Annotated in this window: 100 protein-coding genes, 1 tRNA gene, 1 other RNA gene and 1 pseudogene; 38 read left to right on the top strand and 65 right to left on the bottom strand. The window is 33.1% G+C overall.

Features of this window, described 5'->3' with window-relative positions; all coding sequences use genetic code 11:
* The first annotated feature begins 1074 nt into the window (after positions 1–1074).
* Together J3495_RS09390 and J3495_RS09395 are read left to right on the top strand one after the other, a co-directional pair.
* Positions 1075–1527, top strand: a complete 453-nt coding sequence (locus J3495_RS09390; RefSeq protein ID WP_236025430.1) for a hypothetical protein — start codon at positions 1075–1077, stop codon at positions 1525–1527.
* A gap of 151 nt (positions 1528–1678) precedes the next feature.
* Entirely contained in the window at positions 1679–3457 is a 1779-nt protein-coding gene (locus tag J3495_RS09395; protein ID WP_210666298.1) for an AMP-dependent synthetase/ligase, read from the top strand.
* 97 nt (positions 3458–3554) lie between these two features.
* Here J3495_RS09395 and J3495_RS09400 read toward each other — a convergent pair whose 3' ends face one another.
* The 4 genes from J3495_RS09400 to J3495_RS09415 form a co-directional block, all read right to left on the bottom strand.
* Complete coding sequence (locus J3495_RS09400; RefSeq protein WP_210666299.1) at positions 3555–8627, bottom strand: DUF4132 domain-containing protein; 5073 nt, start codon at positions 8625–8627, stop codon at positions 3555–3557.
* Positions 8628–8791: 164 nt separating this feature from the next.
* The gene (locus J3495_RS09405; protein WP_210666300.1) at positions 8792–9226 is read right to left on the bottom strand and encodes a hypothetical protein; all 435 of its coding nucleotides are present in this window, start codon (positions 9224–9226) and stop codon (positions 8792–8794) included.
* Between the two features lie 203 nt (positions 9227–9429).
* Positions 9430–11388 carry a hypothetical protein gene (locus J3495_RS09410; RefSeq protein WP_210666301.1) on the bottom strand — a complete coding sequence of 653 codons (1959 nt, stop codon included), beginning with the start codon at positions 11386–11388 and terminating at the stop codon, positions 9430–9432.
* Positions 11389–11490: 102 nt separating this feature from the next.
* On the bottom strand, positions 11491–12765 hold the full coding sequence (locus J3495_RS09415) for a hypothetical protein (protein ID WP_210666302.1): 1275 nt from the start codon (positions 12763–12765) through the stop codon (positions 11491–11493).
* Positions 12766–12988: 223 nt separating this feature from the next.
* On the opposite strand from J3495_RS09415, the gene J3495_RS09420 reads away from it, so the two are divergent.
* The 3 genes from J3495_RS09420 to J3495_RS09430 all read left to right on the top strand — a co-directional run bounded on the left by J3495_RS09420 (position 12989) and on the right by J3495_RS09430 (position 15721).
* Positions 12989–13618 carry a response regulator gene (locus tag J3495_RS09420; protein WP_210666303.1) on the top strand — a complete coding sequence of 210 codons (630 nt, stop codon included), beginning with the start codon at positions 12989–12991 and terminating at the stop codon, positions 13616–13618.
* 6 nt (positions 13619–13624) lie between these two features.
* Complete coding sequence (locus J3495_RS09425) at positions 13625–14287, top strand: hypothetical protein (protein ID WP_210666304.1); 663 nt, start codon at positions 13625–13627, stop codon at positions 14285–14287.
* Between the two features lie 639 nt (positions 14288–14926).
* Positions 14927–15721 (top strand): sensor histidine kinase, encoded by a 795-nt coding sequence (locus tag J3495_RS09430; protein ID WP_210666305.1) that lies wholly within the window; start codon positions 14927–14929, stop codon positions 15719–15721.
* A 231-nt stretch (positions 15722–15952) separates the two neighbouring features.
* Here the strand turns inward: J3495_RS09430 and J3495_RS09435 are convergent, their stop codons facing one another.
* The 8 genes from J3495_RS09435 to J3495_RS09470 form a co-directional block, all read right to left on the bottom strand.
* Positions 15953–16582, bottom strand: coding sequence for a putative polyvalent protein kinase domain-containing protein (locus tag J3495_RS09435; RefSeq protein WP_210666306.1), 630 nt, complete (start codon positions 16580–16582; stop codon positions 15953–15955).
* Positions 16583–16700: 118 nt separating this feature from the next.
* Positions 16701–19145, bottom strand: coding sequence for a S8 family peptidase (locus tag J3495_RS09440; RefSeq protein ID WP_210666307.1), 2445 nt, complete (start codon positions 19143–19145; stop codon positions 16701–16703).
* Entirely contained in the window at positions 19135–20121 is a 987-nt protein-coding gene (locus J3495_RS09445; protein WP_210666308.1) for an AAA family ATPase, read from the bottom strand. Before J3495_RS09445 ends, J3495_RS09440 begins: the two co-directional genes overlap by 11 nt.
* A gap of 52 nt (positions 20122–20173) precedes the next feature.
* Entirely contained in the window at positions 20174–20920 is a 747-nt protein-coding gene (locus J3495_RS09450) for a nucleotidyltransferase domain-containing protein (protein WP_210666309.1), read from the bottom strand.
* Positions 20921–21360: 440 nt separating this feature from the next.
* On the bottom strand, positions 21361–22233 hold the full coding sequence (locus J3495_RS09455) for a phosphatase domain-containing protein (RefSeq protein ID WP_210666310.1): 873 nt from the start codon (positions 22231–22233) through the stop codon (positions 21361–21363).
* A gap of 1 nt (position 22234) precedes the next feature.
* Positions 22235–23251 (bottom strand): T4 RnlA family RNA ligase, encoded by a 1017-nt coding sequence (locus J3495_RS09460; RefSeq protein ID WP_210666311.1) that lies wholly within the window; start codon positions 23249–23251, stop codon positions 22235–22237.
* Between the two features lie 187 nt (positions 23252–23438).
* Complete coding sequence (locus J3495_RS09465; RefSeq protein ID WP_210666312.1) at positions 23439–25679, bottom strand: RING finger protein; 2241 nt, start codon at positions 25677–25679, stop codon at positions 23439–23441.
* Positions 25680–25916: 237 nt separating this feature from the next.
* Positions 25917–26034: transfer RNA gene (locus J3495_RS09470), tRNA-OTHER, on the bottom strand.
* Positions 26035–26228: 194 nt separating this feature from the next.
* Between J3495_RS09470 and J3495_RS09475 the strand changes: the two genes are divergently transcribed.
* The 8 genes from J3495_RS09475 to J3495_RS09510 all read left to right on the top strand — a co-directional run bounded on the left by J3495_RS09475 (position 26229) and on the right by J3495_RS09510 (position 36238).
* Complete coding sequence (locus tag J3495_RS09475; protein ID WP_236025431.1) at positions 26229–26840, top strand: HD domain-containing protein; 612 nt, start codon at positions 26229–26231, stop codon at positions 26838–26840.
* A 104-nt stretch (positions 26841–26944) separates the two neighbouring features.
* On the top strand, positions 26945–27958 hold the full coding sequence (locus J3495_RS09480) for a helix-turn-helix transcriptional regulator (RefSeq protein WP_210666313.1): 1014 nt from the start codon (positions 26945–26947) through the stop codon (positions 27956–27958).
* 243 nt (positions 27959–28201) lie between these two features.
* Positions 28202–28660, top strand: a complete 459-nt coding sequence (locus J3495_RS09485; protein ID WP_210666314.1) for a MarR family winged helix-turn-helix transcriptional regulator — start codon at positions 28202–28204, stop codon at positions 28658–28660.
* Positions 28661–28801: 141 nt separating this feature from the next.
* Complete coding sequence (locus tag J3495_RS09490; RefSeq protein WP_210666315.1) at positions 28802–31192, top strand: 3-hydroxyacyl-CoA dehydrogenase/enoyl-CoA hydratase family protein; 2391 nt, start codon at positions 28802–28804, stop codon at positions 31190–31192.
* 93 nt (positions 31193–31285) lie between these two features.
* On the top strand, positions 31286–32467 hold the full coding sequence (locus J3495_RS09495; protein ID WP_210666316.1) for an acetyl-CoA C-acyltransferase: 1182 nt from the start codon (positions 31286–31288) through the stop codon (positions 32465–32467).
* 148 nt (positions 32468–32615) lie between these two features.
* On the top strand, positions 32616–32966 hold the full coding sequence (locus J3495_RS09500) for a four helix bundle protein (protein WP_210666317.1): 351 nt from the start codon (positions 32616–32618) through the stop codon (positions 32964–32966).
* Between the two features lie 58 nt (positions 32967–33024).
* Complete coding sequence (locus tag J3495_RS09505) at positions 33025–34830, top strand: acyl-CoA dehydrogenase family protein (protein ID WP_210666318.1); 1806 nt, start codon at positions 33025–33027, stop codon at positions 34828–34830.
* A gap of 313 nt (positions 34831–35143) precedes the next feature.
* The gene (locus J3495_RS09510) at positions 35144–36238 is read left to right on the top strand and encodes a glycoside hydrolase family 18 protein (RefSeq protein WP_210666319.1); all 1095 of its coding nucleotides are present in this window, start codon (positions 35144–35146) and stop codon (positions 36236–36238) included.
* A gap of 83 nt (positions 36239–36321) precedes the next feature.
* Here J3495_RS09510 and J3495_RS09515 read toward each other — a convergent pair whose 3' ends face one another.
* On the bottom strand, positions 36322–36843 hold the full coding sequence (locus J3495_RS09515; RefSeq protein WP_210666320.1) for a DUF4251 domain-containing protein: 522 nt from the start codon (positions 36841–36843) through the stop codon (positions 36322–36324).
* A 47-nt stretch (positions 36844–36890) separates the two neighbouring features.
* Entirely contained in the window at positions 36891–37328 is a 438-nt protein-coding gene (locus J3495_RS09520) for an META domain-containing protein (RefSeq protein ID WP_210666321.1), read from the bottom strand.
* A 197-nt stretch (positions 37329–37525) separates the two neighbouring features.
* On the opposite strand from J3495_RS09520, the gene J3495_RS09525 reads away from it, so the two are divergent.
* The 3 genes from J3495_RS09525 (at position 37526) to J3495_RS09535 (ending at position 39985) form a co-directional block, all read left to right on the top strand.
* Positions 37526–38053 (top strand): superoxide dismutase family protein, encoded by a 528-nt coding sequence (locus J3495_RS09525; protein WP_210666322.1) that lies wholly within the window; start codon positions 37526–37528, stop codon positions 38051–38053.
* A gap of 23 nt (positions 38054–38076) precedes the next feature.
* The gene (locus tag J3495_RS09530; RefSeq protein ID WP_210666323.1) at positions 38077–38646 is read left to right on the top strand and encodes a YdeI/OmpD-associated family protein; all 570 of its coding nucleotides are present in this window, start codon (positions 38077–38079) and stop codon (positions 38644–38646) included.
* A 136-nt stretch (positions 38647–38782) separates the two neighbouring features.
* A complete protein-coding gene (locus J3495_RS09535) occupies positions 38783–39985 on the top strand; it encodes an LETM1-related biofilm-associated protein (protein ID WP_210666324.1) in 1203 nt (400 codons plus the stop codon).
* Positions 39986–40017: 32 nt separating this feature from the next.
* Here the strand turns inward: J3495_RS09535 and can are convergent, their stop codons facing one another.
* The 4 genes from can to J3495_RS09555 form a co-directional block, all read right to left on the bottom strand.
* Positions 40018–40656, bottom strand: a complete 639-nt coding sequence (can, locus tag J3495_RS09540) for a carbonate dehydratase (protein ID WP_210666325.1) — start codon at positions 40654–40656, stop codon at positions 40018–40020.
* A 126-nt stretch (positions 40657–40782) separates the two neighbouring features.
* Positions 40783–42432 carry a SulP family inorganic anion transporter gene (locus tag J3495_RS09545; protein WP_210666326.1) on the bottom strand — a complete coding sequence of 550 codons (1650 nt, stop codon included), beginning with the start codon at positions 42430–42432 and terminating at the stop codon, positions 40783–40785.
* Positions 42433–42512: 80 nt separating this feature from the next.
* A complete protein-coding gene (locus J3495_RS09550; RefSeq protein ID WP_210666327.1) occupies positions 42513–42797 on the bottom strand; it encodes a hypothetical protein in 285 nt (94 codons plus the stop codon).
* Positions 42798–42931: 134 nt separating this feature from the next.
* On the bottom strand, positions 42932–43411 hold the full coding sequence (locus J3495_RS09555) for a Dps family protein (RefSeq protein ID WP_210666328.1): 480 nt from the start codon (positions 43409–43411) through the stop codon (positions 42932–42934).
* Between the two features lie 107 nt (positions 43412–43518).
* On the opposite strand from J3495_RS09555, the gene J3495_RS09560 reads away from it, so the two are divergent.
* On the top strand, positions 43519–44460 hold the full coding sequence (locus J3495_RS09560; RefSeq protein WP_210666329.1) for a LysR substrate-binding domain-containing protein: 942 nt from the start codon (positions 43519–43521) through the stop codon (positions 44458–44460).
* 33 nt (positions 44461–44493) lie between these two features.
* Here J3495_RS09560 and J3495_RS09565 read toward each other — a convergent pair whose 3' ends face one another.
* A complete protein-coding gene (locus J3495_RS09565) occupies positions 44494–44691 on the bottom strand; it encodes a hypothetical protein (protein WP_210666330.1) in 198 nt (65 codons plus the stop codon).
* Positions 44692–44857: 166 nt separating this feature from the next.
* Positions 44858–45523 (bottom strand): tRNA (5-methylaminomethyl-2-thiouridine)(34)-methyltransferase MnmD, encoded by a 666-nt coding sequence (gene mnmD, locus J3495_RS09570; protein ID WP_210666331.1) that lies wholly within the window; start codon positions 45521–45523, stop codon positions 44858–44860.
* 307 nt (positions 45524–45830) lie between these two features.
* Here mnmD and J3495_RS09575 point away from each other — a divergent pair, with 307 nt between their 5' ends.
* Positions 45831–46901 (top strand): branched-chain amino acid aminotransferase, encoded by a 1071-nt coding sequence (locus J3495_RS09575; RefSeq protein WP_210666332.1) that lies wholly within the window; start codon positions 45831–45833, stop codon positions 46899–46901.
* Positions 46902–46960: 59 nt separating this feature from the next.
* Here J3495_RS09575 and J3495_RS09580 read toward each other — a convergent pair whose 3' ends face one another.
* Positions 46961–47341 (bottom strand): pyrophosphohydrolase domain-containing protein, encoded by a 381-nt coding sequence (locus tag J3495_RS09580; RefSeq protein ID WP_210666333.1) that lies wholly within the window; start codon positions 47339–47341, stop codon positions 46961–46963.
* 461 nt (positions 47342–47802) lie between these two features.
* On the opposite strand from J3495_RS09580, the gene J3495_RS09585 reads away from it, so the two are divergent.
* The 4 genes from J3495_RS09585 (at position 47803) to J3495_RS09600 (ending at position 50455) form a co-directional block, all read left to right on the top strand.
* Entirely contained in the window at positions 47803–48930 is a 1128-nt protein-coding gene (locus tag J3495_RS09585; protein WP_210666334.1) for an SRPBCC family protein, read from the top strand.
* A 61-nt stretch (positions 48931–48991) separates the two neighbouring features.
* A complete protein-coding gene (locus tag J3495_RS09590) occupies positions 48992–49534 on the top strand; it encodes an RNA polymerase sigma factor (protein WP_210666335.1) in 543 nt (180 codons plus the stop codon).
* 33 nt (positions 49535–49567) lie between these two features.
* Positions 49568–49981 (top strand): hypothetical protein, encoded by a 414-nt coding sequence (locus tag J3495_RS09595; protein ID WP_210666336.1) that lies wholly within the window; start codon positions 49568–49570, stop codon positions 49979–49981.
* A gap of 15 nt (positions 49982–49996) precedes the next feature.
* Positions 49997–50455: a sensor of ECF-type sigma factor gene (locus J3495_RS09600; protein ID WP_210666337.1), complete on the top strand. Its 459-nt coding sequence runs from the start codon at positions 49997–49999 to the stop codon at positions 50453–50455.
* A 101-nt stretch (positions 50456–50556) separates the two neighbouring features.
* Here the strand turns inward: J3495_RS09600 and J3495_RS09605 are convergent, their stop codons facing one another.
* Positions 50557–51630, bottom strand: coding sequence for a WD40/YVTN/BNR-like repeat-containing protein (locus J3495_RS09605; RefSeq protein WP_210666338.1), 1074 nt, complete (start codon positions 51628–51630; stop codon positions 50557–50559).
* Between the two features lie 115 nt (positions 51631–51745).
* Here J3495_RS09605 and J3495_RS09610 point away from each other — a divergent pair, with 115 nt between their 5' ends.
* The 3 genes from J3495_RS09610 (at position 51746) to J3495_RS09620 (ending at position 56429) form a co-directional block, all read left to right on the top strand.
* On the top strand, positions 51746–52975 hold the full coding sequence (locus tag J3495_RS09610; protein WP_210666339.1) for a hypothetical protein: 1230 nt from the start codon (positions 51746–51748) through the stop codon (positions 52973–52975).
* Between the two features lie 128 nt (positions 52976–53103).
* Positions 53104–55068 (top strand): KUP/HAK/KT family potassium transporter, encoded by a 1965-nt coding sequence (locus tag J3495_RS09615; RefSeq protein ID WP_210666340.1) that lies wholly within the window; start codon positions 53104–53106, stop codon positions 55066–55068.
* Between the two features lie 146 nt (positions 55069–55214).
* Entirely contained in the window at positions 55215–56429 is a 1215-nt protein-coding gene (locus tag J3495_RS09620) for an RsmB/NOP family class I SAM-dependent RNA methyltransferase (RefSeq protein ID WP_210666341.1), read from the top strand.
* Positions 56430–56496: 67 nt separating this feature from the next.
* Here J3495_RS09620 and J3495_RS09625 read toward each other — a convergent pair whose 3' ends face one another.
* On the bottom strand, positions 56497–57540 hold the full coding sequence (locus tag J3495_RS09625) for an AMP-binding protein (protein WP_210666342.1): 1044 nt from the start codon (positions 57538–57540) through the stop codon (positions 56497–56499).
* A gap of 4 nt (positions 57541–57544) precedes the next feature.
* Positions 57545–58480 (bottom strand): CPBP family intramembrane glutamic endopeptidase, encoded by a 936-nt coding sequence (locus J3495_RS09630; RefSeq protein WP_210666343.1) that lies wholly within the window; start codon positions 58478–58480, stop codon positions 57545–57547.
* A 115-nt stretch (positions 58481–58595) separates the two neighbouring features.
* Here J3495_RS09630 and arsC point away from each other — a divergent pair, with 115 nt between their 5' ends.
* Together arsC and J3495_RS09640 are read left to right on the top strand one after the other, a co-directional pair.
* Positions 58596–58940 carry an arsenate reductase (glutaredoxin) gene (gene arsC / locus J3495_RS09635; protein WP_210666344.1) on the top strand — a complete coding sequence of 115 codons (345 nt, stop codon included), beginning with the start codon at positions 58596–58598 and terminating at the stop codon, positions 58938–58940.
* Positions 58941–59035: 95 nt separating this feature from the next.
* Positions 59036–61483, top strand: coding sequence for an outer membrane beta-barrel family protein (locus J3495_RS09640; protein WP_210666345.1), 2448 nt, complete (start codon positions 59036–59038; stop codon positions 61481–61483).
* A gap of 69 nt (positions 61484–61552) precedes the next feature.
* Here the strand turns inward: J3495_RS09640 and J3495_RS09645 are convergent, their stop codons facing one another.
* Positions 61553–61723 carry a hypothetical protein gene (locus tag J3495_RS09645; protein WP_210666346.1) on the bottom strand — a complete coding sequence of 57 codons (171 nt, stop codon included), beginning with the start codon at positions 61721–61723 and terminating at the stop codon, positions 61553–61555.
* Positions 61724–62106: 383 nt separating this feature from the next.
* Between J3495_RS09645 and fumC the strand changes: the two genes are divergently transcribed.
* Positions 62107–63492: a class II fumarate hydratase gene (fumC, locus tag J3495_RS09650; RefSeq protein WP_210666347.1), complete on the top strand. Its 1386-nt coding sequence runs from the start codon at positions 62107–62109 to the stop codon at positions 63490–63492.
* 227 nt (positions 63493–63719) lie between these two features.
* On the opposite strand, the gene J3495_RS09655 is transcribed toward fumC, so the two are convergent.
* The gene (locus J3495_RS09655; protein ID WP_210666348.1) at positions 63720–64922 is read right to left on the bottom strand and encodes an NAD(P)-dependent oxidoreductase; all 1203 of its coding nucleotides are present in this window, start codon (positions 64920–64922) and stop codon (positions 63720–63722) included.
* Positions 64923–65163: 241 nt separating this feature from the next.
* On the opposite strand from J3495_RS09655, the gene J3495_RS09660 reads away from it, so the two are divergent.
* Positions 65164–66369 carry a serine hydrolase domain-containing protein gene (locus J3495_RS09660; RefSeq protein ID WP_210666349.1) on the top strand — a complete coding sequence of 402 codons (1206 nt, stop codon included), beginning with the start codon at positions 65164–65166 and terminating at the stop codon, positions 66367–66369.
* Positions 66370–66433: 64 nt separating this feature from the next.
* Positions 66434–66830, top strand: a transfer-messenger RNA (tmRNA) gene (gene ssrA / locus J3495_RS09665).
* On the opposite strand, the gene J3495_RS09670 is transcribed toward ssrA, so the two are convergent.
* Together J3495_RS09670 and J3495_RS09675 are read right to left on the bottom strand one after the other, a co-directional pair.
* Positions 66785–68341 carry a recombinase family protein gene (locus J3495_RS09670; RefSeq protein WP_210666350.1) on the bottom strand — a complete coding sequence of 519 codons (1557 nt, stop codon included), beginning with the start codon at positions 68339–68341 and terminating at the stop codon, positions 66785–66787. The genes ssrA and J3495_RS09670 overlap by 46 nt on opposite strands.
* On the bottom strand, positions 68325–68477 hold the full coding sequence (locus J3495_RS09675; RefSeq protein ID WP_210666351.1) for a hypothetical protein: 153 nt from the start codon (positions 68475–68477) through the stop codon (positions 68325–68327). Before J3495_RS09675 ends, J3495_RS09670 begins: the two co-directional genes overlap by 17 nt.
* Before the next feature lie 540 nt (positions 68478–69017).
* Here J3495_RS09675 and J3495_RS09680 point away from each other — a divergent pair.
* The 3 genes from J3495_RS09680 (at position 69018) to topB (ending at position 72977) form a co-directional block, all read left to right on the top strand.
* A complete protein-coding gene (locus J3495_RS09680) occupies positions 69018–69326 on the top strand; it encodes a helix-turn-helix domain-containing protein (protein ID WP_210666352.1) in 309 nt (102 codons plus the stop codon).
* A gap of 76 nt (positions 69327–69402) precedes the next feature.
* Positions 69403–70872, top strand: coding sequence for a DUF3945 domain-containing protein (locus J3495_RS09685; protein WP_210666353.1), 1470 nt, complete (start codon positions 69403–69405; stop codon positions 70870–70872).
* A 17-nt stretch (positions 70873–70889) separates the two neighbouring features.
* Positions 70890–72977 (top strand): type IA DNA topoisomerase, encoded by a 2088-nt coding sequence (gene topB, locus J3495_RS09690; protein ID WP_210666354.1) that lies wholly within the window; start codon positions 70890–70892, stop codon positions 72975–72977.
* Between the two features lie 451 nt (positions 72978–73428).
* Here topB and J3495_RS09695 read toward each other — a convergent pair whose 3' ends face one another.
* Together J3495_RS09695 and J3495_RS09700 are read right to left on the bottom strand one after the other, a co-directional pair.
* On the bottom strand, positions 73429–74307 hold the full coding sequence (locus tag J3495_RS09695) for an NmrA/HSCARG family protein (RefSeq protein ID WP_210666355.1): 879 nt from the start codon (positions 74305–74307) through the stop codon (positions 73429–73431).
* Positions 74308–74341: 34 nt separating this feature from the next.
* Positions 74342–74971: an NAD(P)H-dependent oxidoreductase gene (locus tag J3495_RS09700; protein ID WP_210666356.1), complete on the bottom strand. Its 630-nt coding sequence runs from the start codon at positions 74969–74971 to the stop codon at positions 74342–74344.
* A gap of 108 nt (positions 74972–75079) precedes the next feature.
* Between J3495_RS09700 and J3495_RS09705 the strand changes: the two genes are divergently transcribed.
* Positions 75080–75436: a winged helix-turn-helix transcriptional regulator gene (locus J3495_RS09705; RefSeq protein ID WP_210666357.1), complete on the top strand. Its 357-nt coding sequence runs from the start codon at positions 75080–75082 to the stop codon at positions 75434–75436.
* 200 nt (positions 75437–75636) lie between these two features.
* Here the strand turns inward: J3495_RS09705 and J3495_RS09710 are convergent, their stop codons facing one another.
* The 29 genes from J3495_RS09710 to J3495_RS09850 all read right to left on the bottom strand — a co-directional run bounded on the left by J3495_RS09710 (position 75637) and on the right by J3495_RS09850 (position 102948).
* A complete protein-coding gene (locus tag J3495_RS09710) occupies positions 75637–75930 on the bottom strand; it encodes a RidA family protein (RefSeq protein WP_317192633.1) in 294 nt (97 codons plus the stop codon).
* Between the two features lie 237 nt (positions 75931–76167).
* Positions 76168–76485, bottom strand: a complete 318-nt coding sequence (locus J3495_RS09715; protein WP_210666358.1) for a Crp/Fnr family transcriptional regulator — start codon at positions 76483–76485, stop codon at positions 76168–76170.
* 248 nt (positions 76486–76733) lie between these two features.
* The gene (locus tag J3495_RS09720; RefSeq protein WP_236025433.1) at positions 76734–77648 is read right to left on the bottom strand and encodes a hypothetical protein; all 915 of its coding nucleotides are present in this window, start codon (positions 77646–77648) and stop codon (positions 76734–76736) included.
* A 10-nt stretch (positions 77649–77658) separates the two neighbouring features.
* On the bottom strand, positions 77659–81336 hold the full coding sequence (locus J3495_RS09725; protein WP_210666359.1) for a metallophosphoesterase: 3678 nt from the start codon (positions 81334–81336) through the stop codon (positions 77659–77661).
* Positions 81337–81400: 64 nt separating this feature from the next.
* Complete coding sequence (locus J3495_RS09730) at positions 81401–82627, bottom strand: Pycsar system effector family protein (RefSeq protein ID WP_210666360.1); 1227 nt, start codon at positions 82625–82627, stop codon at positions 81401–81403.
* A gap of 372 nt (positions 82628–82999) precedes the next feature.
* Positions 83000–83875, bottom strand: coding sequence for an NmrA/HSCARG family protein (locus J3495_RS09735; RefSeq protein WP_210666361.1), 876 nt, complete (start codon positions 83873–83875; stop codon positions 83000–83002).
* A gap of 83 nt (positions 83876–83958) precedes the next feature.
* Positions 83959–84348, bottom strand: a complete 390-nt coding sequence (locus J3495_RS09740; protein WP_210666390.1) for a RidA family protein — start codon at positions 84346–84348, stop codon at positions 83959–83961.
* A gap of 174 nt (positions 84349–84522) precedes the next feature.
* Entirely contained in the window at positions 84523–85050 is a 528-nt protein-coding gene (locus tag J3495_RS09745) for a Crp/Fnr family transcriptional regulator (RefSeq protein WP_236025434.1), read from the bottom strand.
* 107 nt (positions 85051–85157) lie between these two features.
* Positions 85158–86021 carry an alpha/beta fold hydrolase gene (locus tag J3495_RS09750; protein WP_210666362.1) on the bottom strand — a complete coding sequence of 288 codons (864 nt, stop codon included), beginning with the start codon at positions 86019–86021 and terminating at the stop codon, positions 85158–85160.
* A 412-nt stretch (positions 86022–86433) separates the two neighbouring features.
* Complete coding sequence (locus tag J3495_RS19190; RefSeq protein ID WP_236025435.1) at positions 86434–86571, bottom strand: SRPBCC family protein; 138 nt, start codon at positions 86569–86571, stop codon at positions 86434–86436.
* 74 nt (positions 86572–86645) lie between these two features.
* A complete protein-coding gene (locus tag J3495_RS09760) occupies positions 86646–87038 on the bottom strand; it encodes an OsmC family protein (protein ID WP_210666363.1) in 393 nt (130 codons plus the stop codon).
* Positions 87039–87054: 16 nt separating this feature from the next.
* The gene (locus tag J3495_RS09765; RefSeq protein WP_210666364.1) at positions 87055–87939 is read right to left on the bottom strand and encodes a pirin family protein; all 885 of its coding nucleotides are present in this window, start codon (positions 87937–87939) and stop codon (positions 87055–87057) included.
* 336 nt (positions 87940–88275) lie between these two features.
* The gene (locus tag J3495_RS09770) at positions 88276–89322 is read right to left on the bottom strand and encodes an alpha/beta hydrolase (RefSeq protein WP_317192634.1); all 1047 of its coding nucleotides are present in this window, start codon (positions 89320–89322) and stop codon (positions 88276–88278) included.
* 134 nt (positions 89323–89456) lie between these two features.
* Positions 89457–89711, bottom strand: a complete 255-nt coding sequence (locus tag J3495_RS09775) for a glutaredoxin family protein (protein WP_210666365.1) — start codon at positions 89709–89711, stop codon at positions 89457–89459.
* Positions 89704–90885 carry a cation:proton antiporter gene (locus tag J3495_RS09780; protein ID WP_210666366.1) on the bottom strand — a complete coding sequence of 394 codons (1182 nt, stop codon included), beginning with the start codon at positions 90883–90885 and terminating at the stop codon, positions 89704–89706. The genes J3495_RS09775 and J3495_RS09780 overlap by 8 nt, the downstream gene beginning before the upstream one ends.
* Before the next feature lie 9 nt (positions 90886–90894).
* Positions 90895–91107, bottom strand: a complete 213-nt coding sequence (locus tag J3495_RS09785) for a (4Fe-4S)-binding protein (protein WP_210666367.1) — start codon at positions 91105–91107, stop codon at positions 90895–90897.
* 12 nt (positions 91108–91119) lie between these two features.
* A complete protein-coding gene (locus J3495_RS09790) occupies positions 91120–91401 on the bottom strand; it encodes a GNAT family N-acetyltransferase (RefSeq protein ID WP_210666368.1) in 282 nt (93 codons plus the stop codon).
* 119 nt (positions 91402–91520) lie between these two features.
* The gene (locus tag J3495_RS09795) at positions 91521–92039 is read right to left on the bottom strand and encodes a YceI family protein (protein ID WP_210666369.1); all 519 of its coding nucleotides are present in this window, start codon (positions 92037–92039) and stop codon (positions 91521–91523) included.
* A 281-nt stretch (positions 92040–92320) separates the two neighbouring features.
* Complete coding sequence (locus J3495_RS09800; RefSeq protein WP_210666370.1) at positions 92321–92752, bottom strand: nuclear transport factor 2 family protein; 432 nt, start codon at positions 92750–92752, stop codon at positions 92321–92323.
* A gap of 63 nt (positions 92753–92815) precedes the next feature.
* Positions 92816–93577 (bottom strand): SDR family NAD(P)-dependent oxidoreductase, encoded by a 762-nt coding sequence (locus J3495_RS09805; protein ID WP_210666371.1) that lies wholly within the window; start codon positions 93575–93577, stop codon positions 92816–92818.
* 10 nt (positions 93578–93587) lie between these two features.
* Entirely contained in the window at positions 93588–94604 is a 1017-nt protein-coding gene (locus tag J3495_RS09810) for an LLM class flavin-dependent oxidoreductase (protein ID WP_210666372.1), read from the bottom strand.
* Positions 94605–94649: 45 nt separating this feature from the next.
* Positions 94650–95276, bottom strand: a complete 627-nt coding sequence (locus J3495_RS09815) for a nitroreductase family protein (protein ID WP_210666373.1) — start codon at positions 95274–95276, stop codon at positions 94650–94652.
* Between the two features lie 150 nt (positions 95277–95426).
* Complete coding sequence (locus J3495_RS09820) at positions 95427–95654, bottom strand: hypothetical protein (protein WP_236025436.1); 228 nt, start codon at positions 95652–95654, stop codon at positions 95427–95429.
* A 37-nt stretch (positions 95655–95691) separates the two neighbouring features.
* Positions 95692–96513 carry an SDR family NAD(P)-dependent oxidoreductase gene (locus J3495_RS09825; protein WP_317192635.1) on the bottom strand — a complete coding sequence of 274 codons (822 nt, stop codon included), beginning with the start codon at positions 96511–96513 and terminating at the stop codon, positions 95692–95694.
* Entirely contained in the window at positions 96494–97240 is a 747-nt protein-coding gene (locus J3495_RS09830) for an SDR family oxidoreductase (RefSeq protein WP_210666374.1), read from the bottom strand. The genes J3495_RS09825 and J3495_RS09830 overlap by 20 nt, the downstream gene beginning before the upstream one ends.
* A complete protein-coding gene (locus tag J3495_RS09835) occupies positions 97237–98757 on the bottom strand; it encodes a GMC family oxidoreductase (RefSeq protein WP_210666375.1) in 1521 nt (506 codons plus the stop codon). Before J3495_RS09835 ends, J3495_RS09830 begins: the two co-directional genes overlap by 4 nt.
* 34 nt (positions 98758–98791) lie before the next feature.
* The gene (locus J3495_RS09840) at positions 98792–99655 is read right to left on the bottom strand and encodes a pirin family protein (protein ID WP_210666376.1); all 864 of its coding nucleotides are present in this window, start codon (positions 99653–99655) and stop codon (positions 98792–98794) included.
* 11 nt (positions 99656–99666) lie between these two features.
* Positions 99667–100959 (bottom strand): alginate export family protein, encoded by a 1293-nt coding sequence (locus tag J3495_RS09845; RefSeq protein ID WP_210666377.1) that lies wholly within the window; start codon positions 100957–100959, stop codon positions 99667–99669.
* 186 nt (positions 100960–101145) lie between these two features.
* Positions 101146–102948 carry an amidohydrolase gene (locus J3495_RS09850; protein ID WP_210666378.1) on the bottom strand — a complete coding sequence of 601 codons (1803 nt, stop codon included), beginning with the start codon at positions 102946–102948 and terminating at the stop codon, positions 101146–101148.
* Between the two features lie 394 nt (positions 102949–103342).
* On the opposite strand from J3495_RS09850, the gene J3495_RS09855 reads away from it, so the two are divergent.
* On the top strand, positions 103343–105454 hold the full coding sequence (locus J3495_RS09855) for a sigma-54 interaction domain-containing protein (RefSeq protein WP_210666379.1): 2112 nt from the start codon (positions 103343–103345) through the stop codon (positions 105452–105454).
* Positions 105455–105700: 246 nt separating this feature from the next.
* On the opposite strand, the gene J3495_RS09860 is transcribed toward J3495_RS09855, so the two are convergent.
* The 4 genes from J3495_RS09860 to J3495_RS09875 form a co-directional block, all read right to left on the bottom strand.
* Positions 105701–105859, bottom strand: a complete 159-nt coding sequence (locus J3495_RS09860; RefSeq protein ID WP_210666380.1) for a winged helix-turn-helix transcriptional regulator — start codon at positions 105857–105859, stop codon at positions 105701–105703.
* Positions 105860–106264: 405 nt separating this feature from the next.
* Positions 106265–106849 carry a hypothetical protein gene (locus tag J3495_RS09865; RefSeq protein WP_210666381.1) on the bottom strand — a complete coding sequence of 195 codons (585 nt, stop codon included), beginning with the start codon at positions 106847–106849 and terminating at the stop codon, positions 106265–106267.
* A gap of 448 nt (positions 106850–107297) precedes the next feature.
* The gene (locus J3495_RS09870; RefSeq protein WP_210666382.1) at positions 107298–108005 is read right to left on the bottom strand and encodes a LytR/AlgR family response regulator transcription factor; all 708 of its coding nucleotides are present in this window, start codon (positions 108003–108005) and stop codon (positions 107298–107300) included.
* Positions 108002–109051, bottom strand: coding sequence for a sensor histidine kinase (locus J3495_RS09875; RefSeq protein ID WP_210666383.1), 1050 nt, complete (start codon positions 109049–109051; stop codon positions 108002–108004). The genes J3495_RS09870 and J3495_RS09875 overlap by 4 nt, the downstream gene beginning before the upstream one ends.
* A 195-nt stretch (positions 109052–109246) precedes the next feature.
* Here J3495_RS09875 and J3495_RS09880 point away from each other — a divergent pair, with 195 nt between their 5' ends.
* Both J3495_RS09880 and J3495_RS09885 read left to right on the top strand, forming a co-directional pair.
* On the top strand, positions 109247–109699 hold the full coding sequence (locus J3495_RS09880) for a hypothetical protein (protein ID WP_210666384.1): 453 nt from the start codon (positions 109247–109249) through the stop codon (positions 109697–109699).
* A 197-nt stretch (positions 109700–109896) separates the two neighbouring features.
* Positions 109897–110475, top strand: coding sequence for a porin family protein (locus tag J3495_RS09885; RefSeq protein ID WP_210666385.1), 579 nt, complete (start codon positions 109897–109899; stop codon positions 110473–110475).
* Between the two features lie 936 nt (positions 110476–111411).
* Here the strand turns inward: J3495_RS09885 and J3495_RS09890 are convergent.
* On the bottom strand, positions 111412–111789 hold the full coding sequence (locus J3495_RS09890; RefSeq protein ID WP_236025437.1) for a winged helix-turn-helix transcriptional regulator: 378 nt from the start codon (positions 111787–111789) through the stop codon (positions 111412–111414).
* Positions 111790–111880: 91 nt separating this feature from the next.
* Here J3495_RS09890 and J3495_RS09895 point away from each other — a divergent pair, with 91 nt between their 5' ends.
* Positions 111881–112882, top strand: coding sequence for an NAD(P)H-dependent oxidoreductase (locus J3495_RS09895; protein ID WP_210666386.1), 1002 nt, complete (start codon positions 111881–111883; stop codon positions 112880–112882).
* A gap of 707 nt (positions 112883–113589) precedes the next feature.
* Here J3495_RS09895 and J3495_RS09900 read toward each other — a convergent pair.
* Positions 113590–113955, bottom strand: a pseudogene (locus J3495_RS09900) (conjugal transfer protein TraG); the annotation flags it as partial.
* Positions 113956–114074: the final 119 nt, after the last annotated feature.

Here is a 114074-nt window from a genome sequence, read left to right on the forward strand (position 1 = left end):
TCGATTCCATTACTCTTATTCTTTTGTTCTAACATCTCTGTTAAAACGGCTGTCAATTCAATATGTCTACGAACGTGTATTTCTTTATTCTTTTCGCTTTTCGTTGTTTCTCAAAGCGGGTGCAAAAGTAGAAAACTTATTTCTAACTGGCAAATGTTTTTGAAGATTTTTTTAAAAAAATTTCTTTTCCTTTTTTACTTCTCAACCTTACCAATCTATCAATGAACTTTCCGTGTTTTGCGGGGTGCAAATGTAACATCTGTTTTCAAATCTCACAAGCTTTTTACAATCTTTTTTTGAAAATATTTTTTCGTTTTGATTATCTTAACTTGTCAGTATCTCAGTGAACGTCTATCGCTGTTGCGGGTGCAAAAGTAACACCTTTATTTACATTTACAAGACTTTTTACCACATATTTTAATCCTTTATTAAAACTTTTTCTTAACTTTCTGATAACACCAAACTTAGCTTTTATACCTTTTTAGCATTTGTAAGAATTGTCATCGTACGATTGAAGATTCTTTATTCATCTCTTCGCTTAGACTCCCGCTTTTGTACACTTCCTAGCTTTACAAACCCTTTTTTAACCAATTCGAAACTACACCTAAACAACACTTTTTTCTCCTTAACACCATATTTAAACCTTTTAAAACGTTTTAATCGTGAATGCAAAGGCGATATCTTTTCGTTTGTATGTAATATATAGTATAAGACTTTAATAATAGCATGATGCTTTGTTCTTATATAGTATTAACTACATCTCTTCCTATGAAAACAACAACCCCTAGCCCTGATAGAAGTGGAAATCCTTTTGTGACGGGGTTCGGCACAAAAGATTGAAACGAAGAGCAGGAAATAGCTACTCAAAAAATACATTATATATAGGTGTCACTTTCTGCTTTTAAAGGCGAAATCTGCCGGGAAACGCTCTTTTGAAAATTTGTATAATCTTCTTGTTTATTATGACCTTTATATTAAATCTAATTATTTAGATTTGCTTTTGGAAACAAAATACCTGCGATATCTAAAAAGACCCACTTTTTAGAATCTGCAGGAACTCTTAAAAACCCTACTATGATGAAAACTTTACCTTTATTATTTATTGCACTTTGCCTTGGTGCTACGCAGTCTCATGCTCAGATCAAGATTACTCCGATTACGTATAAAAATCATGAGCACTTTATTACTACTACTATTGGCTATCCTGTTGACGGTATTTTTACGGTTGGTGACCAAAAGGAACCTATCATACAACTGAATCCTGATGGAACGGGTATTTATCAGTCTGAAGATCTTACTAAAAAAAATATTAATTGGGGGATTGAATGCTCTGAAGAAGGGATTCCTATTTTTAAAGAAGGGTTTAATAGTGCTTCGTACTCCTTTTGGTACAAGCCTTCGGATGAGGAAAACTGGACTACAACGCAGTTCTCTATACATTTTAATAAGAGAAAAATGTTTATCATGGGCGAACGCGTTAAAGAGTATGTTGATTATAATGATTTGCCAAAACCGAAATCTAAATAATCGGAAACATTTATTCGAAAAATTACTACAAAAAAGAAAACGTTTTCGTTAGATTTTAATTGTAGGCAAAAAATTCCGCATTTAATTTCACAAAATTAAATATTATACTTAATTTTTATTTAATTTGCGATAAAATTCAATATATCATACAATGGTTTCAATCACACGCCTTTTTGATTTTCCTTACTATCAACAAGAAAACTACAATACAGAAGTTGCCTTAGCCACCAAACAAAACGGTGTCTGGGAAAAGACTTCCAGCCAAGAATATATTGCAAAAGCAAATGCTGTTTCGAGAGCATTATTGCGCATGGGCGTTCAGAAAGACGACAAAATAGCGTTGATCACTTCGAACAATCGTTCCGAATGGAACATCATGGATATTGGTATTCTACAAACTGGTGCTCAAAATGTACCTATATACCCAACGATTTCTGAGGAAGATTACGAATACATATTAAACCATAGTGGCAGCATGTACTGCTTTGTTTCGGATGAGGAAGTGCTTCGCAAAGTAAATTTGATTAAAGCCAACGTGCCGAGTCTGAAAGAAGTATATTCTTTTAATAAAATCGAAGGCTGTAAACACTGGTCTGAATTACTGACTCTTGGCGAAGACGCCAGTAATCAAAGCGAAGTAGAAGCCCGAAAAGACAGTATTACCGCTGATGATTTGGCTACTATCATTTATACGTCTGGAACAACGGGCAGACCAAAAGGTGTGATGCTTTCGCACCGAAATATTGTTTCGAATGTATTGGACAGTGCACCAAGGATTCCGTTTGATGCGGGCAAAAGCACTGCGTTAAGCTTCTTACCTATCTGTCATATTTTTGAAAGAATGATTTTGTACCTCTATCAATATTATGGTGTGTCGGTTTATTTTGGAGAATCTATTGAAAAAATCAGTGATAACTTAAAAGAAGTTCGACCAACTGTGATTACCGCAGTACCGCGACTTCTTGAAAAAGTTTACGATAAAATTTACGCAAAAGGCGGAGAATTGTCAGGTATCAAGAAAAAACTATTTTTCTGGGCTATTGATTTAGGTTTGCGATATGAGCCATACGGCACCAATGGTGCTTGGTATGAATTTCAGTTGAAGATTGCGAGAAAACTTATTTTCAGTAAATGGAAAGAAGGTTTGGGAGGCAATCTTGATTTGATGGTTTCCGGAAGTGCTGCTTTACAGCCTCGTTTGGCGAGAGTTTTTGCTGCTGCCGAAATTCCGGTAATGGAGGGTTACGGTTTATCTGAAACTTCTCCCGTAATTGCTGTAAACGATATTCGAAACAAAGGTTTTAAAATTGGAACCGTAGGAAAAGTGATTCGCAACGTAGAAGTAAAAATTGCCGAAGATGGCGAAATCCTTTGCAAAGGCCCTAACGTAATGATGGGCTATTATAAAGATACCGAAAAAACAGCCGAAGCTATGCAAGGAGGTTATTTTCATACGGGAGATATTGGCGAAATAGACAGCGAAGGCTTCCTGAAAATTACCGACCGTAAAAAAGAAATGTTTAAGACTTCTGGCGGAAAATACATTGCGCCTCAGTTGATCGAAAACGCAATGAAACAATCTCGCTTTATTGAGCAAATTATGGTAATTGGTGACGGCGAAAAAATGCCAGCAGCTTTTATTCAGCCTAATTTTGAGTTTGTAAAAGAATGGGCGAAGATTCATAAGATAGCTTTAGGAAGTACCAACGCAGAAATTGCTGCAAATCCTGAAGTAATAAAACGTATTGACAGCGAAGTAGAAACTATAAATGAGAAGTTTGGAAACTGGGAAAAAATAAAACGTTTTGAGCTCACTCCAGATGTTTGGTCTATAGACGGTGGCCAGCTCACTCCTACTCTTAAACTAAAACGTAAGATTATCAAAGAAATCTACAAAGATCTTTACGCCAAAATCTACGATCATAATTAATCAAAATAGTATATAACCACCAAAGGCCTTCTTTCTGAGAAGGCCTTTTTTATTTTTTATTTCTATTTTAAAATTCCGTTTTAAAATCAACTATTTATTAAACATACGTTTTATCAATCTGACTTAAAATAGTTGGATCCTGAATTTCATCATCTTTTGCAAACAATAAAACTTTAGACATTACCTCAGCCGATTTCGGGTCATCATCTGCAAATGGAAGAAACAAACGGCCTCTGTGCTGCGAGTGAATTGGCAGTACCGATAAATATTTTCCTGGAATTTGATGCACTACTGCACTTCCTAAATGAATACTGTACTCGCCCATTTTTCCCTTGACAATGGCATGATTTTCTTTGATCTCGACATTTTTGATTTTAAACAAGCGCAATGTTTCTCTCAATAAAACACCTCTCATTTCGATAGAAGAATGGCTCACTTCTGGATCAACGCCTCCAACATGAGCAACACTTACTACCAAATCAATATCTCGCATTACTTCTGAGAAAATTCTCGGGTTTATGTCTTCAAATGCAATGTTTTTATAACCTTTTAGCGAATGAAACTCAATCGTTTCTAAAGTAGGACTTTCGACATCTGCGGGCGAGAACCAGTCGGCTAGCGCGTACATTTTTACCTGATAGCCTTCTTTATGGAAAACTTTCTGCAGTCCTTCCTCATAATCAACTTTCCATCCTCTGGTTTTTAGTAAAGCCAAAGTTTGGTTGGGCTGTACCTGATGTCCGGCATAACGTCTTGAAATTGATTTCTCTTTTAATTCGTCTGGAGTTGGAACATATAATTCTCTGAAAACCTGCTTAAACGGCTGCTGTAATTTGTTATCGAAACAATAGCTTTGAAAATCTGTCCAGACATTATTTTTATGCAGATCATAACAATGCGCAATTCTAAAAGTCTGATTTTCATTTATTGAATTAACTTCGCCTAAAGCCGTAACCAGATTTCCATCAATATAAAAACCAATTTTATCATCATTGGTAATGAAAACTAATTTTTCTAAATGTTTCGAAATAATTGGGTGCTCAAAAAGATGCTGCATTTCGGCATATAAAAATTCGTCCCCACGAATCATACTTTCTTCCAGTCCTTTTCTCGAACGTGTCCATTGTTCGCGCATCGTTTTTCTGTAATTGGTCAATTCCAGGATTCCTTTGTCTTTTTTATATTTTGGCGGAATCGCTTTTAGCTCTTTATCTGCTTTAAAAGTAACCAGGTCTGCTTTTCCTTCTTTATTAATCACCAGATTTACTTTTATATCATCTAAAACAACTTCAGTTTCTTTTGATAAAATATTCTGAATTTGTTTCGTTTCCATCGCCCAGGTCAAACGAACGGGATCTGGATAACCTGCATTTCTAGCTAAATTTTCTAACGCCACACGAATTGCCAAAGCTTCACTCGCCTGTTTCATCGAACCAAATTCTTTGCTTTCTTTTTTAAACTGTTGCAAATATTCATAGCGCGCCAAAATATCTTTTTCCGGACTCGCTTTGCTTAAAGGAACCAATCCGTAAACTCGTAAATAATCCTGATCGCGTTTGTCTTTTACTTTGGCTATTACTTCCCTTATTTTTAAATCACCCGTAATCGTGTCTGCATACAAGCGCGCACGTCGGTGTCCGTTTCCGTCGGTTACATATTTTGCCGATTCGTACAGCATTTCCCATTTGGCTTTGCCTAATTGTTTGTAAGCCGATACGAACCAGTTTTTATCAACCGCTCCATCTTTAAAATCCTGAAGATCGATAGATGAAAACTTCGCCATTTCACTTTCTAGTTCCGAATTTTCGGCACTGTAACTTGCTGTTTTCGTATGCGCATGAAACCACCAAATTCCTTCATCAAGACCTTTCCAGTTTAAATAATTGCTAATAAACTTCTGCCATTGCGGTGCATAAATTGCGGCCTGAATTAATCTTTCTTCAGAGATTTTGGCTTTTTTAATGGCCTCGTTAAAAACTTCCTGCGTGTCTGAATCCAGCGGATAACATCTTTTTAACAAATAACTAAACAGTTTCTGCTTCGTTAATTCGGTGTAGCTCCACGAATAAATATAGCCTTTATATAAACTTGATTTTCCGAGTGCTGTGAGCATTTCTACCAAACGATTGATGCCGAAAATCTTCTGGAAACTCTGAACCAAATGTGTAACCGATGTATTCGAATCGCCTCTTTTGACTTCAATATCCAAAAAGGTTTCGCGGATTTTAGCCATCATCGGAACCAAAAATGGAAATCTTTTTATTAAATCTTCACTTCCAAAATGTCTGTAATGTTTGGTTTCGCTGGTTAAAACAGAGATTCTTTCACTTTCTAAAATACCTTCGTACAATTCACCTTCGGTAATTAAATTTTGCTCAAAAGCCACGCAATACAAATAAATTGTTGGTTTAGTGTAAGGAATATTTCTTTCTAATCCGTTTAATTGTCGCCATCTGTGTAGGTTCCAAATCTTATTATTTTGTTCTTCTGACAAATCATGGAAACTGATTGTATTCAGATAAATATCAAAAAAGCCTTGATTCTGCCAACCATTTCCGTTATCTGAATTATAATAGTATTCGTCTTTTGATGGTTTGTATTCAAACTCTAAAACAGATTTTGGAAGATCTGCATATAAGGTACTGCAGGCGTCGATTAAAAAATCTACTTTTTCTTTAAAGGAATATTTAAGCTGTAAAGCATTTAAAATTTGTAAAATAGCATTGTCCCAATCGTAACCTCTTTTGTTTTGATGCGGCAGTAATTCTTTAAAATAAAAAACATGTTTTTCCAGAAAATCACGCCAAATTTTTCGGTCGCAATTGCTTATCAGCGTCATTAAAAACAAATCCTTTTCAGTTAATCCCGAATGCTCAAACCAGCCCGACCAAACTTCATATAAAGGATAATTTGTCGCTGCGATTTCAGAATCTTTGTTGTCTTTTAGATTTTTTACAGGCCTAAAACTATTGGACAGTAAAACAGTCGATTTACTATTGTCGTAGTTTTCGATTTCGTATTCGTAATTTTTGTTTTCTTCGTATAATTTATACAATTTAGAAATCTCCGATTGTATATGAGACATCGATTTGGAGAAACCGTATTGATGTTCTTTAATCGATTTTACATATAAAGAATCTGCTTTCGGTTTTGGCAGTGCATAAGGCGAAACTTCATTTGGAGTATAGAAACCAAATCCGTTTTCTGCGCTTAGAATATTTTTCTTTTTTGAAGGCTCTAACTGCTCGATAAATTTGGTTTCTTTTTCGGTGATTTTCGGTCGAGCAGAATATACCGCAACCCAGTCATTTACTTTATCGGTAAGTTTAGCATTTTTTTGCAATTGCAACATCAAATCTAAAACGGACATGCGCTGCTCTAAATCACCTTTTTCTAACGTATTTTCTACAAAAGAAGTTATTTTTTGATCTTCTTGTTTTAATAAAATTGCGGTTAAGTTTTTCTTTAAATTAGAGTTTTTACGTTTGTATAATTCCTGAAAAATATCCAGTTCCTCTTCAGTTAAACTCAAATTATTCAAAGTATTTATTGCCGAAGCTACCAAAGATTCTCCCCTGTCTTTTAAGATGCGAAGCGCAAAATTTCGTTGAAAATCGGTTGGTTCTTTTTTGCCTTTTTCGCCATTGCTTTTAAAGTTGTAAAAAGAATAACAATAATAATCACCCAAAATTTGTCGGGTTAGTTTTTCTCTTAGGCTGATGGCAAAACCTTCAAAATGATTTAGAATAATTTCTAATCTTTCGCTGTTATCACCAATTAAATTTATAGCTGCAGAATACAATGCATCTTTCTCAAACTTAGCATTCAGCCACGAAAACACCTTCCCCTCAAAAGTCTTTTCTTTTTCGGTTATTGTCTGTGTGAGATTGTAAACTTTATTGAAGAAATTAGGATAATCTGCATTTTCAGCATAATATCTCGATTTGGCATTGGCCTCAAGCAAGGCATTTAATCTCGGAAGCGCAAATGCCAAAACCTGAAGATTTTCATCGTCTAGCGCTTTAAAATACAACGGCATTTCGATATAAGGATCGTTGGTTTCTCCTCCAAATTTCAAGGCCAGCGATTTCTTTTCGATCGAACCTTTCTCTAATAAAAGCTGCAGATACGGAACGGTTTTTTCGACATCAAAAACACCCTGAACCCAAAGCGCCATATAAACTTCGTTGTTGTTTTTACTCTGAATTCCCGCCGGAATCGTTTCGGGATTGGAGAAATATCCATACGCCAGATTGATGATGTTTCGAACCGTAGTTTCTTTTTCAGAATCCCAGCCCAAACCTGTCCAAGTATCAATGCTGCGCACGACAGATGAAAAACGGGTTAATTTATTATCGATAATCACCTTTATCATATATTGCAAAGCGCCAATACTGGTTTCGTCCAGCGCTTCCAGAACCGTTTGTCGTAAACCTTCCTGACGCTGTGCAGCCAACAAAAGTTTTTCGACCAGTTCCCAACTTTCTTTTTTCTCGCTGTTTAAAAGTGCTTTGATAATGTTTCGCGACACTTTTCCTCTGGGGTCTTTATTGAAAATAATATCTTCAAATAACTGAAACAGATTTTCTTTATTCAAATCTATAGCCGCCGACCAAAGCATGAACTGATTCGTAGAACTTGAAACTTCAGTATCAAAACGAATTTGTTCCTCAATATCTAAATCATAATACACGCTATTGCTGTCGTGGTAATTATAAATATTTGGACCAGTAAGCAGCGAACGCAAAAAATTAACCTGATTGACAAGCAAGTATTTTTTATTGTTTGGCGCCCTGAACGAACGTCGCGCATAACCGCTCTGATACATTTTTTGAGGCAGTCGGTTCCAGGCTTCTTTTACATAAACAGCATTTTGTTCACCAAAAAAGTAAACCAAAAGATCGTAGTATTTTTTATTTTCCCACAAATCTTCTTTTACCCATTTTTCGAATTCGGTGCATTCTTTAGAACCCAAAGATATATAGGTGTTGTAATAATTGTCTTTTAGCTTTAAAAGTTGCAGACCAAACTCGGCTACTTCTTTTGTAAGCTTTGTTTTTAATAATAATTTCGAAACCAAATTGCTGTTTACAATTTCTTCCAGTTCCTTTTTAAATCTCTTAATTGGATTTTCAATTACCTTGTTTTTCAGAAGATCTTCTATCGTCATAATTTTATTTTATTTGTGAGATGTGAAATGATGTGTGTGAAATGCGGGTGTCTGTTTTTTAAAATATGATATGCAACAGAATCAAAACTAATCATTGAATTATTATTTATCTGACTCTTATCTTCTTGCTTTTCACATTTTACAAAAAGCATTTTACAATTAGATTACCAATAACTTCCCGCCAAAAAAGTCAGCCTGATAAAAGTGATGGATTTGTTTTGGGATAAATCGATTTCCTCGTTTAAAGATTCGAGTTGGTCATCTCCTTGAAAAAGAGCGTATAAACCATCTTCAAAAGCGACAATGGCATTTTCCTGTGCTTTGGCAATATCTACTTTGTTATGGTTGTAAACGGCTCCAAAACCTACTTTTCCGGTATCGGTTAAAATGGGAAGGTAATTTTCTTTTGGAAGATGAATTGTATCTTCATCTTCCCATTCAAATGAAGAAGCATGAAATAGCTCGACCTGATGTTTTACAATTAATTCTAAGAAAGTACGAACAGAAACAACCGAATCGGAAGTATCTAAACTGATGCTTTTTTCCTGAAGTACAGGATGCTTTTTCCCTAACTGCTTGACGGATATGTTGATATTCATTTTTTACCGGCTTTTAATTGAACTTGTAAAATAATAAATTAAAAAATACGATTATACTGCGATAACTTATTTTAATGTTAAAAAATTACGTTGACAAGTTGAAAATAAAAGTAGTTTTTTATTTCAAAAAAATACCCCGCCAATTGGTATTTGCGGGGTTTGGGTTTTTATTGGTATAATTCTTCGTGGATTTTGATTAAATTTCAAGATTTAAAATATGCAAATTGTAATGATTTGTTTTTCCAAAATATTAAAGATTTTTTTTCCTCTCCGTTTATTTTGAAATTAATTGGTTTAAATGGTATTTCGATAGCATCAATACCATAACTGCCACTTACTTTTCCGAGTAGTAATAGCTCGTGCTCGGGTGCTAATTTAATCATATCTAAAAATTTGCCCGCACCAATACCTATTGTAGCCAAGTTTAATAAATTACTTATAGGACATTTTAATTGGAATTCTGGGTCTAAAAGCAAACTATGTAATGGACTAGGATTTATTGATGCATTATATCGAACTTTGTCTACTTGTATATTTAAAAATAAATCTTCTCCTTCTTGTCTTGGAGTTATCGATATTTTTGAGTTAACTTCTGGAATATCTACATTTATAGTACTGGAAATCTTTTTATCGTAGTTGGTAAAGCAAAAAAAGATATTCCCTAAATCAATTGGTTTTAATTCCAAATTAGCTTTTAATTTTGCATCAACTCCTCCTGAATATTTTAGGATGATTTCTGAAAGATCAGGATTAAAATTAAAAGAGTTAAGATTAATCGTTGCTTTTCCACTTCCTGACACATCCCCTTTAAATCTCCCTAAAGCTAAAAGACCAGTCGTTTCTCTCCAAATATTACATGCACCTACTTTTGCTTCATTTTCTACTTGATTCGCAATGCGAGCAGTTTCACGAGCAATTTGCCATGCGACTCTTTCCGCTTCTACTCTAATTCTACAAGCTCGTCTTGTTGCAGCACATACAGGGTCTTCCACTCTAATTCGTGCCCAAGGAGGTCCTATTGTATGCATACAATCCCAATTACAACTGTCTCCATTAAAATTAGGATAATTAAAATCAGTTCTTACTTTTTGACAATCAATATCTGCTTTTTTTACCTCTAATTTTTCATTGAATGTCGCCTCAGGAATAATGAAATTTTGTTTCAAAATTATTTGCTTAGACAACGTCTCATTTAAAATATTTGAAATTTCTAATTTGCTAATATTTGTAACAGCTAAATGTTTTGTATCAATCGGTTCAAAAATGCTTATCCATGTACTATCATACTTTTCATTGAATGTATTAAATATCTTTTTCAATTCTAAATTAGTTTTCTCAGTAATTGCCGGAGTAGTTAATGTATCCATTGTTGGTTTATCTTTCATCAATTGAATCATTACTGAAATGCCATCAGATTTTATACGAATGCAAGATTTCTTAATAAATCGAGTTGCTTTTAATGAGTCAGCTATAACTTCTGTATTTGGGTCTTTAAACATTTTTTTGAGACTCACTTTGTAAGTCTCCCCCCAACCAGTATAGATTACTGTTGGTTTTTTTAAAAAAGCCCCATTTAAATTTTCAATGTAGTTTTTAAGAATTGGAGAAATTAATTTTGCTAAAGTTTCTTTTGGTAATTTTGTTTTTTTTCTAAACTTTATGCTCTTTACTTTTAATGAATTTACTGCGCTTCTTAAATATAAGGAATCTGATTTAGTAGAAACTGCAGTCAAACCGTTTAAATATCCTTTGATTTCTATGCTTTCTTTGGGAATTTTAATTTTTGCATTTTCATTTAAAATTTTAATTTCTACATCATTTTTGGGAATAAGAATTGAAAAATCAGCTCCAATAAGAATACCTTGCCTGTCCAAAGATACTTTTGGTTCAATATTTTGAATTATAATGTTTTCATCATCGATTGATTCTGCTTCATTTTTGATTTCTGTAGGTAAATATTTTAGGATAATGTCTTTATCAATATTTATTCCTACGTGTGGTTCAAAGTCCGATATTTCTACAAGGTTTCTTTCAATAGATGCGTATTGTTGATCAATTGTAGAAAGTGGAGGAAATTGATTATTTATAGCCGTTTTTAGAGGTTTGCAACTTGTAAATGCAATTGCAGCTACCAATATCGAAAGGTATTTAGTGTATTTCATAAAAATTGATTTTAATGATTAGAAATTGTCTAAGTTGTTTTTAAAACTTATTTACAACGAACTGCTTAGCAGTATTTTTAATTGTAAGGTCGTTTGCAGTACCTAATTTTCTTCAATTCCTTTATCCAAACTTATTTTCTTAACTTTAGATAAATTGTACGTTATTCCGAAAAATTTCCCAAATTTGAATTGGCTTTGTGTAGGTATAGTTCCGGAGTCACCCAAATTGTAAGAGCTACCAACTTGATATCCATCTGCAATTCTATCAACTTTTCCCATAGAAATACCTGCCGAAAAAATAATACGTTCCTGCTTTCCTAATATAGCCCCAAGACCCAGAAGTACTTGTAGCTTCTGATTTTGAGTTATTACTGCACCAAAATTAAGGGTTGGAACCACCCACGAATTCATTCGGATATAAGTGTTAATTGTAGAACCAAATGCCATGTCATAATCTCCACTATTTTTTAGCATGATGATTTTATTACCTGAAGTTGCCGGATCGTCTCTTTTATCATATTCTGAATCATAAAGTGATGTGAAAAATATTCCGGCACTAACATCTATTTTTAAGCCTCCTTTAATCCATATATTATAAGGAGTTGATGCGAAATTAGCGTCTTCCTCTTTTGTTTCTTTATTAAAACGACTCAATTTAAATTCTAAAACATCGATGTTTTTACCTTGGATATCGATTGGTAAAGTATAAATATCTAAATTGATAGTGTAGAATTTTTGTATAATTGATTCAATACTTTTCTCAGATTTTTCTTTTGTTTCAAGTAAGTTTTTTTGCGTATCTGAGTAACTAGAACTATTATCTTCAATATTTTGTAAATCATTTAATAAACTATAAATCTTGCCTAATTGTATTTTTGAATTGTCTAAAAATTCTTTCCTTTTAACATTGTAATCATCTTCAACAAGCTTGCTTTTTTGCTTTAAAATTTCATAAAAATTTTCTACTTGAAAGTTTAAACTATCTATACTTTTAATCACATTTTCGTTTTCTTTGATAATTCTTTTTATAGAATCATTCAGAAGAACTAGTTCTGGAATTTCATTATTTACTAGTACTTTTATTCCTTCAATAATACTATCTAGCTTTTTTTTGTCATTAAAAAAAGAAAGCTCTTTCGTGTCAATTTTATAAGTGTGCTTTAAAGGATTCCAATTTATTAATTTAATAGAGACTAGATCTCTAGATCTTACAGAAAGCCATTTACTGCTATCTAAAGCGGTAGATAATGAATCTGTATAAATCGTAATACTTTTTTTGTGTGGCTTCCCTAAATCGACTTCTATGACTTTGGTTGCTACCTGGCTATAACCAATAATTCCAAAGAATAAATAAAGAATAATTAATGTCGTTTTCATGATTTCTATGTTTTTAGTTGATGTCCCAAATGTATTTACAGAACTCCATATCAATCAATTACCCGTTTGGGTGATATTTTATTTTCTTACATTCTTATATTTTTTTGTAAGTTTATTGAATGTTAATTTTATATCCGGATTAAGCTTATTTTTAAATATCACCCAAAAGGGTAATTGCGCTCAATGGGCTTATTACTCAACTTTGTAATGAAAATATAACACCATGAATATAAGAGTTGCTATAGTAGAGGATGATAAAAATTACAGTCAGGCGCTGAAGAATATCATCGACTTTCAAGAAGATATGGAATGTGTAGCTCAGTTTTTTAATGGTAAAAATGCTTTGCAAAAATTGGAAGCCCTCGAACCAGACGTGGTTTTAATGGACATTCAACTGCAGGATTTATCGGGTATTGATATTGTTTTTAAACTAACAGAGTTAATGCCCAGCACTACTTTCGTCATGTGTACCAGTTTTGAAAATGATGAAAAAATCTTTTCTGCCTTGCGTGCCGGCGCGAGTGGTTATCTGGTAAAAGGTGATTCTTTGGCTAAAATCATTCAGGCGATTCTGGAAGCACACAAAGGTGGAGCGCCCATGAGTTTTGCTATTGCCAAGCGTGTTTTACAGCATTTTCAGGAATCAAAAGTACAAGTACAAAGTTTAGCATTACTGACTGTAACCGAAAAAGAAGTGCTGGAATTACTGGCGCAGGGACTTCTGTATAAAGAAATTGCCGATAAAAAAAGTGTCACCATTGACACCATTAAAAAACACATTGGCAACATTTACAGAAAATTACAGGTAAGCAACAAAATTGAAGCAATTAATAAATTTAACCACAAAAACTAAGAAATCATGGAATTAGAAAAATTACAAGACAAAGGAATTGATCAAAAAGACTTTTTTATAAAAAAAATTAAAAAAGAGATCGAAGATATTTTTGTTGAGAGATACAGAAATTTAGGAAAAGGTATTAGTGGATTAACTAAAAGCTTTTTTATAGATCTGGAAATATTTAAAAAGTTACTTAAAGATAATCAAAACAAAAAATATTGTAAGTTTTATTACATTCAAAAAGATACTTCTTTGAATATAGGTATATGCTTCTCTGATAACTACCAATGTACTATTAAAGAGAAGGAGGACAAATTATATAACTTATTAGGTGAGACTATACCAGATGAAAATTTTATAAAAATGAAAAATGATTTTGAGAATGGCTTAGCAGATAAATTATCTCCTTATACTAATAAAATTAAAGATGTTTTGACTTTTTACACTTTGGAAGACATTCAAACTTACTTTGAAACAATCAAAAATTCACACCCTAATATTACTATTAATGGCCTAAAATTTAACATGTGGCAGTACTGCCCCACCAATATAGATTCTAGACTTTCAGCAGAATTTATAAAAAGAAATAATAGAATATCTTTTTGTGTCCATGCACTATTTAATAAAAAAAATGATTTATATGATGAAGGTGATGCCTATGATTTAGGAAATCTAATGCCTTAATATGAATAGTATTTACGAAATAATATTACTTATAACACTACTAAAATCAATAGTTTTGGTTAGAAAGTTCAGTCTTTCCAGCCAAAACTATTTGTTCATATACCTTCTTATTACTTTTTTGGTAGAAGTACTTTCGTGGATCATTCTTTTAATAAATAAAGATTCTAAATTTAGTTTTCAATATACTGTATATTGTATATTCTGCATACTATTTTTCTGGTTTCATTATTCCAGACAATGCCATAAAAAACTAAGAAAAAAAGTCAATATATTATCTGTTATTCTCATAGTTTATGTTTTAGTATTCCCTAGCTTTTTGGGAGAAGACTTAGTATCAAGATTAGTCATTGCTTTACCTATTTTTTATATCTTATATTCTATGCTATGGTTTTATCAAAAAGTAGCTTTCCCATCCAAAGACAAAATTACAGATGATCCTAATTTTTGGATTTCAACCGCTTTACTTCTTTGGAGTTGTTTCTTTATTTTTAGAGTAATTCCGAGATATTTTTTTGATACTACAGATAAAGATTTTTTAATTTTATTGAGAGAATTGGTATATATCATAAATAGTATAATGTATCTTTTATTTTTCAAAGCTTTGATGAAATACGAAATCCTTGCAAAAAATCTAAATAAATGAGCCAGCTTCCACACGAAATAAAACTGACTTACATCATTGCCATCATCGTAATGTTCATTTTTGTATGTTTCATAATAATGGTGGTGTTTATTTACAATAAAAAGCAATTGATTCAACAGCAAGAAGATCAAATACGGGAAAGCGAATTCAAAAATCAATTGCTGCAGAAAGAACTAGAGCGGCAAAAAGCGATTCAGTTAGAAAGAGAACGTATCTCACAAGATATGCATGATGATTTAGGCGCGGGAATTTCGGCCATAAAACTTCAGGCTGAGTTTTTAAAATATAAAATGCCAAAGGAAAATTATTCCGAAGATTTAGAAGCGATTATCACTACTTCTGAAGATATGAATTTGGCCATGCGGGAAATTCTCTGGAGTTTGAATTCTCAAAATGATACTATTGGAAATTTTATAGAATACACCAGTTTGTATATTAAACGTTTTTTGGACAAAACCACAATTAATACACAATTAGATTCGAACGTTCTTGAAAAAGAAACCAATTTATCTGTAAAAGCAAGACGAAACCTTTTTTTAGTGGTTAAAGAAGCCATTCATAATGTGTACAAACACAGTCAGGCAACTAACATCCTTATCCAATTTGAGAAAACCGATACTTCTTTTAAAATTACTGTAACTGATGACGGCATTGGATTATCAGATAGTATTCAAAAAGGAAATGGTTTAACCAATATGTCTCTACGAATGGAGAGTATAAACGGAACTTTTAAGATTGTTCCTGTTCAAAAAGGATCTTCTTTGTTGTTTGTGTGTCCATTAGAGTATTAATATTCAGATTTTTTATTTGATACGATCAAAATTAAGATAATTAAAGAAAATTTATAATCAACTTATTTACACCAACGGATATTTTAAGCATTCAAAAGGCACTTTTTTTATTGGTACAATTCTTCCCGAATACTTATTAAGGTCTGAATAGCTTTTGCCTCATCTGGTTTTTCGGGCAAAGCAGAACTACTTCGAAAAGAATTAGATTTTGGGATTTTAGGTTTTGGATGGTCATGGTTTGTAGAACTGTTCTGTAATGTAGAAAACGGTGTCGATAAAATACAAATTACCTTCAAGAGTCAGTACGTTTTCGTCGTGTAAATCTTCCAGAATGATTCCTAAATCTGGATTAAAATAATCGTTGTTTCTTGTGTTCACAAAGCCATTTTCATTTAGAAATTTTTTGACAATGTCTAATTCTGTTAATTCATCAAATTTTATAAAATCCTGCTCAACAACGGCATACAAAACTTCTTCGGATTCATAAAACCCAACTAATTTGTAAGCTGTGTCTGGAAAAAAGAAATTATTCAATAATAAGTTATTAAAATAATCTTCCCACGATAAATAATAAATGGAATCATTGAGTTTAAAAACGGTAAACTCATCCTGATGAAGATACACCTTTTGCTCAGCACCACTGGAAACAAAAGAATTGATATTAATATTTGTATTCCAAAAATTATTTTGGTTACAATATTGCTTTATGATCTCTGCTTCTTCTCTTTTGATTTGCTTGCTGTCTTTAGCTTCGCAACCTGAGCCCTTGCTTCTTCTAAGGTAATCGGCGACCTCTTGGATAGCATCTCCATGCCTAACTTGGCTCTTTCCTGAAATGATATTTTGTAGTTCATTTTTCATGAATTTTATAATGCAAATATAAAGGTTTTAATGTTAGGATTTAACGAGCGATATACTTCTTGAAATAACTTCGAAAAGGATTAGGGTTTGGGGTTTTAGGGTTTGGATGGTAATATTGTTACAAAGGAATAGTCAATTGATTCATTACTGGAGTATATAAATCAATTTCATTTTCTTCGGTCTCTAAACTAACAATTAAACTATAACGAACTTTTTCATTAAATTTATTTTGTCTTTTCAAATTCTTGTACCAACCATTTTTAGGAAAAACTGCCAAAGTATTTCTTTCGGACATAACACGACCAGGCATTGTAATAAAATCTTTTCGGATTGAACCTTTTGAACTAGTATTAAATCCTATTTCCCATTCAGCACCGTTCCTTTTAGGTTTATTTTCTTTTGTTTCGTCTTCAGGTTTTGAAATTCTTATCTGAAATTCAGGAATAGTCTCATTTCTTTTAATCAAATCAAAATCTAATTGATGTGAATGATATGAATAATGTGTTGCAAGTCTTCTACTTCCTGGATTTGGCTCAATATAATAAGATAATGTTACAATTAGTTTTACTGATTTTTCTTCTAAACTTTGTAAAGCATCAATTGGCCAAGGAAGATTAAACAAATGATATTCTTTATATTGCCCTCTAGATTTTTCGTATTTATAAGGTTGTATTTCTCTTTCAGCTATAAGCGTCAATGAATTCTCAACACTATACATTGCTTTTTGAATACTCGGAACACCATAACCGACTGTTCGTAATAAATTTCTTTTAACTTGAGCATTTTTCTTCATTGCGTTAGTCCAATCAGCAGAATGAACCATTAAACCTCTTATAGTTTCAACCCAATAATTTGGGTAATTAGTTCTTAATTCCGCTGCCATTTTTGATGCTAAAGCTGCTGCTCCGCTAGTATCTCCAAAAGAAATAAACATATCATTAGCAAAATCGGAATCTGTAGTTAATAGCCTCAATTCTGAATGATCAGATGTATAAACTCCATCTGTAGATCTATTTCCTCCTTCAAAGACTATATCTGGCTTATTTGGCCAACTATTATCAAATAGAATTGAAGTTGAATTACTTGGAGACATTGCTCCATTTTCTACCAATGGTTTATAACCTGTTGAAATATCTATTTTATCTTTTCTTGTGTATGTACCAACAGTTAATGCGTTGTATGCTTGTCCAGGATCACTTATACTTTGTAATTCATTTAAAACTGGGTAATCATCGTGTTTATTTATTACGACATTTCCTCCACTTACAATAAATAATTGCTGTCCTAATTCCTTTCCAAAACAAATTTTATCAATAGTAGCTGAACTTGCAGATGGTCTACCGTTAAAAACATTATTTCTTAAAATAGTTAAACAATAAATCCTTAAATTATTTGGTTTATTTATTAATGGTATACTAACTGCATTTTCAAATTTGGGACCATCAAATTTTTCGTCTTCTTGAATATTATTAAATATTTTAAATGACTCTAAACCGTGATAAATATTAATATTTTCAGAAGAACTTAATGCGTCAGTTAAATCTCCATATAATGCTAAACCTGCAACACCAGTTCCATGTCCACCATTCGGATAATTATCTTGAACACCCCAAGATTCATTGTGAGAATGTAAATTTTCATCAAAAACAAAGTTTTCTAATAATGGATGTTTATTATTTATACCAGTATCTAATAAGCAGATTAACACACTATTTTCATTGAAACTATTTTCTGTCCTGTCTTTCAAATCGTTTAACCATTCTCTTTTGTCTTCATAAGATTCAATAAAATTTGCAATTTCTTGAGGTTTTCTTAATTCAGCCAAGTTATCCAGCAACAATAAAGAATCTGAAAGTTGTTTTGAAGTTGCTTTAACTAATTTAACAATATATTCTGCTAATTCTATTTGTGATTGTCCTATTTGACAACCTAAAATATCTAAATTATTATAAACACTATTTAATTTATCAATGCTATTATCTGACTTTCGAAACCAAACCTCCCACCAAACATTTTCATTTTCGTTTGGAAATGGAAAATGTAATCCATCTACCCAAAACGATTTTAAAGTAGCAATCTCAATACTTTTAATATTGTTTAATAATGCTTGATTTTTAAAATTCCCTTTTTCGGAATCTTTTGATGGATCTAGAAATTGTTTAATTTTTTTTATGAACTCAGAAACTCCATTTTCATTAACTACAACTAACAAAGAATATCTAAATTCTTTTTTCTCTTCGCTAATTCTTTCTTCTTCCTCAATTTTTAAAAGTTGGAAAAGAATTTTGTTTTTCCTGACACCATCTTTATCAAACTTGTCAAATTCAAATTTAGTACCCCATTCTGAAACAAACTCAATATATACAGAATCATCAATAAGTAAGTCAGAATTCTCAATCACCTGAATTTCAAATACTTTCTTTATTTCCTCAATTTTGTTAAGAAGGTAATTACCGTGTGACCTTTCTCTAGCTACTGGTTTATCAGAAATAAGTCTTTTAGGTGTTTTGTATATGTTTTCTTTGAAATGACCTTCAAATTTAATGTGTGCCTTATTTTTCATTTACAACATTTCTCGATTTTAATAATTTTTTCAACGTTGCTAATTCTAATTTATCCATATCATTCAAAATCATTTCTTTGATGGTATCATTACATATTCTAACAATTTCAGAATAGTTTAATCCTAAAGCAAGCTTGGATAAAACTTTATAATCTACTTTTGTTGAAAAAGAAAATGCTTTTGTATGTTTCTTTATTATTTCAACTATATGATTCTCATCAGGTAATGGATATTCTATAATTTCATCAAATCTTCTAAATAATGCCTTATCAAGAGATTCTGGCAGATTTGTTGCCGCAATTATTATACTATTACTTTGGTCTTTCTCAATATTTATTAAGAAAGAATTTAATACTCTCTTTATTTCTCCAATATCCTGATTTTGATTTCTATGTGAACCAATAGAATCGAATTCATCAAAAAGATAAACAGCTCTTTGGTCATTCATTGCATCGAAAATCAATCTTAGTTTTGCTATTGATTCTCCCAAATATTTAGACATTAAACCATCTAATCTTATAATAAAAACAGTGATACCCAATTCTCCAGCAATTGCTTGAGCGGTCATCGTTTTACCTGTTCCAGGTGCTCCTGTCAATAATAATTTACGCTTAGGTTCTAAATTATGAGCTTTTAAAATTTGCCATTTTTCTTGTTCTTTAATAACTTTATAAAGAGTTTCTTTAATATTTTCATCCAAAACCATATCACTTAAATTAATTTTAGGTTGAAAAACCTCAATTAATTCTTGCAATTCTCTTTTTGGCAAATTTAAAGGTAAAGCCTTGTTATGGATAGCACTTACTGACCTATCCTTTTTTGCTACATCAATTAGTTTTTTTAATTCTTGAGCAAATGTTGTATGTCCTTGCTTTGCTTCGGTAGCAGCAATTTGCAAAGCAATTGAAAAGAAACGACTTTCATCGTCATCTCCAAAAGACTTAATCAAGGATTTTATTTGGTCTGCTGCTGCCATTATGTTTTTTTTATGAACAAAAATAAACTAATTCTATTAAAAATATAAATCTTTACATAATCATTTCCCTAAAAAAAATATCCAACTCCTCATTCATCTTCTTCCCACTTCCCAAAGCACTTGCATGTTCCTGATTAAACTTTACAGTTTCTAACAAAAAATTAGTTATTAAGACCTCTTTTGGGTGCAAATATTTTTCGTCTTTGGTGGCTTTTATGGCCAGTAACTCTTTTACTTTGGCTTGTACGGGCAAGGGCGCTATGGGCAACAAATCGGCAAAAGCAACAGGTGGAAACGTATGGTTTGCTATGATCCACTTGCCTGCCAATGCGGTACGTAAGGCGTAGCAATAACTTTTTAGTTTTACTTCTTGCATTTCGCACACCTCCATAAAATTCTTTGTTGTTCCTAAGTAGTGATGCAGCGTCGCTATGGGCGAAAAACATCCTACGGCTAAGTCCTGCATTTGTTGTACAAAGGTTTCGTCTTGGTAATACACCACCGGCGAGAACAACCACTCTATCAAAGGTGCGTTGGATTTTGCTAACAATCTTACGGTTTTCCGTAAGTCCCAACCAGAACCGTCAAGATCGTCTGCCGTCATAAACTCGATTACGTCGGGTTGCTCCCAAAGCGACAAATAATACTCTGGCGGGTGTTGGTATATAAAACGAATATCATAATCGCTGTCTGGCGAGGCAAATCCCCAAGCACGACTTCCCGATTCTACCGCTAACAGTATTTTGACATTCTTGCTTTCTTCTATTTCTTTTAATTTTGCTAGTATCTTTTCTTTCATGATGGTTGTCAAATATAATTAAACAAAAAGCCTTTAAACCCAGTACAAATACCTGTTTTAAAACCAAAAACCAGTATTGTACCACTAAAATACTTGTTCTTTTATGGGTTCAGCCCCCTATTGTTGGTATTGTATCGAGAAGTAGGCTTTACACCCCTTCGTTTAGGTGCTAAGGTGAAGTGTTTCGGTTGTTTACCTAAACGTTTAGGTCGGGAACCCAAAATTTTAGCGATTGCACCCAAACGTTTAGGTCTTGCTACCTAAAGTTTTAGGTTCAGAGGGTAAAACTTTAGCCTAGGAACCTAAAAACTTCATGACAGGACCTAAACGTTTGGGTACAGGACCTAAAACTTTGATCAAAAGACCCAAAAACTGCATCAAACCACCTAAATAAGTTTTATCCGCTGCAACTTTGAACCTTTGAACCTTTGCACCTCCCTTTAAAAATCCCCGTAATACACCTGAAAACAAGGCAATTTTAAGTCATTTCGCCAAGTATCTACCACCTGATTTCTATCGTCTAAGACAAATTCTACAAAATAATGCTCTTTGATAGAATCGTTATAGATTTCTGTTTTAATGATCGAATCTTTTCGGTTGTCCTTTGTTTTTCGCATGATTAGCTCGTCATATTCTATCTCGTGTTGCGTTAAAAACCGCAATGTTGGTTCTTTGTATCGGTCTTCTCTTCCTGACACCAAGAGTATTTTGTACCCCAGTTTTTTATAATTCTTCAAGACATTGGCAACCGGAGTATTGATCAAATCTTGGTCGCATGTACTGGCATCAAACGGATTTCTACCATTCATCAACGCCAAGGTTCCGTCAAGATCGCAAATAATGGCTTTTGGCAAAGCTGGGTTTTGTGGGGCGTATTCTGGAGAATCTTTAAAGAACTGACGGTGCATCTTACGAATAACTTTTTCTCCAACAGGCTTTTCTCTCAACCCGTCTCTTTCTATACAAACTGCCACATCTGTATTTACCTCCATCACTTCTACCGTAACCTTTTCATTGTATTTTGCATTATATTCCTGCACCAATTGCGATATTCTTCTTAGATTTGTTTCAGACAAATTGGTATCATCTACCACGATACTCTTACCTTCTTCTAAAGATTTTACGATCAAGATGTCACGTACCTTTTTGACAAATTTTTCGTTACTAGAACTCGTGATTGCGTTATCAAACATCGCACGCAAATCGTCTCTGTTGATTCGTTTGTATGTTTCAGGATTTTCTGCTACTATCTTTTTTGCCATGGTCGATTTTCCACTTCCCGGTAATCCTCTCATCAAAATAACTTTTCTCATTTTATTCTTCTCTTTTATTAAACGGTTTTTCAAATTTTGGCCGAATCATCTTCCAGATAATCATTGCATAGTCTCTATTGTTAAGCATCGCAAACAATACTGCCGGATGCTTGCAAGTCATAAAATACAGGGCAGTTTCTTTACGTGATTCCAAAACTTTAAAATCGTTTTTGCATTGATTTTCTATTACCGAATATTTATTTTCTAAATCGCTTTTGGTTTGTTTTACCCAATCGAAAAATTCATCAGAAACACGCTCCAGAATTTCCTCCATTGGCTGATTGGTTTGTAGATATTCCCAGATATTCAAATTAGAAACCTGAGTAATAATCCGATGCAAACGAAGATACTCTTCAAATTTAATTTTTACTCTGAAATTGTTCGAATATTTAATGATAAAACCTTCTTTATTGTTGCTGTTCATTTGTTTTAAAGAAAGAATATCATTGATTCCGTCGTATCGTTCTACCAAAGGAAAACCAATATCTTCGAGTGGAAACTCTTCACAAGATTTGACATCAATAATCGCCAGCAAAACCAATTCTTCTGCTGCACCGTAATCTAAAACAATTCGGTTTTCGGGATAAATAATTTCGAATAAATAAGTTTTATTTTTATCCAAAAGTGACCACGAATTTCGGTACTTCTCATGAAGCATTTTATTTGCTCTATCCGACTGATCGCTGGCAAAAGAGCCTCGGCTGGCTATAAAAGGAACATCTTCGATCCAATACAAAATTCCTAGCGAACCATCCATTTTATCATAGACTTCAAAAGCAACTTTAGGCAGCACTTGATTTTCCATTTCGCCCAAATTGAAAAACTTAGGAAATGGTCTGGCAATCATATTCTCTTTTTCATCTAAAATTAAACCTCTACAACTTAAAGTTACATCATTCCAAACTCTTTCAAATTGAGCATTTTGGGTATAATTATAAATGTATAAATTATGTTCAGGGTGTTTATTTACCCTTACGTAATTTTTTGCAATCATTTCTTTTAAAAGCGTTGTATTCATTAGTTCTTATCTTTCAACAAAGATTCAAAATTCTGTGCGCAATTATTTTGCGTAGCTATTTTTTTTTTAAAAGGTGCAGGTTTTCAAAGATTTATAGGGACAAAGGTTTTATTTAGCCACAGATTGTATAGATTAAAATGATTTTTGACTTTATAACTTTGAACCTTTACAACTTTGTACCTTTCTCCTAATCTATTAATAATTGTGTAACAACCGCAGGATTCATGGCCCATTGTGCAGTATATACCTCATCGGCAATTTCATTTTCGGTAATGGTTAAACCTTGAGCTTCTGCTTTTAGTTGTAACAAATTACCAATATTTAATTTACTACTCAACTTGGCTAACAATGCCTGAACACCTTTACTATCTAAACCTTGCACTACCTGACCTCCAAAAGTCATCTCTAACCAAACAATTTCTCTTTTGGCTACATCTAACACTCCAAAAACCAAACCTTTGGAAACATTTTGTGTCACACGAACCTGATGATCTACACAAGACGGATCGTAGGCAACACCCGTTTTTTCAGAGATTTTCATCGGGTGCTTGCTGTTCATCCAACCCACTACAAGATTGGGTGTGATACTTCCGTTACTATACGCATTGCAAGTAAAAGTTACAAATTTTGCTTTGGCTTTCGCCAAATCATCGATGTTGATATTGATGTATTCAGCAGTTCCAATTTTATTTGGAATACTTCTAATATCACCACTATGTTTACAACCAACAGTTTCCAATCGGCTATAAGAGCATATATCTGTACTGTTTTCGTATGCGATATGACAGCTTAAATCCATATCCAAATGTTGAGCAGGCAAATCTTTACCCCACTGCATAAACAATCGTACTTCATTACCCTCAATCGGGAAACGTGTCCCCATTAGTGCAACCGGTAAATCCTGAACTGTCTCGCTTCTATCGCCAATCGAAACTGGCATATTAAACAATTGCGGATCGATATAGATCGTTTTGTTTGTGTTTGTAAGGGCCGCAAATCTTTTCTTCATAGCCAAAATACACAAATCCTCAACCTGCTTTTTCATCGCTTCCAATTGAAAATCGTCATACAATTTTAACAACGCATTTGGGTTTACTCGTTTGTTGGTTCCACCCAACGGTTTCACACTTCTCTGCATGTTTGGATCAAAATAATTTTGAGCATACATATTTAAAGTAAATACCAATCTGGCTGGCACTTTGTCAATAATTTCAGAAAAATGTGCTACAGACTCGTCCGCACCAAACCAAAGCATGTTGGAGAATAACGAACGTGCAAACAATCCAGGACGCTGTTTTAACAAAGCAAATGTTTTATCGGCATCAAACTTCAAGCGTGACGTGTTTACTTTACTTTGCCAAACATCATACACCTGATTGTAAAATACATCCATTAAAAAAGACAATTTTTCAAAGCCTTTTCTTTTGCTGTATTCTGCCAAACGCAAGGCTCGGATAAAACGAACCCACATACCTCTTTTTGGATGCATGATTTCGCACATGGCCTCTACTTCCATATCCAAATTATTCAACCAAGTTGCCACCATCAAACATTCTTTTCTTGAATATTTAAGTTTTAAATCTTTTTGAGCTGCAATTTTTGCTTTCGCAATCGCATCCATAAATTCATACAAATGTGTCTCGTTTTTGGCCGCTCTTTTGATGATCGTTTTTGGCTCGATAATTTGCAATAATCCCGTATTCTTAAACCACAAATATCTCAAGATATCGGTTGGTGATTTAAAGTACTGAGAAGCATTTTCGGCTTGACCTTGTTCAATTAAAACATCAATCACCAACATCAACGTTTCTTTGATGGCGATATCTGTTTTTGGCAAAGGCAAGTATTTCAAGGACGTTTTTAAACTTTCTACCTGCGTAGCGTCTAAAGCCGTTTTGGATTGCAACAACGATTTATAAAAGTCTTCTAAGTCCGTTTCTGTCCATAAATCCAATACTTTTAACTTGCTTCCTTGTCCGAAGTTTTCGATTTCACCAAATTCAAATGGAGTTCCGCAAAAAGGGCAACCATTGTATCTTTCTAAAGGAAAAGTACGATCTGGTATGATGTGCCCGCATTGCAAAGTTGTTCCGCTTTTTACATTCAAAACATTCCAAAAGTATGTTAGTATATGGTCCAAAAGAGATTCTCCCGTCGGAATATTCCATTCTTTCACCAAAGGCGTCCAGTTTTTATCCGTTCCTAAAACTTCTTTTAGCACTTCTAAAACTTCCGCTTTATAATTTGGGTTTACATTATTTAAAGCGTGCAATAAAGCTTCGGAAAATGTAAATCCGAGTTTTGAAACATTGGCCACTAAAACCGATGTTGTTCCTGATAAATTTTTAATATCATTCGCAATCATTGCTGATGGAATGAAAATGGCGTTCTGACGCAAACTGATTTTTAATACTTCTTTTGTTTTCATTTTTTTTAATTTTTAAAATTTAGATAATGGTGTTTCTGGTTCTACCTAAAAGATTTGAAGTAAGAAACACTTGACCTTAAATTTGAGTGTAATGGATTAACTGTTTATCAGATGGGTTTCCCCGAAGAAGTAAGTTAATCTTGACCCTCATTTTTTATTAATGATGATTTTAAAACTCGCCGGATTCGAACCGGAAATACCAATTTCCTGAAGTAAGTTTTAATTGACCATTAATTGTGGAGCAGGTGGGATTCGAACCCACGACCTGGACGTTAAAAGTGTAAGAAGTAAGTTTTGATTGACCTTTTGAGGATAATTTCAAAACTACCTGCTCTAACCGCTGAGCTACTGCCTCATTTAAATTGTATTAACCGATAATGGTATAAGTGTGTACGTGGAAAGTTTTCGAAGTAACTCATACTTGACCTTGTTAACACAATTCTTATTTCAATGAACTTGTTTTATTTCTTGAGCAAAGATTTCAGAACTACTACGCAGTTATTTTGCGCAGAAAAAAAAGAATGCTATATTTGAGTAAAAAAGAATATAATGGTAAAGGAAATTTATACCGATTTACTTTTGAATATTGGTTTTGATGAAAATAAAATCCAACAAAAATGGTTGGATTTAGAGAAGGCATACACCAAAAAATCAAGACATTACCACAACCTGACGCATCTTGAGGATATGATTGTTAGTTTTGAAACGTATCGCGATCAAATTCAAAATCCTAATGAAATAATGTTTGCTATTTTTTATCACGATTACATTTATAAAAGCAGTAAAAAAGACAACGAAATCAAAAGTGCCGAATTTGCGTTGTCTATTTTGCCCGAAAACGCTAGGCTTGACAAACAATTGGTATTTGATACGATTTGTGCTACGCAATTGCATCAACATCATGAAATTGAGGATATTAATTGGCTGATCGATTTTGATTTGAAGATTCTCGCCCGAGATTGGAACGAGTATCAAATGTATTTTGAACAGATTCGGAAAGAATACCGCATCTATCCTGATTTTCTTTATAAGCCGGGAAGAGCAAAGGCGCTACAACATTTTCTGGAGAATGAATTTATTTTTCAGACCGAAGAATTTAGGAAATTATATGAAGAAAAAGCGAGAAAAAATATTGAAAAGGAGATTTCCTTATTAACGTAAATGCGTGAGGGATTGCTGTGGAAATCCTTTTGCTTTTTTCTTTAAAAAGCAAAAGATTGTAACGAAAAGCCCGACCCGTAGGGACACGCCCGAAAAACAAGACTATGTCACAAAACAAAAATGCCTTAATTCGTTACAAAACGATAGACAAATGTTTGCAGAATAAATACCGACAATGGACTTTGGAGGATTTGATCGAATGCTGTTCTGAAGCTTTGTTTGAATATGAAGGTCGGGACAACCCGATTAGCAAACGCACGATTCAGATGGATATTCAGTTGATGCGAAGTGAAAAGCTGGGCTATAATGCTCCCATTGTTGTGTATGATAAAAAGTATTACAAATATGAGGATGACGATTTCTCGATCACTGATATACCGCTCACAGAAACCGATATGAATGTGTTGACCGAGACGGTTGCTATGCTGAAACAGTTTAAAGATTTCTCTTTATTTAATGATGTATCGGATATCTTACAACGTTTGGAGGATAAAATCTATTCTGAAAAATCGCATACCAAACCCGTTATTTACCTCGATAAAAACGATAATCTAAAAGGGTTGCATTATCTGGACGAAATTTATCAGGCGATTATCAAGAAGGTAGTTTTGGTGATCACGTACAAATCTTTTAAGTCACGAGACGAAAGCAAGTTTCATTTTCATCCCTTTATTTTGAAGGAATTTAACAATCGCTGGTTTTTGATAGGAAAAACAAAAGGTTCGCAGCCTATTACCAATCTGGCTCTGGATCGCATCTTGAGTATCGATTATGATTTTAACCTACCTTATATAGAAGAAAATTTTGATGCCGAATTGTATTATAAAAATGTGGTAGGCGTTACTGTAAATACGGGGTTACACCCAACAAAAATCGAACTCTGGATCGATGCCGAGAATACTCCTTATGTGCTTACAAAACCTTTGCACAATACGCAAAGACTTATTAAACAAAATGAAGACGGGAGTATTATTATTCATTTATTTATCATTCCGAATTATGAAATGGAACGTCTTTTATTGGGTTTTGGTGGTGGAATTGAAATTATTAGGCCCGAGAATCTGAGAAATCGCATGAAAAAAATTCTTCAAAAAGCAATTACTCGATATGAGTTGTAATTTTTGGCAACGAAGAAAGGATTTTTTTACAGAAAGAAGAATTAAAACGTGATTTTGAATCAAAAAGTAATTTTAGGCTTGCTTACATTATCAAAATCTCAAAAAAGAATAGTATATTTCACTTAAAAAACAACCCTAAAACACTCTATTCCAGAGTTATTTTTTAATTAACCAAAAAAATATCATAAAATTATATGCATGCATAGTATTTTTTGATTATATTTGAAATCGATATAGTTACCTATGAAAGACAAAACAATAGATTATATTTTGAGAGCTACATGGCAGGCTGTTTCAAGAATGTATAATGAAGAAGCTGCAAAGTACGACGCTACAATGGCCACTGGATTTGCGCTATTAAGCATCGACAAAGAAGAAGGAACTCCTTCGACAGCTTTAGGGCCAAGAATGGGAATGGAAGCCACAAGCCTCACCAGAACATTAAAATCTATGGAAGACAAAGGGTTGATTGTTCGCAAAAAAAACCCCACAGACGGACGAGGTGTTTTGATCTACCTGACCGAATTTGGAAAAGAAAAGAGAGATTTATCAAAAAATACTGTATTGAAATTTAATGAAACCGTGAGAAAACATGTTTCGGATGAAAGCCTACAGCATTTTATTGAAGTTTCTGAAATCATCAACGAATTAATTCAAGACAAAAACATATTTAATCAAACAGAAAAACTGGAAAATGAATAGCCTTAATTCCTTAACGGGAATGGCAAAATCAAATTCTAACTAAAAACAAATAATAACAAATTATGAAATCGCCACTTTTATTTTTTTGAATAATAAAAAAGCGATAACATATTTGACCTTCAAAAAACAAAATTAACAAATATGAAACGCACAATTAAAAAAGTTGCTGTAATCGGATCCGGAATTATGGGTTCAGGAATAGCTTGTCATTTTGCCAACATTGGTGTTGAGGTTTTACTGCTTGACATCGTACCACGCGAGTTGACAGAAGCCGAAGCTAAAAAAGGATTAACACTTGAAAGCAAAGCAGTTCGCAACCGTTTGGTAAACGAACACTTGGCGAATTCATTGAAATCGAAACCCTCTCCTATTTACAGTCAAAAATTTGCAAGTCGAATTACCACTGGAAATACGACTGATGACATGGCAAAAATTGCTAATGTTGACTGGATTATTGAGGTAGTTGTGGAGCGTTTGGATATCAAAAAATTGGTATTTGAGCAAATCGAGAAATTCCGTAAACCGGGAACATTGGTTACTTCCAACACTTCTGGTATTCCAATTCATTTTATGAGCGAAGGAAGAAGCGAAGATTTTCAGCAACATTTCTGCGGCACACACTTTTTTAACCCTGCGCGTTATTTAAAATTATTCGAAATCATTCCTGGTCCAAAAACTTCAACAGAGGTATTGGATTTCTTAAACGAATACGGATCTAAATTTTTAGGAAAAACATCTGTTGTTGCCAAAGATACTCCTGCGTTTATTGGAAACAGAATTGGTATTTACGGCATTCAAAGTTTATTCCATTTAGTGAAAGAAATGGGACTGACAATTGAAGAAGTTGATAAATTAACTGGTCCTGTAATTGGTCGTCCAAAATCTGCTACTTTCCGTACGGTTGACGTGGTTGGTTTGGATACTTTGGTACACGTTGCCAATGGTATTTATGAAAACTGCCCTAACGACGAACAACACGAATTGTTTAAACTTCCGGATTTCGTCAACAAAATGATGGAAAACAATTGGCTTGGAAGCAAAACTGGACAAGGTTTCTACAAAAAACTAGACAAAGACATTCTTTCTCTTGACTTAGATACATTAGAATACCGCGCTGCAAAAAAAGCAAATTTTGCCACACTTGAATTGACAAAAACGATCGACAAACCAATCAATCGTTTTAAAGTTTTGGTAAAAGGAAAAGACAAAGCGGGAGAATTCTATCGCAAGAGTTTCGCCGGAATGTTTGCGTATGTATCCAACAGAATTCCTGAAATCTCAGACGAATTATACAAAATTGATGATGCGATGAAAGCTGGTTTTGGATGGGAAAATGGTCCATTCGAAATTTGGGATGCCATTGGTGTTGCCAACGGAATCGAAATCATGAAAGCAGAAGGTCTTACGCCTGCTGCATGGGTTACTGAAATGTTGGCTTCTGGAAGCGAAAGTTTCTACTCTGTAAAAGAAGGAGCAACTTATTTCTACAATATTCCAACAAAATCTCAAACGAAAGTTCCAGGACAAGATGCATTCATTATTCTGAACAACATCCGCGAAAGCAAAAAAGTTTGGAGCAATAGCGGTGCAATTATTCAGGATTTGGGAGATGGAATTTTGAACTTAGAATTCCAATCTAAAATGAATACTATTGGTGGCGATGTTCTTCAAGCGATCAATAAAGCAATCGACCTATCGGAGAAAGAATATCAAGGTTTAGTTATTGGAAACCAAGCAGCGAATTTCTCTGTTGGAGCCAATATCGGAATGATTTTTATGATGGCAGTTGAGCAGGAATATGACGAATTGAACATGGCGATCAAAATGTTCCAAGACACAATGATGCGCGTGCGTTACTCAGGAATTCCTGTTGTGGTCGCACCTCACGGAATGACTTTTGGTGGTGGATGCGAAATGAGTTTACACGCTGATAAAGTAGTAGCTGCTGCAGAAACCTACATGGGATTAGTTGAATTTGGTGTTGGTGTACTTCCTGGTGGTGGTGGTTCTAAAGAAATGGCTTTAAGAGCATCTGATTTATTCCGTAAAAACGATGTCGAATTGAACGTTCTGCAAGAGTATTTCTTAACTATTGCGATGGCAAAAGTATCTACTTCAGGATACGAAGCTTTTGATACAGGACTTTTGCAACATGGTAAAGACATTATCGTGGTAAACAAAGACCGTCAGATTGCTGAAGCTAAAAAACATGCTTTGTTAATGGCAGAAGCAGGCTATACACAACCTATCAGAAGAACTGATGTTAAGGTTTTAGGAAAACAAGCATTAGGGATGTTTTTAGTGGGAACCGATCAAATGGAAGCTGGAAAATACATCTCTGAACACGACAAGAAAATCGCAAACAAACTGGCTTACGTTATGGCCGGAGGTGATTTATCTGAAGCGACTTTAGTATCGGAACAATATTTATTAGATATCGAACGTGAAGCTTTCTTATCTCTTTGTACAGAGAGAAAAACATTAGAAAGAATTCAATATATGTTAACTAAAGGAAAACCACTTCGTAATTAGAAAATAGAACAAAGAGAATAGAATATAGATTTTAAGACTGAGTAAAGTCTATTTTCTATACTCTATTATCTATACTCTTAAAAAACAAAACAAATGAAAACAGCATATATAGTAAAAGCTTATCGTACAGCGGTAGGAAAAGCTCCAAAAGGGGTTTTTAGATTTAAAAGACCTGATGAATTGGCAGCAGAGACCATTCAGTTTATGATGGATGAACTGCCTGATTTTGACAAAAAACGTATCGATGACGTAATGGTAGGAAATGCCATGCCGGAAGCAGAACAAGGTTTAAACGTTGGCCGTTTGATCTCTTTGATGGGATTAAAAGTAGAAGATGTTCCTGGTGTAACGGTAAACCGTTATTGCGCTTCTGGATTAGAAACTATCGGAATGGCAACTGCAAAAATTCAATCAGGAATGGCAGATTGTATCATTGCTGGTGGTGCAGAAAGTATGAGTTTTATTCCGATGGGAGGTTACAAACCAACTCCAGATTATAAAGTAGCGGCTGCAGGTCACGAAGATTACTACTGGGGAATGGGTTTAACTGCTGAAGCGGTTGCCAATCAATATAAAATTTCGAGAGAAGATCAGGATGAGTTTGCTTACAACTCTCACATGAAAGCTTTAAAAGCACAAGCAGAAGGAAAATTCGATAAACAAATCGTTCCTATTACTGTAGACCAAACTTTCATCAATGAAAATGGTAAAAAAGAAACTAAATCTTACGTTGTAAAACAAGACGAAGGCCCAAGAGCTGGAACATCTGTTGCTGCCTTATCTGGACTAAGACCTGTTTTTGCAGCTGATGGAAGCGTTACAGCGGGTAACTCATCTCAAATGAGTGACGGAGCTGCTTTTGTTTTAATCATGAGTGAGGACATGGTTAAAGAATTAAACTTGGAGCCAATTGCAAGATTAGTAAACTTCGCCTCTTCTGGTGTTGAGCCAAGAATTATGGGTATCGGGCCAGTAAAAGCGATTCCGAAAGCATTAAAACAAGCAGGTTTAGAACTGAAAGATATTGACTTAGTCGAATTGAATGAGGCATTTGCTTCTCAGTCTTTGGCTGTAATTCGTGAGTTAGGATTAAATCCGGATATCGTAAACGTAAACGGAGGAGCAATCGCTTTAGGACATCCACTAGGTTGTACAGGGGCAAAACTTTCTGTTCAATTATTCGACGAAATGAAACGCAGAGGAAACAAATACGGAATCGTGAGTATGTGTGTTGGAACTGGACAAGGAAGTGCCGGGATTTACGAAGTACTATAAAAAGAGAATAGAATATAGAATAAAGAGAATAGAAGATTTGTGAAAATAAAGAGATAAGGCTTTTGGAATAACAGAATGTTCTGGAAGTAACTTAAAAATAGTATTAATCTTATTTTTTTATTTTAATTTCTTATCTTGAATCAAAAAAATGAGACATAATTATAAGAATTTAAAGATTTGGCAACTCGGAATTACAATCGCTAATGATATCTCAGATTTATTATTAGATTTTCCAAAACATGAAAGATATGATTTAAGATCTCAAATTAGCAGATGTTCTGTTTCAATGCCTAGTAATATTGCTGAAGGTTCTTCAAGGACAGATAAATCTTTCAGTCATTTTTTAGACATTTCTCTAGGTTCTTCATTTGAACTAATTACGCAATTATTAATTGCTACACATAGAAAATACATAAACGAAATACAATTTAACCAATTAGAAATTAAAATAGAAGAATTTCAAAGAATGACAATGGGTTTTCAAAACGGCTTAAAGTAAAGTCTACTCTAAAATCCATATTCTTTTTTCTATTTTCTTTTCTCCAAAAAAAATAAAAATGGCAGATACAATCGAAAAAAACGTAACCCGTGGTGGTCAGTTTTTAGTTAAAGAAACAAAGTGCGAAGATATCTTTACACCAGAAGATTTTTCGGAAGAGCAACTAATGATGCGTGACTCTGTAAAAGAGTTCGTTGACAAAGAATTATGGGCGCACAAAGATCGTTTTGAAAAGAAAGATTATGCGTATACAGAATCATCTATGCGTAAAGCGGGTGAATTAGGACTTTTGGGAGTTGCAGTTCCTGAAGAATACGGCGGATTAGGAATGGGATTCGTATCTACAATGTTAGTTTGCGATTACATTTCTGGTGCAACAGGTTCTTTCTCAACTGCTTTTGGAGCACATACCGGAATTGGTACTATGCCAATTACCCTTTATGGTTCTGAAGAGCAAAAGAAAAAATACGTTCCTAAATTGGCTTCTGGCGAATGGTTTGGAGCATATTGCTTGACTGAGCCAGGTGCAGGATCTGATGCCAACTCTGGAAAAACAAAAGCGGTTCTGTCTGAAGACGGAACGCATTACAAAATTACAGGTCAAAAAATGTGGATTTCGAATGCAGGTTTTTGTAGCCTTTTCATCGTTTTTGCCCGTATTGGTGATGATAAAAACATTACAGGTTTTATTGTGGAAAACGATCCATCAAACGGAATTTCTATGAATGAAGAAGAGCATAAATTAGGAATCCGTGCTTCTTCTACACGTCAGGTTTTCTTTAATGATACTAAAGTTCCTGTAGAAAACATGTTGTCTGAAAGAGGAAACGGTTTCAAAATTGCAATGAATGCTTTGAACGTTGGTCGTATCAAATTGGCTGCCGCTTGTCTGGACGCACAACGTAGAGTAACTTCAGGAGCAGTAAAATATTCAAACGAAAGAATTCAATTTAATACAGCAATTTCAAGTTTTGGTGCTATTCGTTCAAAATTAGCCGAAATGGCAACAAACTGTTACGCAGGTGAAAGTGCCTCTTACAGAGCTGCAAAAGATATCGAAGACAGAATTGCTGCTCGTGAAGCAGAAGGATCTACACATCAGGAAGCTGAATTAAAAGGTGTTGAAGAATATGCTATCGAATGTTCTATTTTGAAAGTAGCCGTTTCTGAAGATGTTCAGAACTGTGCCGATGAAGGAATTCAGGTTTTTGGCGGAATGGGCTTCTCTGAAGATACTCCGATGGAAAGTGCCTGGAGAGATGCTCGTATCGCTCGTATCTACGAAGGAACAAACGAAATCAACAGAATGCTTTCTGTAGGAATGCTGATCAAAAAAGCAATGAAAGGTCATGTTGATCTACTAGGACCAGCTATGAAAGTTCAGGAAGAATTGATGGGAATTCCTTCTTTTGACACTCCGGATTTCTCTGAATTATTTGCTGAAGAAAAAGGAATACTTGCTAATCTGAAAAAAGTTTTCTTGATGGTTGCCGGAAGTGCTGTGCAAAAATACGGACCAGATTTAGATTCTCACCAACAGTTATTAATGGCTGCTTCAGACATCTTGATCGAAATCTATATGGCTGAAAGTACTATTTTAAGAACCGAGAAATTGGCCAAAAAAGAAGGTGAAGCTAAAGTACAAGAGCAAATTGCTATGGCAAAATTATACTTATACAAAGCTGTAGATATCGTAAACTCTAAAGGAAAAGAAGGAATTATTTCTTTTGCCGAAGGTGACGAGCAACGTATGATGCTAATGGGATTAAAACGTTTTACAAAATACACAAACAATCCAAATGTTGTAGCTTTAAGAGAGGTTATTACATCTAAATTAGTGGCAGAAAACGAATACTGCTTCTAATATAAAAATAGTTTTTAGCTTTTAATTTTGTTTAAACCCGCACTTGTCCGAAACAGTGCGGGTTTATTTTTTGCCAATATAAGCTGTAAAAATTCATTTAAAAAAATACTGACTTTTTACCTAATATACGTTTGGTTATTTTTTATTTCAACCTTTACTTTTATAAAATTTCGTTTACAACACGCTACATATATTCTCTTAGATAATATCATTTCATAAATCTTTATTAAAATTGATTTTCTGTTGCATATTCTATAGTAAATTTTCACTTCTAATGTTTTATCTTTAGCATTTCAAAAACTAAAAGCTTAAAATGAAACAAATTCACCTACTCGCCTTCTTTTTATTGTGTTTGTATACCACAAATACTTTTGCACAAAAAAACAAAAAACTGGACATTATCGCCTATTATACGGGTGATGACAAACTCATTAATGATTATGAGGTTTCTCAAATTGATCAAATCATTTTTAGTTTCTGTCATTTAAAAGAAGGGAAATTAAATGTAGATTCTGCCAAAGATTCAACAACTATACAAGATTTGGTTGCCCTAAAAGCGAAAAATCCACAACTAAAAATTGTACTTTCTCTTGGAGGTTGGGGTGGTTGCGAGCCTTGCTCTGCCGCTTTTTCTACAGCAGAAGGAAGATTGACTTTTGCAAAATCTGTAAAACAAGTAAGTGATTATTTTAAAGTAGATGGGCTGGACCTCGACTGGGAATATCCAACGATAGAAGGACTTCCGGGACATTTATACCAAGCAGTTGATAAAACCAACTTTACTGAGTTAATAAAAATTTTACGCTCTACACTAGGTAAAAAATACGAGCTAAGTTTTGCAGCGGGAGGTTTTCAAAAATATTTAGATGAATCTGTCGAGTGGAAAAAAATAATGCCTTTGGTCAATCGTGTCAATATTATGAGTTATGATTTAGTAAATGGATATTCAAAAGTTACGGGACATCATACGCCATTATTTAGTACGAATACAAAGGAAGAGTCGGTTGATAAAGCCGTTTCCTATTTATTAAAATTAGGTATTCCTTCTGAAAAATTAGTTATTGGAGGTGCTTTTTACACAAGAACTTGGAAAAATGTTGCCAATATAAACAACGGTTTATACCAAGCAGGAGAACATGTTGAAGGTGTAAATTATAAAAATTTTGCCACTACCTATACCGAACCAAATGGCTGGAAATATTTTTGGGATGACAAAGCTAAAGCACCATATTGGTATAATGAAAGTACCAAAACATTTGCAACCGGAGATAATATTCGTTCTGTGAAAGCAAAAACAGAATATGCAAAAACTAAAAAATTAGGTGGAATTATGTTTTGGGAACTCACATTAGATGTTACGCAAAATGGCTTACTAAATGCTATTTACGAAGTAAAAAAACAGAATTAAAAAATTCAAAAAACAGAAAGTGCAGTTGTTTTAATTGCTCTTTCTGTTTTTAATAATTTAACTTTCGATAATTAAATTGCTTATTATTTTAATTCATTTGCCTTGGATGCTCTAATGTTTCCATCGTAAGAAATAGGAGCTCTTTTATTACTATTGATAGAGACTGTGGTTCCTCCTTCAAAATAAATCATTAAAAAAATAGTGTAAACATCTTCTTTTCCTTTTACCGTAGCTTTGAGTTCGTAATGTTTTTTCTTCTTTTCAATTTTTAAATTCTCAGGTTTTCCTTCAAATTTAATTCCGCCATCATTAGAACCATATCCTACATTAAAAGCACGTCCAAAAAAGGGTAAATCACACTCGATTTTATCCTCTGTAAACTTCAAAAAATAAGTATTGAAGTCAATTATGATAGTTCGAAAACCTTGTGGCAAAACTCTCTCTGCATCAAAAACAAAATTTTTATTTTCGATTAATGCTTCAATTTCCTTTTCTTTTTTTAGCTTCTCTTGTGCTTTCAATTCTTTTTTAGTCATTTTTTGCGCATGAACCTGAGTATTCAAAAAACAAACTAATAGTAGTAAAATTGATATTTTAGATTTCATAAACAAAAATTTAAAAGTTCTACATCTATAATTTAAAGAAGCGATATTTACTTTTTCTCAAATCGCATCATAGCAATATCACCAGAAATAAAAGTTAACGTTTTACCATCCGCAGAAATATCGTAACTGGTAATTTTTTGCAAGGTACTCATAAAAACCTCTTCACCCTGAACATCCATACACATCATTTTGGTACTTGCCATCGGCTGATCGCCAAAGTTTACTTTATTGCCCTCTACCTTAAGTTTTCCTGTATACGAGTTACACCCATTATTACCTGAAACCAGATTTTCCTTTACATTAAAATTAATCGTCGGCTTTTTATTTGGGTATAAACCATCAAAAGCGATTCTTGGTCCAGATATATAATTGAGTTTCCAACTTCCGTCCAGCTGTACAGCTGCATCATTTTTTTTACATTTAAAAACATTGCAGGAAGCTAAAACAACTCCAAAAAAAACTAATAACAAAACTTTCTTTATCATGGCATAAGTAATTAAATTAAAAAAAACGACAAACTCATTTTTAAGCTATGTACTAATTTACGCATAAATATGTGGTTTTATCTCAAAGTAATCATAAATTACAAACGATAGTTTCAGATTTATTTAACTTCTGTAGGCAAAGTATTTCCTCATTTTAGACTAAATTTACTTAATATTTAATTTTAAAAGTCTCAAAAATGAAAAAGATCCTTATTTCTTTAGCTATAATTACTGCAATATTTATTGGTTGTAAGACCAGTACAAAATCAGCAGATACAAAAAACCTGACTATCACACTCGAGCCAAAAAGCAATAGTACAGTAACGGGTACAGCCACTTTTACAGAAAAAAACGGAAAAGTAACTTTTGTAGCCAAAATGGCTGGTTTAGAACCGGGTGTTCATGCAATACACATTCACGAAAAATCTGATTGTACTGCTGCAGACGGAAGTTCTGCGGGAGGACACTGGAATCCAACCTTTAAAAAACATGGAAAATGGGGAGTTGGAGAATATCACAAAGGCGATATTGGTAACTTTACAGCTGATGCAAAAGGTAACGGAACCATTACCATGACCACAGACGAATGGTCTATTGGCGGGGATGACGAAACCAAAAACATTTTAGGAAAAGGTTTGATTGTACATCAGGGAGCAGATGATTTTACCTCGCAACCAGCAGGTAATGCTGGCGCAAGAGTTGCTTGTTCGGGCATTATTAAATAATTTTTTAATAGAAAATCTCTTTTGTGGAATATCCAGAGCCTCTATATTTTAAAAATGCAGATGAATGGCGAGAATGGTTGCATGAGAACCATGCGAGTTCAAAAGGTATTCATTTAATTTTTTATAAAGTGAGTAGCACCAGCGAAAGCATGCGCTGGGAAGAAGCCGTTCAGGTAGCCCTTTGCTATGGATGGATCGACTCTACTGTTCGTAAAATAGACGAAGACTGCCGAAAACAATTTTTTTCGCCCAGAAAAGACAAAAGTGTTTGGAGTAAACTGAACAAAACTTATATTGAGAAACTGATAGAGAACGATTTGATGCATCAAAGTGGTTTGGCAAAAATTGCGGTCGCCAAACAAAATGGTTCCTGGAATTCGCTGGATGCAGTTGAGGAGTTGCTATTGCCGGAAGATCTTCAATTAGCTTTTGAAGCTAATAAAATAGCCTTTGATAATTATCTGAATTTTAGTAAAACATACAGAAAAAGTTATTTGTACTGGCTCAATCAGGCTAAAAGAATGGATACCCGAAATAATAGAATTGCAGAAATTATTGCCCTTTGTGCGCAAAATAAAAAAGCAAGAGATTAATTTTTAGATCTGATAAAAATCTCATTGAATACTTAAAATAATAACCACTATTTTTAACAAAAATCAGTGGTTATTTAATTTTAAATCAATTTTAAAACCAGAAAAAGATATAGCTTTGTAACCTCAAATAAATGTAATGATTAACCCATCGGCTCCAGGTTGGATAGATAAATTTTTTAGCGAACAAAAGATTTCAGAATTGATTCCTTTTGAGACTGCTGACACCTTCTATGATAAAGTAAGAGAAACTGGTTTTATCTACGGTCATATCATTGGTATAGACTCTCAGGTACCAATTACAATAAAAGGGTGGTTTAAAACCGAAATCTCAAAAGCAGCTTTATTAAATACTCTTTATGGTGTCTTTTGCTTAGAAAAAAGAAATTCTGAGCCGAATAACTTTATTAGCGAAGTTTTAAAATTTTATAAAGAAATGAGTCCGGAAGGTTTTAATTTATTTAAAATTTTGCTTCCAAAAGATACCCCTTCCCTTTCTTTAGAAAATGTAATTGACCAAAGAGTTCAAACAAACGATAGTATCATTAGTAAAAACTTTTCTCATTTGGTTACCAATGCCTTGTTATTTATTGATGTTTTAGCTTTTAGACATTATCTGGAACACGGTGTTATTCAGGAAAAATATTTAAAAAGGATTGAAGAAACAGTTCTTGGCGTTGTAGGTTTGGCTTTAAGAACGAAAACCGTCAAATCGCAATATGATGATTTACTGATCAAACTTTTTGAAGCCTCAATTCGCTATTCAAAATTTTCAAAAGTAACGGTTGATACACTAGAAACCTTAGAATTAGAATATTTCGGAAATAAATTGGAACAATATTATTTAATCGATATGGCTGGGATGGCCTTATGGAGCGATGGAATTGTAGAAAATGAAGAAGCATACTTTTTGTATTCTTTGGGTTCAAAACTTTCGGTTCCAGATGAATTTGTGACCAAAAGCATCACAACAACCAACCATTTTATCACTACCCATAAAAAGAAGATTCCTTATTTTAATTACTCGAATCCTGTAAAACATTTTTACGATCAGATGACGCACAGTGTTGTAAAACTAATAACAAGAAATAAAAACAGACTAATAAAAGAGATTGTACAAAGTAAAGAATTGATGATTTTACTGGCCCATTCTACACATCGCGATCTTGATGCTAAAGAAAAGAAAAAAGTTAAAAAGCAAATTTTGGATATCTGCAAAACGATCCCGTCATTGACCATATTTTTACTTCCAGGCGGAGGATTATTATTACCGATATTAATCAAGTTTATCCCTACGATGCTACCCTCTGCATTCAACGAGAATTTAGACGAAAACGAATAAAAAAAATCGCCCTTGTGAGGCGATTTTACTTTTTATAAATTATTCAATTGATAAACATCATCTAATTCATCATTCGAACTAATATTTACTTCTAAGTCGGTTACAAAGCCCGAATTCAAACCGTAAACCCATCCGTGCAACATTAATTCCTGACCATTTTGCCAAGCTCCTTGCACAATAGATGTTTTGGCCAGATTGTATACTTGCTCTTTTGCATTGATTTCTACAAAGGCATTAAAACGCTCCGTTTCATCTTCAATAGCATTCAAATATTTATCATGCAAACGGTACTCGTCTTTAATATGGCGAATCCAGTTGTCTATAATTCCCACTGACATATTGCCCATAGCAGCTTTTACACCACCACAACCATAATGGCCACATACAATTACGTGTTTAACTTTTAGAACGTTTACAGCATAATCAAGAACGCTCAGCATATTCATGTCTGAATGCACAACCATGTTGGCAATGTTACGGTGAACAAAAACTTCTCCTGGTTTTGCACCAATAATTTCGTTTGCAGGAACACGACTGTCAGAACAACCAATCCATAACAATGGCGGCGTTTGTCCTTTGGCTAAATCTGCAAAATAATTGGGATCTAATGCTAATGATTTTTCTACCCACTCTTTATTGTTTTCTAATATTTGCTTATAAAAATCTTTCATTTTTTTTTAATTTTTGGCTGGCATTTCTGTGTAATTAGGCTTATCAAAAAGAACGTTGTAACAAAGTTACTTAAAATTTTAATATCTCCTATTACCCAGAAAAACCATTAATTTATTTAACCTCTTTTAAAAATCTTCTTTACTATCTTTTTTTATTATTTGCCTTTTCGCTACATCATAATAATGCTCAATAGAGACGTGATTGTTTACTTCGGGCGTATTTTCTAATTTGTATGCCTTTTTAAATCCTTTTAATTTTACTTTGATGTTTTCATCAATAGCCCGAGTTTCTTTAAACTCACGAATCAAATCCAAGACATCATGCGCGATATATTCTGTATCATGTGCATTGATGATTACTTTTGAATTTTGAGGAATCTCACTCAGCGTTTCTTTGATTGCTGCTTTATTCAAAAACGAAACCTCCTGTGCCAAATCGATATGAATGATATCTCCATCTTCATACTCTTCTTTTTTGAAACTGTAGGCTCTTTTTAGGTTACCTCTCAAAACAAAAATAACGCTAATCACAATTCCTAATGCAACCCCTTTTAGCAAATCTGTCGCTACAACAAACACTAAAGTGGCAATAAATGGAATAAATTGATAAACTTTATCTTTTTTCCAAAAATGAATAACTGTAGAAGGCTTGGCTAATTTGTATCCAACCAAAATCAAAACAGTTGCCAAAGTTGCCAATGGAATTTTGTTTAGAATATTTGGAATCGCTAAAACACTTATCATTAAGAGCACGCCATGAATAATTGTAGACATTTTAGATTTTGCCCCAGCACTATTATTTGCTGACGATCTTACTACAACCGATGTCATGGGTAAACCTCCTAATAATGAACTTAAAACATTTCCAATTCCTTGTGCTCTAAGCTCTACATTGGTATTGGTATATCGCTTTTGAATATCCATTCTATCTGCTGCCTCAATACATAATAACGTTTCAATAGATGCTACAACGGCAATTGTTACTCCGGTAATCCAAACTCTACCTTGGGTAACCGCAGTAAAATCAGGAAGAATCAGGATAGATTTAAATTCATCAAAAGATTTTGGAACAGGTAAAGAAACCAGATGTTCTTTTGAAATAGCCAATGGACTTCCTGATGAAATAAAAATTTCATTTAAAACTACTCCTGCCAAAACCGCTATTAATGCGCCCGGAACTAATTTTAATTTCTTTAAAAAAGAAACTTTATCCCAAGATATTAAAATAACAAAAGAAACTAGCGAAATGACAACTGCTCCCAACTGAACATGATTGATTGCATCGAAAAGGAACGAAAACGTATTGGTTCCGTCATGCTGAATAAAAGCCTGATCACCTTCAAAATCTGCATCGTAACCAAAAGCGTGAGGCAATTGTTTTAAGATGATAATGATTCCGATACCGGCTAACATTCCTTCTATTACATTGGTCGGAAAATAATTTGAAATACTTCCTGCTTTTAAAAACCCTAACGCTAATTGAATTAGTCCTGCAATAAAAACAGACATCAAAAATACATCAAAAGCACCAAAACTTGTTATCGCAGTTAACACTATTGCTGTCAAACCAGCTGCAGGCCCGGAAACGCTAATGTGAGATTGACTCAAATAGCCCACGACTATACCACCAATAACACCAGAAATAATACCTGAAAATAAAGGCGCTCCAGATGCCATTGCAATGCCCAAACACAATGGAAGGGCCACTAAGAAAACTACTAAACCTGAAGCAAAATCAGATTTGAGATTGGCAAAAAGATTGATTTTTTTTGTCATAATACAATACTAAAAAATTATTCATAAAGGTACGAATCTATTTACACAAATATAGATTCGCGAAAAAATAACGAGAAGTATTATATCAAGTTGGGTGGTGGAGCAAATATGCTCGGAGAAATATTATCTAATTTTACAATATTTTCTGAAAGTATCAATTTTGATTCTGTAACGACAAAAAATATAAATTCATGCTCAAAAACAGGAGAATAAACAGCTGCTTTTAATTCTTTATGCGCCTTTTCTTCTTCAGAAAAACTAAAAAATATTGACGTATCACTGCTTTTCTTGATCACCGTTACAATAGTAGGTGTAGACAAGAATGCAATAAATATAAATAAAAGTATCTGAGCAATTAATTTCATTTGAGCAAAAATAGAATTTAACAAATAAAATCAGCGCAAGAAGCAGAAAAATTTATACAAATTTAACATTCCTAAGAAACAAGCCAAACAAAATCTTATCAGACTCTACTTATAAAAAATTCAAAAACAGCTCTTTATAATTCTTCCTCAAGCCATGCGCGCATCATCCAGATTGTTTTTTCTTGCTCAGCAATAAAGTCACTCATCATAGAATTGGTCCCCTCATCGTTGATTTCTCCAGATTTATTCAAAATTTCTCTTTCAATTTTTAATAAATCAGACAAAGAATGAACGATTAATTGAACTGCTTTCTCATCATTAGAAATATTTTTACCTACAGTAAGTTTATTGTTTTTAATATAATCTTCGAAAGTATGCAAGGGTATCCCGCCAATTGTTAAAACTCTTTCGGCTATCATGTCTATTTTTAGTTGTGAATCTGTATACAACTCTTCAAATTTTACATGTAAATCAAAGAATCGTTTTCCACGAATATTCCAATGAATTCCTCTTAAATTTTGATAATATACCTGAAAATTGGCCAATAAAACATTTAACTTTTCTACTAATAATTCTGATTCTTTTACGGGTAATCCTAAAATATTTGTTTTCATGATTTTTAATTTTACAGTATACAACTACAAATTTAAGGTAAGTTTTTTAAAATTATTATAAATAAAAATTATATTTCATTATTTTTGCATCAAAAAATACTATCCAAATGACGATAACTCAATTACAATATGTATTAGCTGTTGCCGAACACAAAAATTTTACGCTGGCTGCAGAAAAATGTTTTGTGACTCAGCCGACTTTGAGCATGCAAATTCAGAAAATTGAAGAAGAACTTAATATCCAGATTTTTGATCGAACAAAAAAGCCTATCCAACTTACCGATATTGGCCAAAAAATTGTAAATCAAGCCAAGAATATTGTCAATGAAGCCAATAGAATTAAAGATATTGTAGAACAGCAGAAAGGTTTTATTGGTGGCGAATTTCGTTTAGGAATCATTCCGACCATCATGCCAACGCTTTTACCAATGTTCCTGAATAATTTTATAAAAAAATATCCAAAAGTAAAATTATTAATAGAAGAATTAAATACAGACGAAATTATTGTAAAATTGAAAAATGGTCATCTGGACGCTGCGATTGCCGCTACGCCGCTGGAAGATGAAAAAATAAAAGAAATTGTTTTGTATTTTGAGCCTTTTGTCGCCTATATACCGGAGCATCACGCAAGTTTTGAAAAGCAGGAAATTGAAGTTTCTGATTTGAATCTGAATGAAATATTGCTTTTGCAGGATGGCCATTGTTTTAGAGATGGCATTTTAAATTTATGCAAAAATGGTTCAGACATCGACCAAAATAATTTTCAGATTCAGAGCGGAAGTTTTGAAACCTTAATAAAACTGGCAGACGAAGGGTTGGGTACGACATTGCTTCCGTACTTGCATACTTTAGATTTGAAAGATTCAGACAAATTAAAACTTCGCAACTTTAAGGAACCAAAACCCGCTCGCGAGGTGAGTTTAATTTATCCCAAAAGTGAATTGAAAATGCAAATCATAGACGCACTTCGCTCAACCATTGCAGGAGTTGTAAAAGGCGCAATTGTTTTTCAAAATGTGCAAATAGTGAGTCCGCTCTCTAAAAAATAGAGCCTAAAAAAGGAGCCGATTTGGCTCCTTTTTTTATACTTTGATTAATAATAAACTTGGTTCTAATTCTGGTTTTTCAATTATAAAATTTAATAACCATTCTTGCAATTGCTCCATCTCGTATGGTAAGAGCGTTTTTATTGCTTTTTCTAACTCTTTATAGAAAAGTATCGGATCAAAACTCACTCGTTCAAGTATTGATTTTGTGTAATCAAACATCATTTTTGACATAGTAAAATAAGATTTTGGGGTTTATCTTTATTTTTAAACTCCCGGTAAAAGTAAACAAATAACAAATATAACAACAGCATTTAACTATTTTTTTTGAAAATTTTATCAACGAAAACGTTTTCTAAATAATTATAAATCAATATAGAATTATTCTAAATAGCTTGCTTTAAACCTTTTTAGTTGCTCTGAACATCTCTCGTTTTCCTGGCGGTCCTGCCAATTTTTCTACAGCAAAACCCACTTCGATCATACTCCTTTTTACGACTCCTCGCGCTGCGTATGTTACCAAAACGCCATTTGGCTTTAAACTATTGTACATTTTTCTAAAAATTTCGGTACTCCACAACTCGGGTTGCACTCGAAATCCAAAGGCATCAAAGTAAATCAAATCAAAAATTTCTAAATCGTCTATTTCATCAAAAAATTGTTTTCTTTTGGTTAACGAAAAACTCCTGCTTAACATCACCTTTTGGTTCCATTCGCACTCGTGCATTTTTTTAAATATATCTTCAAACAACGAAGCTTCCAGCTCAGCAACATAATTCATCTGCAAAACTTCTTCTGCAGGAACCGGATACGCTTCTACTCCAACATAATTTATAGGTTGCTCTTTCAAATTTGATTCTAAAAAAGTGATAAAAGCATTCAAACCAGTTCCAAAACCAATTTCAAGCAACGAAACCTCTTTATTTTCAAACAATGAGAGACCGTTTTTTATAAAAACATGTTTGGCTTCCTGAATGGCTCCGTGTTTTGAGTGATAGCATTCATCCCATTCATCCAAATGAATTGTAGTTGAGCCATCTAGCGTTTTAATTATTTCTCTTTTCACTTTTTTAAAATTTATTGTAAGGCCTAACCGATTTTAAAATCGTATTATGAGTCAAATTTAGTCAAAACAAATGCGTAAAGCCTTAAAAAACCACACGTTTTTCATAAATTCTTTATAAAAATGTCTTAAATTTTTAAGTTTATTATAAGATAGATAAATCTCAGTCAAACGGTATAAATAATGCAGTTTTAGTAAGTAAATTATATATTTTTACTTAATTTTGCATATTACAAATTCTATTTACACCAAATCATTGCTTTAGATTTTTTCTATAGAAATGAATTTTACAATAAAACCTTACATAATTATGAGTACAACTCAAACAAGCAAAATTGAAATCAGAAAAGCCACTTCATCAAAAATAGATGCGGTAGACTTTGAAAACTTAAGCTTTGGTGCTGTTTTTACAGACCATTTATTTGAATGTGATTTTAAAAATGGTCAGTGGCAAAATCCTGTCATTAAGCCTTACGCACCCATTTTAATGGATCCTTCATCAAAAGTCTTTCACTACGGGCAAGCTATTTTTGAGGGAATGAAAGCTTACAAAGACGACAATAATGATGTTTGGTTGTTTAGACCTGATGAAAACTACAAGCGTTTTAATAAATCTGCAACCCGTATGGCAATGCCAGAAGTTCCGGAGGATATTTTTATGGATGGTTTGAATGAATTATTGAAATTAGACAAAGACTGGATTCAGAAAGGAAACGGAAGCAGCATGTACATTCGACCATTTATGATTGCAACTGGGGCCGGTGTTGTTGCTAATCCATCTGAAGAATATAAATTTATGATTTTACTTTCTCCTGCAAAATCCTATTATTCTGGAGAAGTAAAAGTAATTATTGCAGAGCATTACAGTAGAGCTGCCAACGGTGGTATCGGAGCGGCAAAAGCTGCAGGAAATTACGCAGCGCAATTTTACCCAACAACTTTGGCCAATAAAGAAGGTTTTCAGCAAATAATCTGGACAGACGATGCCACGCACACCAAACTGGAAGAAGCGGGAACAATGAATGTCTTTTTTAGAATAAATGACACTTTGCTGACAGCACCAACAAGCGAAAGAATTTTAGACGGAATCACCAGAAAAAGTTTGATTGCAATGGCTGAAAAAGAAGGTCTAAATGTTGATGTACGCCCTGTTATTGTTTCTGAATTGGTAGAGGCTGCAAAAAATGGTTCTCTAAAAGAAATTTTTGGTGCCGGAACCGCTGCAGTTGTAAGCGTTATCAAGGGATTTTCGTATCAGGATGTTTATTACGAAATGGCGCCTGTTGAGAATTCTTATGCCTCTCTTTTAAAAGAAAAACTAACAAATCTTCAAAACAAACTTTCAGAAGATACTTTTGGATGGACTGTAAAAGTTCAATAACTAAAAGATAATTATAAAAACAAACCCGACAGATTTTAAAATTTGTCGGGTTTTCTATTTTATAAAAGTTTTGAAAAATCAGGTTTAAAATAATTTGGTCCTTTCATTACCTTTCCGTCTTCACGATAAATTGGCTGTCCGTCTTCGCCTAATTTACTCATATTACTGCGCTGGATTTCATCAAAAACAGCTTCAATTTTACCCTGCAAACCATGTTCTATAATTGTTCCGCACAAAATGTACATCATATCTCCAAGCGCATCAGCAATTTCTACTAAATCATTATTCTGTACTGCTTCCAGATATTCCTCATTTTCTTCTTTCATCAAATTATAACGCAAAATATTTTTGGCTTGACCTAAGTCTGCAATGGGAGTTTCGCTATGACCAATTTTAAAAGCAGTATGAAACTCTTTCACCGCATCAAGTTGTTTTTTCATAATTTTTATTTGATTAAATGAGTGGCCAAATTAGCAACAATTCATATACAATTAGCTATTTTTGTCAAAAAAAATTAAAATCATGTTTAGTCAGGGACAATTAATATTTGGATTATGTTTTTTTATCGCATTTGTAATAGCTATTGTATTTGCTTATAGAAAAGATTTAGCATTACACAAGATTTTTTACAAAGGAAATTATAAAGTATTAATCGCTTTTCTTCTTTTTATCGCGATCCTTTTTTTTATTAAAATATTTTTGAAGCGATAATTCGGCTAAATTTTTAGGGATTTAATTCAAAAATATTTTTAAGATTTATACCCATAAAAGTTTATTGTTTTTTGTCTAAAAACGTTTTTTGTTTGAACCACTATTTTCAAAAAGCGAGTAATATTTTGCTTTCTTATAGTACGACTACTAATAAAATTTATAACTTTACGACTCAAACAATACATTACCGATGAAAATCTTAAAATATTTATTCCTTTTATTATTACTAAGCTTTATTGCTCTCACCGTTTTTGTAGCGACTCAAAAAGGTGATTTTTCTGTAGAAAGAAGTAAAGTGATCAATTCACCAAAAGCTACTGTTTATAGTTATGTAAATGACTTTAGAAACTTTGAAGATTTTGAATCATGGGCAGTTGAAGATCCTTCTGTAAAAATTGTATTTCCTGAAAAAACGATTGGTAATGGCGCTTCTTATTCCTGGAGTGGCGATGACGGAACGGGAAATGCGATAACATTGGAAGCCAAAGAAGGCGAAAGTATTCATCAAAAAATGAACTACGACGGTAATGAAGCTGATGTTAATTGGATTTTTAAAGATACTCTGGCCGGAAAAACAAAAGTGACATGGAAAGCTACAGGAACAATGAGTTTTTTATTTAAAATCTACACGGCTTTAAATGGTGGTTCAGACAATATAATTGGTACAATTTCAGAAAAAAGCTTGGCCAATATTGATAAAAATTTAGATTACGAAACCAAGACTTTTGCAATAAAAGTAAACGGTCTGGTTAAGAAAACTGAAGTTTTTTACATCAAGCAAACTTTTACTAGCGAAATAAAAAAAGTTAATAAAAATGCCCGTATCGTAATTCCGAAACTTATGGAGTTTTGCAAAACGGGTAATTTAATTCAAAGAGGAAAACCTTTTATCATTTATCATACGTACGACACCGTTACGGGTCTAGCAAAAATATCGATCTGTTTGCCTATTAATAAAGAAATTTTTACCAGTTCCGGAAGTGATATTTTGGCTGGAAAACTCAATTCTTTTGAAGCCGTAAAATCTACATTAACAGGAGACTACACGCATTTAGACAAAGCCATTACAAAAACCAGAGTCTTTATCAACAAAGAAAAATTAACCCCAGAACTTAGCTGGTCACATCTGGAAATTTTAGCAATTAACAAAATGGATGTTAAAAGTCCGTCAAAACTAATGACTGAAATCTATTTGCCGGTAAAACCAAAAGTAGCACCAATAACAATAGCTCCTGTCTACAAACCTCAAACTACAGAACCTATTCCTACGCCAGCAGAAAAACCTGCTAAACAAGAAGAAGAGCAATCTGAATTTTAAAAAAAAGTTTCGTTTTAAACCTTTTGTCCTAAATTCATTCTAACAAGATAAAGAATCAGACTTGACAAACGAGGAGGAATTTATAGGACAATTATTAAATCCTAAAACGCAAAATACTGCGTTTCAAAAACTCTTGTCAGAATATCAAAGACCTTTGTATTCTCATATTCGGAACATTGTTTTGAATCATGATGATGCCGATGATGTTTTGCAAAATACATTTGTAAAAGTTTTTCAATATTTAAAAAATTTCAAAGGTGAAAGCAAATTGTTTTCATGGATGTACCGTATAGCTACTAACGAAGCGTTGACTTTTTTAAATCAAAAGGCAAAATTAAATCAGCTCACATCTGAAGCTTTACAAAATAAAACCATTGACAATCTTCCTGCCGATGTGTATTTTGATGGAAGCGAGATTCAGATAAAACTTCAAAAAGCGATAGCAACATTGCCTCAAAAACAGCAGTTGGTCTTTAAAATGAAGTATTTTGAAGAATTAAAATATGAAGAAATAGCTGAAATTTTGGGTACTTCTGTGGGTGCATTAAAAGCTTCCTATCATCATGCTGTAAAAAAAATTGAATTATATGTTACCACAAATTAAACCTTTTGGCAAAACAGATATCTTATAGACACTATGAAAACATTTAAATTAGAAAACGAGCCAAAAATTAAATCAGGATTTAAAACTCCTGATGATTATTTTGATACTTTTTCGACTAAAGTTTTGGAACAAGTAGACAAAAAAGAAGTAAAAGTTATTGCCCTTAACAGACGTAAAAAAGTGATCTCTATTGTTGCTGCAGCTGTAATCTTGATCGGATTAATGATTCCGATAGTAAATAATTACAATAGCAAATCAAAAGAACTTGATGCTGAGACTTTAGAAACCTATTTATCGTATCAGTCAAATTTAAACCAATATGATTTAATTAAAGAATTAGACAATACTGACATTCAAAAATTGGGCAAAAATGTAGCACTTGAAGATGAAACGATAGAAGATATTTTATCATCTAATCCAAATATTGAAAACTTAATTTCGGAATAACTAAATTTTAAAAAGATGAAAATCAAAAACATACTATCAATACTTTTCTTTCTGGTCAGCTTTTCATTTTATGCACAAAATGGAAACCTAGATGAAAAACGTGAAAAAATAAAAGAATACAAAGTTGCTTTTTTAACGACTGAACTCGAGCTTACTTCAGCAGAAGCTGAAAAATTTTGGCCGATTTATAACGCTTATGATGACAAGCAATTTGAATTGCGCCATGATAAGATGAAAACGTATCTACGCAAATTGAATGACGATACTATTAATTCGATTTCAGAAAAAGAGGCTACTACGCTTCTATCACAAATAGAAAGTACAGATAAAGAATTGTATTTGTTAAAAGAAAAATACATTCAAAGCCTAAAAAAAATACTTTCGGCAAAAAAGATATTAAAGCTTAAAAAATCGGAAGATGATTTTAATAGAAAATTATTAAAGCAATACAGAGACAAAGCAGGTAAAAATTAATTACCCAAAGAAACAACAGCTGAAAGAACCCTATATAATAATACTTACTTTATTATTTAGGGTTCTTTCTATTTAAACTGATGTTATTTTTTATTATTTAATTAAGGCTCTTGTCTCTTAAAACGAAGTCTAACTACCTTATTGTATCCCGCAGCAATTGCAGTAGTTTTGTTGATAAAACGAATGGTAAAAAGTGAATTATCATTAGAGTATTTTATCCAATTTACTCCTCCGTCCAGTGAGTACATTATTCCTGATTGTCCCACGCAAACTAATTCTTTGGCATTCGTACCCGGCACATATTGTACACAAGAAGCATATCCAAATCCTTTGTCCTGAGCTACTAATTGCCAAGTTTGACCACCATCATTGGTTATCGCTTTATTGTCTGTCTTTTTATCCAGATCTTCAAAATCTCCACCGGCTATAATTCCGTGTTTAGAATCATAAAAATCGGCTGTAAAAATTCCAGCCATTGCTTTTCCTTGTATGATAGGGGTATCGATCACTTTCCATGTTTTTCCTTTATCTCCCGAATAAAAAACACGTGATTTTTTTCCACCAGAAACGATCCATGTATCATCTCCTTTAACTACCACATTTGTATTACTGGCTGCAAAAGCGCCTTCGCCAACAGCATTTGTTGGTAATTTATCAGACAATAATTTTGCCCAAGTTTCACCACCATCACGGGTTACAATAACCGAAAAAGTATCTTCTGTTGGATCTCCAATAGCGATTCCTTCATTTTCATTCCAAAATTGCATACTATCGTAAAAAACTTTTGAATGAATTTCCTTGTAAACCAATTTTACTTTTTGCGTTTTTTTAGAAACCTGATACAATAATCCCGGGTTTGCAACACTTAATAAATAGATATTTTGCGAAGTTTGTGCAATACTTCTAAACTCTAATTTAAGCGTATCACGATAAATATGCTCCTCAAATCTTGACTTTTTACTCAAATCATAATAACCAAAACGAGAGTTATCTGCTCCATACCATACTTTATCACCATCAATAGCAATGGCACGAATACTGATTTTATCCTGAAATAAAGTATCTACTTGCATAGATGTAAAACCATAATATAATGCGCGCTTGTTACCATCATTTGCAGTTCTAAAAGACATTAATAAAACAAAGGCTCCTAGAAACAAAACTAATTTTCTCATACAGATTTTTTTTTTGCGCTAAAATACAATTATTTATAAGATATGAAAAGCTTTCGCTTTTTTTCTGGCACAGTAATTGGATATCTCAGAATATTAATCTTAAAAATGATTTGCCATGAAAACCAATCTACTTTTAATAGCAATGCTAACTTTGGGTTTTAGCACTTTTCAAGTTCAGGCTCAAACAACTGTTTATGCAAAAAATTCAGATATAAGCGATAATTTAGATCTAAGAGCTGTTGCTTCTATTTTTGGAGAATCGAATAACTTACAAGATTTTGAGAGACGTTTAAACGATCCAAAATATCAAATTTCGAATCTTGATTTAAATGATGACAACGATGTTGATTATTTACGTGTAATAGAATCTGTAGAAAACAGAACGCACGTTGTTATAATTCAGGCGGTATTAGACAGAGATGTTTACCAAGACATTGCAACAATTGATGTTGAAAGAGACAATTACAACAAAGTAAGCGTACAGGTGGTAGGAAACTCTTATTTATATGGAGACAATTATATTTATGAGCCAGTTTACCATGTATCTCCAGTAATTTACACATCGTTTTGGGTAAATAATTACAGACCTTATTACTCTAGCTGCACATGGAATGTTTATCCTACCTATTACTATGCATGGAGACCTTACCCTATTTACAGATACAGAAGAAACATCAATGTTTGTATTAATGTAAGCAACAATTATAACTATGTAAACTATAGAAGAAGCTATAGAGCTCCTGCCATCTGTGAAACAAGACGTGCTTATGGGTACGAAAAAATGCGTCCTAATCATAGTTTTTCGCAAAGAAATTCAAATGTAAACAACAGATACGAATTAGATCAAAGACGTGTTGCAAGTAGAGAATCCAGCAGAAGCAATGGTGTTTACACTAATGCTAACAGATCAAACGAAGGAAGATCTTCATCTTTAGATAATAAAAATAGAAATTACACCGAAAATAGAGGATCATCAAACAAAAATTATAATACAGAGCGAGTTGCATACAATAGAGATAATACTGTAAAAGCAGCTACTCCCGCAAGAGTTGAAAGTACAAGAAGACCAGAATCTCAAAGAAGCTACGGCGAGAATAATATGAGTTCTTCAAGGGGAAGTTCAGAAAGCAGAAATAATTCTAATAGAGTTGCTACTGAGCAAAGAGCAGCAGAGCCACAAAGAAATTATTCTCAAAACAGAAGCAACTCAGAAAACAGAAACAGCACTTCGAGACCGCAAGCTACTCAACGCTCCGAAGCTCCGAGAGCCAATCAGGAAGCAAGGGGTAATCAAGGCTCCAGAGAAAGTTCTTCCTCTTCTAGAAGTGGTGGCAGAAGAATTTAAATTAAGAGAATTCACGATAACTAAAAAGCACAATTTTACGATTGTGCTTTTTTTTATCTTTTTAATTATAATTGACGTTAATTTATTTTAAAACAGTAAATTTGCAACCGTCTTTTATAAAAACATACATGAGCGCATCACATAAAAACTTACATAGTAAGTTGTCTGTAGGAGGTTTATTGATCACATTAGGAATTATTTACGGAGATATTGGTACTTCTCCTTTATATGTAATGAAAGCCATACTTGGTGAACATACCATTGATGCAGATATCGTTTTAGGGGGTATCTCCTGCGTTTTTTGGACATTAACTTTACAAACTACCATAAAGTATGTTCTTATCACTTTAAGCGCTGACAACCATGGCGAAGGAGGGATCTTTGCTTTGTATGCTTTGGTAAAAAAAACAAAAATTCAGTGGCTCATTGTGCCCGCCATTATTGGAGGAAGTGCCTTATTAGCTGATGGAATTATAACACCGCCGATTTCGGTTTCGTCCGCCGTAGAAGGAATAAAAACCTACTATCCGGAGATAAACACGATCCCGATCGTTATCGGAATTTTGTTCGTTTTATTTACTATACAACAATTTGGGACCAAATTAGTTGGAAAATTCTTTGCTCCGATGATGCTCATCTGGTTCGCCATGTTAGGTACGCTAGGAATAATTCAAATCTTAGATCACCCTGAAGTAATAAAAGCAATCAACCCTTATTATGCTTATCACTTATTACAAATACATCCGGATGGTTTTTTTGTACTTGGCTTTGTGTTTTTGTGTACAACGGGAGCAGAAGCTTTGTATTCGGATATGGGACATTGCGGACGCAAAAACATCAGAATTAGTTGGATTTTCGTCAAGATAACTTTGGTTTTAAATTATTTTGGACAAGCAGCTTATCTAATAAATAATGAAGGTCAAACACTTAAAGGTTTAGGTGGTGAAAACGGAAACCCATTCTACCTAATCATGCCAGATTGGTTTCAGCCGGCGGGTATTGTTATCGCTACTTTGGCTGCTGTTATTGCTTCTCAAGCACTTATTAGCGGTTCGTTTACTTTGATAAATGAAGCGATGCGACTAAACTTCTGGCCAAAAGTAAAAATCAAATACCCTACAGAAGTCAAAGGTCAATTGTACATTCCGTCAATCAACTGGTTGTTGTTTTTTGGTTGTGTTGGAATCGTTTTACATTTTGAAAAATCAAGTAATATGGAGCATGCCTATGGTCTTGCAATCGTATTGTGCATGATCATGACAACCATCTTACTCAATTATTATTTAATCATGAAAAGAGTAAAACTCTATTTTATGATTCCGCTGATTACTATTTATTTAATAATTGAATTTAGCTTTTTGATTGCCAACATTACAAAATTTAGCGAAGGCGGATATGTTACTTTAATTATTGCCGTTCTGTTAATTTCTGTAATGACTACTTGGTATTTAGCTAAAAAAATTAACAAAAGTTACACCAAAATTGTCAAGATTGACGATTATAAAAAGGTGTTAATGGAATTGAGTCAGGACTTAACGATTCCAAAATATGCTACCCATTTAGTATACATGACTAATGCTAATCGTGTAGATGAATTAGAGCAAAAAGTAATGTATTCTATTTTGCAAAAGCGACCAAAAAGAGCCGATATTTATTGGTTTGTACACGTAAATATTTTGACAGAGCCATATAAAACGCAATATAAAGTTACCGAAATAGTAAAAGATGATATTTATAGAATCGATTTTAATCTCGGATTTAGAGAACCTACCAAAATCAATTTAATGTTTCGTGAAGTGATTCGAGATATGGTAAAACGAGGAGAAGTAGATATTACCAGCCGTTATGAATCATTAAACAAAAACAATATTATTGGCGACTTTAAATTTGTATTATCAGAAAAATTCCTTTCGAATGATAGTGATTTAAAATGGCATGAGAATATTATCATGAACTCTTATTTCTTCATCAAGAAACTAAGTTTGTCTGAAGAAAGAGCTTTTGGTCTGGACAGCAGCTCTGTAAAAATAGAGAAATTCCCGATGGTGCTTCATGCTCCCGAAAACATTGGATTAACTCGAATAATAAAATAAAAATTCTTTTAAAATACATTCAAAAACACTCATTTAGTTACTATCTGAGTGTTTTTTTTCTTTTTATTGAAGGTCAAAATAACATTCAAAATTAAAAATTTAACTTTCAATCAATTAATAGTACCTTTGCAAATCAAATAATTAAAATGAGATTACACAGAAATTTAGTTTATACTACCATCGATTCTTTGAACGCAATTTTCAATGAAGGAGAATATGCAGACAAAGTGGTAGCAAGAGCCTTAAAAAAAGACAAACGTTGGGGAAGTTCTGACAGGAAGTTTGTTGCTGAAACCATATACGAAGTTGTTCGTTGGAAACGATTATATGCAGAAATTGCCGAAGTAAAAGAACCTTTTGACAGAGACAATCTTTGGAGAATGTTTTCTGTTTGGGCAGTTTTAAGAGGATATCCTATCCCAGATTGGAGACAATTGGAAGGAACGCCAGAGCGAAAAATAAAAGGACGTTTTGACGAACTTTCTAAAATTAGAGCATTAAAAGAATCCATTCCGGACTGGATGGACGAATTGGGCGTAAAGGAACTTGGCGAAAAAGTATGGGCAAAAGAAATTGCTGCTCAAAACCAACCTGCCAAAGTTATTTTAAGAACCAACACGCTTAAAGGAACCAAAGAAAACCTTAGAAACACCTTGATGGATTTAAATATCGAAACCGAATATTTAAACGATCAACCTGAAGCTTTGGTTCTGAAAGAAAGAGCCAATGTGTTTTTGACAGACGCTTTTAAACAAGGACTTTTTGAGGTACAAGATGCCAACTCACAATTGGTAGCTGGTTTTCTTGATGTAAAACCAGGAATGCGAGTTGTAGATACGTGTGCAGGTGCAGGAGGAAAAACATTGCATATTGCATCTTTGATGGAAAACAAAGGACAACTAATTGCAATGGATTTGTACGAAAGCAAATTGAAGCAACTTAAATTAAGAGCGAAGAGAAACGGCGCTTTCAATATAGAATACCGCATTATCGACAGTACAAAAGTGATCAAAAAATTGCACGAAAAAGCAGACCGTGTTTTGATTGACGCACCTTGTAGTGGTTTGGGAGTACTAAAAAGAAATCCTGACGCTAAGTGGAAATTGCAACCGGAGTTTATTGATAACATTCGAAAAGTACAAAGTGAAGTTTTGGAAAGCTATTCTAAAATTGTAAAACCAGGCGGAAAATTAGTATATGCAACTTGCTCTGTTTTGCCTTCTGAAAATCAGGAACAAGTAGAAAAATTTCTAAAAACAGAAATTGGACAACAGTTTAATTTTATCAAAGACAGAAAAATTTTGGCTTCAGAATCAGGTTTTGATGGTTTTTACATGGCGCTTTTAGAAAGAAAAGAATAAATTTTAAATTCTAAAACAATAAAATCCAAATTCCAACACTAAAACTTGGAATTTGGATTTTTGTTTTTTAGGATTCTAAACTTGGCTTTCGGAGCATTTTGCCGTTTCCTGTTTCTTTAAATTTAGGTACAAAAACAATTTCTTTGGGTTTTTCAAATTTGCCTAAAAAATCAAAGAAATCTGACACAAACTCTTGTTTTTCACCTTCAATGACTAAAATTAATTTTTCGCCCAAAGCGATATCCGGAACTCCTGTTACAAAAAATCGTGCATTTATTTTTCCTGTCAGTTTTGCTTCAATTTGTTCGGGAATCAATTTTACACCGCCACTATTAATAACGTTATCTATTCGGCCAATAAAAACAAATTGGCGGTCGTTTATAAGTTCAACCAAATCATTAGTAACGATAGGATCAGCAGATACGGAAGGCAAATAAATCACCAGACATTCTCTTTCGTCCTTTGCAATTTTTACGTTTGGCAAAACAGAGAAAACCTTCTCTCCTACTCGCTTGGCGGCAATATGAGTAATTGTCTCGGTCATGCCATACGTTTCGTAAACTTCCGTTTTTAGAGGTAATAATTTTTCTTCTAGAGAAGCATCCATTTTTGTGCCTCCTACGATTAGTTTCTTTACATTTATTAATTGTTTTATACTATTTTGAACCTGTAAAGGTACCATAGCCACAAAATCGTATTTTACTGTATTTCTAGCCAAAGGCTCAAGACTTGGTTCTACGATGTCTATTTCGAGACCGAGAATTAAACTTCGCACAAGCATCATTTTTCCCGCAATAAATTTTACCGGAAGACACAATAACGCCTTATCACCCGGGCTTAAATCAAAAAAATCACCCGTTGCCAGAGCCGAATGAATCATGGCTTGTTTTTGAAGCCTTACTTCCTTCGGAAGCCCTGTAGACCCAGATGTCGTCATTTCAATATACTCTTTATTATCAAACCAATCCAGCAAAAATTCGCCAATTGCTTTTTCGTAAAGATCGCCTTCTTTAATATAACTGTAGGCAATGTTCCCGAGTTCTTTAGCATTAAAATGATGACCATTTAATTTAAAAAAATTATGTACGTTGTGGTGTATTAAGTTTGACATAGCGCTATTGATTTGATGATTCTACAACATTTATTTTTCCCGTTAATCTTTGTTTCCAGTCGCTCCATTTGTATTTTTTTGAAAAAATATAAAGCAAAATAGGATATACTATCACCACCGGCAAAATCACATCAAAACCAGCGGAAGGTTCAGACAAATCTCTAAAAATAGAATGCGTCTGAAAAACTGACCAATCTGATGTAACCAGTAATGCTCCCGTTAGGTTGTTGGCAGCATGAAAACCAAGTGCCAACTCTATACCTTCGTCCATTAAGGTAATGATACCCAATAAAAAACCGGTCCCGATATAATAAATCATGACAATGCTTCCCATTTTGGTAACTTCTGGATTGAACCAATGCATCGAACCAAAAATAAGTGAAGTCATAACTAAAGGAAACCATTTATTATGCGCCAAATTGGCAAATCCCTGCATCAAATATCCTCTAAAAATATATTCTTCTGTACTGGTTTGTATCGGAATAAAAATTACTCCGATAAAACATAATATCAAAAAAGGCTCCCATTTAAAATTACTGATAAACTTGTCTGGCGCATTAAAATAAAGAATAAAAAAACTTACTACGGAAAAAGTTGCCCACAACGCAAAGGAGAAAAAAACACGTTTCCAATCTATTTTTTTTCGAGAAGTGGTAATAGACAACAACGTTTGACTGTGCCAATATTTTACGACAAAAAATACTCCTGCAAAAGCAAAAACGAACGAGAGCATGACTAAAAACAACGTAAGATTGGGCTCAAAAACTTTCATTATAACAGCATTTTCGCTGGGAAAATCCTGTTTGTTTATATAACTTTTATAAAGAACCGCTACTGAAAACGGTATTTGGCCGATAAATGAAGCCGCAATTATAAATACCGAGCCAATCAGATATTTCCAAAATTTATTCTCTGGTGAAATTCCTTGTTCTAAAAACATACATTTGAAAGTTTAAAAAATGAGAGTTTAGTTGTACAACTAATAATTATTTTGGGGAATGCTAAAATACTTATTTTTTATTTTAACTACCTTTATATCCTCTAAAAATACAAAAATGATACAAATTTATCATAATCCACGTTGTGGAAAATCTAGAAATTGTCTTGCTTTTATTGAGCAAAGCAATCAACCGTACGAAATTATTCCGTATCTCATTGAAAATCCATCTTTTGAGGATTTAAAAATTATACTCGAAAAATTAAATATAAAACCAATTCAATTGATTCGAATTAAAGAGAAAATATGGATCGAAAACTATAAAAGCAAAAACTTACAAGACAACGAAATCATTCAGGCAATGGTCGATCATCCTATTTTAATCGAAAGACCCATTGTAGTAAAAGATAAAAAAGCCATTATTGGTAGAGATTTAGATGAGGTTGCTTCTTTTTTAGAATAATTGTAAAGAATAATATTAACATATTTTTGTGATTCTTATCATTAAACCAAAAGGTACATTTGCAGTCTAAAGACTGAATGAAACCCAAAACACCAATGAAAAAATTGAAATTTGCTGTATTACTTGTATTTCTTTTTACAAGTTTTTACAACTACGCTCAACAAGCACCATTACCCAAAAACAAAGTTAAAGTTACCGGAAAAGTTTTCGAAAAAGTAAGCAAACAACCTCTTGAATATGCCACGATCTCTATCATGGCAGCCAATGACACGAAAGTTATTGCAGGAGGGATCACCAACCCAAAAGGTGAATTTGAAGTAGCCGTTGCACCAGGAATATATGATATTAAGATTGAATTTATCTCTTTTAAAGCAACAGAAATTAAGCAAAAAAGCATTGAAAGCGACACTAATCTTGGTGCCGTAAATCTTTCTGAAGATGCGGCACAATTGAATGAAGTTGTCATTCGTGCAGAAAAATCAACGGTAGAAATTAAACTGGACAAAAAAGTATATAACGTAGGTCAGGATATGATGGTAAAAGGCGGAACCGTAAGCGATGTTCTGGACAATGTACCATCTGTTTCTGTAGATACAGAAGGAAATGTAAGTTTAAGAGGAAGTGACAATATTCGAATATTAATTGACGGAAGACCTTCTAACGCAATTAATATGGCAGAAGCGTTGCGTCAGCTTCCGGCAGATGCTATTGATAAAGTAGAAGTGATTACCAATCCATCAGCTCGTTATGATGCAGAAGGAGGATCAGGATTAATTAATATCATTCTTAAAAAAGGTAAAAACCAAGGTTTTAACGGAACTTTTATTGCCTCAACTGGTATACCAGAAACGTACGGTTTAAGCGCTAATTTAAATTATAAAACTGAAAAATTAAATTACTTTACAACTGCTGGTTACAACTACAGAACCAATGAAGGTCGCGGTAAAACTGATTCAGAATATTTTAACGAAGACGGCACAACTAAAAACTTTTTGGATGAAGACCGTGATACCAAAAGAATCAGAGACGGTTTTAATGCAAGAGCGGGATTGGAATGGACCATTACCCCTACTACTTTTTGGACCAACTCTATTAATTATCAAAATAATACCGGAGAAGACAGAGACTTGATCAATTATAATAATTATGATGCCTCTCGTAATTTTACAGGTGCTACTTTTCGATTGAATGACGGAAATACCAGTAGCGAAAATGTAGAATATAGCTCAAATTTGATCAAAAACTTTAATAATGAAGGCCATAAATTAACTGCCGATCTATCGATTTCAAGAAATACAGACGATAGCAACAGTCTTATTACGGGTACAGATGATTTTAACAATACGTTAAATGATCAGGTTCAAAAACAAGTTCAGTTGCAGGCAGATTATGTTTTACCAATCGGCGAAGGAAGTCAGTTTGAAGCAGGATACAAAGGAAACTTTGCCGATTTGAACAATGAATATTATGTTCTTGACGAAAACGGTACCGCACTTCCAAATTTATCCAATACGTTAGAGTATAAAGAAAACATCAATGCAATCTACACTCAGTACGGCTTCAAAGTAAATAAATTCTCTTATTTATTTGGTTTACGCTGGGAGGATACCAATATTCAGGTTAACCTTTTAGATACAAATGATTTTAATACTAAAAAATACAACAACTTGTTTCCAAGTGCATTTGTTAGTTATGAAATTTCAGATCAAAGTAATTTCACTGTCAGCTACAGTAAACGTCTGTCAAGACCAAGAGGACGTTTCATGAATCCTGCAGTAAATTATTCAAGTAATATCAATATTTTTCAAGGAAATCCGGATCTGGATCCCTCTTTAACTGACAAATATGACGTTGGTTATCTCAAACGTTGGGAAAAAGTAACCTTTAATACTTCTGCTTATTATGAAGATACTAAAGATGTTTTCAGTTTTGTGAGATCTCCTACTGGTGAAGAAGTAAATGGTGTTCCTGTCATTTTAAGCAGACCTATCAACTTAGGAAAAGAGCAAAAATTTGGTTTCGAATTCACATTAAATTATACACCTTTTAAATGGTGGAGATTAAATAGTAACTTCAATCTTTATAACGTAAAAACCAGTGGAGAAAACAGCTATACAGATGCCAATGGAGAACTTGTCGTTCAAAATCTTGACAACAAAGCCAATACATGGTTTGCTAGAATCAGCTCAAAAGTTACATTGCCTTATAAAATTGACTGGCAGTTAACAGGCGTGTACAACGGAGAACAAAAAACAGCCCAAGGTAAAAATCTAGGACAATTTGGAATGAACACTTCATTTAGCAAAGATATTTTAAAAGAACAGGCAACAGTCGCCTTCAATGTTAGTGATATTTTCAATTCTCGTGTCATGAGGTCTTATACCTATCTTGAAAATCAAACCTCTTATGGCGAAATGCAGTTTCGCAGACGACAGATCAACTTATCGTTTACGTACCGTTTCAACAAAAAGAAAACCGATAGAGATAAAAATGCTCCTAAAAACGGTAATGACGAAAACGGAGGTGGTGAATTTCCAGGATAAGCTTACCCAACAGACATAAAAAAAAGGACTCGTATAAACGGGTCCTTTTTTTATGAAATCAATTCAAAATTAAATTGATTGTTCTTGCTTTTTCTTTGCTCTTTTCTCTTTGATCATCTCCCAGCTTGCCCCCGTTACCCAATAGCCAACGAAACCAACTAAGAAAAACATCAACCAAAACCCTATAGTTAGTATGGTCAAGAAAAGTAAAAAACCTAAGTACTGTGAAAATTCAAACATGTTTTCCGGAATTTTTGAATGTAAGTACAAATGTATGTTTTAAATTTTTCGTTAGCAATAAAAACCAAATCAATTTTTATAAAATCACAATAATCCGTATATTTAAACTCATTTTAAATAAGCTTTTCTTTCGATTATTTTTTAATTAACTAAATCACAAGAATATGAGTGTTTTCAGGAGCTGTTTCCTGCTGTCCCCTGTATCTTTTCCTGTCTAAAGAAGCCAGAAAAAGGATGCCGGTCCCATCAGGGCTAGGACACTTGTTTTCATAATAAAATTTATTCAATACTATCTGGTTGAGCGATTTCATAAATTACAGATAACATTTTAGAGAGTACAGACAACATTTCACAAATTACAGATAACATTTTACAAAAAAATCATGAAATACAGAATAGAAAAAGACACCATGGGCGAAGTTCAGGTTCCGGCAGACAAATATTGGGGAGCCCAAACCGAACGTTCAAGAAACAATTTCAAAATTGGCGCAGCAGCCTCTATGCCGCAAGAAATAATAGAAGGTTTTGCTTATCTTAAAAAAGCTGCCGCATTTGCCAATACCGATTTAGGTGTTTTACCCGCCGAAAAAAAAGACGCTATTGCAGCAGTTTGCGACGAAATTTTGGCAGGCCAACTACACGATCAATTTCCTTTGGTTATTTGGCAAACAGGGTCAGGAACACAAAGTAATATGAATATCAATGAAGTCATTGCCAATCGTGCGCAAGTCCTTAAAGGCTTTAATATTGGCGAAGGCGAACCTTTTATAAAAGCCAACGACGATGTCAATAAATCGCAATCTTCCAACGATACTTTTCCTACTGCGATGCACATTGCAGCTTACAAAATGGTCGTAGAAACGACCCTTCCGGGAGTTGAAAAATTAAGAGATACATTACACCAAAAAGCAACCGAATTTAAAGATGTTGTAAAAATAGGCCGCACCCATCTTATGGATGCCACGCCACTAACATTAGGACAAGAAATTTCTGGCTATGCAGCGCAATTGAGTTACGGCATCAAAGCGCTTAAAAATACTTTAGCACATTTATCAGAAATCGCTTTAGGAGGAACTGCTGTAGGAACAGGACTTAACGCACCAGAAGGCTACGATGTAAAAGTGGCCACATATATTGCACAATTTACCAATCATCCTTTTGTAACTGCCGAAAACAAGTTTGAAGCTTTGGCCGCCCACGATGCCATTGTAGAAACGCATGGAGCATTAAAACAATTGGCGGTTTCTCTAAATAAAATAGCCAATGACATTAGAATGCTGGCTTCTGGACCACGCTCTGGAATTGGCGAAATTCATATTCCTGAAAACGAACCAGGGTCTTCTATCATGCCCGGAAAAGTAAATCCAACACAATGCGAAGCGCTGACTATGGTTTGCGCACAAGTGATCGGGAACGATGTTGCTATTGCCGTGGGCGGTATGCAAGGTCATTACGAACTCAATGTTTTTAAACCGATGATGGCTGCAAACTTCCTGCAATCAGCGCGACTATTAGGAGATGCATGTGTGTCTTTTGATGAACATTGCGCTCAGGGAATTGAACCCAACTACAAAAGAATCAAAGAATTAGTAGACAACTCTCTCATGCTCGTAACGGCATTGAACACAAAAATAGGATATTATAAAGCCGCTGAAATCGCCCAAACTGCGCACAAAAACGGAACTACTCTTAAAGAAGAAGCCGTTCGTTTAGGTTATGTCACCTCCGAAGATTTTGATGCTTGGGTGAAACCTGAGGAGATGGCTTAGTTGCAATTGTTCAGGTTTCAGGTTTCAGGTTTCAGGTTTCAGGTTTCAGGTTTCAGGTTTCAGGTTTCAGGTTTCAGGTTTCAGGTTTCAGGTTTCAGGTTTCAGCCCTATAAAAAAATCCCATCCGTTAAACGAATGGGATTTTTTTTACGCTATTTGTCTAGTCCACTAACTTGAAACCTGAAACTTTTTAAACTTGAAACTTCTTTTCTAAAAAACTAGAAACTTTATTTTCCATCCACATAATCCTGCAGATAGCTAAATCTTGGCGTTAGTTTTCCTTTTTCGGTGATTTTGGCTCTTTCTAGAATTCCGTCTTTATCACCATTGAAGAAAGCAGGAATCACATGCTCCATAAACTGTTCTCCAAAACCTTCGCTGGCGTCTTTCGGAATTTCGCAAGGCAAATTATCAACAGCCATCACGACCACTGCGGCAGGATGAAAAACATCTACTTCTTTATTTTCTAATGGCCAATAACCGTACAGAGGTTCTGCAATCGTAGAAGAACGAAGTGTGCAGGCAATTGGTCCATCTACATCGCAAGAAATATCTGCTACTACTTTTATTTTGCAATCGCTTGCATTTAACATTTGCTGAGTTAAAATCATTGGAGCTCCACTTCCGTGAAAGTGTCCAGCAAAATAAACATCAGAAACTTTTGTGAATCTTTCAAAATCAGAAACATATGCTTCGGGATGCGCTATAAAATCATCAAAACCAAGCACTTGACCATCCAATCGTTTGTTGTAGTCTAAAACATCTAATTGCACATAAACTGGTTGTGTATAATTTTTTGTCAGGTAATTTTCAGTAGTAATTTCTTTAACTTTTATTGCTTTTAAAATTTCAACTGCTCCGCTTCCTACTTTTCCAGTTCCTGTAAGAACAAATTTTAAAGGCGGCAACGTAATGCGCTTCAATTGCATGATCAAAGCATCTTTGCCTGCAAGTGTTTCCGCTTTTGGCAGTTTAAATAATTCAAATTTTATTCCAAATGCACGAATTCCGTTATATACTCCTACCATTCCGGCATATTTTCCAAAACCAATCAAACGACGATTTTGCTCATCTACGATTGTTTCATGATCATATAAATCTATTTTTTTGTCCAAAATAGCTTGCAAGAGCTTTCTGTTATAAGGTTGTTTTTTTATGGTATGAGAAAAAAAGAAATACGCCTTGTTTGGAATTAAATTTTCTACCGGAACTTCTTTCACACCAAATAATACATCACAGTCAGAAAGATCATCGGTAACAGTAATCCCAAAACTTTGGTATTGAAGATCAGAAAAAATTCGAATATCAGAGCTTTCCACTTCAATGGAAGCTTCATTATATTGTTGTTTCAGTTTTGCCAATTCTTCCGGAGCAAAAACAACTCTACGATCTGGTGGGCTTTTTCTTTCTTTTATGATTCCAAACTTCATTTATACAGCTTTAATATAATTAATTAATATAACTTTTTTAATCTAATTTGTTTCAAATATAACAAATTTAGTTAAATTTTTATTTTCCTCTACTAAATTTAAAAATGCAAAAGCCTTTATAATCTGATGCACAAACAAATAGATAAAAATGGATTAATAAAATTGTCTAATCAACCTTAGAAACTTCACAAAAACGATAAAACATAACTATTGAATTCTATATATTTGTTTTTAAAGAACGATGCAAATGAATTTCCTTAAAAAAACAAATATACCACAAATACTTTTCCTAATTTTAGTTTTAAGTAGTTGCGGGAACAATAATAAACCTAAAGAAAAAACCGTCTCAACGATAGAAGATACGCTCCCTAAAATGAAACCTTTAGGTCGCGAAAAAAGATTACCAGCCAATTATATTCATTCGATAAAAGGAAGTATAAATCATTTTTACACCAAAAACTGGCCCAACAATAGCATGAACGGAAGCTTTTTGGTGGCTAGAAACGGTCATATTCTCTTTGAAAGGTACAATGGTTACGCCAATAAAAACGAAGGCACTAAGATAACCGCTACTACTCCTGTACACATTGCATCTGTAACTAAAGTTTTGACGGCGACTGCGGTTTTAAAATTGGTCAATGCGGGAAAAATTATTTTAGATCAAAAAGTAAATACGATTCTGAAGACATTTCCTTATGATGAATGTACGATTAGAATGTTGTTAAGCCACCGAAGCGGGATGCGAAACTACGCCTATTTTACAGACAGGGACAAATCGGTTTGGGACAGGCACAATCAATTAACAAATAAAGACATTCTGGAGATTCTGGCCACCAAGAACATAGGTTTAGAAGCTCCTGTTGGTACTCGTTTTGCATATTGCAACACCAATTATGCTATGTTGGCACTGATTATCGAAAAGATTACCGGACTTAGCTACAAAGAAGCCATGTATCAGATGATTTTTAAGCCTCTGAACATGACAAATACCTATGTTTTTGATAACGAAAAAGACAGAGAAAAAATAGTGCCATCGTATAAAGGGAATAATGCCGAAATTGGTTTTGATTATCTGGATTGTGTGTATGGCGATAAAAATATTTTTTCTACACCGAGAGATTTATTAAAATTTGATCGTGCGAGAAATTCACCCGATTTTCTAAAACCTGCTTTGCTCAAAGAAGTATATACAGGTTACAGCAACGAACGACAAGGACAAAAAAACTATGGATTAGGAATTAGGATGATTAACTGGGAGACCGGACAGAATTTCTATTTTCATAACGGTTGGTGGCACGGAAATACTTCTTCATACATTACATTGATGAAAGAGCACGTTACTATTATTGCCTTATCAAATAAAATGACTCGAAAAACGTATGCTATTCGCAAATTAGCGCCGATTTTTGGCGACTATCCGTTTAAATTTAAGGAAGAAGCGGAATAAAAAATTTCTGAAAGATTTATTACAAAACTAAGTTCAAAAAGTCTAAATTTGCAAACTCATTTTTGGGGTCGACTGGTTTTGACAGCAAGTCGAATTGGAAAGTAAGCACGTCGAGCATTGAGACCTTGCTCGTAAATATAAGATCTTACACTTTTACACGGCGAAAATAACTACGCTTTAGCTGCATAATCCGAATTATAGTAAGATTAAGCCACGTTCCTATCAGATAGGAAAGCTGGATTCTCCTTGAAAGCCTTGGTTTGTGGCGGTCAGTACAGGGGAACCGTAAAAATAGACCTAGATTATCACTAGCTTTGGGTGGTTTTCGAAATTAAGAAGCTAAGTAGTATGTGGCTGTTTCTGGCCCAGCATACTATCGAAAATCTAATCAGGAAATAAACGTGTAGAAAGCTCTTTAGTTGCTTGTTTGGACCCGGGTTCGATTCCCGGCGACTCCACTGGATGGGATGATTGGAAAATCATCCCTTTTTTTATTGTAAATCAACAAGCCTTTTTCCTGCATTAACAGGTGATTCCGAGACATTATCGGTATCATAGTAGGTGTTCGATAGACACCTTCCTCATAGTATAAATTGCTGTCGAACACCAATTTGACAAATTCTCTTTTTTGGATAATATTTGCATTGGTATATATAGATTTAAGATCTCCAAGCAAGTGTAATTTTTTATATAAAATTTTGAATGCGTTTGTTTCCACTTTGCTCAAACGCTCAATTGCATCTTTACATGAATGAATAGTACCGCTATAAGTAGCATACCATCTATCATAAGTGTCTTTTGTAATCTCATTTTTAATCCACTTTTCTTCTACTGAAAACATCTTTTCTTCAGTCTCTTCCCGCAAAAGTTTCTTTTGTTCTATTGTCAATTTATTAGATTTTAAATTTTCTTCTATGGCTAAAGTAGAAGACTGTTTTATTTCAGACAAAATATTTTCTGGTAAACTCATTAATTCAAATATTTCCGCCAGTTGTGTATGGGCTTTTGTTGCACTTATATTATTATGCTTTGAAATTTTACATTTATAATAATTAAAATATTTGCCAGATTTACCCCTTGATGGAGCACCTGTTAGTAGGTTTCCGCAATGACATCTTAAGATTCCTCGAAGTGGTAAATTTTCATCTAATATTACTCTAACTTTTTCAGGCCTTTTCATTTTACTTTGCACCAATTGCCAAGTAGTTTTATCAATAATAGCTTCGTGTATACCTGGAAAAATTCCGCCAGGATATTCTTTATATCCTTGAACTTGCAACATACCTGCATAGACAGGATTTGTAAGCACTCTTTCAACAGCCGTATTTCCTTTTGCCTTAAACCCTAACTTCAAAACTTGTTCTTTAATGATGTAAAGTGGTGTGTCATGTAGATAAGCATCGTACATAAATGTCACAACTTTTGCTTCTGCTTCTTCAATTATTAACTTTCGCCCTTTTCCTTCTCCAAATTTTATATACCCATAAGGAGCTTTAATCCCAATATAACGGCCTTCTTTCGCTCTAGCGGTGTAGAGTCCTCCCCTTATTTTAATACTCCTATTTATATTATCCTCTTCGGCAAGCAACAATTGTAATCCTGCTCTGAAAAAACTCCCTGGCGTATCGTAATCAAATGTTATTCCTTCCGTAACACTAACTACTTGAATATTATATTTTCTTTGAAGCATCTTAACCATACTCATTGCCTCACCAGCATCTCTACTAAACCTGTCCATTTGGTCGACCAAAAGATAGTCAACAGTTTTAAAATGCTTACTGATGAACTCTTGAAGTTTGATAAAATCCGGTCTATCAAATGTCTTAGCACTCCTCCCCCTATCAATAAAAGTATCAGTTAATTCAACATTATTAAATTTTAACCATTGATCCGTGTAAAGCTCTTGTCGTTCAATGGAACCATTACTTTGTCCTAACTGACTAAATCTTAAATATCTAATCGCTTTTTTCATTTAATTCTTTTAAAGTTATGGTAACAATAATTTCAATCAGCAAATTTATTAATTTCTGTTCATTTACTCTCTCCATATCATAGTTTAACACCTCTATTTGTGAGTCAATTGGGTTCTCGTCTTTCTCTTCCATCATTTACCTCCTTTTACCTTAATGAAAATAAATCTAATGAAAGGTTCAATCAATTGAATCAGAATGTCCCTCATTGGCTCTTTTTGTCTTTTATTGACACGACTATAAGTCGTGATAAAATACTTAGGTAGTGACAAAAGATTATGAAGAAGTTTACAACATTAATTATAATGAATGAATAATTACTCGTCAAACTACAAAATGGAATACATTTTAAACAAAAGAAAATTGATCTAATTTCTCTATGAACTACAAGTTATTCATGTATAACATTCTTTATACCCAAGTCTGTCAATTGGTAAAAAAGATAGTTTTTAAATATTAAACAAACTACAATCCCACAAAAAAGAACACTACTCCAAATTTTATAATGATTTCTTCAAAAATAAAAATTAGTCACACCAATTGGTAAAACTTGGTTAACAATCTTCTCCATACTTCTCAATTTTGTAAAGTAAAAAATAAATAATAGTGTAATTAAAATTATAAATATAAATGAAAGAGTTTGGAATCAATTAGACGAACCTATTAAACCATATTATTATGAATATTGACAAAATGGAATTTATAGCGTGGATGGAAAGAATTATGGGACGTTTTGATGTAATGGATGAACATATCAATGATATGAAAAAGCAAAGGAGTAGTATAGATGGTGAAGAATTACTTGACAATCAGGATTTGCTCCAAATGCTCAAAATAAGCAACCGTTCTCTTCAGCGTTATCGATCCATCGGAAAGCTATCTTATTATACAATAAGTGGAAAAATTTACTATAAATTATCTGACGTGCATCAATTTATCAGAGAGAGCTTTACGACGCCCATGACCAAAATGAAAGCCAATAAATGACAAGCAGTGCCATTCAGTGTCAACTAATTTAAAAGCTTAAAAGCTTAAACTATTTTAGAACTTTAAATTTTAAACTATGAGTGAAGTAACTATTGAAAAAGATCAAATACCTGAACAGCTATCAGATATATTTTTAGTATTTGATAAGGAAAAAATGAAGATTCAAGCAGTTAAAGGAATTGATGAAAATGGGAAATTAGAAACTATAGATGCCAACAAGAAAAATCAGAACCAATTTATGCGGGTAGATAAACACGGAGATTTATTTTCAAATTTCTTTACCAATTTTATTAGCCAGATAAAAAACCCTACTAATTTTTCATTCTTTAAAGTTCCAGAACCCATTGCTATTAATACAGCAAAGGAGATACAAAAAAAAGTAAAAAACCCCACTAGCAAAGGTGAAGAATTGATCAAGCAGTATGAGGTAAAAACTGAAACAACAAAAGATTATAAACAAGAAAATCAAAATAAAATGGCAACAACACAAACATTTTCGGAACCAAGCGAGTATCGCTTCAAACCAGAACAGATAGATTGGGAAACAATGTCCAATCTAGGACTAAGCAAAGAAAAGCTGGAAAAATTAAATCTATTAGAACCACTATTAAAAGGCTACAAGACCAATGAATTGGTTCCAATTAACCTTAACCTCGGCACAGCCATTACACGTATGGATGCACGTCTGTCGCTTCAATTAGGAGAAGATGGCAAGGTGGTTATGGCTATTCACGGTATCCGAAAAGAGCCTAATCTGAACTTTGAATTCTTCGGGCACAAATTTACTCAGGAAGACAAAAATAATTTGCTAACTACAGGTAATATGGGGCGTATCGTTGACTTAATTAATCCTAAAACAGGTGAGACTATCCCATCAATTGTTAGCTTAGATAGGCTGACTAACGAACTGGTCGCATTAAAAACAGATTTCATAAAAATTCCTGATGAAATCAAAGGTGTAAAACTAGATGATGCACAAAAGCAAACTTTAACGGAAGGCAAATCACTTGAGTTAGAAGGAATGATTTCCAAAAAAGGAACTGAATTTGGGGCAACTGTCCAATTCAATGCTGACAAACGTTATGTAGAGTTTTTGTTTGACAGAAGTAATTCCAAACAACAATCACAAGATAGCAAACAAAACACTCAGCAAGGAAAAAGCCAATCTCAAGAAGCTCCAAAAACATTCAGAGGTAAAGAACTGGCTGATGAACAACACCAAAAGTTCAAAGATGGACAAACTATTTATGTAAGCGGACTGGTAGATAAAAAAGGTAAGCAATACAATGGTTACATCAGTTTCAATAAGGAAACCAATAAAATCGATTTCTCATTCCAAAATCCGAATAAGTTGAAAGAGCAGGCAAAACCGATCGATGCCCATAAAACACAAACCGCCGTAAATTCAGATGGTAAAACCAACGAAGCAACGAAAAATATTAAAGAACCTTTTAAATCAGGTCAAAAATCACATGATAGCAAAAAGCAACAAGAAGAACAGGAAAAGCTACAAGCTCCTGCAAAATCAAAAGGTAGAAAAATGTAATCACAAAAAATGAAAAAATGAAAGTAATAATAGCGGAAAAACCAAGCGTAGCAAGGGAGATAGCCAGCTTGTTGGGAGCAAACGATAAAGAGGAAGGTTACCTTACAGGAAATGGCTATTGTGTAACTTGGGCGTTTGGACATTTAATTGCATTAGGAATGCCTGAAGATTATGGAATATCAGGTTTTCAAAAAAACTCTCTTCCTATACTTCCTAATCCTTTTTTATTGACCGTCCGTAAAGTGAAAAAAGATATAAAATATACCTCAGATACAGGTGCTTTAAAGCAACTGAAGATTATCAACGAGCTTTTTATCAAGTGTGATAGTATCATAGTAGCTACGGATGCAGGTCGCGAAGGTGAACTTATCTTTCGGTATATATACGAATACTTAAAATGCAATAAACCTTTTGAACGCCTATGGATAAGCTCACTAACTGAAAAAGCAATTAAACTAGGCTTTGATAACCTGAAAAACGGAAAAGAATTTGATGGGTTGTATCAATCGGCTCAAGGCAGAAGTCGTGCTGATTGGCTTTTAGGTATAAATGCTACACAGGCGTTGAGCATAGTTGCAGGGAATGGAGTTTATTCACTTGGGAGAGTGCAGACACCAACACTCGCCTTGATATGTAGGCGTTATCTTGACAACATGAATTTCAAGATAAAGAAATATTGGCAGATACAATTGTTACATAACAAAGAAATGACAGTTTTTAAGAGTATTTCCACAACCAAATGGAACGAAAAAAAGCTGGCAGATGATACATTGCGTACAATCGAAAGAAATGGAAATACTGCAACGGTTACTTCCATAGAATTTAAAAATGTAACAGAACAACCACCGTTGCTTTTTGACCTTACAGGTTTACAAAAAGAAGCCAATAAAAAACTAAATCTTTCCGCAGAAGAAACATTAAATATTGCACAAAGCCTTTACGAAAAGAAATTTATAACCTATCCACGTACTGGAAGTAAATATATTCCTGAAGATTTGTGGTCCGAAATCCCAGACTTAGTTAGGGCATTGCAAGACAGAGAAAATTGCAAAAAGGCTATAACCCGAGTAAAATGGGGACGTTTTAATAAACGTATCGTGAATGATTTGCGAGTAACTGACCATCACGGATTATTAATAACAGAAAAAATACCATCAGCTTTAAATGCAAAGGAAAATGCAGTTTATGATATGATTGCTTTTCGACTATTGGAAGCAATTTCCCAATCTTGCACCAAAGAGATTACAGATATTTTATTACAGGTTTTACATTATGAATTTACTTCAAAAGGCTGTAAGATAATTGAACCAGGTTGGCGTTTGATAAAAGGGAGTTTCACAGACGATGACACCGAACATTTGCAGGATTTACCTGCATTAAAGAATGAAGATGAACTTAAAATCAAAGAATCGACCGTTTTCGAAAAGAAAACTAAACCACCTATACTATACACAGAAGCTGGGCTTTTATCAGCTATGGAAACAGCTGGAAAAGAAATCGAAGATGCAAATGAACGTATAGCCCTGCAAAATATTGGCATTGGCACACCTGCAACACGGGCATCAATAATTGAGACACTATTTAGTCGAAATTATATCCAAAGGGAAAAGAAATCTTTAATACCAACAGAAAAAGGAATACTAGTTTATGAATTAGTCAAAGATAAAAAAATTGCTAATGTGGCAATGACTGCTGAATGGGAACTCGCATTACAGAAAATCGAAAATAACGAAGCAGATGCTAGAGCATTTCAAAGAAAAATAGAAACTTACACATCATCTATTACCAATGAATTGTTACAAACTTCAATTACTCAACCTAAATTGCCTAAACTAATTTGTCCGAAATGTAAAAACCAACAACTCATTATTCGTGACAAGATTGTCAAATGTCCAGATGAAGGGTGTAACTGGGTGCAGTTTCGAAATGTGTGTGGCAAACAAATAGGTATAGCCGATATTGAATCTCTTATTAGAGAAAACAAAACTTCACTTATTATAGGAATGGAAAGCAAAACCGGAAAAAAATTCGATGCTTATATCGTGTTGAATGAAGATTTTAAAACTTCTTTCGAATTTGTCAAAAATAAAATCAACAACAAGTGATGGATAATAAACCTCTTAGTTCAGCCGAAGAAATAAAAGACCTGATTTATACTCTACGTGGTAAACAAGTAATGCTGTATAGCGACCTCGCTCCAGTATTAAGGTCGGAAAAAAGAACCAAAACAAAGGAGTAAAATGAATATTAATAGGCTTAATGATTCTTTTTACTTTAAACATACTAAAGGACATTTTACTACCGGGTAGACGTAATTTGACATATAATTTGTCTGAACAAGGGTCAGCAATGGCTTCTGAAATACTTGGCTCAGATATTGCGATTAAAGTTAGTCTAGAAATTTTGGAAACCTTTTATAAAGATGCGGAGATACACTCTATAAATATGAATTAGTTTATTTCTGTGGTGCGAAGTTTGTTAAAAAACAATTAATGTATGTTTTAATTTGCTACATCGAAGCATTTGATAAGTGACAAAGTACTTAACGACAGGAACCTAATATAAGCTTTGTGTAATAAATTTAGATTTCCCAAATTCTTCTAACCATGAAGAAAATGAGAGTAGTTTTGGATTTAATATTCTTAAAGCTTCTAAATGTACAGATAAAAATGGTTCATAGGTAAACATTTCTATTAATTTACCAAATAAAGGATTTTGTGCGGTTAATTCTTCTAAAGAGAGTTGAACCAATTCCAAATTTATTCCTAAACTTGTTTGTAATGCATTCAAAATTTCTATTTCATCAATTTTATCACCCAGCAATTCTATAGTCTGACCAGCGTAATTATCTGGATTTTGAAAAATAATTCTAGCAAATATTCCTATATCTTCTGTTGAGATATAGGGAACTTTTTTACCTTGTGGCATAAAGTTGTATAATTTTCCTTCGGTTATGCCCGAGCTTGGCATTAAAAAATTTTCCATAAAAGTTGCTGGATGTAAAACGGTAGCTTTCAATCCACTTTTCCAAAGATGGTCTTCAATAGTATGTTTGAATCTAGGACGAAATGACTTATGTTTATCAGCCATAAAAACAGAACTATAAATAACAAACTTTATTTTTTTTTCTTTCATTAAATCTATAAAAGCAATTCCTAAATCAGCCTCTTTGTTATCTTCTTCTTCATTCATATCCCATACAGGTGGCAATATCATGTAAACTGCATCTACTTCATTTAATGTAGTTTTAAAAGTTTCAAAATTTAACAAATCACCTTCAATTAATTCTGCGCCTAATTTTGTCAGTTCTCTCGCTTTAGGTGAATTTTTATTTCTAATAAATGCTTTTACTTGAAATCCAAATTTTAACAATTCTTGAACAGTAGCGCCACCTCGTTGTCCAGTAGCGCCTGTTACTAAAATACTCTTGATCATTTTTTTAATATTGTATTAATTTAGAATTCATTACTTAACTTATTTCAATTGCAAATTCACTTAATGGGAGTCTTACTTTTTTTAAGTTGACCATGTAATCATTTTCTGCATCTCTATATCCCAAAGCAAGTAGCACGACACTTTTCAGTCCTTTTTCTTTTAACCCCAAAATGCTATCGAATTTCTCTGTATCAAAACCTTCCATTGGAGTAGAATCTACTTCTAAATTAGCGGCTGCAATTAAACCAGTACCCAAACCAATGTAAGCTTGTTTTGCCGACCAAGTAAAGTGTTCTTCATCAGTTCTGTGAAGAATTCCGCCCTTAATAGCCGTTTTAAAATCGACCAAATCATCTACAGACATATCTCTTTCATTTGCTACAAATTGAATATAGTTGTCTATCATTTCTTCTGTAACAGTTTCAAAAGCAGCAAACACCAAAAGATGTGAGGCTTCAATAATTTGAGCATTAAAAGAATCTTTTCCCAATTCTTTTCTCAATTCTTGATTTTCAATAACCAAGACTCGGTATGTTTGCATCCCTACAGAGGATGCAGATAAATTTATTGCTTCTATTATTTCATGTACTTTTTCATTTGATACTTTTTTTGTACTAAATTTTTTTGTGGCATATCGCCAATTCAACGCTTCTATTAATTTCATTATTTTATTTTTTTAAAATTATTGGTGCAAAATTACATTTAATTAGTTTATAAAAGTAACTTTGTGTCATAAAGTAATAGTGACAAAAGAGTAACTAAATGACAAACTATGGAAACAGAAGATAAATCGCCAATCAAAGAATGCGGAAAAGCAATATTGGCAATACACGATGCAATGGACATTTTAAGTGGAAAGTGGAAAATATCCATAATTGCTTGCCTTTGCTTTGATATAATGCGATATACTGATTTGCTTAATAAAGTAACAGGTATATCAGGTAAAATGCTTAGTCGAGAATTGAAAGAATTAGAAGTTAATGGACTGATAACAAGAACAGTACAAAATACACAACCTGTTACGGTGGAGTATGAAATAACAAAATATGGAGCAACATTAAAAAACGTCACACAAGTACTAGCAAATTGGGGAACGGAACATAGAAAAAAAATGAACAATAAAACTTAATAAATTGTAAAGGAAGAGACATTTCAATAAACGCACTTTTTGGAATAGTGTTAAAAATAACTTGTTAAATCATACTTATTATGATTATGGTTACATTACCATTACTGATTTTTAACTTATTTAAATAATGTATTATAAAATTTATGCTTTTATTAATCTACTATTTCACAACTGCAGCTTCCAACTCTACAATTAGTGTTTCACATAAAGCCACTACTTGAAGGAGAGTAACGGTTTGTTTCATTCCATGCTTTTGCAATAAAATCTTGAAATAAATCAAAACAGTTTTTAATAAATTCATCAGATGAAGTTGTATAAACAGTAAGTCTAACAATATTTTTAGGTTCACAACCTGCTTGAATTACAACCTTTTCCAAATTTTGTATCGCTAATTTAAGTTGGGTACGCATATCAGCATTACTAGAGGTTCCATCGCCATGAACAGCAGCTTGACTTGATACATATAACGCATTCTCTACAATTTTAACCTCCACAGCCTACACATAGCATAGTTTATCCTGCTATTGCCAGGGACTGAGTTCCCTCTTTTCCATTTGTCTTTCTTTTTTATTTTGCGCCATAAGTGCTGCTACAGGTAATAGTGCAAGTGCTATAATCTTAGTAAATCTTTTCATGCTCTCAGATTTAAATTAATAAAACAAAGTTCCTAAAAAGCTCTGTTTGCTTTTCGTGACATTTATCACAATTATTTTTTAAACAATTATTAAGAGTTACACAAAGGACTTGAGTATCTTCAAGAGCTTGGGTGCAATTGTTGCCGAATTTTGGTTGAAAAATGCATGAAAATCAACTTCCCACCAATCTTCCATTGCAAAACCTATCAAATGTTGTTTCCCTGTTTCATCTTCATATTCAAGTTTTACAATCCCGGAAAGCACCCAAAATAAATACGTCACCTTTTCGCCTTTTCTAATAAGAAAGTCACGTCTTTTGAAGTCCATTAATGAAAAATGTGGCATCAAATATTCGAACTCATCATTAATAAGTGTAATAATTTTTTCAAGGTGTGTTCTAAATAAATTGTCCATACTACACTATTTTTATAGTTGTTTTTCAATCTTAAACATTCTTTTATATTCAAAATTATTTCCATCGATTTTTCATAACTTTTAATTTCATCATCAATTTTTAGGTCAATAAAGTTAAGTTGCTCGCTGAGTTCGGCTAACAATTTTTGAGATTTTTGGGTTCAATCTAGTTGCATTCAAATTACATTATTCTTCTTATAAATTAATTGATTCAGTAAAATATATTACTTAAAAAATTGTCTATTTTTTTATTTATCCAACGTATTAAGAAAAAGTTTTTCATTTAGATCTACAGTTAGTTCTACTTGATTTTTTATGCTAATCGTATATAAATTCCCGCCTGTATTTTTAACTTTTTCGTCAGCAATTAGAACTGTTTGATCGTTTTTAAAACAAATAGCTTCTTTTTGAGAATTGCTATCTAAACTTATCGAACTGCTTTTTGAATTTGTAATTGAAGAATTATTGATACTAAAGTGCCATATCTTTGAGTGTGTTAACACTACAAAACTCTTTTGATTTGAAGCTATTGCGGCACTTGTAATAGCAAAGGATTTATGTTTTGAATCAGTATAAATTGTATCAATAAGTTCTGCATTGTGATTGCCTTTTTTGTTTGGGATTTTATACACTAAACTGCTACCGTCAAAATTTTTACCGTGATTTTTTGTGAATAAATAAAAATTATTTTCAAATTCAAAAAAAGCCTCACAATCAAAAAATAAGTTTTTTTTATTGGGTGGAAATTCCCTCTGTTCTGGATAATTAAAAGTGATTTTATATTCGTAATTGGCACTATTTTTATAAAGCTCAGTGTTATTAATTTTATAAATAGTTAAATCTTTTCTTTTGTTTTCATTATTTCCGAAATCACCTATGTATAAATTTCCTTTTTTATCAAAAGTCAAATCTTCCCAATCAATATTTTTTGCATTGAGAATGGTAATTTTTCTATTGCTATTTCCGAAAGTATCCAATACAACAATTTCATTTTTATTTCCACTGTCTTGAATGCAAAATAATTCTTTATCCCAAAAGCCCACTCCCGAAACTTCTTTGAGTGAATTGGGAAGTTTAACCGTGTTATTGCATTTCTCTGTTTTATTCCTATTTGTGCAACAAATAAAGAAAACTACGACAATTAATAAATTTATATATTTCATTGTACACTCTTTAAAATCCAAACCCTAAACTAAAGGCAAATCTTACACCATCTATTGAATTAAATACACCTAAATTAGCGGACAAGATCTCTGCACCATTTATAAATAATCCAGCTCCATAGGAATTATTCCATTTTTTAGAATTTTCTGTGTCTAACCAAATTCTCCCGTAATCAAAACCTGTATAAACACCATATCTGATTGGTAATAATCCTGTTTTTACTGTATTGAAGCTATATCGAATATCTGTGTTTTGGTATAATGACTGTTTCCCAGAAAAACGTTGGTTTCTGAAACCTCTTAAACCATCTGTTCCTCCAATAGACGCTGCTTGGTAGAATTCAAAATTGTTGTTGAAATTAATGTGACTTTTTATGTTAGTGGCTATTACCAATCTGCCAGTTGCATTTAATTTATGAGTAAAACTAATCTCAGGAATTAAATAAACAAAATTTATTTTATCATATTCTAAACTTGACTTATATCCAAGTTCGATTGTAGTAGACATTCCATTTGTTGGATAGGCTTTGTTATCGTAATTTTCAAAATGAAATTTAGTGTTTATACTTGCAAATTGATTGGCCTCGAAAATATAGGAAGGTAGTTCGGTATTATTTTCTACAAAACGGTTATTCGTTTCTTCTACTTCAATGGACTCGTATTTTAAACCTAAACTTAATCTACTTCCGCCATAAGCTTTCCAAACTAAAGAAGGAGCTAGACTTATTTCTCTTATTTTTACTCTATTATAATTTAAACTTAAATCATCATCGTTGTTACTGGTTTCATTTCCAAAACCAAAAAAATTTTGACTGAAATTTGGACTGTTAAATTTGGATTGTATAACTAAATTTGTGTTGCCAATTAAATTTGCAAATTCCGCTGAGTAATTTAGTTCATAACCATTTGTTGCAAAATAATAAGCTGCTAGTAACTTATGTTGGCTTGTAAATGGGTTTCTTTCAAAACCAAATATTGTGAACGTATTTGCTGCACCAATTTTCAGACCATCGTCGGGATTTGCTCCAATTATAGGTATTAGTTGATTGGTGTTGTTTTTAAGTTTTTTATAATCGTATACGTTTATATTATATTTATCTTGGAGCCTTACAGTTGCTTTTGAAGCATTTTCAAAATTATTTTTTTTAGATTTATAGTCGTAAATAATAATGTTTTCCCCATTTTCAACCATATACTCATCATTGTTTTGCCCTCCAATTAATCTTATTTTAATTTTTTTACTTTTTCCAATAACTTCAAAAGTATCAGTATCATCTAAACCATATATCCAAATTTCTTTAGTTAGAACAGGATAATACATTTTATTATGAAACTCGTCTTTGATAGTTTTGTCTTTTTTTCTGGCTATTTTTACTGAAACTTCTCCGTTTTCAAAAGCTTCAATTTTGATATAATCATCTTTGTTTGTTGCAGTAATTACTGCATATTTATTAATCAGTTTAAAATATCTGTCTGAAATTAATGGTAAGTTTTTGATTCTGCTTTTAAATAATTCTTTTAATTCTTCAATGGTTTTTTGGTTTACTTCCTTAGGTATATTGCTAAAGGCATCCTCAACAACTTTATCTGTCAAATTATTTTTAATAAAATTAACTTGTTCGTCCCAAATTTCTTTTGTTGAATTCTTTATGAGTGCCATATCTAAAGGATAAGGTTCTATATTGAATCCCTTTACATCTTTTAAGTCGGTATTATATTTTCTTAATAGTATTGCGGTTGGAATTAATTTTACGGCTGCACTAAGTATAAATCCATCTGACATTCTGGAAAATGCTTGATCTCTATCTCTCGGCAAAGGTTTGTAGATTGTCTTTTTCTCTTCTTGAAATTCTAGCCAGCGCCATTGGTCTTGATGTCTATCCCAATCGCCAATTAACATATCAAATAGCCGTGCTTTGATGTATTCTTTTTCATCAATTTTTGTAGATTCATCACTATGTATTTGTTTCATCATATCAATTGTACTCAAAATTTTACCCGTAAAATTTCCAGATCCCAATTCCAAATGTCCGTTAGAGGCATGCTCTTCAAATAAATATAACTCGTCTCCAAACTCGTTATTAAAATAGCCTAATGACTTTTGTTTGGGTATGTAATATAGTTTTGAATTTAAATGAGCTAAGTCAATTGCATTTGATAAGTTACCAGTTACAAAAGGAATATACGGATAAGAACCTGTAAAAACATGTTGAATTAAACTTTCAGAAAATGTATTTTCAAATTGTCCTCCTACGAATTGATTTTTAAATAAGGCTGCTTGAATGTATTGTGATGCTTGTTTTTTCATAGCTCTAATGACATAGCGTTTTCCATCCTTTGCCACTAACTGTAAAGTCTTAGATTGCGTACCACCTCCTTTTCTTGTTGGAGTTAAACCTCCAAAAAGCGTGTCAAGATAAACTACTTTTGCTGTTACTGGCACGCTGTAATCTTCTGAAAAACGTTTTCCCCAAAGAAAATTATAGGTTTTACTTTTTGTTGTTTCTTCAATTGTAAGTATTGATTTTTGCACGTATTCTTTTTCTACAATAGGATATTCTACTTTTTGTTTGATTGCATCTGGTTGGTAAATTTGAGTTTCAAATTCTGTTTTATTATCAATTGATGAAATAAATCGAACTCTTGAAGAACCATTTTTATAAATATCAAGTAGCGCAAAACCATTTTCGGCACAAGAAAACTGATTCTCATTTTTGCTCCGTGTTGCCGAAGTTTTAGATCCCGAACCACTTACAATTTGAGGAATATTATTTTGTATTAAGTATTGTAAATTGTGTTCATGACCCGAAATAAAAATTACTTTTTCATTTTGTTGTGAAGCAGCTACTATATTTTTTTTAAGTTCGTTGTAAAATTTGTTTGATAAATCAGCATTTGATATTCCACTTGTTGAACGAATTAAATTTTTAAGCGTTCCCAGTATTGGAAATGGTTTTAAATGATCTTTTAAAGCATATTGTCCACCGTGAGGTCCATTTGTAAACATGGGATGATGGATTGCCACTAATGTTGTTTTACCTCTTGCTTTTTTAATTTCACTACGAAACTCGTCTAGAAACAAATTTCGACTATTAAGTTCGCAATTATCATTAATTGTTGGATACTTATCCCAGTTGGTTATGTACCATTGCGAATCCACAATTATTAAAACAATATCATCACTAATATCAATTGTTTTTATTGGACAACCATCTTTAGGTAAAAAACTATTTTTTCCAAGTTCTTTTTCAATAAATTCTTGTTCTCTTTTTAATCCTTTATTGCCATCATTATACCAGTCATGATTTCCTGGAATAAAAATGGTTCTTCCTTTAAATTCTTTTACACTTTCAGTCTGAAGTTTCAATTGGTATTCAGCTAAGTTCCTCTTTGGAGTATCCTTTTCTGGTAGACCATTTGGATAAATATTATCGCCTAAAAAAAGTACTGTTGCAGTTTCATCACCTATACTTAAATATTTTTTTAACTGTTTTAGCGTTGTTTCACTGCTGCCTTGTTGAGCGTTTCCAGCATCACCTATTAAATAAAAACTATGCTCAATTTCATTTTCAGAATGAGGCACAGTATTGTTTAAAGCCTTTTTTTCTTGATGCTTACTTGATACACAGCTTGATAGAATCAATGGTAGAATGATTAGATATCTAAATTTTGGTATTAATTGTTTCATGATGATAGTGAATTAATAGAAAATTATTTTTAGTATGATTTTTAATAAATATGTTCAACTTATTTTACCATATATAATCTAATCCTCTAAATACCGCCTGCATTAAAATTGCGAAACCCAAACCGATAATGAATGTATATAGAGAAACCCTAATATATTTATATTTTTTGTTAAGTCCTTGAGCCTGATAGTAATAGTCTCTAATCATTGATGTGTACAAATAATTCTTGTCATTCAATAATTGTAAAAAACCCCATTCAAAATCACGATAATGCATATCATGAAAGTTTCCGAAGTACAATAAATTTCCCTTTTTACTTCTGATATCTTCTTCTGAAAAATTTCCCTGCGTTTTTGAAGGTGTAATTGCAATTATTGCGAAGGTTATTGATACAAGATTTACTAGTGAAAAAATAAAGATAGGTAGGTATTTTAAGATTTTTGATTCGTCGAAATTCCCAATTATTCCTCCTAAAACCAATGATAAAATAATAGAGTTTACAGTAATCATTATTCTGGCCTTGCTGTCAACCATTTGATTTAATGTGTAATGATTTTTAGAAGTTGTACGAAATAAAGTTTGTATGCCTCTGTCGTCTCGGTCTTTTGTTTTAGCAATTTCTTTTTTTAACTTTTGAATTTCATCATCACTAATATTTAATTCTTTTTGAATAATTTTTTCATTAACATGAACAACTTCTTTTTTTTCTTTCTTTAAATTTTTTACCAATTTTTCAATTTGGGGTTTTACATTATCTTTTGCATAATCGGTATGTGCCTTATAATTTTCTATAATAGGGATTATAGTATCATACCAGCTAGTTCGAGATACATTAAAATCATGTAATAAAATTTGCTCGTACATTAGTTTTATTCTTCCTTTGCAATTATCGTCAGCAAAGTCCATAATTATAGCATCTACTAAAATTTTTGCTTCAATAGTTATAGGGACATTTATTGGCAATGCTTGCACTGCTATAGTTTTAACCATATCATCGATTTTCATCTTAAATTTTTCCTGAAAAAGATTTATCACCTCATTTATTTTTATTGTTTCTTTTTCGAAATCTAGATCTGTTGATGTGCTTTCTGCTTGCTCTATTAACAAAAAATATAAGGCAGCAAAAAGATTGTCTTTATCACTTTCTATTAAATTATCTTTTTCGATAATTTTTTTAATGTAATTTTCTATTCTAAAAAGTCTATTAAGATTATTGTATGGGTTTAGATTTTCATATTTTGTAAGAATTTCAAAAGCATACTCTCTGATTTTGGATAATTTTTCATTCATTTTTTTAGGTCTTTTAATGTTAAATTAGTGTTTATGAATCCTGATTTTATTAGTCATATTTAATTGAATACCTTGATTACATTTTAGCTAGAGTTAATGTTTAGCTTTTGGTATTTCTTTTCATCACTCCTAAATTCTAAAAAATTAAACTATGTAAGTACTAAAAATATATTGTCCAAAAAAATCTAATATTTTTTCTACACTTTAGATATTAATAAACCTCATATACAGAGGGAATTTTTGAGTACCCTCTGCAGGTTCTAATAACCCGAGATTCAAAAGTGTTGTCGTAACTAATTAATACTTATTTGTATACTGTATCATACACGTTACAGGCAAACCAACACCTAAGACGTTAACTCCCGTATAATTTTATTTAATAAATTTTGATTTTCCAAATTGATCTAACCATGAAGAAAATGAACGTAATTTCGGATTCAAGATCCTTAAATCTTCAATATCTACTGCAGGAAATGGTTCATAGGTAAACATTTCAATCAATCTGCCAAATAAAGGGTTTTGTGCCGTTAAATCTTCTAAGGAGAGTTGGACTAATTCCAAATTTATCCCTAAACTTGATTGTAATGCGTTCAAAATTTCGATTTCATCAATTTCATCACCCATCAAATCTAATGTTTGACCAGCATATTTTTCTGGATTTTGAAAAACGATTCTAGCAAATATTCCAATATCTTCTGTAGTTATATATGGAATTTTTCTCCCTTTTGGCATAAAATTATATAACTTCCCTTCTTTTATCCCAGAAGCTGGTAACAAAAAATTTTCCATAAAAGTAGCTGGACGTAAAACTGTAGCTTTCAATCCGCTGTTCCATAGATGCTCTTCAATGGTGTGCTTAAATCTAGGACGAAATGACTTATGCCTATCAGACATAATAACAGAGCTATAAATGACAAACTTTATGTTCTTATTTTTTAATAAATTTATGAAGTCAACTCCTAAATCGGCCTCTTTGTTATCTTCTTCTTCATTCATTTCCCATACCGGTGGTAAGACCATATAAACAGCATCTATATTATTTAATGCAATCTCTAAAGACTCAAAATTCGACCAATCTCCTTCAATTAATTGAGCTCCTAATTGAGCTAAGTCTTTAGACTCGTTTGAATTCTTATCTCTAATAAGTGCCTTAACCTTAAATCCATATTTTAATAATTCACGAGCTGCAGCACCGCCTTGTTTTCCTGTTGCGCCTGTTACTAAAATAGTTTCAATGTTTTTTTTCATTTTTACCAATTTTTAAGTTTATCGTATTCTAAAAGTTATTCATGTATTCTGGTAATATTATCAGATAGCCTTACCTTTTCAAGTTACTTTACTGCTGTAGCCTCTAGTTCAACCGTCAAAGTTTCGAAAAGGCTTACTACTTCAAGCACAGTCAGAGCCAGTTTTATATCATTCTTTTCAATCCAGTCTTGTAAAATATTGAAATGAGGCAAAAGTTCGTCTGTTGCAGTTGTATAAATGTTAAGCTTTACAATATTTTTAGCTTCATATCCACCCTCAGAAATTACTTTTTCTAGATTTTTAATTGCTGACTCTAATTGGGTTTTCATATCAGCAGTACTGGATATGCCTTCATCGTTAATGGCAGTTTGACCAGAAACATACAATGTACCTTTAACGTTAGTTACTTCTATAGCTTGATTGTAACTGCGTTCGTTTTGCCAAGTCCAGGGGTTAATAACTCTTTTTTCCATATTTTCTTGATTTTTACTTTGCGAATAAATCGCGGTTATTGAATTCATTAAAAGGATCGTTAAAATAATTTTTCTCATTTTTATATTAATTTATATTTGAAATGCAAAGATATTTTTCGTTAAAAGGTTTTACCTGTGACCCATATCACATTTTTCAGAGAAATATGTGACTGTTTATTTTCCTTTGTACAGTCGACTTAGAGTTTCCCTTGAAAGCCCAAGATAAGAGGCCAATTGGCTTTTGGAAACCCGCTTTGTAAGGGATGGATAATTATGAATCAGCTTAAAATACCTTTCTTGGGCAGTGGAAGCTAATAATGATAAGATCCGTTGCTGCGAAGCTAAATGTCCAGATGTCGCCTTATTCAGAAAAAAATGTTCCATTTTGGAAACTGCAGCACAGAGATTATGATAATCTTCAAAACTTAAACAGATTACAGTAGTATCCTCCAAACACTTTAGTGACATTGTAGCTTGAGTCCTTTTATGAAATGCCAAATAATCAGTTTCCCACCAATTTTCCATTGCAAAAGACAATATATGCTCTTTGCCTGATTCATCATCAAAAATCAATTTCATCATACCTTCCACTACAAAGAAGGTATGATCAACTTTTATCCCTTGACGGACAACATAGTCGCCCCTCTTAAATTTACGTTCTGTAAAATAAGTTGCAATCAATTCAAATTCACTTTCTGTCAATTGAATGATTTCTTCAATATGTCTTCTTAATTCTTTAATAGTTTTTATTTTTTTATTTACATTAAACCCAAATAATGATATATTAATTCTGTGGTTAAGCTGCTATATTAGATTCCTACACCTTGCATAAAATCTCTGATTTTTGCTATAATTTCATCTCCATCTTCTTCCAAAGCAAAATGTCCTGTATCATAAATATTGTAGTCAACGTTCTTTACATCTTTTTTAAAAGCTTCAGCGCCACTTTCGGGAAAGTACGCATCATTTTTTCCCCAAACCACTAATAACGGTGGTTGATTATCCCTAAGATACTTTTGCCATTTTGGATAGAGTTTTAAGTTATTTTGGTAGTCGTACCATAAATCTAAATTTACTTTATGGGCATTAGGACGGTTCATTCTTAAATAATCCAAATGCCATGTATCAGGATTAACATTTTCGGGATTTCTGGTTCCATGGGTGTAGTCCCATTTTAAACCTTCCAATGTAAAAGCGGGCAGTAGAGCCCTTTCGGTACTATCATTCCTGTTTTCCCAAAGCGCTTTAATCCCTTTCCATATTTCTCCGATACCTTCCTCATACGCATTTCCGTTTTGGGTTATAATTGCAGTTACTCTTTTTGGGTGTGCTGTTGCAATTCTAAATCCGATAGGTGCGCCATAGTCCTGCATCATTATTGCATAAGAACCAATACCTTTTAGTTCTAAAAAAGTGTTCATCGTTTGTGCAATATTATCAAATGTATATTCGTATTCTTCGGGAGATGGAAAGTCGCTATTTCCAAACCCCGGGTAATCGGGTGCTATTAAATGAAATTCATCAGAAAGTTGATCTAAAACTTTTCTGTATTGGTGGGATGAGGAAGGGTAACCGTGCAGCAATACTATTGTTGGTTTTTTTGCATTTCCTGCTTCGCGATATGCGATGCTTACTCCATTAACATCCAATGTTTTGTATTTAGTTTGTTCCATTTTACTTTCTTTTTTAATTACTATTTGTTTTTCTATATTTGTTTTTTTTTGACATCCTAAAACGAATATCAACAACAAAAGGCAAAAAGGATTTAAATTTTTCATAGTCTGCTCTGGTTTAATTTCTTTTCTATTCTTTTCTTTAAGTTTTCATTCATTAGTTGAAAGCCCTTTTTAGTGTTGTTTTTAAGTTGTTTTTTTAATAAACCTACCGGTATTCCTTTAAAAGTTTCGCTATGGTTGAAGATAGTTGTACCATTTCCGTTATCTATGAGTACAAACTTGTGTTCTGCGTCAAATAAACCTTTAAACAATAACTTTCCTATTCAATGAAATTCTTTGTTATGTTCAAAGGCTAATACGGTTGGTTGAAATTTCATATTCTTGCCTTCTGGCGGAACAATGCTTACTGTCATTTGACTACCCTCCCAGGTTCTCCTGTAATGCTTTTAATAAAGGAATTCAAATTGGGATAATTTTCAAAGTCTGTTAATACTGCCCAAACTTTATCAGGTGAGGCATGTATTATGATTTGTGTCTTGATTTCCATTACAACTAATTTGTTATATTTAACGTTTTTAAAAGCTTAATTTTTCACATTAATTATCTAAAATAATTATGATTTTAAATGAAATTAGACTGTACCACTATATTCCCTGTAATAATCTTTTCTATGGGACATTTTGCCCCTATTTCCATCAATTTATCCAGCTGCTCATTACTAAGTTTACCAAATAACTGAATCTCTTTAATGAAAGTGATTTGATTAGTGTTTACATTTTTTTTGTATCCTACTTTGATTTCAACTCCATCTAGTTCCCATCCCTTTCTATCGGCATACATTCTAATAGTCATGGCAGTACAAGAGGCTAAAGAAGACTCTAATAATTCTGTAGGTGTAAAACCTAAATCTTGCCCTCCTAACTCAACAGGTTCGTCTGCTACTATGATATGATTTTTAGCTTGAATCTCCGTCTTGTATTTTTGTTTACCTATACTGACAATTGTAGTTTTCATTTTATTTATTTTTTTATTAGTTTTTTTGCCTTGGAGAAGGCAAAGGAACTTTAACTGTTTGATTTGGCACTATTGGAAATTTATCCTGTACCCAGTTTTCTTTTGCCTTTTCAATTAAGGTTTTGCTTGTGGCCACAAAATTCCATTCAATAAAACGTTCTTCTGGAAATGGTTCTCCTCCAAAAATGTAAAGTATTGTATTTGCTTCAATTTGAAACTCACAAAGTGAATTATCTTTAGCCACTAAAATTTGTTTTGGTCCATATGAATGCCCATCTGATTTTATAGCTCCTTCTAATATATATATGCCACTTTCACCGTACAGTTGCGATCCAATATTGATCATTTTTGTCTCACTAGACTTGATTTCAACAAAATATAAGGGGCTGTATACAGGCACTGGTGATTTTTTCCCAAACGCTTCTCCTGCAATCAGTTTAAAACTGACGCTATCTTTCTTCCAAGAAGGTAATAGATTGGCATCAATATGTGTAAAAGAGGGTTCACATTCTTCATCTTCTTTTGGTAAGGCAACCCATATTTGAAGACCGTGGAGTGTTTTTACTTTGTCCCGAAGGTAATCGGGAGTTCGTTCTGAATGTACAACTCCTTTTCCAGCAGTCATCCAGTTTACTTCACCTGATTTTATCTCTCTCACAGTCCCTAAACTATCGCGATGAAGAACATTTCCTTCAAATAGAAAAGTTAAAGTGGACAAGCCTATATGCGGATGCATATCAACATCCATATTTTCATAAGGGTCTAACGTAACTGGCCCCATATGGTCGATAAAAATAAATGGTCCTACCATACGCTTTTTACGGAAAGGCAACAAGCGGCCTACTATAAAGTTGCCTACATCCGCAGCCCTCTCCTCGATTATTAGTTTGATATTTGACATTAGTTCTTAAATTTTAGTTTGTTTAACATTTCGTCTGTAGTAGCATTGGCATAGATGCTAAATGAATTAATAAGTGCCCTTTTAAACCATATCTTTTTGAAGTTATAATATACAAAACTGATGAACCATCTGTACGGGAATAATAAACTTCAAACTTATATAAATCATCAATTTAAAATTCATTATGAAATATCTTATAAGCGCCATCCCTGCAATCCGTACAATTTTGTTTTAGATTGAAATCTTCAACAAAGCCCTTTTCGTTAAGGGTGTTTTGTGAAATTCTTAAAATAGTGCCAACCCTAGCTGGCACCGTTATTTCTTTTAACTTAAATCTTATTTGGTAAACAATGCTTTACGCAATACTACTGAAGCTTGGGTCAACGCTTCTTGAACAGCTGGAATATGTGATAATGGGTTTAACATACCATAATCATGTATCATCCCTTTATATACTGTAATAGTTGTTGGAACACCAGCCTCATCAAGCTTACGCCCATACGCAACTCCTTCATCATATAAAATGTCATTTTCAGCAACCTGAATTAATGCTGGTGGTAATCCCTTTAATTCTTCTAAAGAAGCATTAATAGGAGAAACATATTTTTGTTTTCTATCTTCAGGTTTAGTTAAATACATGTCCCACATCCACTTCATTGTAGCTGTGGTTAAAAATCTACCTTGAGCAAATTTTTTGTAAGATGGACGGTTCATATCAGCGTCAACAAGCGGCCATAACAAAAGTTGAAAAGCTATTTTAAAATCATTTTTGTCCTTAGCCATTAAGGCTACGACAGTAGACATATTACCTCCAACACTATTTCCCGCAACTGCCAATCGAGAACCATCAACTCCGATTGATTTCCCATTTTCAGAGACCCATTTAGTTGCAGCATAAGCTTGATTAATAGCTACAGGGAATTGAGCGTCAGGAGTAGGAGTGTAATCAGGAAATACTGCCACTGCACCACTTTGTACTACTAAATCCCTAACTAAACGTTTATGTGTTGGATAATCTCCAAGTACCCATCCACCCCCGTGAAAAAACATAAACACAGGGAGGTCATCGTTTGCTCCTTGCGGTTTTACAATATGTATAGTCATCGTTTTACCATCTTGTGTAATTTCTCTTTCTGATTCTTCGATATCACTATAGTCATAAGATATTGAATTTTGGGCGCCTATAAGAACTTGACGGGCATCTTTGGGAGCTAATTTTTCCAATGGTGGTTCATCACCACTGTTCAATGCTTTTAAAAAAACACGGGTATCTTTTGAAATGTTCGGATCTTTTTCTCCAGGAATTGTTTGTGTCATAATACTTGTATTTAAATTAATTAAAGTGAAAATAAATGCTGCTAATGATTGTTTAATGTGTTTCATGTTTATTAATTTTTAGTACTGAATTAGTTTAAAGACATCTTAATTTTTAAAGGTTCTAATTTGTTTCTGTGCTAGAATTGGGAATCTTGGATCTGTCATGGTTTGAAGTTTTTAAATTATCATATAAATAAACATTAAACGATATTGTGCTTTTTTAAGAATTCGTTTAGCTTCGGAACTGTTGGATTTTTAATGAAATCGTCGCCAAACATTACAGTGGGAAATTTTAACTCCCCATCATATAGAGATCGTACTTTTAAATTTGCTTCCATATCTATTTCCACGTTATAGTCCTCAAAATTAACCCACTTGCTTTGCATATAATTGCGAAGTGCCGACGATTTTGGACACCAGTTAGTTCCGTATAACTGTAATTTCGACTTATCCATTTTTAGTTATAATTTTTTTTAGTAAAGGGTGTATTTTTTCTGCATTCGATACAATGAATGGAGTAACGGACATAAGAATAATGGATACTGCTAGAAATATTTGATAATTATTTGCACTAATTAATTGATACTTTAATCCACTTTGTGCCAATACAAAAGAAAATTCACCTATTTGAGCAATCGAAAACCCCACCGCTAAAGCAGTCTTCCATTCAATTTTCATTATCCGTACTGCCAATATTCCCGCCAATGTCTTTACGGAAAACGTAAAAAGCGTCCAGAAGATAATCCAGCGAAAATCGGTAACAAATATTTCGTAATCCAGTAACATTCCCATAGAAATGAAAAAAAAACTCATAAATACATATCTAAAAGGTAAAAAGCATGATATTGCCATATTATTATAGTCCGTTTCTGCAATTATTAAACCTGCTATGAATGCACCCAAAGCAAGTGATAGTCCCAATTGTTCTGTAACTAGTGCAATTCCTGTTACAATAAAGATAGTGGCAATTAGAAACACTTCTTGACTTTGTACTTTCATAACCGTCTTTAAGAAATAAGGAATAATAAAGCGAGCCATTAGATAGGCAATACTGCCCATAAGAACTAACTTTCCTAATAACCAACATAAAGCAATCAAAGGGTCTCCACCTGCACCCGCAATAATGGGAGTAAAAAGCATTAGTGGCACAATTATAATATCCTGAAAAAGTAATACTGCTAAGAGAAATTTACCATGCGGCGTTGTTATTTTGTTGGAATCTTGTAATGTTTTTATAACAATAGCCGTACTGCTTAATGAATAGAGAAATCCCCAAAATATACTTTCTTCCCAATTGGGCTGCATCACCAGCCAAATAAGTCCCGCGGTCAAAGCAATAGTAAAAAATACTTGTGCACTACCACCACCCAAAACATATTTCTGAATTTTTTTCAGGTTAGTAAATGAGAATTCAAGTCCTACTGTAAATAGAAGAAGTATAATTCCAATTTCGGCATAGACAGCTACCTCTTCCATTTTAGCAAAATAAGTAGAGGTATTTGGACTTAATAAAACACCAGTAATAAGATAGCCAATAATGTATCTAATTTTAAGGAATCTGCATATAATTATAACCGCTGTAGCGATTCCAAAAATTGCGCAGATGTTTATAAGAATGTGGTGTTGCATAATTTTTTTTTAAGATTCTCTGTAACTCAACGCGCCTGAAGGACAATTATTAATTTGATTCTTTAAGTCCTCTATAGTAGCATTTTCTGGGGTAATCCAAGGTTTTGCTTTAGGGTCATAGACCTTTGGTAACATTTTTACGCATACCCCGGCATGGATACATTTTTTTGGATTCCATATTACTTTTAAATTTTCTTTCTTATATTCTTTGATATTTTCCATAGTTCGTTTTTATCAATGTAGTACATCCTTTATGTCATCTAGTTTTTGGAACATCTTCGCAGCAAATGGACATAGGGGAATAATTCTTTTCTTCTTCTCTCTAGCCATCTCCACGATTTTATAGAGCATTTTCTTCCCTACATCTTTACCTTTATATGCAGCCTCAACATCAGTGTGATCTATGATAATCAACTGTTCACTGGCAATAGAATAAGTCATCATACCTAATTGATTATCATTTTCTTGCGCCATCGCAAAACCTTTTGAATCGCGTTCTATTAGTAGTATTTCCATAATTTTTTTTTAAGTTTTTTTTTAAGAACTAAATACAAAATGATATAACTTGTCTTCCAAATCATTCCCCAAGAAAAATTTTCTGGAAAACAAGTTAATTAACTGGTAAAAGATTATAACTATTCTTTGATGAACTGTAAGTCTGCTATAATTTTTACGGTGTCGGCTACCACGATACTTCCCGCTTCGGTAATGGCGCCCCATGTTAGGTTAAAGACCTTTCGATTAATACTTCCCCTCATTTCAAAACCTGCTTTTGTTTGACCATAAGGATCTACAGCTATTCCATTAAAATCTACATCCAATTCTATTTCTCTGGTGATGTCCCTAATAGTTAAATCTCCTGTAAGAGTTGTTCCATCAAAAGACGTAGACTTAAATTTCAAATCAGGATACATATCGGAATTGAAAAAGTCATCTGACTTTAAATGGTTATCTCTTTCTTTATTTTTAGTATTGATAGATAAGGTTTTTGTTGCAAAACTAAATTCTGCGTCTATGAAACCGTCATTACTTGTTTCAACTGCTGCATCAAAATCTTCAAAATGACCTGTTACATTAGATATCATCATGTGTTTAACCTTAAAAGCAATTTCAGAATGTGCTTTATCTATTTTCCAATTTGTTTTTGTACTCATCTTAATTTATTGTTTAGTGATTATTAATTATTTAATAGTTAGTAGAAAATTTAACTCGCTCTTTCGATTTTCTTGAATATTCTCAACCCAATGTGGATTAGTTTGCAAAATCTTACTTCAGTTACCATATCATTGTCAGCACTGTAGCTTGATGAACATCATCTACATTTCTAGCCATGCTTTGTGCTCTGTCTTGTCGATGCCTTGCTTAGTAGTTGTAATCAGACACTTTATGTTTATTAGTAAAGTGAAACTATATTACTTTAAATGCTAAAGACTGTTTATTCTGCAGCAAAACTTTCACCATTCATAGCTTTCATAAAAACTTGTGGATTCCAATATTCACGGTAATTCACAATAAGCCCATCTCTAAAAGTTACGAAAGTTGCATAACTCATTTCATATGGGTTACCATTTCCAATTACTTCTCCCGACACGCTCCATTCTGCAATGGCAACATTTTCATCATCCGTTCCATAAATTTTCATGGTTGGTAATGTTTTCACATTTATAAAACTTGGGTAATCTTTTAAATAAGCGTAAAAAGCTTCACGACCTTCAAAGCGATTTGGCGTGCCTTCAGGAGCAAAAGGAAATTCTGCTATTACATCTTCGGCACAAAGTTGAGACCAACCTTTCATATCCTTAGCAAGGAATAGGTCATAACCATTACGTAATAATTCAGTTACTGGAATGTTTTTTGAATTTTTCATTTTTTAAAGTTTTAATATTAATATTTGTAAATTATTTAAGTTATTTATTATTTTTATTTTTATTTACCAGATAGACATACCTCCATCTACTTTAATGTCAACTCCTGTTACAAATGAACTTTCTTCTGAAGCTAAAAATAATGCGACATTTGCAACTTCTTCTGGCTTACCAATACGACCAATAATGGATTTATCAAGGAAATAATCTGCCCATTCTTTATCCTTAAGTTGTTCCTCCGTCTGCTTTGTTTCTATTACTCCAGGTGAAATTGAATTGGCTCGCATACCATGTTCACGGCCTTCCATTGCAAGATGTTTTGTCATCCCGATTATACCCATTTTTGCAGTGGCATGAGCCAACCCGCCCAAAGGTTTGAATACACGGTGACCCGTAAGTGAAGCAGTATTTACAATTGTACCATGACTTACTTTAAGATGAGGCCAGGCTGCCTGAGTTAGAAAAAAGACTAAATCAACTTCTTCCCGGGTGTTCAAATGCCATTCTTCTTCGGTAATGTCTTCTATCCAATTAAAGTGAGCCATCGCAGCATTATTGAAAAGTACATCTATACGACCATATTTCTGTATAACGAGTTCTACTAATTTTCTGCAATCACTCATCTTTGTCAGGTTGGCAGGGTGAAGGGATATCATTTTTCCTCCGGCTGCCAAAACCAAATCAACGGTTTCTTGACCTGCATCGCTATTATAGTCACATCCTGCAATTATTGCTCCTTCTCTTGCAAAGCGTATAGCCGCAGCACGACCAATACTTCCGCCAGTACCTGTAATAATACAAACCTTGTTTTCTAATCTATTCTTCATCTTATTTGTTTTAAGTCTTTATAAGCGGTATCAACTTCTTTCCAATCAGTTCGATTGACTCCATTAATTGGTTGTGAGAAAGCCCGGCATTGTCCATTTGAAAAGTGAACCTGTCAATCCCTCCAAGCGCTTTGCTATGCCTCATAAGTTTTTCAGCAACTTGTTCAGGATCGCCCACTACTAATACGCCTTTTGGTGAAATCAGCGAATCGAATTGTGGTCGAGTTACTGGTGGCCATCCTCTTTCTTTACCCATTTTTGTCCATAACTCTGCATAACCTGGATAATAATCGGCAATTGCCTTTTCTGGGGTTTCGGCCACATAACCCGGTGAGTGCAGCCCGACCTTTAGTTGATTTGGCGAAAAGCCAGCTTTATTTCCTGCTTCACGATATAGATCTATCAAGGGTCTAAAACGTTCCGTTTCTCCACCAATGACTGCCACCATTAAAGGAAGCCCTAAGGTACCCGCACGAATAAACGATTCAGGTGTGCCACCAACTCCAAGCCATATAGGTAGATTATCTTGTAATGCTCTAGGATAAACACCTTGTTTTTGCAGTGGTGGTCTGAACTTGCCCGACCAATTAACAAATTCATTATCTCGGATCTGTAGCAGTAAGTCCAGTTTTTCCTTAAATAAAGCATCGTAATCCTTTAAGTTGAACCCAAATAGAGGATAAGCATCAATGGCCGAACCACGACCAACAACCAGTTCAGCCCTTCCTTTTGAAATAAGGTCAAGGGTTGCAAAACTTTGATAAACACGTACGGGGTCATCTGTGCTTAAAACCTTTACTGCACTCCCAAGAACAATCCGTTTAGTTCTTGCTGCTGCTGCAGACAGGATTACTGCTGGTGCAGAATCCAAAAATTCTTTTTTATGGTGCTCGCCAATACCGAAAACATCCAGCCCTGCTTCATCGGCCATTACTATCCTGTTCAGTAATTGTTCCATTGCATCTGTGCTACTAAGGGCGGCACTCCCGTACATTGCTGAGGCAAAACTATCTATTCCTATTTCCATGATATTACCTTTTTTCAATTACATTTATTATTGATCTTTGAAGTATTATATCGAAGTCACAAATTCATCCATTGATATCCTTACTTTTTTAAGTTTAGTGAATTGGTCATTTTCTTCATCACGATATCCTAATGCAAGTAAAACCACACTTTTTAGCTTTTTTTCTTTTAATCCTAATAATTTGTCAAATCTTTCAGTATTAAAACCCTCCATCGGGCAAGCATCTACTTGTAAATTTGCAGCAGCAATTAAGCCCGTACCCAAACCGATATAGGCTTGTTTTGCCGACCAAATGAAATTCTCTTCATCCGTTCTGTTCAGCAAACCATCAACCAAAGCAGTTTTAAAATCAGCCAAATTTTGTACGGGCATACTTCGTTCATCTGCTATGAATTGAATGTATTTGTCAATCATTTCTTTATTGACAGTTTCAAATGCTGCAAACACCAATAAATGAGACGACTCGGCAATTTGTGTATTAAAAGAACCCTCTCCCAATTCTTTTTGTAATTTTCGGTTTTCTATTGCAAAAACTCTGTACGTCTGCATTCCTGTTGAAGAAGCAGACAAATTAATCGCTTCAAGAATTTCGTGTATTTTTTCGTTAGCAACTTTTTTATTGCTAAATTTTTTGGTAGCATATCGCCACTTTAATGCTTCTAATAATTCCATTTTTTTTTTAGTTTATAATTTGTATACTATGTACTTTGTCTTTCATTGTATAAAAGTTACCAACAGAAAAAGTTGCGGTACTATAAATTATTCCTTTTTTAAGGCATCAAAGTGAGTAACCCAACACTGTTTATGCTTCCATTGCAATTGCTAATAGAGAGTTGTATTTATAACTTTTTGTCCATATATATAATCTTCCATTACTGCTAGTGCAGAATCCAGAAACTCTTTTTTATGATGCTCTCCAATACCAAATACATCCTGCCCTGATTCATCAGCCATTACTATCCTATCCAGCAATTGTTCCATGACATCTGAGCTGTTTAGCGCGGTACTACCATACATTGCTGAGGCAAAACTATCTATTACTATTTCCATGATATTCGTCTATTAATATTAATATTTTAAAGAATAATTAGATGTGAATTCCACCTGATACTTCAATTCTTTGCGCATTTATCCATTTTGACTCATTACTACACAAAAAAGTAACCACGCTTCCGATATCATCGGGCAAACCTACCCGCCCTAATACAGTATTTGTTGCAATCATGTTATTTAGATCTTTATTATCTCTCACTGCACCACCAGCAAAATCTGTTTCAATAGCACCAGGCGCAATTGTGTTGACTCTGATTTGATTTTTACCAAATTCTAAAGATTGATATCGTGTTAGTGTTTCCACGCCTGCTTTCATAATGGCATAAGCAGCATAATTGGGATAGGAAAAACGAGTTAAACCAGACGATGTATTCACAATACTTGCACCATGGTTGAGCAATGGAAAAATTCTTTGAGTTAAAAAAAACGGGGCCTTTAAATGAATACTAAGCATTTCATCAAAAGCAGCTTCAGTTGTTTCAGCAATTGGAGCGTAATAAGCAGAGCCAGCATTATTAACTAATGCATCAATTTTGGTTTTAGAAAATCCTTTTTCTAATGCTACTTTTAAATTAGCTACAAAATCTACAAAAGTTTCTGATTTAGCTAAATCAAGTTTTAAAGAAATTGATTTTCTTCCTAAATCTCTTATTTCTTTTACCACATTTTCAGCTTCTCTTTCCTTTGTTTGATATGTAATAATAACATCAAAACCATTTTTCGCTAACTGTATAGCTGATTCTTTTCCAAGTCCTCGACTTCCGCCCGTTATTAAGACTGTCTTATTTATGTTATTTGTCATGTTAAATTTTTTAAGTTGTTTCAAGCTTGTTTTTTTATATCCTACCACCGCCATTTGCGACTATTTGTTGTCCGTTTATCCAAGCACCATCAGGACTTGCAAGAAATGCAACAACCGAAGCTATTTCCTCTGGGTTACCCATTCTACCAGCAATCATCGATTGACCAATTCTTTCTAATTCTTCTTTTGTAGCTTCCTTTTCCAATAAAGGTGTTATTGTCGGTCCCGGAAAAACACTGTTAACGGTTATGTGGCGAGCACTTAGTTCTTGAGATAAAATCTCTGTGATTACTTTACCAGCAGCTTTACTAGGAGCGTATAAACCTAATCCGGCAGCTGGATATAAGACACTCGATGAAGAAATTTGAATAATTCTTCCTTCATTTTTTACCTGTTTTGCAGCTTGTTGCAATACAAAGAATGTTCCTTTGTAATTGACGCTGTTGATTAGGTCAAAATCAGCTTCACTAATGTCAACGATAGGAATTCCCATTTTACCTATACCTGCGTTAGCAACGAGAATATCTATGCCCCCAAATGTCTCAATAACAGCATTAAATAAATTAACAATTTCTTCAACATTACTTACATCCGCAGCAAAACCTTCGGCAATGCCTCCTGATTCTCTAATTTGTTTTATTACTTCACTCGCCTGTTTGGAATCTCCTTTGTAATTTACTGCGATTGCAATTCCATCTTGTGCCAAACGGATAGCAATGGCGCGTCCGATACCTGTTGCTGCACCTGTTATTAGGGCAACTTTTTTCATAGTTTCTTTCATTCTATTAAAATTTTATCTGCAATTCGTTCAGCTACTGCGATTACAGTAATATTGGTTGCTACGGAAATGATGTCAGGAAAGATAGAAGCATCTACAACCCGAAGTGATTCTACATGATGTACCCTTCCTTCTAAATCAACAACTGCTTCATTAGAATCAATTGTTCCCATTGGGACACTGCTTGTTGGGTGCGCATAACTGGCAATATTTTTTTTAATTGCTTCGGCCAAATCTTTATCAGTTTGTATAGAACCACCCGGTGCAATTTCTGAATGTACAAATTCAGAGAATGTTGGATTTGCAGCAATTTGTCTGGCAATTTTTGCTCCTTCAATCATTCTTAAGGTATCAAAATCATCAGCTAAAAAGTTCAAGTCTACCTTAGGATTGATGTTTGGATCTGTAGTTTCTATCCATATTTTTCCTTTTGAAACTGGTGTTGTTACTGAAACTGCTAAGACAAAACCCATCTGTGTCGGACTCCATTCATCAGGAAATAAGTGAGTAGCTGTAATATGGATATCTAAATCTTCAGCTTTTGAAACGGATGAAGCGGTCCATAATTTTGCAGCAATTGGCGGTGATTTGCTTTCGACCATTTCTTTATGTAATGCATAAGCAGCATAATGCAAAGGATGGTCTTTTACATTTTTGCCTACAGGGAGATCAGCAATTACAGGAATAGATAATTTTTCTAAATCGTTTTTATCTCCAATTCCCGAACGTAGCAAAATAGCAGCACTTCCATATGTACCTCCACATATAATGATCTCCTTACCGAAGTAAGATGCTCCATTTGCTAATAGAATTCCTATGGCTTTGTTCTTTTCAAACAGTATTTTATCAGCAATAGCATCTGATAAGATCGTCAGGTTTTTACGCTTCCTCACTTTATTAGTAAGATAAGCCATACCAGTGTTTACACGAACTCCGTTGACAACATTCATTCTGTAGGGACCAACACCATTAGCATTAGCGCTATCAAAATCTTCAATTAACTTGTATCCAACATTAACTGTTGCATCCACAAAAGCTCTTTGAACGGATGTCAAATCAGTGCGTAACAATTGTCGAACGGGTAATGGACCATCAAAACCATGCAACTCTTTATCACCAGAATCACTCGATTCTAGTTTTTTAAAAAATGGAAGCATCTCTTCATAGGACCAACCTAGCAGATTCCAATTTTTAAAGTCCTGAGGTCTAGCACGCAAGGCAACTGCACCATTAATTGCTGAACTTCCTCCCAAAACTTTTCCTCTTGGCAAATCTATTCTGTTTCCATAGGAATTGGGCTCAGATTGGATTCCCCAATTATGAAGTTCGTCTCCACCAGGATTGTTTGCACTTGAAATTGTAGATGGATAGCCCCAAGCTGGATATGACTTTCCACCTTCTAATAATAAGACATTTATATTGCTTTTTTCGCTTAATCTAGAAGCCATAACTGCTCCAGCAGAGCCTCCACCAACTATTACAAAATCGTAATGAATAGCATAATGTTCTGTATTTTCCATAATATTTATTTTGTTGAATCTTTAATTAAATCCCTTATTTTAATTGTATCTGACCATACTTTCCAGCATAAAAATCCCTGTAAGCATCGGCTATTTCACCCAATGAATTCATCACAAAAGGACCTTCTGCAAATACAGGTTCTGTGTATTCTTCTCCACCAAATAGTATAATATCAATACTATCTTCCGAAGTATTTTTGATTTCAATTTCACCTGTTTCTCTATCAAATTCCACAAATTCTCCTCCCTCAAAATCGATTTCGTTAAGCTTTGCACTTTTTGTTGGCAAAAAAGCTGCAACTTCTATTTTTTCATCTACAACAATTGAAAACTGTTTGCCTATTTCCAAATGAATATGGTATAAAAACTGTTCGGAATAATTGGGTATTTTCGAACTTAATTCTTCAAAATTTCCCACAATAACTTTTATCCATCCATTTTGATTTTCTAATTTCTTTCTAGGAATTTCTTCCGCCTGAATGGCAATATGAGCGGGACTTTCTGCTTTATTTTTTGCAGGTAAATTGATCCAGAATTGAAAACCTTCAACAATTTTATTATTGGTTTGAGCATCGTAATTAATATTTTCATCGTGAATGATCCCGTTACCAGCTTTCATCCATTGTGCACCACCAGAGCGTATTTCTCCTGTATGTCCTGCACTGTCAAAATGCTCGACTTTGCCTTGGAGAATGTAGGTTAAAGTGGCAATGCCTCTGTGTGGATGTGCTCCCATACCGTTTTTAGAAATCGCTTCTTTAATTGCAGGTGCTACATAGTCCAGAAATACAAAAGGGCCTACTTTGTCGGTATACCGATTTGGTAAAAATCTAGTTATTGCTAGCGGACCAATATCAGCTCTATTTCCTTTTGTCGAAAAACTTGTTTTCTTTTTCATTTTTAGCTCTATTAAAATTTAAAACCTATTACCGATCCTACAAAAAAACCATCCTTGTTTTCAGGTAATATATCATTGATAAAATTACCAGTTTGAAAATATTGGATACCGATATTATAGCTTAGAAATCTGTTTATATTCCATGAAAGAGTGGTTATGTAAGCCGTGCCTATATATCTTTCTTTGGACTCGGATGAAGGCAATCTTAGTGAACCATTAGCCCTATAAATACCATCCTCTGTTGATTGTCGCCAGTTTAACACTGTAGCGAATTTTAGAAGAAACTTTTCAGAAGGATTCCAAGTTAGGTTCGGGTGTATGGACACTAAATTTGCAGGACCTACTTGCGGGTTCATCCCAAAATAACCCCCGTTTGGATATAAAGGATTAGGAGTGCCCAGTTTGCCGTCATCTTTCCTTTTATCTCCAGAAATATAGTCAGTTCTTAACTTTACGGTTGGTGTACCTTTCACTTTATCAAACACGTACCCGATTTCAGAGGAAATCCCTAAAGCGCTGATATTATCTAAACCAAAAGTTCCAAATTGATAGATTGCTTCAACATTGTAAACAAACCCATTACCGTTTCTTGAAAATCGACTACCGACGGTATGTCGGGATTCATCAGCAATACCTTCGTTAAATACGGCTTTATCACGATTGATACCTAAATAGTAAACATCGAGGTTAGCCCTTTTCGAAATACTATAGGTTGTGTAAATACCCCAAAGGTTTATTTTGCTGGTTGATACATTATCAAAAGTGCCTGTATTTATCTGAGTACTCGCCATTACAAATGAGTCAAAAGTTAATTGGGGAGATGCATAAGCAACTTTAACTCCATCAAAATATAACCTTAAATTGGTTCCCTCTTGTACGTCTATTAGACGGCCACTTCCATATTGGATCTCTTGTCTACCTAAACGAAGTGTAAGTAATCTACACGATTGATTATAAGGCACAAAATCCATAAAAAGGTTCTGGACATTCAGTTTATCTTCATCAATACTACGAGGACCGTTGTCGCGTCCATCTTCCAAACCACTTCGTAATTGCCCGAAAAGGCGAATTCGATTGCTAATATGTAAATCGGCGTGAAGTTGATAGCGTTGAAGGAAAAAAACGTCTCTACCCAGGCCGCTTTCTCCCCAATCTTCATTTTCAGTATAGTCCAATTCTTCTCGTACTTCACCTCCTAAAGAGAGAAACACTGAACCACTTCTCGATAGCGGAATGAATTTTATTCCATTGTAAAAAGTTATTGCACTGTCTTTTAACGTAGTATAGTTTTCCTCGTACCGCATCAATTGAAAGTTTTGGGCCATGAGTTGCATAGGCAGAATTAATAAAAAAATGTATATTAAAAAATCTCTCATACTTGAACATGCTCATAACAAGAGCTGTATATTAATTAAAAAAGTAAAATAGTGCATCAGGCTTGTCTACTTACTAAAAAATCCTCAAGCAAATTAATTGAGAAAGAATAGCTTCTATTTATCCCAATGATAACCGCCAAAGTATTTTACGGGCGACCAATAAGGTAAGGGCTCAGGTAACTTTGGAGCTAAATCAGTATATTTGCCTAACCCAAATACTACTCTTCCATCGACCACTGTTAACACAGATGAAATAGTCTTAATCTCATCTTCGGCCACGGTAAAATAATCTTTATTTAACAAAACAAAATCTGCATAATTACCCGGAGCTATCCGACCTTTTTCATTTTCAAGGTTTTCAAACCAGGCAGCACCTATAGTAAATAATTTAAGTACCTCTTCCCGAGTCAATCGGTTATCCTCAGCCAATACTACAGAACCAGATACTGACCTACCAGTTACAGCCCAACTAATTGCTAACCAAGGGTTAGCTGGAGATACTCGAAAAGCGTCGGTTGTTAAAGATAAAGGGACACCACTGTCTACTAGATTCCTTAATCTGGGCGTGTACAATGCTTTTTCTTTTCCGTGAGTCTTTACAAAAGCATCCCCATGAATAGCCATTTTATTATCTAAAGCAATGCCGCCTCCAAGTTTTTTAAGCCTTTCGATATTCTCTGGTGTAATGGTTTCAGCATGTTCTATGCTCCAGCGCATTCCATCCAATGGGGTTGTTTGAACAACCTTCTCGAAAGCATCCAGAAAAGGGGTAATATTTTCATTGTAAGTGACGTGCATGCGAAAAGGGATTCTCTTTTGGATAAGTTTTCTAACATCTTCTTCTGCATACTGGATCATGCGTTCTTTGGGAATAATATAAGTCGGCTTATCAAAATTTTCATGGTCATGAATTTCTCCTCTTATAGCTTCACCCATTCCTTCATACTCGTAACCATGTTCCATAGTTGGATGCAAATTCTGTCCAGGACTCACAGGCCCAATTTTAGTAATACGCTTAATTTCAGTATCTACAAAAGGAGCATTAGTACTTTGATCCCATCCAACATCAACAAATGGAAAACGGATGTTCAACTTATTTTCATTCACCAAGGTTTTTAAAGGTGTGTGTCCATCGGGGTAGCCAAAGATACTTGTAGCATCAAGAACGGTGGTGAGCCCGAAGCGATTCAGATCATGGATTACATGTATTAAGGAGCTGACTTCTTCTTCAGGTGTTGGAGCAGGCAACATAGCATCTAGCGCTAAAAATGTGAAGGTGTATCCATTGATGACTCCTGTATAATTACCCTTTTTATCTTTCTCAAACTCTCCCTCAGGCAGCTCAGGAAACATAGCTGTTCCAACACCCAATTCCTTCATTCCTAATTTGTTTAGAAACGCTTTATTATATGCGTACTGAACATACAAAGGCCTGTTCAAGACAGCTTTGTTAAGCTCTTCAATAGTTGGATGACGATTTTCTTTAAATTGATAGGGAGACCATCCACCCGTGACTTTTACCCATTGCCCTTCTGGTGTTCTTGCTGCTTGCTCCGTAAGCATTTCGAGCGCACGTTTTAGTGTTGGCAAACCGTCCCAACGCACCTTATAATTAAAATTTCGTTCATTCAGAGGGTGGATGTGTGAATCTTCCAAACCAGGTATCATACGCTTACCTTCCGCATCGATGACTTGTGTTTTCTCGTCTGCAAGCGCAAGTATGTCGGCATCATTACCTACTGCATAAATTCTTCCCCCTTTCACCGCTAGCGCAGAAGCCTGAGGCTGTGCAGCAGTTTGAGTATAAATTTTTGCATTATGTACAATTACGTCAGCACTTACAAATGAAGTATTAGATTGTGCGTAAATTCCGAAAGTGATCAATGTTGTCGAAATCAAAGTGATTATTTTTTTCATTTCATTATTATTTTAAATTATTTCAAAATTGTTTACAAAAAGTAATATCCTATATATTTACAAGTATATTTATTGCTTATACGATGCAGTAGGTACTTTGCTCGTCTAAAAACTAATTCTTGTTTATTCAAGTCAAAAAACTTGAGAATGCATTTGTAAGCTATTGTATTGTTAATTATATTTGTTCTTAAAGTATCATATAATATCAATGTTTCAATAATATGTGACTACTCTTTCATTCTAGCCAAACTCTATGCCAAACACATAAGATATTGATTTACAAGTATTTGAAAAAAAAATGGTGATTGTATTTATTCTTGTATTTAATATTTTTCTTGTATATAAGAAAATATCACTTTAAATTTGTAATGATTTTTAATCATAGTTTATGGATATGAATAACGAATTAAATGTTAATGGCAAACTTATCGAGCAGCTGCCTTTTGAGATGATTTGGATAGATTACGATAGTAATATTATTTATGCCAATGCAAAGTTTTGCGAAAATATGGGATACAGTAAAGAGGAATGCAGAGCACTTACTATACCTGATATCAATATTGCTGTCACTACTGAAACTTGGAAGAATCATTGGGAGCAAATCAATAATAAAGGATGCATTACTTTTGTGGCAACACACAAAACTAAACTGGGTAATTTCAATACCGTACAGATTATTGCACAAACTTTCTCAAATAATGGCAATGTATATATATGTGCAATAGCCTATGAAATACAGGAGTCATCCTTCTATAAAGAATTGATGAACAATACCCAAATTATTGCAAACATAGGAGGTTGGGAGTTGTCATTAGAAGACGGTTCAATCTTGGCAACCGCAGGTGCTTTAAATATTTTTAATACTAAAAACTCTTTAGATTTACTTCCTTCAAAAATTATAGATAAATTTAAGGATGATGATAAATTTAAATCCTTACTTGGAAAAGTAATGAGAAAAGCGATATCTTTTGATGAAATATTTGAAACGAATGATTCTCCTCCAAGGTTTATTAGAATCATAGCAAAACCAATTTTGAGGGGTGATAAAATTCAGAAAGTATTGGGAATTTATCAAGATGTTACTGAGATACGAGAAAAAGAGAAAAATCTATCACTCTTTAAAAATATAATTGACAATGTGGAGGATTTAATATATGTCTATAATGAAAAAGGGGACCTACTGTACTACAATAAATCTTTAATCAATAAATTAGGATTTAGTAAGAAAGAACTCGATGGGATGAGCATCTTCGATTTGGATACTATGGTGACCAAGGATTTCTATGAAGCTCATTTTGAAATTATTGAAAAAAAAGACTCTCATCGATTTGAGTGGCTTATCGAAAGAAAAAACCAGACTCAATTTCCAGTAGATATAATTTCTAGTCTTCTAAAATATAAAGATACAAGTTACATCTGTTCTGTTGTTCGTGATATTACATTAAAGAAGCAACAAGAAAATAATTTAAATAATGCTTTAGAGCAAATTAAATCTTTAAAGGATCGTTTGGAGAACGAAAATGAGTATTTACAAGAAGAAATAAGCAAAAAAATTAATTTTGAAAATATCATATGTACGACTAATGCTTATGGAAAAGTATTAAAACAGGTTAATCAGGTAGCACCGACAGAGACCACTGTACTTATAACTGGCGAATCTGGTACTGGTAAGGAGTTACTAGCAAGTGCTATACACTCCAATAGCCGGAGAAAAGAAAGGCCTCTTATAAAAGTGAACTGCGCAACTTTACCTAAAGAACTAATAGAAAGTGAATTGTTCGGACATAAAAAAGGAGCTTTTACTGGTGCAATAGCGGATAAAGCGGGAAAATTTATGCTAGCTGATGGTGGCACAATTTTCCTTGATGAAATAGGAGAAATGCCCATCGATTTACAATCTAAGTTACTTCGTGTTTTGCAAGAGGGAGAATTTGATACTCTTGGCGGAATGAAGACAAGCAAGGTTGATGTACGAATAATAGCTGCAACCAATAGGAAGCTGGAAGAAATGATAAAAGTAGGCACTTTTAGGGAAGATTTATACTATCGTTTGAATGTTTTTCCAATCTATAATATTCCATTACGAGACAGGATAGACGACATCCCATTGTTAGCACATTTTTTTTTAGATAAGTATTCCTCTAAAGCAGGTAAAACTTTTAAAAGACTTTCAAAAAAAACCATAGACCTTTTAAGAGAATATCATTTTCCTGGAAATATCAGAGAACTTGAAAATTTAATTGAACGCGCAGTTATTACAGAAAACGGAACAACTTTAAATCCAGGTGATTGGATGCCAAAATCAAATATAAGATCTATTTCTGAAGGTTTTAAAACCTTCGAAGATTATCAACGTGATTACATTATAGATGTTCTGAATCACACTGATTGGCGAGTAAGTGGGCCTAATGGTGCTGCAAAAATTTTGAATATAAATGACAAGACATTATTTGGTACAATGAAGCGATTGAATATTGAAAAGCAAGTTGGATTGAAGTCGGAATAAATTTTAAATACTATTTAAATTTAAATACCTATATCAAAAAATAAACAAAATTTAGATAATTGCTTATCAAAAGAAAATTGTACTTTATCAATAGTTGAAGTACTTTCTTCAATTGAAGGGATTAAAATATTATATTATTTACAATTTAAATAAAAATTAGTTACCTAATTAAAGACAAATAACATACATAAAAATTAAAAGAAGTTTAAACCCAATCATTGCTAAAAATTACATGCAAAACACAAACTATTTTTTTTTCTTTACATAAATTTCTTTCAGTTCTTCTTCCCAATCCAAAGACCAATCAAATAAAAGAGAAAGTGGTTCGGACAAATTTTTTCCAAATTCGGTAAGTGTGTATTCAACCCGTGGCGGAACTTCAGGGAAAACTTTTCGAATAATCATGGCACGAAGCCTTTAAAAAGACCTGTGCACAATTTGGGCTAAACGAAACGATTCAAGGAGAATTTTATGACCTATTGCAAGCTCTAGGAGACAAAAATGGCACTTACGCTGTTGAGAGAACTATAAACGATACTAAGTCGACAACCTTGGAAAGTATTATTAAAAATAAAATTTTGTTGGCAGAATAAAGCCTCTTCCCAAAATGAAGTTATAAGCCATAGAGTTGTTTGTACTTTCTCTATGGCTTTACTATAGAATGTTCTGAACTAAACCGAAAGCTATTATGAGGCTAAAATCTTTTAGCTCAAGAAGATAAATCTGCACAAGGTAATAAAGAGCTATATTGTCACCATTTACTTCAAAGATACATTTATTATCCGCCAAAGCCCTAAAGTTGCTTTGTCATTAGAACTGGTTATTTAATTCTTTTTTTGTGCATATGTTATTCAAGATTGGAGTCGCTATTGTTCCTAATACATCAAGTATTGAAAATACTCCCAACAGTCTAAAATAGAATTCGGATTCTTTAAATTCTGATATTGTCGAATTAATTAGCATTAGTGCGACTATTGATATAAAAATTATTGTTACGGTCATCATATACCATAAATTTTTAGTCTTTAACCTTATGTTAAACAGCAAAGAGATATGGGCTATTGATACTGAAAGAATGATAAAAATTGTCGTAGCCTTCCATATTTCTTCAAAATTAACTACATCCCAAATTGCAGTAGTAGTTATTAAGAATCCAATAGCGGATATAATTATTCCAAGTAATGAAAAAGACTGCATATGATCCCTATTTTGAATTGTTGTACTGCAAAGACCTGTCAAGCTGTAACAGCCAATTGCTAGTGTGGTCAAAAGCAATCGGACTTCAGTTCTTCCAAAGTCACCTGCAAGAAAAATGAAAATACCAATTAAAGCACCGAAAGAAAGTGCAATTATTAATGTTCTTAAAAAATATTTTTTTGAATTGAAATGATACATATGTTTTTATATTATGATATTGATTTTTTTATTCTCTTAATGAGTATTTTGAAATGTGGTCAAATGATATGTGTTGTAAAATATATAATAAAAATTATCTCTTATTTATAAAACCTACGTGATTGTTATTTAAGCAGAAGCATTTCTTTTTTAGTTTTATTAATTCATATTAAGGGTTCTTCATTTTGAACTTTATAATTTTTCACCTGATTCTTTCCGGTTTTTCTTCTAAACTTAATTCTTCATTTGTTATAAACCTTTTTTACTATTAAAACTATCCCTGATTGATTTGTTAAAAATCTATTTACTTCTAAAGCAATAATATTTAGTCCGCTGTTTTTGTTATCTATATCTATCCTTATAGCTCATGGAATTTTGTAGTGACATCGTTTTGTTTTTGAAAAAAGATTAATTTTTATCAAAAAAATAGGTGAAAAAGTATAAAAACTCAAATTTCTTTATCGATATATTGTTTATAAAAATCATCTTGATAGACCTTTCCAATAGGAATCTGATGATCTTTAATGTAAATTGTGTTATTATCAAAGGCATCAATGGCGGTTTCATTGACTATATAAGATTTACTCACCCTTATAAATTTATCTAAAGGTAATTGTTTGTGCAAGGTCTTTAAATTTAACAATGTCATAATTTTTTCCGTACCACTATATATAAGTGAATAGTCTTTAAGACCTTGAATAAAAAGAATTTTTTCAAATAAAATTTTATAATATTTTCTGTCTGCTTTGACAAATAAAAAATTTTTTGTTTTGTCTGGCAAATCGGAATCTTCCTTTAAAAGAAGTTTATGTAGGGAAATTGCTTTGCCTACAGCTTTCGCAAAGCGATCTGGGAATATAGGTTTTAGTAAATAATCTACAGCATCTAAAGAATAACTTTCTACTGCATAATTTCTATATGCAGTTGTAAAAATTATAAATGTGTTGACAGGAACACTTTCAGCAAACTTTAATCCATTAAGACCAGGCATTTCAATATCAAGAAATATGAGATCAACAGTATTAGATTTTAAATATATTTCTGCTTTTGATGCACTATTAAATTCTTGAATAAATTTCAATTTTGGCTGGGTTGTAATTAAATCCTTTATGACCTCTCTAGCTAATGGCTCATCATCTACTACAATACAATTCATAATGGTAATTTTAATTCTACTTTATATGTTCTTTTTGCATCTGTTATAGTTAATTCATAACTTTCAGCATAAATTAATTCTAATCTTCTTTTAACGTTTTTTAAACCAACCCCGTGATTCATCTTTTTTTCAGTACTCAATCCCTTTGTATTCAAGCAAGAAAACAACAGATAATCATCAATTTTTTCAAAAGACACTTTTATAGATGACTCAAAATCACAATCTAAACTATGTTTAATAGCATTTTCAATAAAAACAGAGAAAATATTAGATGGAATTTTAATATTGACAGTATCATCTATAAGAGAAATTACCTCGAACTTAAATTCATCTCTTCTAATAACCTCTAAATGAATATAATCATTAATGAATTTAATCTCTGAATGCAAAAAAATGTATTTCTGATTGCTTTCATATAAATGATGGCTCAAAATATTGGATAACTGTGAAAGTATGATTGATGCTTTTTGTTGATCCTTCATTATCATATAGTTCAAATTGTTAAGCGTATTAAAGATAAAATGAGGATTGATTTGATTTCTCAACGCCTTTAATTCCATTTCTATTGTGTTTTTTTCGAGCTCTTTAAATCGGTTATCATAAATTATCCATTTTTGTATTATTTTGACCCCAGTCGAAACAACAATAAAAGGGAGAAGTATCACACAGTACGCAATAAATTGAAATAAAAATGAAGGCTTATCAACATTTAAATCTGCTGGATCTTCAAGTATGTCACTCAATTTTATTGAAATCAATAGGCTTAAAAACAAGAGCAATAATAACAATCCTAAATACTTAAAAAAAAATTTATTATAAAGAAATGCTGGGAGAAGAACATATAAATTTATATAGAAAACACTTAGTATAATAAACAGAGAGACAGAGAGTCCTATTAGATTAGACTCTTTAATTGGCTTTAAACTAATTAACATTAAAAATAAAAATATCCAACCTAGCGCGTGTCTATAAACCCTATATTTTGTTATTATAAAGGCATCAATAATTTGAAACTTTTTGATATTATCTTTTAAATGTAAACTCATTAACACATATTTTGAACAAAAAAATAGTTTTTATTATTATCAATTACCTTTTCTATACCAAAGTTATTTGCAAATATACGAAATCAACATTATTCAATTTTCCATTAAATATTTTGTATATTAATTTAAGTGTTTTATATATTAATAATATTGATGATTGCCTGTTCGCATACTTTTGCGGCAAATTTAATTTAAATGAAAAATCAAAACAAGCAAATGAAATTATCAAAAAAATCCGTAGTATTATTTTTTACATTACTCTTATCAGTTACACAAATGTCTGCACAAAAACTAAATGTAGATAAATCATCTTCTATTGGTGTTGATCAACTTCCAGAGTATGTAGTCATAACCTCTGAAGACACAAAACTTCTAGGAGGAATGAATATAACTATTCAAAGCAAAAAGTCTGATTATAAAGATGCACTAGATGATTTGGAAAGCTTATTGCAGAGTAGTAAAAAACTTCAAATTAGAACACAAACAGATTTGCTTAATGCTATGTTTGAATTGGGATTTGAATTTATAAACGCATACAATGCATCAAGCACAGCTATTGGCGCTGGAGCTGGCAATGACGTGACGGTCAATGGAACTATAGAAAAATTCAGAGTAAATATGGTATTTAAAAAAAGAAAAGATTTATAAAAAAAATTAAGCTGTAATCAAAAAAATAACAACCAAACAGATTCAGGTTGCCAAACTTAACTTTGTTTGGTTGTATCAAAACAGCCCAACTCAAATAAAAACATTTGTATATTAAAATTTCAGGTTTGTAGATTTATTTTATTGAGACCAACTGGTCTTTATATTTGTATACAAGATTAAACAACATATAAAATATTATGAAAAAAAGCATTTTTATTTTAACTGGTTTCATTATCTTTTTAACAAGTTATTCAAGCGTAGCACAAATCCATTTAGGCCCAAAAGCTGGTGCCAACCTCACCAAACTAGACGGCAAATCATTTAAAGACAATTTTGAATTAGGTTATCAACTTGGTGGCTTTGTATACTATGATGTAACTAATTTCATTGGCATACAAGCTGAAGTGATTTTTAATCAAACAAATACGAAAATAGCTGATGATTACACCGATATAATTGATGATGCATTCGATAAAGACAAAACCCTTAATTACATAAGCGTTCCTTTACTATTAAGGCTTAATACAGGTGGCCTATTAACTGTGAACGCAGGTCCGCAATTTAGCTTTTTAGCAAATAGTAAGGAAAGTATACTTGACAATGGTAAGAAAATTTTTAAAGATTCAGATTTTGCAGCAGTAGTTGGTGCCGAGTTAAACTTGTCACCAATAATAGTTTTTGCGCGATATTCTTGGAGCTTTTCTAATATAAGCGACATAGGAGGCGAAGTTAAAAGTCAGCAAATACAATTAGGGATGGCTGTTAAAATTTTTTAATGTTCTTTTATTGAATTTGAAATTAGTTATATATTTGGTACTTTGGTTTCCTTCCTAACAAAGAAATAAAATCGATAAATGTATGTTTAATATAAGTGTATTTTAAATAGTAAATAAAGATAAACCGAAATAAAAAAATAAATATTTATTTTTTTATTTCGGTTTATCTACTAAAGTTTTTTAGCTTAATAAAAATTTACTTTGCTTTTTAATTAATGTTTACGTTAAAGTAGTAAGTCTAAAAATCTTATGAGTTGAAGAAAGCAAGTAAATAAATCTTAAAAATAAAGTTATTCTATCAGTCAAGAAAAAAAGAAGTTTTAGGAAGTTCGAAATGCTATTCATTAACCATTCAAAATAATGTAAATATGATTAAGTAATCGATTTAGTTGTTCTAGATATTTAATAGTCACATTGGTTATTGGAATGCACCAAATAATTTGTTTTAAAAAATTTTATTTAAATTATTTTTTTTAATATTTATATTTATGAATTGCTAAATTAGAGACCTAATATGGATAATCATATACTATACTTGTTTAATTTCATATGAGATTGGTATCAAATAAAGAATAGAAATTTTTACAATATAAAACTTGATGAATTTAATCTTAAATTAAATTAGGCTCTTGTAAAAAAAACTTTATAATAACTAATATAAACCATTAAATGATTCTTGCATTTAAAGTTTAGTTTCCTTATTTCTTGCTTTTTATTAGATGTTCCAACTTTGAATCATTCTTAATCCTTTACAATTCACTTTCAATAATCAAAACGTTATCCCGTATTCAAATTGTTTGGACTGCCCAAGACTTCCATTAAATAACTATTTGAATTTTGAAATTGTCGCACGAATGTGAACTATATCCGACAATTTTGTAAAATATCGGATGCCTGTAAAAGAAAATTTGTTTGTCTTTAAACATCTTTTTGTTACTACTTTTTTATTTGTATTACATGCGATTTTTCTTTTACAACATAACTTCCCCAAGTAACCAGATATTTCAATAAAGGAATGAGTGTTTTGCCAAAATCTGTTAATGAATATTCTACTTTTAAGGGCGGTTTTATGTTAAAAACTTCTTTTTTTATAATCCCGTGTTCTTCCAGATTTTTCAATTGAATAGAAAGCATTTTTTCCGTGATATTTGGAATGAGTTTTTTTATTTCGTTAAATCTTTTTTTTTCTTCTATTAAATAATAAAGCACTATGGCTTTCCATTTTCCACCTACATAATGCATTGCAACATCCATCTCACAATGGAATTTCAATTCATTAATTTCATTAGTTGGTAAAGATATTTTGTCTTTCATTTCAAATTTTTTAACCTGCCACGTTTGACAGTTATTGATTGGTTACAAATTTAGAAATACTTTTGCAACTGTAAATAATATAGTTTAAAAAATGATAACAAAAAATTCAACTACTCAGATCAACTCTTTAAATCGTGGCAATATGAAAACCTTAGTAGTACTATCGCATCCAGACTTAGAGAGTTCAATAGCCAATAAAACAATTATTGAACATATAAAAAAAACAGTCCCAACATCTCAGTTAGAGGTGCGTCATCTCGAGTCGTTATACCCTGATTATAAAATTGATATAGAGAAAGAGCAAGCTGCTTTGCTTAATGCAGGTATTCTAATTTTTCAACATCCTCTTTATTGGTACGCTACACCATCTATTTTAAAAAAATATTTAGATGATGTGATGACTTGGGGATTTGCTTATGGAACTGGTGGAGACAAACTCAAAGGCAAACAATTTTTGCAAAGTATTACATTAGGAGGATCAAAAGAGTCTTTTACACCCCTTGGGTACAATCGTTTCAGTGTAGAAGATATTTTAAAACCAATGCAGCAGTCGGTGTATCACATGCAAATGATTTACAATCTTCCTTTGTACTCATATCGAAATGCGTATGTTCCTGAAATATATAACTCCATGTGGGAAGTAAAGGAAACTGCCATTGCCCATGCTAAAAAACTAATTGAAAAAATTCAAGATTTTTCTAAGGGCAATCAAGAAAAGGTGGAAGCTTTTATCCACAAATGGTTTAGCCATTTTGACAGATTAGATGAAAACGGCTATTTTATTCAATACCTACATAAAGACGTAGAATTCACTTTTCCCGGATACGGTAAAATGAAAGGACACCCTGAATTTAATGAATGGTACCGATCAATAAAAGAAAAACTGGAGGCACCCACAAAACATGAAGTTCAGAATTTAATTATCGAGGAAACGGAAAGAAATCAATTTGACATACGCTTTCAAGTGCAATTTAAAGCCAGAGAAAAAGAAAGCCAAAAAGAAATTGATGTTGTTGAAACAGAAAATTGGAAATTAATTTGGGATGAGAATAGCGACAGGCCTATCATCGAAAAATACATTGTAACTATTTAAAATTGAAAGTAATACAATACTAATAACAATTTTAATTCTAGTATTCAATGTTCTTTTTTTTAATTGTGTTCAGGCACAGACGTATTTTGTTAAAAGCTATACAGCGACACAAAATGTAGATTAGTATTATGAGGTACCGATATTAAAAAAGCTTATACCGTGATGGGAAAGACAAAGGTTGGCAGAGGTTTTCGTTCTTTAGAAAAGTTGAAAACCATGTTTTAAAACCCTTGCTATTCGGATACTTTAGCATAAGTTAATTGAATTATTTGCATTGTAAAAAATCGCTTTAATATAGCTGAGGAATCACGAACTCGAAATAAAAAAGAAGAATAAAACAAAAACTTTTTAAAATGGTAGCAATGTAGACTTGAATGAATAAAATTAGAGCAACTTTAACTAAATTATAATTTAGTTCCCAAGCATAACAAGGCTGTCTATTAATAGACAGCTTTGGCGTTTTTCTTAGACACTAAAAACGAAAGTAGCGCTATATCTTTATTAGCTGCTTCCTAAAACAGAGTTTAGATAAGTATGAGAATCACTGCGTATTTATTTCGAAATGATAAAGTGGTTACACTGTTCATGCGTATTCGGGATAATTCATCAAAATTTTAGACTGTTTTTTAGTGCGCGAAACTACCTTATTATTTGCAAAAGAATTTTGATTTTGTGGAGCAGCAAATTTCACCTTTAGCAACTAATTACTAATTCTTTATTAAATGTTTAAAATCAGGGTCTTTTTTAATTCGCTCCAATTCCGTTTCGATAATCTTTACAGTGTCTGCCTTTATCTGCTTATAATTGCTCTCTATTTCCTGTTTCATAGTATCCTCTTCATTCTCGTTTACAAAATTGAGAATTTGTGGTATCTTTTGATAGGCTTTGGTTTCTGCTACTACTGTACAATTGTCCACTACAATCTCGGCGTGAAATATTTTTTGCTCAATTCTTTCATCAAAGTTGTCGGAAACTGCACCAACAAACATACCCTGTGTCAAAGTGGAAATTTTTGATGCAGGTATCAGACTGTCTAACTGTGTAGAAATACAGGTTGATTTGTCATTGGAGTTGCTACATTTACTGGGACATAAATTTTAAGACTGTTTAAATAAAAATAAATATCTTAGAATTATGAAAAAACGAGTTTACAGTGCTGAGTTTAAATCATCAGCAGTACGATTAAGTTACG

The organism is Flavobacterium geliluteum (genome assembly GCF_017948595.1).
In the GTDB taxonomy this organism is placed as follows: Bacteria; Bacteroidota; Bacteroidia; order Flavobacteriales; family Flavobacteriaceae; genus Flavobacterium; species Flavobacterium flavipigmentatum.

Coding starts and splice junctions, on each gene's coding strand:
- J3495_RS09390 (WP_236025430.1), top strand. CDS start 1,075: ATGATGAAAACTTTACCTTTATTATTTATTGCACTTTGCCTTGGTGCT.
- J3495_RS09395 (WP_210666298.1), top strand. CDS start 1,679: ATGGTTTCAATCACACGCCTTTTTGATTTTCCTTACTATCAACAAGAA.
- J3495_RS09400 (WP_210666299.1), bottom strand. CDS start 8,627: ATGACGATAGAAGATCTTCTGAAAAACAAGGTAATTGAAAATCCAATT.
- J3495_RS09405 (WP_210666300.1), bottom strand. CDS start 9,226: ATGAATATCAACATATCCGTCAAGCAGTTAGGGAAAAAGCATCCTGTA.
- J3495_RS09410 (WP_210666301.1), bottom strand. CDS start 11,388: ATGAAATACACTAAATACCTTTCGATATTGGTAGCTGCAATTGCATTT.
- J3495_RS09415 (WP_210666302.1), bottom strand. CDS start 12,765: ATGAAAACGACATTAATTATTCTTTATTTATTCTTTGGAATTATTGGT.
- J3495_RS09420 (WP_210666303.1), top strand. CDS start 12,989: ATGAATATAAGAGTTGCTATAGTAGAGGATGATAAAAATTACAGTCAG.
- J3495_RS09425 (WP_210666304.1), top strand. CDS start 13,625: ATGGAATTAGAAAAATTACAAGACAAAGGAATTGATCAAAAAGACTTT.
- J3495_RS09430 (WP_210666305.1), top strand. CDS start 14,927: ATGAGCCAGCTTCCACACGAAATAAAACTGACTTACATCATTGCCATC.
- J3495_RS09435 (WP_210666306.1), bottom strand. CDS start 16,582: ATGAAAAATGAACTACAAAATATCATTTCAGGAAAGAGCCAAGTTAGG.
- J3495_RS09440 (WP_210666307.1), bottom strand. CDS start 19,145: ATGAAAAATAAGGCACACATTAAATTTGAAGGTCATTTCAAAGAAAAC.
- J3495_RS09445 (WP_210666308.1), bottom strand. CDS start 20,121: ATGGCAGCAGCAGACCAAATAAAATCCTTGATTAAGTCTTTTGGAGAT.
- J3495_RS09450 (WP_210666309.1), bottom strand. CDS start 20,920: ATGAAAGAAAAGATACTAGCAAAATTAAAAGAAATAGAAGAAAGCAAG.
- J3495_RS09455 (WP_210666310.1), bottom strand. CDS start 22,233: ATGAGAAAAGTTATTTTGATGAGAGGATTACCGGGAAGTGGAAAATCG.
- J3495_RS09460 (WP_210666311.1), bottom strand. CDS start 23,251: ATGAATACAACGCTTTTAAAAGAAATGATTGCAAAAAATTACGTAAGG.
- J3495_RS09465 (WP_210666312.1), bottom strand. CDS start 25,679: ATGAAAACAAAAGAAGTATTAAAAATCAGTTTGCGTCAGAACGCCATT.
- J3495_RS09475 (WP_236025431.1), top strand. CDS start 26,229: ATGGTAAAGGAAATTTATACCGATTTACTTTTGAATATTGGTTTTGAT.
- J3495_RS09480 (WP_210666313.1), top strand. CDS start 26,945: ATGTCACAAAACAAAAATGCCTTAATTCGTTACAAAACGATAGACAAA.
- J3495_RS09485 (WP_210666314.1), top strand. CDS start 28,202: ATGAAAGACAAAACAATAGATTATATTTTGAGAGCTACATGGCAGGCT.
- J3495_RS09490 (WP_210666315.1), top strand. CDS start 28,802: ATGAAACGCACAATTAAAAAAGTTGCTGTAATCGGATCCGGAATTATG.
- J3495_RS09495 (WP_210666316.1), top strand. CDS start 31,286: ATGAAAACAGCATATATAGTAAAAGCTTATCGTACAGCGGTAGGAAAA.
- J3495_RS09500 (WP_210666317.1), top strand. CDS start 32,616: ATGAGACATAATTATAAGAATTTAAAGATTTGGCAACTCGGAATTACA.
- J3495_RS09505 (WP_210666318.1), top strand. CDS start 33,025: ATGGCAGATACAATCGAAAAAAACGTAACCCGTGGTGGTCAGTTTTTA.
- J3495_RS09510 (WP_210666319.1), top strand. CDS start 35,144: ATGAAACAAATTCACCTACTCGCCTTCTTTTTATTGTGTTTGTATACC.
- J3495_RS09515 (WP_210666320.1), bottom strand. CDS start 36,843: ATGAAATCTAAAATATCAATTTTACTACTATTAGTTTGTTTTTTGAAT.
- J3495_RS09520 (WP_210666321.1), bottom strand. CDS start 37,328: ATGATAAAGAAAGTTTTGTTATTAGTTTTTTTTGGAGTTGTTTTAGCT.
- J3495_RS09525 (WP_210666322.1), top strand. CDS start 37,526: ATGAAAAAGATCCTTATTTCTTTAGCTATAATTACTGCAATATTTATT.
- J3495_RS09535 (WP_210666324.1), top strand. CDS start 38,783: ATGATTAACCCATCGGCTCCAGGTTGGATAGATAAATTTTTTAGCGAA.
- can (WP_210666325.1), bottom strand. CDS start 40,656: ATGAAAGATTTTTATAAGCAAATATTAGAAAACAATAAAGAGTGGGTA.
- J3495_RS09545 (WP_210666326.1), bottom strand. CDS start 42,432: ATGACAAAAAAAATCAATCTTTTTGCCAATCTCAAATCTGATTTTGCT.
- J3495_RS09550 (WP_210666327.1), bottom strand. CDS start 42,797: ATGAAATTAATTGCTCAGATACTTTTATTTATATTTATTGCATTCTTG.
- J3495_RS09555 (WP_210666328.1), bottom strand. CDS start 43,411: ATGAAAACAAATATTTTAGGATTACCCGTAAAAGAATCAGAATTATTA.
- J3495_RS09560 (WP_210666329.1), top strand. CDS start 43,519: ATGACGATAACTCAATTACAATATGTATTAGCTGTTGCCGAACACAAA.
- J3495_RS09565 (WP_210666330.1), bottom strand. CDS start 44,691: ATGTCAAAAATGATGTTTGATTACACAAAATCAATACTTGAACGAGTG.
- J3495_RS09575 (WP_210666332.1), top strand. CDS start 45,831: ATGAGTACAACTCAAACAAGCAAAATTGAAATCAGAAAAGCCACTTCA.
- J3495_RS09580 (WP_210666333.1), bottom strand. CDS start 47,341: ATGAAAAAACAACTTGATGCGGTGAAAGAGTTTCATACTGCTTTTAAA.
- J3495_RS09585 (WP_210666334.1), top strand. CDS start 47,803: ATGAAAATCTTAAAATATTTATTCCTTTTATTATTACTAAGCTTTATT.
- J3495_RS09595 (WP_210666336.1), top strand. CDS start 49,568: ATGAAAACATTTAAATTAGAAAACGAGCCAAAAATTAAATCAGGATTT.
- J3495_RS09600 (WP_210666337.1), top strand. CDS start 49,997: ATGAAAATCAAAAACATACTATCAATACTTTTCTTTCTGGTCAGCTTT.
- J3495_RS09605 (WP_210666338.1), bottom strand. CDS start 51,630: ATGAGAAAATTAGTTTTGTTTCTAGGAGCCTTTGTTTTATTAATGTCT.
- J3495_RS09610 (WP_210666339.1), top strand. CDS start 51,746: ATGAAAACCAATCTACTTTTAATAGCAATGCTAACTTTGGGTTTTAGC.
- J3495_RS09615 (WP_210666340.1), top strand. CDS start 53,104: ATGAGCGCATCACATAAAAACTTACATAGTAAGTTGTCTGTAGGAGGT.
- J3495_RS09620 (WP_210666341.1), top strand. CDS start 55,215: ATGAGATTACACAGAAATTTAGTTTATACTACCATCGATTCTTTGAAC.
- J3495_RS09625 (WP_210666342.1), bottom strand. CDS start 57,540: ATGTCAAACTTAATACACCACAACGTACATAATTTTTTTAAATTAAAT.
- J3495_RS09630 (WP_210666343.1), bottom strand. CDS start 58,480: ATGTTTTTAGAACAAGGAATTTCACCAGAGAATAAATTTTGGAAATAT.
- arsC (WP_210666344.1), top strand. CDS start 58,596: ATGATACAAATTTATCATAATCCACGTTGTGGAAAATCTAGAAATTGT.
- J3495_RS09640 (WP_210666345.1), top strand. CDS start 59,036: ATGAAAAAATTGAAATTTGCTGTATTACTTGTATTTCTTTTTACAAGT.
- J3495_RS09645 (WP_210666346.1), bottom strand. CDS start 61,723: ATGTTTGAATTTTCACAGTACTTAGGTTTTTTACTTTTCTTGACCATA.
- fumC (WP_210666347.1), top strand. CDS start 62,107: ATGAAATACAGAATAGAAAAAGACACCATGGGCGAAGTTCAGGTTCCG.
- J3495_RS09655 (WP_210666348.1), bottom strand. CDS start 64,922: ATGAAGTTTGGAATCATAAAAGAAAGAAAAAGCCCACCAGATCGTAGA.
- J3495_RS09660 (WP_210666349.1), top strand. CDS start 65,164: ATGCAAATGAATTTCCTTAAAAAAACAAATATACCACAAATACTTTTC.
- J3495_RS09670 (WP_210666350.1), bottom strand. CDS start 68,341: ATGAAAAAAGCGATTAGATATTTAAGATTTAGTCAGTTAGGACAAAGT.
- J3495_RS09675 (WP_210666351.1), bottom strand. CDS start 68,477: ATGATGGAAGAGAAAGACGAGAACCCAATTGACTCACAAATAGAGGTG.
- J3495_RS09680 (WP_210666352.1), top strand. CDS start 69,018: ATGAATATTGACAAAATGGAATTTATAGCGTGGATGGAAAGAATTATG.
- J3495_RS09685 (WP_210666353.1), top strand. CDS start 69,403: ATGAGTGAAGTAACTATTGAAAAAGATCAAATACCTGAACAGCTATCA.
- topB (WP_210666354.1), top strand. CDS start 70,890: ATGAAAGTAATAATAGCGGAAAAACCAAGCGTAGCAAGGGAGATAGCC.
- J3495_RS09695 (WP_210666355.1), bottom strand. CDS start 74,307: ATGATCAAGAGTATTTTAGTAACAGGCGCTACTGGACAACGAGGTGGC.
- J3495_RS09700 (WP_210666356.1), bottom strand. CDS start 74,971: ATGAAATTAATAGAAGCGTTGAATTGGCGATATGCCACAAAAAAATTT.
- J3495_RS09705 (WP_210666357.1), top strand. CDS start 75,080: ATGGAAACAGAAGATAAATCGCCAATCAAAGAATGCGGAAAAGCAATA.
- J3495_RS09715 (WP_210666358.1), bottom strand. CDS start 76,485: ATGGACAATTTATTTAGAACACACCTTGAAAAAATTATTACACTTATT.
- J3495_RS09720 (WP_236025433.1), bottom strand. CDS start 77,648: ATGAAATATATAAATTTATTAATTGTCGTAGTTTTCTTTATTTGTTGC.
- J3495_RS09725 (WP_210666359.1), bottom strand. CDS start 81,336: ATGAAACAATTAATACCAAAATTTAGATATCTAATCATTCTACCATTG.
- J3495_RS09730 (WP_210666360.1), bottom strand. CDS start 82,627: ATGAATGAAAAATTATCCAAAATCAGAGAGTATGCTTTTGAAATTCTT.
- J3495_RS09735 (WP_210666361.1), bottom strand. CDS start 83,875: ATGAAAAAAAACATTGAAACTATTTTAGTAACAGGCGCAACAGGAAAA.
- J3495_RS09740 (WP_210666390.1), bottom strand. CDS start 84,348: ATGGAAAAAAGAGTTATTAACCCCTGGACTTGGCAAAACGAACGCAGT.
- J3495_RS09750 (WP_210666362.1), bottom strand. CDS start 86,021: ATGGAACAAACTAAATACAAAACATTGGATGTTAATGGAGTAAGCATC.
- J3495_RS19190 (WP_236025435.1), bottom strand. CDS start 86,571: ATGGAAATCAAGACACAAATCATAATACATGCCTCACCTGATAAAGTT.
- J3495_RS09760 (WP_210666363.1), bottom strand. CDS start 87,038: ATGAAAACTACAATTGTCAGTATAGGTAAACAAAAATACAAGACGGAG.
- J3495_RS09765 (WP_210666364.1), bottom strand. CDS start 87,939: ATGTCAAATATCAAACTAATAATCGAGGAGAGGGCTGCGGATGTAGGC.
- J3495_RS09770 (WP_317192634.1), bottom strand. CDS start 89,322: ATGAAACACATTAAACAATCATTAGCAGCATTTATTTTCACTTTAATT.
- J3495_RS09775 (WP_210666365.1), bottom strand. CDS start 89,711: ATGGATAAGTCGAAATTACAGTTATACGGAACTAACTGGTGTCCAAAA.
- J3495_RS09780 (WP_210666366.1), bottom strand. CDS start 90,885: ATGCAACACCACATTCTTATAAACATCTGCGCAATTTTTGGAATCGCT.
- J3495_RS09785 (WP_210666367.1), bottom strand. CDS start 91,107: ATGGAAAATATCAAAGAATATAAGAAAGAAAATTTAAAAGTAATATGG.
- J3495_RS09790 (WP_210666368.1), bottom strand. CDS start 91,401: ATGGAAATACTACTAATAGAACGCGATTCAAAAGGTTTTGCGATGGCG.
- J3495_RS09795 (WP_210666369.1), bottom strand. CDS start 92,039: ATGAGTACAAAAACAAATTGGAAAATAGATAAAGCACATTCTGAAATT.
- J3495_RS09800 (WP_210666370.1), bottom strand. CDS start 92,752: ATGAAAAATTCAAAAAACATTCCAGTAACTGAATTATTACGTAATGGT.
- J3495_RS09805 (WP_210666371.1), bottom strand. CDS start 93,577: ATGAAGAATAGATTAGAAAACAAGGTTTGTATTATTACAGGTACTGGC.
- J3495_RS09810 (WP_210666372.1), bottom strand. CDS start 94,604: ATGGAAATAGGAATAGATAGTTTTGCCTCAGCAATGTACGGGAGTGCC.
- J3495_RS09815 (WP_210666373.1), bottom strand. CDS start 95,276: ATGGAATTATTAGAAGCATTAAAGTGGCGATATGCTACCAAAAAATTT.
- J3495_RS09820 (WP_236025436.1), bottom strand. CDS start 95,654: ATGGAAATAGTAATAGATAGTTTTGCCTCAGCAATGTATGGTAGTACC.
- J3495_RS09825 (WP_317192635.1), bottom strand. CDS start 96,513: ATGGCGGTGGTAGGATATAAAAAAACAAGCTTGAAACAACTTAAAAAA.
- J3495_RS09830 (WP_210666374.1), bottom strand. CDS start 97,240: ATGAAAGAAACTATGAAAAAAGTTGCCCTAATAACAGGTGCAGCAACA.
- J3495_RS09835 (WP_210666375.1), bottom strand. CDS start 98,757: ATGGAAAATACAGAACATTATGCTATTCATTACGATTTTGTAATAGTT.
- J3495_RS09840 (WP_210666376.1), bottom strand. CDS start 99,655: ATGAAAAAGAAAACAAGTTTTTCGACAAAAGGAAATAGAGCTGATATT.
- J3495_RS09845 (WP_210666377.1), bottom strand. CDS start 100,959: ATGCGGTACGAGGAAAACTATACTACGTTAAAAGACAGTGCAATAACT.
- J3495_RS09850 (WP_210666378.1), bottom strand. CDS start 102,948: ATGAAAAAAATAATCACTTTGATTTCGACAACATTGATCACTTTCGGA.
- J3495_RS09855 (WP_210666379.1), top strand. CDS start 103,343: ATGAATAACGAATTAAATGTTAATGGCAAACTTATCGAGCAGCTGCCT.
- J3495_RS09860 (WP_210666380.1), bottom strand. CDS start 105,859: ATGATTATTCGAAAAGTTTTCCCTGAAGTTCCGCCACGGGTTGAATAC.
- J3495_RS09865 (WP_210666381.1), bottom strand. CDS start 106,849: ATGTATCATTTCAATTCAAAAAAATATTTTTTAAGAACATTAATAATT.
- J3495_RS09870 (WP_210666382.1), bottom strand. CDS start 108,005: ATGAATTGTATTGTAGTAGATGATGAGCCATTAGCTAGAGAGGTCATA.
- J3495_RS09875 (WP_210666383.1), bottom strand. CDS start 109,051: ATGAGTTTACATTTAAAAGATAATATCAAAAAGTTTCAAATTATTGAT.
- J3495_RS09880 (WP_210666384.1), top strand. CDS start 109,247: ATGAAAAATCAAAACAAGCAAATGAAATTATCAAAAAAATCCGTAGTA.
- J3495_RS09885 (WP_210666385.1), top strand. CDS start 109,897: ATGAAAAAAAGCATTTTTATTTTAACTGGTTTCATTATCTTTTTAACA.
- J3495_RS09890 (WP_236025437.1), bottom strand. CDS start 111,789: ATGAAAGACAAAATATCTTTACCAACTAATGAAATTAATGAATTGAAA.
- J3495_RS09895 (WP_210666386.1), top strand. CDS start 111,881: ATGATAACAAAAAATTCAACTACTCAGATCAACTCTTTAAATCGTGGC.